At 65.4% G+C, this 83,380-nt stretch carries 86 protein-coding genes, 1 tRNA gene and 1 pseudogene (1 of these 88 cut by a window edge); 42 read left to right on the top strand and 46 right to left on the bottom strand.

Annotation, left to right across the window (positions count from 1 at the left end):
• Window positions 1–223, top strand: the 3' portion of a protein-coding gene (gene rpoZ / locus ACFFF7_RS12770; protein ID WP_379481733.1) for a DNA-directed RNA polymerase subunit omega. 122 nt of this gene lie to the left of the window's left edge; 223 of the gene's 345 nt are visible here — the last part of the coding sequence; its start codon lies off the left edge, out of view; its stop codon occupies window positions 221–223.
• 140 nt (window positions 224–363) lie between these two features.
• A complete protein-coding gene (locus ACFFF7_RS12775; RefSeq protein WP_379481734.1) occupies window positions 364–1,113 on the top strand; it encodes a hypothetical protein in 750 nt (249 codons plus the stop codon).
• Window positions 1,114–1,123: 10 nt separating this feature from the next.
• On the opposite strand, the gene ACFFF7_RS12780 is transcribed toward ACFFF7_RS12775, so the two are convergent.
• Window positions 1,124–1,501 (bottom strand): hypothetical protein, encoded by a 378-nt coding sequence (locus ACFFF7_RS12780; RefSeq protein WP_379481735.1) that lies wholly within the window; start codon window positions 1,499–1,501, stop codon window positions 1,124–1,126.
• A gap of 88 nt (window positions 1,502–1,589) precedes the next feature.
• Here ACFFF7_RS12780 and ACFFF7_RS12785 point away from each other — a divergent pair, with 88 nt between their 5' ends.
• On the top strand, window positions 1,590–2,630 hold the full coding sequence (locus ACFFF7_RS12785; protein WP_379481736.1) for a DUF3667 domain-containing protein: 1,041 nt from the start codon (window positions 1,590–1,592) through the stop codon (window positions 2,628–2,630).
• Between the two features lie 4 nt (window positions 2,631–2,634).
• Here ACFFF7_RS12785 and ftsH read toward each other — a convergent pair whose 3' ends face one another.
• Together ftsH and ACFFF7_RS12795 are read right to left on the bottom strand one after the other, a co-directional pair.
• Window positions 2,635–4,572, bottom strand: coding sequence for an ATP-dependent zinc metalloprotease FtsH (gene ftsH / locus ACFFF7_RS12790; protein WP_379481737.1), 1,938 nt, complete (start codon window positions 4,570–4,572; stop codon window positions 2,635–2,637).
• A gap of 89 nt (window positions 4,573–4,661) precedes the next feature.
• On the bottom strand, window positions 4,662–5,060 hold the full coding sequence (locus ACFFF7_RS12795; RefSeq protein ID WP_379481738.1) for a DUF4345 family protein: 399 nt from the start codon (window positions 5,058–5,060) through the stop codon (window positions 4,662–4,664).
• A 104-nt stretch (window positions 5,061–5,164) separates the two neighbouring features.
• Here ACFFF7_RS12795 and ACFFF7_RS12800 point away from each other — a divergent pair, with 104 nt between their 5' ends.
• Together ACFFF7_RS12800 and dut are read left to right on the top strand one after the other, a co-directional pair.
• Window positions 5,165–6,832 (top strand): bifunctional phosphopantothenoylcysteine decarboxylase/phosphopantothenate synthase, encoded by a 1,668-nt coding sequence (locus tag ACFFF7_RS12800; RefSeq protein ID WP_379481739.1) that lies wholly within the window; start codon window positions 5,165–5,167, stop codon window positions 6,830–6,832.
• Entirely contained in the window at window positions 6,786–7,268 is a 483-nt protein-coding gene (gene dut / locus ACFFF7_RS12805) for a dUTP diphosphatase (protein WP_379481740.1), read from the top strand. The genes ACFFF7_RS12800 and dut overlap by 47 nt, the downstream gene beginning before the upstream one ends.
• 59 nt (window positions 7,269–7,327) lie before the next feature.
• On the opposite strand, the gene ACFFF7_RS12810 is transcribed toward dut, so the two are convergent.
• A complete protein-coding gene (locus ACFFF7_RS12810; protein ID WP_379481741.1) occupies window positions 7,328–8,005 on the bottom strand; it encodes a DUF4136 domain-containing protein in 678 nt (225 codons plus the stop codon).
• Window positions 8,006–8,206: 201 nt separating this feature from the next.
• Here ACFFF7_RS12810 and ACFFF7_RS12815 point away from each other — a divergent pair, with 201 nt between their 5' ends.
• Complete coding sequence (locus tag ACFFF7_RS12815) at window positions 8,207–8,902, top strand: DUF805 domain-containing protein (RefSeq protein WP_379481742.1); 696 nt, start codon at window positions 8,207–8,209, stop codon at window positions 8,900–8,902.
• Between the two features lie 12 nt (window positions 8,903–8,914).
• Here the strand turns inward: ACFFF7_RS12815 and trpS are convergent, their stop codons facing one another.
• The 3 genes from trpS to secB are packed head-to-tail and all read right to left on the bottom strand — an operon-like array spanning window position 8,915 to window position 12,085.
• Entirely contained in the window at window positions 8,915–9,934 is a 1,020-nt protein-coding gene (gene trpS / locus ACFFF7_RS12820) for a tryptophan--tRNA ligase (RefSeq protein WP_379481743.1), read from the bottom strand.
• Between the two features lie 17 nt (window positions 9,935–9,951).
• Window positions 9,952–11,520 carry a murein biosynthesis integral membrane protein MurJ gene (gene murJ / locus ACFFF7_RS12825; protein ID WP_379481744.1) on the bottom strand — a complete coding sequence of 523 codons (1,569 nt, stop codon included), beginning with the start codon at window positions 11,518–11,520 and terminating at the stop codon, window positions 9,952–9,954.
• A 40-nt stretch (window positions 11,521–11,560) separates the two neighbouring features.
• Window positions 11,561–12,085, bottom strand: a complete 525-nt coding sequence (gene secB, locus ACFFF7_RS12830) for a protein-export chaperone SecB (RefSeq protein ID WP_379481745.1) — start codon at window positions 12,083–12,085, stop codon at window positions 11,561–11,563.
• A 285-nt stretch (window positions 12,086–12,370) separates the two neighbouring features.
• Between secB and ACFFF7_RS12835 the strand changes: the two genes are divergently transcribed.
• The 3 genes from ACFFF7_RS12835 (at window position 12,371) to ACFFF7_RS12845 (ending at window position 14,808) form a co-directional block, all read left to right on the top strand.
• Window positions 12,371–13,009, top strand: coding sequence for a Tim44/TimA family putative adaptor protein (locus ACFFF7_RS12835; RefSeq protein ID WP_379481861.1), 639 nt, complete (start codon window positions 12,371–12,373; stop codon window positions 13,007–13,009).
• 6 nt (window positions 13,010–13,015) lie between these two features.
• Window positions 13,016–14,230, top strand: a complete 1,215-nt coding sequence (mltA, locus tag ACFFF7_RS12840; protein WP_379481746.1) for a murein transglycosylase A — start codon at window positions 13,016–13,018, stop codon at window positions 14,228–14,230.
• A gap of 98 nt (window positions 14,231–14,328) precedes the next feature.
• On the top strand, window positions 14,329–14,808 hold the full coding sequence (locus ACFFF7_RS12845; protein WP_379481747.1) for a Smr/MutS family protein: 480 nt from the start codon (window positions 14,329–14,331) through the stop codon (window positions 14,806–14,808).
• A gap of 72 nt (window positions 14,809–14,880) precedes the next feature.
• Here the strand turns inward: ACFFF7_RS12845 and ACFFF7_RS12850 are convergent, their stop codons facing one another.
• On the bottom strand, window positions 14,881–17,220 hold the full coding sequence (locus ACFFF7_RS12850) for a TonB-dependent receptor (protein WP_379481748.1): 2,340 nt from the start codon (window positions 17,218–17,220) through the stop codon (window positions 14,881–14,883).
• 136 nt (window positions 17,221–17,356) lie between these two features.
• Between ACFFF7_RS12850 and ACFFF7_RS12855 the strand changes: the two genes are divergently transcribed.
• Window positions 17,357–18,019, top strand: a complete 663-nt coding sequence (locus tag ACFFF7_RS12855; protein WP_379481749.1) for a TetR/AcrR family transcriptional regulator — start codon at window positions 17,357–17,359, stop codon at window positions 18,017–18,019.
• A gap of 7 nt (window positions 18,020–18,026) precedes the next feature.
• Here the strand turns inward: ACFFF7_RS12855 and ACFFF7_RS12860 are convergent, their stop codons facing one another.
• Window positions 18,027–18,269, bottom strand: a complete 243-nt coding sequence (locus ACFFF7_RS12860; protein WP_379481750.1) for a hypothetical protein — start codon at window positions 18,267–18,269, stop codon at window positions 18,027–18,029.
• A 233-nt stretch (window positions 18,270–18,502) separates the two neighbouring features.
• On the opposite strand from ACFFF7_RS12860, the gene ACFFF7_RS12865 reads away from it, so the two are divergent.
• From ACFFF7_RS12865 to ACFFF7_RS12885, 5 genes are all read left to right on the top strand, one after another.
• Entirely contained in the window at window positions 18,503–20,023 is a 1,521-nt protein-coding gene (locus ACFFF7_RS12865) for a peptide chain release factor 3 (protein ID WP_379481751.1), read from the top strand.
• 32 nt (window positions 20,024–20,055) lie between these two features.
• On the top strand, window positions 20,056–20,610 hold the full coding sequence (locus ACFFF7_RS12870; RefSeq protein WP_379481752.1) for a pyridoxamine 5'-phosphate oxidase family protein: 555 nt from the start codon (window positions 20,056–20,058) through the stop codon (window positions 20,608–20,610).
• A complete protein-coding gene (locus ACFFF7_RS12875; protein WP_379481753.1) occupies window positions 20,610–21,314 on the top strand; it encodes an endonuclease/exonuclease/phosphatase family protein in 705 nt (234 codons plus the stop codon). The genes ACFFF7_RS12870 and ACFFF7_RS12875 overlap by 1 nt, the downstream gene beginning before the upstream one ends.
• A 150-nt stretch (window positions 21,315–21,464) precedes the next feature.
• Window positions 21,465–21,803, top strand: coding sequence for a P-II family nitrogen regulator (locus tag ACFFF7_RS12880; protein WP_100867766.1), 339 nt, complete (start codon window positions 21,465–21,467; stop codon window positions 21,801–21,803).
• 29 nt (window positions 21,804–21,832) lie between these two features.
• The gene (locus ACFFF7_RS12885; protein ID WP_379481754.1) at window positions 21,833–23,257 is read left to right on the top strand and encodes an ammonium transporter; all 1,425 of its coding nucleotides are present in this window, start codon (window positions 21,833–21,835) and stop codon (window positions 23,255–23,257) included.
• A gap of 238 nt (window positions 23,258–23,495) precedes the next feature.
• On the opposite strand, the gene ACFFF7_RS12890 is transcribed toward ACFFF7_RS12885, so the two are convergent.
• Window positions 23,496–24,503 (bottom strand): NAD(P)H-dependent flavin oxidoreductase, encoded by a 1,008-nt coding sequence (locus ACFFF7_RS12890; protein ID WP_379481755.1) that lies wholly within the window; start codon window positions 24,501–24,503, stop codon window positions 23,496–23,498.
• Between the two features lie 181 nt (window positions 24,504–24,684).
• On the opposite strand from ACFFF7_RS12890, the gene katG reads away from it, so the two are divergent.
• Together katG and ACFFF7_RS12900 are read left to right on the top strand one after the other, a co-directional pair.
• Window positions 24,685–26,889, top strand: a complete 2,205-nt coding sequence (katG, locus tag ACFFF7_RS12895) for a catalase/peroxidase HPI (protein ID WP_379481756.1) — start codon at window positions 24,685–24,687, stop codon at window positions 26,887–26,889.
• A gap of 138 nt (window positions 26,890–27,027) precedes the next feature.
• On the top strand, window positions 27,028–29,022 hold the full coding sequence (locus ACFFF7_RS12900) for a glycoside hydrolase family 97 protein (protein ID WP_379481757.1): 1,995 nt from the start codon (window positions 27,028–27,030) through the stop codon (window positions 29,020–29,022).
• A gap of 102 nt (window positions 29,023–29,124) precedes the next feature.
• Here ACFFF7_RS12900 and ACFFF7_RS12905 read toward each other — a convergent pair whose 3' ends face one another.
• On the bottom strand, window positions 29,125–29,679 hold the full coding sequence (locus ACFFF7_RS12905) for a flavodoxin family protein (RefSeq protein WP_379481758.1): 555 nt from the start codon (window positions 29,677–29,679) through the stop codon (window positions 29,125–29,127).
• Window positions 29,680–29,816: 137 nt separating this feature from the next.
• On the opposite strand from ACFFF7_RS12905, the gene ACFFF7_RS12910 reads away from it, so the two are divergent.
• Together ACFFF7_RS12910 and ACFFF7_RS12915 are read left to right on the top strand one after the other, a co-directional pair.
• A complete protein-coding gene (locus ACFFF7_RS12910) occupies window positions 29,817–30,185 on the top strand; it encodes a winged helix-turn-helix transcriptional regulator (RefSeq protein WP_379481759.1) in 369 nt (122 codons plus the stop codon).
• A 107-nt stretch (window positions 30,186–30,292) separates the two neighbouring features.
• The gene (locus tag ACFFF7_RS12915; protein WP_379481760.1) at window positions 30,293–31,093 is read left to right on the top strand and encodes a hypothetical protein; all 801 of its coding nucleotides are present in this window, start codon (window positions 30,293–30,295) and stop codon (window positions 31,091–31,093) included.
• Window positions 31,094–31,103: 10 nt separating this feature from the next.
• Here the strand turns inward: ACFFF7_RS12915 and ACFFF7_RS12920 are convergent, their stop codons facing one another.
• Window positions 31,104–32,372, bottom strand: a complete 1,269-nt coding sequence (locus tag ACFFF7_RS12920; RefSeq protein WP_446686289.1) for an aspartate kinase — start codon at window positions 32,370–32,372, stop codon at window positions 31,104–31,106.
• A gap of 79 nt (window positions 32,373–32,451) precedes the next feature.
• Here ACFFF7_RS12920 and ubiG point away from each other — a divergent pair, with 79 nt between their 5' ends.
• Window positions 32,452–33,186 (top strand): bifunctional 2-polyprenyl-6-hydroxyphenol methylase/3-demethylubiquinol 3-O-methyltransferase UbiG, encoded by a 735-nt coding sequence (ubiG, locus tag ACFFF7_RS12925; RefSeq protein WP_379481761.1) that lies wholly within the window; start codon window positions 32,452–32,454, stop codon window positions 33,184–33,186.
• Here the strand turns inward: ubiG and ACFFF7_RS12930 are convergent.
• From ACFFF7_RS12930 to ACFFF7_RS12955, 6 genes are all read right to left on the bottom strand, one after another.
• A complete protein-coding gene (locus tag ACFFF7_RS12930; RefSeq protein ID WP_379481762.1) occupies window positions 33,183–34,211 on the bottom strand; it encodes an MlaA family lipoprotein in 1,029 nt (342 codons plus the stop codon). The genes ubiG and ACFFF7_RS12930 overlap by 4 nt on opposite strands.
• Window positions 34,212–34,378: 167 nt before the next feature.
• On the bottom strand, window positions 34,379–34,648 hold the full coding sequence (locus tag ACFFF7_RS12935; protein WP_379481763.1) for a hypothetical protein: 270 nt from the start codon (window positions 34,646–34,648) through the stop codon (window positions 34,379–34,381).
• Window positions 34,649–34,701: 53 nt separating this feature from the next.
• Window positions 34,702–35,217 (bottom strand): AAA family ATPase, encoded by a 516-nt coding sequence (locus ACFFF7_RS12940; protein ID WP_379481764.1) that lies wholly within the window; start codon window positions 35,215–35,217, stop codon window positions 34,702–34,704.
• Entirely contained in the window at window positions 35,214–35,828 is a 615-nt protein-coding gene (gene pnuC, locus ACFFF7_RS12945; protein ID WP_379481765.1) for a nicotinamide riboside transporter PnuC, read from the bottom strand. Before pnuC ends, ACFFF7_RS12940 begins: the two co-directional genes overlap by 4 nt.
• Entirely contained in the window at window positions 35,825–36,172 is a 348-nt protein-coding gene (locus tag ACFFF7_RS12950; RefSeq protein ID WP_379481766.1) for an arsenate reductase, read from the bottom strand. The genes pnuC and ACFFF7_RS12950 overlap by 4 nt, the downstream gene beginning before the upstream one ends.
• Entirely contained in the window at window positions 36,169–36,480 is a 312-nt protein-coding gene (locus tag ACFFF7_RS12955) for an antibiotic biosynthesis monooxygenase family protein (RefSeq protein WP_379481767.1), read from the bottom strand. The genes ACFFF7_RS12950 and ACFFF7_RS12955 overlap by 4 nt, the downstream gene beginning before the upstream one ends.
• A 323-nt stretch (window positions 36,481–36,803) precedes the next feature.
• Here ACFFF7_RS12955 and aroC point away from each other — a divergent pair, with 323 nt between their 5' ends.
• The gene (gene aroC, locus ACFFF7_RS12960) at window positions 36,804–37,871 is read left to right on the top strand and encodes a chorismate synthase (protein WP_379481768.1); all 1,068 of its coding nucleotides are present in this window, start codon (window positions 36,804–36,806) and stop codon (window positions 37,869–37,871) included.
• Here the strand turns inward: aroC and ACFFF7_RS12965 are convergent.
• From ACFFF7_RS12965 to rpmI, 7 genes are all read right to left on the bottom strand, one after another.
• Window positions 37,868–38,491: a GNAT family N-acetyltransferase gene (locus ACFFF7_RS12965; RefSeq protein ID WP_379481769.1), complete on the bottom strand. Its 624-nt coding sequence runs from the start codon at window positions 38,489–38,491 to the stop codon at window positions 37,868–37,870. The two genes, aroC and ACFFF7_RS12965, sit on opposite strands and share 4 nt — an antisense overlap.
• Window positions 38,492–38,524: 33 nt before the next feature.
• Entirely contained in the window at window positions 38,525–40,918 is a 2,394-nt protein-coding gene (gene pheT, locus ACFFF7_RS12970; protein ID WP_379481770.1) for a phenylalanine--tRNA ligase subunit beta, read from the bottom strand.
• On the bottom strand, window positions 40,915–42,030 hold the full coding sequence (gene pheS / locus ACFFF7_RS12975; RefSeq protein WP_379481771.1) for a phenylalanine--tRNA ligase subunit alpha: 1,116 nt from the start codon (window positions 42,028–42,030) through the stop codon (window positions 40,915–40,917). Before pheS ends, pheT begins: the two co-directional genes overlap by 4 nt.
• Window positions 42,031–42,123: 93 nt before the next feature.
• Window positions 42,124–43,020: an AraC family transcriptional regulator gene (locus tag ACFFF7_RS12980; protein ID WP_379481772.1), complete on the bottom strand. Its 897-nt coding sequence runs from the start codon at window positions 43,018–43,020 to the stop codon at window positions 42,124–42,126.
• Between the two features lie 65 nt (window positions 43,021–43,085).
• Window positions 43,086–43,976: an AraC family transcriptional regulator gene (locus tag ACFFF7_RS12985; RefSeq protein ID WP_379481773.1), complete on the bottom strand. Its 891-nt coding sequence runs from the start codon at window positions 43,974–43,976 to the stop codon at window positions 43,086–43,088.
• A 176-nt stretch (window positions 43,977–44,152) separates the two neighbouring features.
• A complete protein-coding gene (gene rplT, locus ACFFF7_RS12990) occupies window positions 44,153–44,512 on the bottom strand; it encodes a 50S ribosomal protein L20 (RefSeq protein WP_379481774.1) in 360 nt (119 codons plus the stop codon).
• A gap of 55 nt (window positions 44,513–44,567) precedes the next feature.
• Window positions 44,568–44,771: a 50S ribosomal protein L35 gene (gene rpmI / locus ACFFF7_RS12995; RefSeq protein WP_217404741.1), complete on the bottom strand. Its 204-nt coding sequence runs from the start codon at window positions 44,769–44,771 to the stop codon at window positions 44,568–44,570.
• A 196-nt stretch (window positions 44,772–44,967) separates the two neighbouring features.
• Here rpmI and ACFFF7_RS13000 point away from each other — a divergent pair, with 196 nt between their 5' ends.
• Window positions 44,968–45,528 (top strand): YqgE/AlgH family protein, encoded by a 561-nt coding sequence (locus ACFFF7_RS13000; protein ID WP_379481775.1) that lies wholly within the window; start codon window positions 44,968–44,970, stop codon window positions 45,526–45,528.
• Window positions 45,529–45,553: 25 nt separating this feature from the next.
• Here ACFFF7_RS13000 and ACFFF7_RS13005 read toward each other — a convergent pair whose 3' ends face one another.
• Window positions 45,554–46,858, bottom strand: a complete 1,305-nt coding sequence (locus ACFFF7_RS13005) for a sugar MFS transporter (RefSeq protein ID WP_379481776.1) — start codon at window positions 46,856–46,858, stop codon at window positions 45,554–45,556.
• Window positions 46,859–47,035: 177 nt separating this feature from the next.
• Between ACFFF7_RS13005 and ACFFF7_RS13010 the strand changes: the two genes are divergently transcribed.
• A complete protein-coding gene (locus ACFFF7_RS13010; protein WP_379481777.1) occupies window positions 47,036–47,497 on the top strand; it encodes a MaoC family dehydratase in 462 nt (153 codons plus the stop codon).
• On the opposite strand, the gene ACFFF7_RS13015 is transcribed toward ACFFF7_RS13010, so the two are convergent.
• Complete coding sequence (locus ACFFF7_RS13015; RefSeq protein ID WP_379481778.1) at window positions 47,488–48,000, bottom strand: flavin reductase family protein; 513 nt, start codon at window positions 47,998–48,000, stop codon at window positions 47,488–47,490. The two genes, ACFFF7_RS13010 and ACFFF7_RS13015, sit on opposite strands and share 10 nt — an antisense overlap.
• A 19-nt stretch (window positions 48,001–48,019) precedes the next feature.
• Window positions 48,020–49,261 carry a CaiB/BaiF CoA transferase family protein gene (locus ACFFF7_RS13020; protein ID WP_379481779.1) on the bottom strand — a complete coding sequence of 414 codons (1,242 nt, stop codon included), beginning with the start codon at window positions 49,259–49,261 and terminating at the stop codon, window positions 48,020–48,022.
• Window positions 49,262–49,500: 239 nt separating this feature from the next.
• On the opposite strand from ACFFF7_RS13020, the gene ACFFF7_RS13025 reads away from it, so the two are divergent.
• Genes ACFFF7_RS13025 through ACFFF7_RS13040 form a run of 4 tightly spaced genes read left to right on the top strand, consistent with a single transcriptional unit; the run spans window position 49,501 to window position 55,007 of the window.
• On the top strand, window positions 49,501–51,879 hold the full coding sequence (locus tag ACFFF7_RS13025; RefSeq protein ID WP_379481780.1) for a glycosyltransferase family 4 protein: 2,379 nt from the start codon (window positions 49,501–49,503) through the stop codon (window positions 51,877–51,879).
• Entirely contained in the window at window positions 51,833–53,143 is a 1,311-nt protein-coding gene (locus ACFFF7_RS13030) for a glycoside hydrolase family 130 protein (RefSeq protein WP_379481781.1), read from the top strand. Before ACFFF7_RS13025 ends, ACFFF7_RS13030 begins: the two co-directional genes overlap by 47 nt.
• On the top strand, window positions 53,140–54,201 hold the full coding sequence (locus ACFFF7_RS13035; RefSeq protein ID WP_379481782.1) for a mannose-1-phosphate guanylyltransferase: 1,062 nt from the start codon (window positions 53,140–53,142) through the stop codon (window positions 54,199–54,201). Before ACFFF7_RS13030 ends, ACFFF7_RS13035 begins: the two co-directional genes overlap by 4 nt.
• Window positions 54,198–55,007, top strand: a complete 810-nt coding sequence (locus ACFFF7_RS13040; RefSeq protein ID WP_379481783.1) for a class I mannose-6-phosphate isomerase — start codon at window positions 54,198–54,200, stop codon at window positions 55,005–55,007. The genes ACFFF7_RS13035 and ACFFF7_RS13040 overlap by 4 nt, the downstream gene beginning before the upstream one ends.
• A 3-nt stretch (window positions 55,008–55,010) precedes the next feature.
• Here ACFFF7_RS13040 and ACFFF7_RS13045 read toward each other — a convergent pair whose 3' ends face one another.
• The 4 genes and pseudogenes from ACFFF7_RS13045 to ACFFF7_RS13060 form a co-directional block, all read right to left on the bottom strand.
• Window positions 55,011–56,492, bottom strand: a complete 1,482-nt coding sequence (locus ACFFF7_RS13045) for a phosphomannomutase (protein WP_379481784.1) — start codon at window positions 56,490–56,492, stop codon at window positions 55,011–55,013.
• Window positions 56,493–56,575: 83 nt separating this feature from the next.
• Entirely contained in the window at window positions 56,576–57,826 is a 1,251-nt protein-coding gene (locus ACFFF7_RS13050) for a TetR/AcrR family transcriptional regulator (RefSeq protein ID WP_379481785.1), read from the bottom strand.
• Between the two features lie 47 nt (window positions 57,827–57,873).
• Window positions 57,874–59,112: pseudogene (locus ACFFF7_RS13055) on the bottom strand (3-hydroxyacyl-CoA dehydrogenase); the annotation flags it as partial.
• 95 nt (window positions 59,113–59,207) lie between these two features.
• Window positions 59,208–59,300 (bottom strand) — tRNA-Ser (locus tag ACFFF7_RS13060).
• Between the two features lie 221 nt (window positions 59,301–59,521).
• Here ACFFF7_RS13060 and ACFFF7_RS13065 point away from each other — a divergent pair.
• The 4 genes from ACFFF7_RS13065 to ACFFF7_RS13080 are packed head-to-tail and all read left to right on the top strand — an operon-like array spanning window position 59,522 to window position 63,277.
• On the top strand, window positions 59,522–60,286 hold the full coding sequence (locus ACFFF7_RS13065) for a DUF1134 domain-containing protein (RefSeq protein WP_379481786.1): 765 nt from the start codon (window positions 59,522–59,524) through the stop codon (window positions 60,284–60,286).
• 21 nt (window positions 60,287–60,307) lie between these two features.
• On the top strand, window positions 60,308–61,483 hold the full coding sequence (locus ACFFF7_RS13070) for a glycosyltransferase family 87 protein (protein WP_379481787.1): 1,176 nt from the start codon (window positions 60,308–60,310) through the stop codon (window positions 61,481–61,483).
• Between the two features lie 55 nt (window positions 61,484–61,538).
• Window positions 61,539–62,729, top strand: coding sequence for an amino acid aminotransferase (locus ACFFF7_RS13075; RefSeq protein ID WP_379481788.1), 1,191 nt, complete (start codon window positions 61,539–61,541; stop codon window positions 62,727–62,729).
• Window positions 62,730–62,731: 2 nt separating this feature from the next.
• A complete protein-coding gene (locus ACFFF7_RS13080) occupies window positions 62,732–63,277 on the top strand; it encodes a GNAT family N-acetyltransferase (protein WP_379481789.1) in 546 nt (181 codons plus the stop codon).
• On the opposite strand, the gene ACFFF7_RS13085 is transcribed toward ACFFF7_RS13080, so the two are convergent.
• Genes ACFFF7_RS13085 through ACFFF7_RS13110 form a run of 6 tightly spaced genes read right to left on the bottom strand, consistent with a single transcriptional unit; the run spans window position 63,267 to window position 67,113 of the window.
• Window positions 63,267–63,884 (bottom strand): riboflavin synthase, encoded by a 618-nt coding sequence (locus ACFFF7_RS13085; protein ID WP_379481790.1) that lies wholly within the window; start codon window positions 63,882–63,884, stop codon window positions 63,267–63,269. The genes ACFFF7_RS13080 and ACFFF7_RS13085 overlap by 11 nt on opposite strands.
• Window positions 63,884–64,849: a bifunctional diaminohydroxyphosphoribosylaminopyrimidine deaminase/5-amino-6-(5-phosphoribosylamino)uracil reductase RibD gene (gene ribD, locus ACFFF7_RS13090; RefSeq protein ID WP_379481791.1), complete on the bottom strand. Its 966-nt coding sequence runs from the start codon at window positions 64,847–64,849 to the stop codon at window positions 63,884–63,886. Before ribD ends, ACFFF7_RS13085 begins: the two co-directional genes overlap by 1 nt.
• The gene (locus ACFFF7_RS13095; protein WP_379481792.1) at window positions 64,839–65,291 is read right to left on the bottom strand and encodes a hypothetical protein; all 453 of its coding nucleotides are present in this window, start codon (window positions 65,289–65,291) and stop codon (window positions 64,839–64,841) included. Before ACFFF7_RS13095 ends, ribD begins: the two co-directional genes overlap by 11 nt.
• 52 nt (window positions 65,292–65,343) lie before the next feature.
• Window positions 65,344–66,066 (bottom strand): M48 family metallopeptidase, encoded by a 723-nt coding sequence (locus tag ACFFF7_RS13100; RefSeq protein ID WP_379481793.1) that lies wholly within the window; start codon window positions 66,064–66,066, stop codon window positions 65,344–65,346.
• Complete coding sequence (locus ACFFF7_RS13105; RefSeq protein WP_379481863.1) at window positions 66,059–66,526, bottom strand: YcgN family cysteine cluster protein; 468 nt, start codon at window positions 66,524–66,526, stop codon at window positions 66,059–66,061. Before ACFFF7_RS13105 ends, ACFFF7_RS13100 begins: the two co-directional genes overlap by 8 nt.
• Window positions 66,514–67,113, bottom strand: a complete 600-nt coding sequence (locus ACFFF7_RS13110; protein ID WP_379481794.1) for an SCO family protein — start codon at window positions 67,111–67,113, stop codon at window positions 66,514–66,516. The genes ACFFF7_RS13105 and ACFFF7_RS13110 overlap by 13 nt, the downstream gene beginning before the upstream one ends.
• Window positions 67,114–67,232: 119 nt before the next feature.
• Between ACFFF7_RS13110 and ACFFF7_RS13115 the strand changes: the two genes are divergently transcribed.
• From ACFFF7_RS13115 to ssb, 5 genes are all read left to right on the top strand, one after another.
• Complete coding sequence (locus tag ACFFF7_RS13115; RefSeq protein ID WP_379481795.1) at window positions 67,233–67,835, top strand: ankyrin repeat domain-containing protein; 603 nt, start codon at window positions 67,233–67,235, stop codon at window positions 67,833–67,835.
• Window positions 67,836–67,843: 8 nt separating this feature from the next.
• A complete protein-coding gene (locus tag ACFFF7_RS13120; protein ID WP_379481796.1) occupies window positions 67,844–68,500 on the top strand; it encodes a COQ9 family protein in 657 nt (218 codons plus the stop codon).
• A gap of 93 nt (window positions 68,501–68,593) precedes the next feature.
• Window positions 68,594–68,833: a FeoA family protein gene (locus tag ACFFF7_RS13125; RefSeq protein WP_379481797.1), complete on the top strand. Its 240-nt coding sequence runs from the start codon at window positions 68,594–68,596 to the stop codon at window positions 68,831–68,833.
• Window positions 68,830–70,674, top strand: a complete 1,845-nt coding sequence (gene feoB / locus ACFFF7_RS13130) for a ferrous iron transporter B (RefSeq protein WP_379481798.1) — start codon at window positions 68,830–68,832, stop codon at window positions 70,672–70,674. Before ACFFF7_RS13125 ends, feoB begins: the two co-directional genes overlap by 4 nt.
• 18 nt (window positions 70,675–70,692) lie before the next feature.
• Complete coding sequence (gene ssb, locus ACFFF7_RS13135; RefSeq protein ID WP_379481799.1) at window positions 70,693–71,226, top strand: single-stranded DNA-binding protein; 534 nt, start codon at window positions 70,693–70,695, stop codon at window positions 71,224–71,226.
• 4 nt (window positions 71,227–71,230) lie between these two features.
• Here the strand turns inward: ssb and ACFFF7_RS13140 are convergent, their stop codons facing one another.
• On the bottom strand, window positions 71,231–71,737 hold the full coding sequence (locus ACFFF7_RS13140; protein WP_379481800.1) for a YceD family protein: 507 nt from the start codon (window positions 71,735–71,737) through the stop codon (window positions 71,231–71,233).
• On the bottom strand, window positions 71,734–72,252 hold the full coding sequence (locus tag ACFFF7_RS13145) for a ubiquinol-cytochrome C chaperone family protein (protein WP_379481801.1): 519 nt from the start codon (window positions 72,250–72,252) through the stop codon (window positions 71,734–71,736). The genes ACFFF7_RS13140 and ACFFF7_RS13145 overlap by 4 nt, the downstream gene beginning before the upstream one ends.
• A 178-nt stretch (window positions 72,253–72,430) precedes the next feature.
• On the opposite strand from ACFFF7_RS13145, the gene ACFFF7_RS13150 reads away from it, so the two are divergent.
• From ACFFF7_RS13150 to ACFFF7_RS13165, 4 genes are read left to right on the top strand one after another with little or no spacing between them, the layout of a single operon-like run.
• Entirely contained in the window at window positions 72,431–72,913 is a 483-nt protein-coding gene (locus tag ACFFF7_RS13150) for an outer membrane protein assembly factor BamE (protein WP_379481802.1), read from the top strand.
• Between the two features lie 36 nt (window positions 72,914–72,949).
• Entirely contained in the window at window positions 72,950–73,507 is a 558-nt protein-coding gene (gene hslV / locus ACFFF7_RS13155) for an ATP-dependent protease subunit HslV (protein WP_379481803.1), read from the top strand.
• 4 nt (window positions 73,508–73,511) lie between these two features.
• Window positions 73,512–74,813, top strand: coding sequence for an ATP-dependent protease ATPase subunit HslU (gene hslU, locus ACFFF7_RS13160; RefSeq protein WP_379481804.1), 1,302 nt, complete (start codon window positions 73,512–73,514; stop codon window positions 74,811–74,813).
• Between the two features lie 2 nt (window positions 74,814–74,815).
• Window positions 74,816–75,289, top strand: coding sequence for a GNAT family N-acetyltransferase (locus tag ACFFF7_RS13165; protein WP_379481805.1), 474 nt, complete (start codon window positions 74,816–74,818; stop codon window positions 75,287–75,289).
• Window positions 75,290–75,295: 6 nt separating this feature from the next.
• Here ACFFF7_RS13165 and ACFFF7_RS13170 read toward each other — a convergent pair whose 3' ends face one another.
• Entirely contained in the window at window positions 75,296–76,093 is a 798-nt protein-coding gene (locus ACFFF7_RS13170) for a c-type cytochrome (RefSeq protein WP_379481806.1), read from the bottom strand.
• A 161-nt stretch (window positions 76,094–76,254) separates the two neighbouring features.
• Between ACFFF7_RS13170 and ACFFF7_RS13175 the strand changes: the two genes are divergently transcribed.
• Together ACFFF7_RS13175 and ACFFF7_RS13180 are read left to right on the top strand one after the other, a co-directional pair.
• A complete protein-coding gene (locus ACFFF7_RS13175; protein WP_379481807.1) occupies window positions 76,255–76,665 on the top strand; it encodes a GFA family protein in 411 nt (136 codons plus the stop codon).
• 32 nt (window positions 76,666–76,697) lie between these two features.
• Entirely contained in the window at window positions 76,698–76,898 is a 201-nt protein-coding gene (locus tag ACFFF7_RS13180; RefSeq protein WP_379481808.1) for a DUF1737 domain-containing protein, read from the top strand.
• Here the strand turns inward: ACFFF7_RS13180 and ACFFF7_RS13185 are convergent, their stop codons facing one another.
• The 5 genes from ACFFF7_RS13185 to ACFFF7_RS13205 all read right to left on the bottom strand — a co-directional run bounded on the left by ACFFF7_RS13185 (window position 76,899) and on the right by ACFFF7_RS13205 (window position 83,123).
• A complete protein-coding gene (locus tag ACFFF7_RS13185) occupies window positions 76,899–78,701 on the bottom strand; it encodes an ABCB family ABC transporter ATP-binding protein/permease (protein ID WP_379481809.1) in 1,803 nt (600 codons plus the stop codon). It lies immediately after the preceding gene.
• Window positions 78,702–78,769: 68 nt separating this feature from the next.
• Window positions 78,770–79,714 carry a retroviral-like aspartic protease family protein gene (locus ACFFF7_RS13190; RefSeq protein WP_379481810.1) on the bottom strand — a complete coding sequence of 315 codons (945 nt, stop codon included), beginning with the start codon at window positions 79,712–79,714 and terminating at the stop codon, window positions 78,770–78,772.
• A gap of 80 nt (window positions 79,715–79,794) precedes the next feature.
• Window positions 79,795–80,661 carry a beta-1,6-N-acetylglucosaminyltransferase gene (locus ACFFF7_RS13195; RefSeq protein ID WP_379481811.1) on the bottom strand — a complete coding sequence of 289 codons (867 nt, stop codon included), beginning with the start codon at window positions 80,659–80,661 and terminating at the stop codon, window positions 79,795–79,797.
• A gap of 4 nt (window positions 80,662–80,665) precedes the next feature.
• A complete protein-coding gene (locus tag ACFFF7_RS13200) occupies window positions 80,666–82,126 on the bottom strand; it encodes an oligosaccharide flippase family protein (RefSeq protein WP_379481812.1) in 1,461 nt (486 codons plus the stop codon).
• Between the two features lie 4 nt (window positions 82,127–82,130).
• Window positions 82,131–83,123 carry a glycosyltransferase gene (locus tag ACFFF7_RS13205; protein ID WP_379481813.1) on the bottom strand — a complete coding sequence of 331 codons (993 nt, stop codon included), beginning with the start codon at window positions 83,121–83,123 and terminating at the stop codon, window positions 82,131–82,133.
• Window positions 83,124–83,380: the final 257 nt, after the last annotated feature.

Consider the following 83,380-nt stretch of genomic DNA (forward strand, 5'->3'; position numbering starts at 1 on the left):
TCGCGACAAGAACCCGGTGGTCGCCCTGCGCGAGATCGCCGAGCAGACAGTCCGTCCCGACAACCTCAAGGAATCGGTGGTCAGCTCGCTACAGCGCGTGCTGCCCGACGACGACGACGAGGTCGATGACATCGGCTCGCTCAGCCAGCAGGCCGAAGCGCTGCGGATCACCGCCGCGGCCCCGGTGCGCAACACCTCGATCGGCGGCGATTACGAAGGCTGAGCCACCGGCTGAACCCGAATCAGGCCCGCGTGCCGCTGCGGCACGCGGGCTTTTTCGTGTCTTTTGAACGCCTGCTGTCCGCGGTTTGACACTGCGCTGGCGACCTGTTCTGCTTGCCCCGCAACGGGGGGAACGGGGCCATGGGAAAGACGACTTTTGCCATACGGCACGGCTGGGACAACCGCTTCTGGCTGGCCTTCGTCGCGACCTCGTGGCTGGCCATCGCCATGGGCTTTGGCACGCCGATTGCGGAACGTTTCGCCGGCAAGGCGCCCTATGTCGCGCCGATTATTCTGGTCGCCCATGTCTTCGTCTATTTCGGCTGGATGGTGCTGCTGACCACCCAGGCGCTGCTGATCAACCGCGGCAGGACCGACTGGCACCGCAAGCTGGGCGTGGCCGGGGCCATGCTCGCCGTGCTGGTCTCCGCAACCGGGCTTGGCGCGGAAATCTACAGCCAGCGGTACTGGGCCCACACCGATCCGGAAAACGTGCGCTTCTTCACCTTCCCGCTCTACGTGCTGATCGCGTTTTCGCTCTGCGCCTTCCTGGCAGTGCGGGCGCGGCGCGATCCGGCGGCACACAAGCGGCTGATCCTGCTGGCGACCAGCGCGATCATGGGCGGACCCTATCAGCGCTGGTGGGGCCACGCGATCGATCAGGTGACCGGGACCGGACCGTTCAATACCTGGGCGCACCTCTATACCGGGATGAACGTGCTGATGATCGTGGCGGCGGGCTATGACCTGGTCACCCGCGGCGCGCTGCACCGGATCTACCGCATCGCGATCCCCTTGCTGGTGGCCGGGCAGTTCGCGACAATCGCGATCTGGTACAGCGGCTGGTGGCCACCACTTGTCCGCAGCGTGCTGGGGATTCCGCCGGTTTAGCCCGCGTGGGTTATCTGCAGGGCCAGGTCTTGATGAAATAGTCGGCGAAAGCCGTTTTCAGCGACGTGGCGGGGCGGACAGCCGGGGCATACGTGTTGAGGTGGGCGATCAGCTGGTTGGAATTGATCGTGCTCCCCTTTGGCGGACAGCTGCTCGGTCGACCCTGGGTGCGCTCCGCCTCTAGCCGCTTCCTGTAGGTCTCGCCAGCGGCCATGCCCTCGGCCTTGAGTACCTTTATGTCCGATGAAAGCAGCGCCATCATCCCCTTGGCCTTCAGGCCATCGACTTTGGCAAGGAACGTGGCGACGGTCATGTCGCCAGGTGCCGCCAAGGCCGGTGTGGCCAGCATTGCTGCCGCAGCCAGAAGAGTCATCGTCGGTACGCGCATTGGATTCTCCAGACAAAGTCGTGAACGCGCCTTGACCGCGCCAAGCTGTCAAGACCATGAACGGGGCGCTGCATAGGGGAGCTTGCACGTGACCGGAACCGGGGAAGTGATTGGTAGCATTGCCGAGGGTTCATTGGCTGCCCGCGCCGTCGAACCGACCCATGGCGAAGCGGGCGACGGCCACAGCCATGAAAGCGCCTGCCTCAATTGCGGCACGGCGCTGATCGGCAGCCATTGCCACATGTGCGGCCAGGCAGCACATGTCCACAAGACCCTGGGTGCATTCTTTCACGACCTGCTCCACGGGGTCTTTCATTTCGAAGGCAAGATCTGGCGCACCCTGCCGATGCTGGCGTGGAAGCCGGGCAAGCTGACCCGCGAATATATCGACGGGCGCCGCGCCAGCTACGTCAGCCCAATCGCGCTGTTCCTGTTCAGCGTGTTCCTGATGTTTGCCGTGGTGAAGCAGTTCGCCGGGGAATTCGATCCCGGCAATATCGTCAAGATTAACGGCAAGACCGTCAACCAGGGGATGCCCTTGCAGGAAAAGCGGCTTGCCGATCTGAAGGCGCAGCGCGCTGCGTTGGTCGCGCGCGGGGAGTCCACCTCGGCGGTCGATGGCCAGATTGCGGGCCAGGAGCAGGCGCTGGAAGTCATGCGGCAGGTCAAGGACGCGCGGTTCGAAGACGCCAAGGTGCAAAGCGACATTCCGGCGGTCGACAAGGCGCTCAAGCAGATGAAGGCCAACCCCGCGCTCGTGATCTACAAGCTGCAGAACACCGCCTACAAGTTCAGCTGGGCGCTGATCCCGATCTCGGTGCCCTTCGTGTGGCTGCTGTTCCCCTTCAGCCGCCGCTTCGGGATCTACGACCACACCGTGTTCGTCACCTATTCGCTGTGCTTCATGACCCTGCTGACAGTCGTCTTCACGCTGGGCGTGGTGGTTGGCGCGCCGGGACTGGCGGCGGTCGCCATGCTGGTTCCGCCGCTGCACATGTACCGCCAGCTGCGCGGCACCTACGGAGTTGGCCGGTTTGGTGCGGCGTGGCGAACCGCGGTATTGCTGTTCGTCGCGCTGGCCGCGATGATCCTCTTTGCCCTGCTGATCCTCGCCGAGACAGCCGCCTGACAGCTTAGCCGCGTTCGCGCGCCGAGGCTCCGGCAAAGCGCTTGCCGGCCTTGGGGATCGACGATCCGCGCACCGGGACGGGACGCATGGCATCGCCCTTAGGCAGGTCGGGACGGTCGATCTTGCCGTCCTTGATCAGCTCGTCGATCTCGTCACCGGTCAGGGTTTCGTATTCAAGCAGCGCCTGGGCCAGCTGGTGCAGCTTTTCGGCATTGCCCTTGAGGATGTCCTGGGCGCGCTTGTGCCCGCCTTCGACCAGCGCCTTGATCTCGGCATCGATCAACTTGTTGGTCTCGGCCGATTGCATCGTGCGCTGCGACGAGCCGTAGCCGAGGTAACCCTCTGACTGCTCTTCGTACTGCAGCGGACCGAGTTTGTCCGACATGCCCCAGCGGGTGACCATGTTGCGCGCCAGCGACGTTGCCTGCTGGATGTCCGACGACGCGCCGGACGACACCTTGTCATGGCCGAAGATTATTTCTTCCGCCACGCGCCCGCCCATCGCCACCGCCAGCTGCGCGTGCATCTGGTCGCGGTGATAGGAATAGCGGTCGCGTTCGGGCAGGCGCACCACCATGCCCAGCGCGCCGCCGCGCGGGATGATCGTCGCCTTGTGGATCGGATCGCTGGCCGGCTCGAACACCGAAACCAGGGCATGGCCCGCCTCGTGATAGGCGGTCATCTTCTTTTCCTCGTCGGTCATGACCATCGAGCGGCGCTCCGCCCCCATCATGACCTTGTCCTTGGCATCCTCGAACTCCTGCCGGGCGACCAGGCGCTTGTTGCGCCGGGCAGCAAGCAGGGCAGCCTCGTTGACCAGGTTGGCCAGGTCTGCACCCGAAAAGCCGGGGGTGCCGCGGGCGATGGTCCGTGCCTCGACATCAGGGGCCAACGGCACCTTCTTCATATGCACTTCAAGGATCTTCTCGCGCCCCTCGATATCGGGCAGCGGCACCACCACCTGCCGGTCGAAGCGGCCCGGGCGCAGCAACGCCGGATCGAGCACGTCGGGACGGTTGGTCGCGGCGATGATGATGATGCCTTCGTTGGCCTCGAATCCGTCCATTTCGACCAGCAGTTGGTTTAGCGTCTGCTCGCGCTCGTCGTTGGAATTGCCCAGGCCGTGGCCGCGATGGCGCCCGACCGCGTCGATTTCGTCGATGAAGACGATGCACGGCGCGTTCTTCTTGGCCTGCTCGAACATGTCGCGCACGCGGCTGGCGCCGACGCCGACGAACATCTCGACGAAATCCGAACCCGAAATGGTGAAGAACGGCACGCCCGCTTCACCGGCGATCGCGCGGGCCAGCAGGGTCTTGCCGGTACCGGGCGAGCCGACCAGCAGCGCGCCCTTGGGGATTTGCCCGCCGAGCTTGGAAAAGCGGTGCGGATCCTTGAGGAAGTCGACGATCTCCTCAAGCTCCTCGCGCGCTTCGTCGATCCCGGCGACGTCGGCAAAGGTCACCCGGCCCTGCTTTTCGGTCAGCATCTTGGCCTTACTTTTGCCAAAACCCATCGCGCCCGAACCGCCGCCCTTCTGCAGCTGGCGCATGGCGAAAAAGGCCAGCGCGATCAGCAGGACGAACGGCAGGATGTTGAACAGAAGAGCGAACAGGATATTGCCCTGCTCGGGCGCCTTGCCTTCATACTTCACGCCCTTGTCCTGCAGCAGCTGCTGCAACGAGGCGTCGTTGGGCACGGCGACGGTCGAGAAGGTCTCGCCGGTCTTGAGCTTGCCGGTGATCTTGTTTTCACCGACTTCGACCGAGGTGACAGAACCTTCGGCAACCTTGGTGCGGAAATCCGAATAGGGCAGCTGCTGCGCCGCAACCTCGGTGCGCGAATTGAAAAGCGAGACCACCGAGAGCAGGACCAGGAAGACCCCGCCCCAGATCAGGAGGTTCTTGACCCACGGGTTGCCGCTGGGCTGTTCGTCATTCATGCGCGCAGATCCTTTTGCTCCCGCCAATGTAGGCGGGGACCGATGAATCGCAAGTTCACGAAAGGGGAAACTCTGATCGGGAAAGCCGATCAGGACGTAAGTTCTTCGATCCTGTGATGCGGAAGCAGCTTCCACGCGGCGATCAGCAGCACAACGTGGGCAAGTTCGACCACCATCGGCACCGGCCAGCCGGGATAGGTGCCGTCAACTGCCAGGCTGATGGCACGCACCGCTACCGCGGTGCCCATCAGCGCCGCGGGAACCAGCAGCAGGTCGGCATTGCGGCGCCAGGCCCCGATCATCATGCTGATAGCGATCACGCCGAAAAAGGCGGCAAAATCGGCGCGCAGCGTCGACAGCCCCTGCGCGCCGGTGGCTGCCAGGCCAAAACCGGGCGCCGTGCCCTGGGGGTTGAACAGGAAGTTCAGCCCCATGAACAGATCGAACAGGCCGAACAGGAAGACCAGAATGGTCAGTATCACGCGCATCGCAAACAACTCCCGTTAACCCGGACTTAGCCTTTGTGGCGCAGGAAAACCCTGATGCAAAGCCTGTTGCGTGAAGGGCTGGGGAATTGCACAAGCTGGTGGCCATGAACGGGCCAAGGATCCTCTTGATCGTCGGGGGCGGCATTGCTGCCTACAAGGCGTGCGAACTCGTCCGGCTGATCCGCCGCAATGGCGGAGAGGTGACCTGCGTGCTGACGTCAGGCGGGGCGCAATTCGTCACCCCGATGACACTGGCGGCCCTTTCCGAAAATCCGGTGCATACGACGCTGTGGGATCTGACCGCCGAGCTTGAGATGGGCCACATCCAGCTGTCGCGCGCCGCCGACCTGATCGTGGTCTGCCCGGCGACGGCCAACCTGATGGCCAAGATGGTCCAGGGCATTGCCGACGACCTGGCCACCACGCTGCTGCTGGCGACCGACAAGCCGGTCCTGGCCGTTCCCGCGATGAACGTGAAGATGTGGGAACATGCTGCCACGCAGGACAATGTCCGCACCTTGATGGAACGCGGCGTCGCCGTGCTCGATCCTGACGAGGGGCCGATGGCCTGCGGCGAATATGGCCCGGGCCGCCTGCCCGAACCGGTCGCGGTGTGGAATGCGGTGTGCCAGATGCTCAGCCTGGAAGCGCTGGCCCTGCCCGCGCCCGAGCCGCAGCTCGACCTGGGCGATCCCGATTTCGAGGCCATAGCGCAGTCTGTCGATACCGGGCTGGGTGGTCTGGCGGGCAGTCTGATCAAGCGCAGCACGACCTCGCGCAGGGTCTTTGGCGAAGATGAAGACGCGGATGCTGACGATGCGATCCCGCATGTCAGCCTTGAGGATATTCCTGCTCCGGAAGAGACCCCGCCGGCCGAAGTGCTGCTGGCGGCGCCGATCCTGTCAAAGAAGGGCCGGGCCAAGTCCGCCCCGCCGACCGATCCCGATGCGATCAACCACACCGTCACCGGCCAGGCCGCGCCCGAGCCGATCAAGGGCGACAGCTTCGAAGGCAGTGCGCTGGCCGATGCGCTGGTGGAAGATCCCCTGTTTGGCCAGCCCGACTTTGCCGGGAACGATGCCTTCGCCGCGATCAGTGACCGGCTGGAAGGCAAGCACGTGCTGGTCACCGCCGGGCCGACGCACGAGCCGATCGATCCGGTGCGCTACATCGCCAATCGCTCCAGCGGCAAGCAGGGCTATGCCATCGCCGCCGCGGCCGCCCGGCTGGGTGCGCGGGTTACGCTGGTGTCAGGTCCGGTGGCGCTGGAATGTCCGCCGGGGGTCGACCGGGTGTTCGTCGAAACCGCGATCCAGATGGCCGATGCGGTCAAGGCGGCGCTGCCCGCCGATGCCGCGATCATGGTTGCCGCCGTGGCCGACTGGCGCACCACCGAAGTGTCGGGCGAAAAGATGAAGAAGCGCGGCAGCGCCCCGCCGGCGCTGCGCCTGACCGAAAATCCGGATATCCTGGCCTCGGTCGCGTCCAGCCCGAAGCGGCCCAAGCTGGTCGTCGGCTTCGCGGCTGAGACCGAGAAGGTGCTCGACCACGCCAAGGACAAGCGCAAGCGCAAGGGCGCCGACTGGATCGTCGCCAATGACGTTTCGGGGGACGTGATGGGCGGCGCGGTCAATGCGGTGCATATCATCAGCGATGCGGGTGTCGAAAGCCTTCCCGAAATGGCAAAGGAAGCGGTGGCTGCCAACCTGCTGGAAAGAATCGCCGATGTCCTTGCCCCCGTCCCAGAATCCGTCGATTCCGATCCTGCTTAAGCGCCTGCCGCACTTCGAGGGGCTGGAGCTGCCGGCCTATGCCACCGAAGGCGCCGCCGGGATGGACGTGCTGGCGGCGGAGGATGTGACGCTGGCGCCGGGCGGGCGCCATGCCGTCGCAACCGGTTTTGCCGTGGCGATTCCCCAGGGGTTCGAGATCCAGGTGCGGCCGCGCTCGGGCCTGGCGCTGAAGCACGGGATCACCGTGCCCAATACCCCCGGCACGATCGACAGCGACTATCGCGGCGAATTGAAGGTCATCCTGATCAATCACGGTACCGAAGACTTTGCGGTCCGCCGCGGCGACCGGATCGCCCAGCTGGTGCTTGCTCCGGTGACCCGCGCTACCTGGCTCAAGGTCGATGAGCTTGACGAGACAGCTCGGGGCGAGGGCGGCTTCGGATCGACCGGAGGGGTGGTTGCGCTGGGGAACTGACGCAAAAAGGGCGGGCCGTTGCCGGACCCGCCCCTTTGCTGCGCTGTCAGCCTTGCGTCTTAGCGCTTGGTCTTCTTTTCCGGAGCGACCGAGATGCGCACCGTTTCACCCGAATTGCCGGGGAAGCCGGTGAACATCGCCTCGACCAGGTTGGGGACCAGGTAAGGCAGACGGTTCGAAACCGATGCGGCTTCGGCCTTGCCTTCGAACAGGCGCTGGCCATCGCCCTTGCGGTCGATCTTCAGGCTGATCCCGCTGGTGTAGACGGTGTAGCTTTCATAGCCGTCATCGAAGAACGGATCGTACCAGCCGTAACCCCAAGCGCGGCCCGGGCGATAGAACGGGCTGTAGAAGTTGCGATAGCCATAGCCGCCGTACCACGGACCCCAGAACGGATCGCGGCCGAAGCTGCTGCGGGTCACCTTCTCGCGGCCCTTATCGACCCCATAGTCGAAGCGGACCAGCAGGTTGGCCTGTTCCGGGCTGGCCGGGGTGTAGCCCAGCTTGACCATCTGGCCTTCGACCAGGCGAGCGTATTGTGAGAACTCAAGCCCGCCGGCCAGCGCGGCATCGTCGGCCACGACCGCAAAGGTCTGCCCCTGCGGCGCCGGCAGCTGGCTCTGGAAGCGGGAGACCTTGGCGTTGAAGGGCTGCGCACAGGCAGCCAGTGCCGCAAGGGCAATTGGCACCAGGGCCATTTTGACCCACCGCGCCAGCTTGGAATTATCGTATGACATCGAGCCAGTCCTTCCTGGGGCCAACCGCGCGAATCGACGACGGACGGCGAAAAGAGTAGAATTGCCGGTGGTTTGCACCAGGTCGGCTTAATCGTGGTTGAATGGTGCCATATCCGCGGTGAATGCCGCGATCCGCAACGTTATCCTTTCCTTATCACAGCTGTGCAATCTTTCTGACATTGCAAGGTGGGGGGAAGGCCCATGTCGTATTCTGTCGCTGACAAATCGCGGATCGGGCGCTCCGGTTACTGGACTGCATTCGTCATCAATATTTTTGCCGTAGTCGGCCTGCTGGGGGGCTGCGTCGTTGCGGCGATCAGTGGCCATATCGCCGTCGCGGTGCTGTGCTTCCTGCTGGTCGTGCCGGTCGGGATCTATTTCCGTGTCGTGATGATGCGCCGCTGCCGTGACATCAACTGGCCCGCATTTCTGCCCTGGGTACTGCTTGGTGCCGGCATCCTGGCCAACCTGGCGCGGGCGTCGCAAGGGGTTGAAGGCCTGCGCAATCCCAGCGCCGGGATCCCCACGCTGCTGGTCGGTCTGATCGACTTCGGCTTCATGATCACGATCGGCTGCATCGATAGCAAGGACCGCGCCGGCGATTATGTCCGCCAGTTCTATGACGATGACGATCAGCCGATCACACCACAAGCGGCCCCGCAGGCCGCGGCGCGGATGCCCGGGGGCTACGATGCCGATGCGGCCAGTGCCCAGCGCGCGATGCTATCGGGCCGCGAACAGGAAGAAGCCGGATGGGATGCCGCCATCGCCCGCGCGCTCGAAGTGCGCCAACAGGGCGGCGGCGAGGATTCGCATCGCCCGGTAGCGCCTCCGGTGCACCGTCCGGCACCTGCCCTGCAGCGTCCTGCCGGCGGGTTTGGCCGCAGAGTCGTCTAGACGCAGGGTGGTCTAGAAGCGCACCAGGCCGAGCGCCGCATACGCCGCAGTCAGTGTCGGCGCGGCCAGTTCGCGGGCTTTCAGCGCACCCTTGGCAAGGATCGCGTCGAGCGATTCGCGATCGGCGCGCAGATCGAGGAAGCGCGCGTTGATCGGCGCCAGGCTTTCGACCAGCAGTTCGCCCAGCGCCGGCTTGAACCGGCCGAAGCCTTCGCCGCCGAACTGGCCGAGCACGGCGTCCACGCTCTGCCCGCTCATCGCGGCATAGATGCCCACAAGGTTGGCAGCCTCGGGCCGGCCGTCCAGCCCGCCCTTGTCCGAGGGCAGCGGCTCGGGATCGGTCTTTGCCTTCTTGACCTTCTGCATGATCGCATCGGCATCGTCGGTCAGGTTGATCCGGCTCATGTCGCTGGGATCGCTTTTCGACATCTTCGCCGATCCATCCCGCAGGCTCATGATCCGGGCCGCTTCGGGCGGGATGATCGGTTCGGGCAGGGTGAACACCGGCGCCGCTTCGGAGGCGAAGTCGTTGTTGAACTTCTGCGCGATGTCGCGCGCCAGCTCGAGGTGCTGCTTCTGGTCGTCGCCGACCGGGACGTGGGTCGCCTGGTACAGCAGCACGTCGGCGGCCTGCAGCACCGGATAGGTGAACAGCGCGACGCTGGCTCCTTCGCGGTTCTTGCCGGCCTTGTCCTTCCACTGCGTCATCCGGTTGAGCCAGCCCATCCGCGCGGTGCCGTTGAGCAGCCATTGCAGTTCGGCATGGGCCGGCACCTGGGCCTGGTTGAACAGCACCGAGCGGTCGGGATCGATCCCGCAGGCGACCAGCGCGGCAACCATTTCGCGGGTATTCTCACCCAGCTCGGCCGGAACGTGGGGCTGGGAAATGGCGTGAAGATCGGCCAGGAAATACAGGCTCTGCCCGCCGCCGGCGGTCACCTCGTCCTGCATCTTCACCCAGTTGCGGATCGCCCCCAGGTAATTGCCCAGGTGCAGGTTGCCGGTCGGCTGGATGCCGGAAACGATACGCATTGCAGTGTCCCTGTCGGTCAGGCGGCCTTGCGCCGCAGCAGCAGTTTGATGTCCTCGCGGGTGAAGGCCCCAAGGACGAAAGTGGCGAGCGCATAGACAATCATGCCCGTGCTGACCAGCACTCCAAGCGTCGCGATCCGCGCCCACCAGGTGCCGTGGGTATAGGGCATGATCCAGCCTTGCGCCGCCCACAGCACGCCGCCCATCGCCAATGCCGCCAGCGCCAGCCGCCAGGCCCGGCGCTTCAACCGCGCATCGGAGGCGAAGTGTCCGCGCTTGGCCAGCGTGGCGTAGAGCATCCAGACGTTGACGGTGGAGGCGATTGCCGTGGCCAGCGGCGGGCCCATGTGCTGCAAGGGCACGATCAGCGCCAGGTTGAGCACCAGATTGACCGCCATCGAGATCAGCGCATAACGCACCGGCGTCTTGGTATCGTGGCGGGCGTAGTATCCCGGGGTCAGGACCTTGACCAGGATGTAGCTGGGCAGCCCGACCGAGAAGGCGGCCAGCGCCTGGGCGGTGAAATGGACGTCTTGCGGCGTATAGCGGCCATAGCCGAACAGCGCCGCGGCAATCGGCTCGCCGCACAGTACCAGCGCGGTGGTGGCGGGCAGGGTCAGCAGCAGCGCCAGTTCCATCCCGCGGTTTTGCGTTTCCAGCGCCTGGGCTTCTTCGCCTGCGCCCAATTGGCGCGAGATCAGCGGCAGCAGGACGGTGCCAAGTCCAATCCCGATCAGCCCCAGGGGCAACTGGTTGAGCCGGTCGGCCATGTAGATGTAGGTCACCGAACCGTGCGCCAGCAGCGAGGCGGCCAGCGCGGTCGAGATCACCAGGTTGATCTGCACCGCCCCGGCCCCGGCGGCAGCGGGCCAGATCAGTTTCAGCAGATTGCGCACTTCGGGCGTCAGGCGCGGGCGGCGCAGCTTCAGGCTGACCCCGTTGGCACGGCAGGCCCAGGCCAGCCAGATCAGCTGGAGCAGACCCGATACCGACACCGCGATCGCCTGGTTGCGCGCAGTGAACAGCGGCTCGTGGCTGTGGAACAGCAGCAGCGCGGCGATGAGCGTCAGGTTGAGCAGGATCGGCGCGGCGGCGTTGACCCAGAACTTGTGCAGCGAATTGAGGATCCCGCCGAGCAGCGAGACCAAGCTGATGAACAGCAGATAGGGGATCGTCCAGCGCGATAGTTCGACCGCGAAGGCGAATTGCGCGGCGCTGATCCCGTTGAACTTGCCCGACAGCGCCAGCGTCACCGGCCAGGCGAAGATCTCGAGCAGCAGGGTCATCACCAGCAAGACCGGCAGCAGAACGGCCAGTGCCGCTTCGGCAAAGGCGATCCCGTCCCTCAGCCCCTGTCCGTCAGGATCGGCGACCTTCTTATTGAACAGCGGGATGAAGGCCGAAGAGAACGCCCCCTCGGCAAACAGCGCACGGAACATGTTGGGCAGGCGGAACGCGACCAGGAACGCGTCGGAAGCGAAACTTGCCCCCAGATAGCGGCTGAACAGGCTGTCGCGGACCAGGCCGAGCAGACGGCTGGCCAGGGTCAGCCCGCCGATCGACCCGAGCGCCTTGGCCAGGTTCATCGATCAGCCTGCCCGGCCAGCCTGTTGTCGGCGCGTTGGTTCAATTGGTCGCAGCGCCTTCGGCCGCTTCGCTCTGCGCGTCCTGCTGGGCCTGCAGCTGCTGCACGTAGAGGCCGTTGAAATCGATCGGCTCGAGCAGGAACGGCGGGAAGCCGGCATCGCGCACGGCGTCCGAGACGACGCGGCGGGCGAAGGGGAACAGGATCCGCGGCGCTTCGGCATAGGTAAAGGCGTGCATCGAGACTTCGTCGAGATTGCGCATGCCGACCAGGCCGGCATAGGTCAGGTCGACGATGAAGGCGGTACCGGCTTCGCACTTCGAGGTGATGTCGATCTTCAGCGCGACCTCGCTCACTTCCTCGCTCAGCTGGCGGGCGCTGATGTTGAACTGGACGTCGATCTGCGGCGGATCCTGCCACTGGAAGGCGTCGGGTGCGTTGGGATTTTCGACCGAAAGATCGCGCACATACTGCGAGATGATCCCGGCAACCGGGGCAGTATCGGCACCGTTGGGAACGGGCGTTTCGAGGCCAAGGTCGGTGATGATGCTGCCGTCGTCGGACATTGTCTGGGCTTTCCGCAAAAATGGTTGAATCTCGGCGGCGCGCCTAGCACTGCGCCCCCGGTGCGGCAACGGCAAAGCGCCAGCGGTGCAATGCACCCCGTGCCATTGCGCAAAAGCCACGCCTTCGACGCAAAAATTGCACGTCAGGGGGCGTCCACGCGTTGTTCATTTGTCAATGTTACCTATCTCTGGCTAGACTGCATTGCCTAGACCGCAGCGTGCAGCTCTTTTTGGGCGGTAAGGACCGGATTCGTGGACAAGACCGTAGAGATCGTCATTCTGGCCATGGTGGCAGCTTTTCTGGGGCTGCGGCTCTATTCCGTGCTGGGCCGCCGCGCCGAGCATGAAGAGCGTCCCGTCCAGCCCCGGTTTGAGCCCAAGGGCGATCCCGCGCCGCGCCCGCTGACGCCGGAACTCAACGGCGGTACCGCGGCTGGCTTGCCGCCGCGCGCTCTGGTGCCGGGCGTAACCCCGGCGATCGAGCGTGGCCTCAAGGAAATTTCCGCGGCCGACCGCCGCTTTGACACGCTGGCCTTCATCGACAGCGCCAAGTCGGCGTACCGCATGGTGCTGGAAGCGTTCTGGAAAGGTGACCGCGAGGCACTGGCGCACCTGTGCGACGCCGATGTGCTGGCCGATTTCAACACTGCGATCGACGCGCGTGAGGCTGCGGGCGAAAAGCTCGACAACCGTCTGGTGCGGATCGAGGAGGCGACGATCGTTGCTGCCACGTTCAAGGCACCGGTGGCGCGGATAACGGTCCGCTTCCTGGCGGACATTGCGGCAGTGACCCGCAATGCCGAAGGCGTGATGATCGCCGGCTCGCTCGACGATGCGATCGAGGCGCGCGACATGTGGACCTTCAGCCGCAATACAACGGCTACAAGCCCGGACTGGCTGCTCGACGAAACCGACGAGGGCTAATCCGGCATGATGCGGCTGCCCTTGCGCCGGCTGGCTGCAGTTCTTTCGATTGCGCTGCTTGCCGGATGCGGACGGATCATTCCGGAACCGCGTACGCCGCCGCCTGTTGTTGCTCCGCCGCCCAAGGTCACGCTGCCACAGCCGGCCTTTACCAGTGCGGTTTTGCTCGGTCTGTCGGCAGGGCCGGCGCTGGCCTCGCTCAATCCCGCCGCAGACGATGCTGCCGGTGCCCTGGTGTCTTTCCGCGAAAGCTGCGGGCGCTTGACCAGCCGAACCGATACCTCCGGACTGACCCGGCCCGAGGACTGGAAGCCGGCCTGCTCCGCGGCCGCCGGATGGCAGGGTAGTGCAACGCAATTCTTCGCCACCTGGCTCGAACCGGTCCGGGTCGGCGACGGCAAGGCCTTCGTTACCGGCTATTACGAGCCTGAGATCAGCGGTGTGCGCACCCGTCAGCCAGGCTTCGATGTGCCGGTTTACAAGCTCCCGCCCGATCTGGTCCGCGCCCGCGCAGAGGATGCCCTGCCGACCGAGAAGGGCACCCAGCCGCTGGGCCGTTATGACGAAACCGGCGCCTTCGTGCCCTATTACGACCGTGCCGCGATCGAGGACGGTGCGCTGGCCGGCAAGGGCCTGGAAATCGCCTGGGCGGCCGATCCGGTCGAGATGTTCTTCCTCCAGATCCAGGGATCCGGACGCCTCCGCGCGCCTGACGGCACGATCATGCGGATCGGCTATGCCGGGCAGAACGGCCTGCCCTATACCGGGATCGGCAGCGTGATGCGCGAGCGCGGCCTGCTTGGCACCGAACCCGGCCAGTATTCCGGATCGATGCAGGGGATCATGCAATACATCCGCGAACATCCCGCCGAGGGCAAGGCGCTGATGCGCGAGAACCAGAGCTTCGTGTTCTTCAAGGAACTGACCAGCGACGGGCCGCTGGGCGCGCTGGGCGTTCCGGTGCGGGCGAAGAACAGCGTCGCGACCGACCCGGCGTTCGTCCCGCTGGGCGCGCCGGTGTGGCTGGCTCTTGACCGGCCCGAAGCCAGCGGGCTGTGGATCGCGCAGGATACCGGCGGCGCGATCAAGGGCGCCAACCGATTTGACACGTTCTGGGGCGCGGGAACCGAAGCGCGACAGGTCGCCGGGGGGATGAGCGGGCGCGGCGATGCCGTGCTGCTGCTGCCCAAAGGAACGCTAGCGCGCCTCAAAAGCCAATGACCATGCGCCCCCCGCGCGGTCTGAGTGCCGAAGAGGCTGAGCTTTGGCGCCGTGTGGCTCGGACAGTTACGCCATTGCCCCGCGACTCGCGCCCATCGGTGAGCGAAATCGCCGAAGCGCCCCCGCATGTTCCAAACCCGCCAAAGGCGATGCCCAGGCCGGAAAAGCCGGCAAAGTCGGCGCCTGCGCAGCGCCTGCCGGACCCGCGCCCGCAGCCCCGTCCGCTGGACCGCCACGGGCTCGACGGATCGTGGGAACGCAAATTGCAGAGCGCTGCGATCCAGCCCGATTTCACCCTCGACTTGCACGGCCATTCGCTCGACGCGGCCCATGCCCGGCTCGATTACGGACTGGCGCAGGCGGCAGCGATGGGGGCGCGGCTGGTGCTGGTCATCACCGGCAAGCCGCGCCCGGTCGAGGCTGCCGATCGCGGTGAACGGCGCGGGGCGATCCGGGCCAAGCTGCTCGATTGGCTCGCCGCCGGCCCGCACGCCAGCCGCATCGCCGCAGTGCGCGGCGCGCACCAGCGCCACGGCGGCGCGGGCGCGGTCTATGTGGTCATGAAAAAGCCGCGCTGAACCCGAAGGTCCAGCGCGGCGAGGTATTTCGCGTGCGGCGGCACCAGGCCGCCGCGCACGGGGAGGATTGCCCTAGAACTTGACCCCGACAGTGACCTGCCAGGTGCGCGGATCACCGAAGTAGACGGTCTGGATATTGCCGACCGAGCTGAATTCCTGCCCATCGGTCTTGTACAGCGCATCGCTGACGTTCTTGACCATGCCGCGCAGGTAGAACTTGTCGAAATCGACCTGGGCATAGACGTTGCCCACCGCATAGCCGTCCTCGAACAGGCCGGGGCGGTTGTCGACCGAGAGCCAGTGCTTGTCGACGAAGCGGATGTCGCCGCCCAGCGCCAGGCTGGCGCTGTCACCGATCGGGAAGCGCTGTTCGGCCCCGGCGCGGAAGGTGATCGGCGGGGCAAAGGCCGGCTGGCAGACGATCTTGGTGCCGGTGGGATTGCACGAGAACGCCGGCGCGCGGCGACCGTCGTTGAATTCGAGGTATTTGGCATCGAGATAGCCCATCGAAGCGGTCAGCGTCATGCCGCTCCACGGGCGGACCATGCCTTCGAATTCGATCCCCTGGATGCGCAGCTTGCCGGCGTTGAGCACGGGGAAGCTGCCCCCGGTCAATCCCGTGTTGCCGCCGCCGACGCGGGCCTGGAAATCCTTGTAGTCGCTGCGGAAGACATCCGCCGCAACCGACACGCGGCCATCGGCGAAAGTGCCCTTGAACCCGGCTTCATAGGTCCAGACGTTTTCCGGCTTGAAGGTGGTGACCAAAACGTTGCTGCCGCCGACCGACTGGGTCAGATCACCCAGGCTGTTGGCGCGGCCGTTGAACCCGCCCGACTTGAAGCCGCGGCTGGCCGATACGTAGAACAGCGTGTTCTCGGTCGGCTTGTAGCTGAGCGAGGCCATCGGCGTCCACGCATCGAAACTGACCGACTGCACGGTGTTGTACGGTGCGGGCAGGCTGTTGGGGAAGGTGAAGGTCGATACGATGATCGGCGTCGCGCCGAGGCTGGTGGTCGCCGTGGTGGTGCGGAAGTATTCCTTGGTCTCGTGCGTGTAGCGCAGCCCGGCGGTGAGCGAGAGCTGGTCGGTCAGGGCATAGGTCAGCTGGCCGAAGGCGGCGTAGCTCTTGGTGTCCTGCTCGTCATCGATCGTGCGGATGAAGTTGAGCGGGGTCCCGACATAGCGCAGGTACGAGTTGGCATAGGCTTCCTGGTGCGAGTTGATATGCTCGTTGAGGTAGTAGGCCCCCAGCACGCCCTTCAATTTGTCGGCGGTCAGTTTGAGCTGCACTTCCTGGCTGAACTGGTGCTGGCGCACATCGACGAAGACGTCGCCGAGCTGGGCCTGGGTGGCGTCGATATCGACATAGTTCTTCGACAGCAGGCGGCGATAGGCGGTGATCGAGCTCAGCTGCACACTGTCGTTCAGATCGATGTTGATCGTCCCCGACACGCCCCAGTGATCGAGCTGCTGGCCCTTGCCCGGGCCGAAGCTGGTCGAGGCCTTGTAATCGTAGGGGCCATAGGGTTCGGCCGCGCCGATCACGAAGGGGGTCGCCGCGGTGAAAGTCGCGTTGTAATCGAACCCGATCAGCGGCGCGGTGGCATAGCCCAGGGTCAGGTCGTTGCGCTGCTTGGTGTAATCGGCCGACAGCACCAGTTCGACGCTGTCCGACGCCTTGGCCCGCAGGATCCCGCGGCCAACCGCGTTGTTGCGGTCGTTGTACTTCTTGCCGGTCAGCGGATCGGTGACGATCCCGTCGCGGTTGTCATAGATCCCGGCCAGCGACAGTGCGACCGATCCGGGGACCAGCGGGGCGCTGATATAGCCCTTGGCGGTGGTCTCGTTGTAATCGCCATAGGTGAAGGCGGCTTCGCCCTTCAGCGTGTCGTAGTCGGGCTTCTTGGCGACGACGTTGAGCGCGCCGCCGATGGTGTTCTTGCCATAGAGCGTGCCCTGCGGCCCGCGCAGCACTTCGACCCGCTGGACGTCGAACAGGTTGAGCAGCGCGCCCTGGATGCGGCTGAAATAGACCCCGTCGACATAGATGCCGACCGCCGGATCGAAGGTCTGCAACGCGTCGGGCTGGCCGATCCCGCGGATGAACAGGTTGGCCGAGCTCGACGAACCGCGGCCCTGGACGACGTTGAGGTTGGGCACCGCGCCCTGGATCCCGGCGAGGGTGTTGGCGCCCTGCTTTTCGAGCTGGGCCTGGGCCAGCGCGGTGATCGCGATCGGCACGTCGGTGATCTTTTCCTCGATCCGGCGGGCGATGACGACGATCGGGGCGCCTTCATCGGCGGCGGTATCGGCATCGGCCGGCGCGTCCTGCGCGAGGGCGGGCATGGCGGTCAGGCTGACCATGGCGCTGGCGATCAGCGAGGCGCGGCAAAGCAGGGTGTGCGCGTTCATCGGGGTTCCTCTCCCTTGAAAGTCCTGTGACGGGCCTAGCGGACCTGCCATCTGACTCGCCTTATATAAAAGTTGAACCAACTTTCAACTTGGTTATGCTTGCACTTCGGATCGGAAGCAGGAATGGTGCGGGAACGTGGCGGAAAAGTCACAGAGCGGCGCGGCTGACGCTGCCAAGGGGAAGGGACGCGGGGTGGACGCCAGCAGTGTTGCACAGCCGCGCGTGCCGCGCACCGAACGCGGGCGGCGCACCCAGCGCGCGATCCTCGACGCGGCTGCGGCGGAATTCGGCGAGCGCGGGTTTCACGACAGCTCGATCGTCTCGATCACGATCCGCGCCGGGGTCGCGCTGGGCAGCTTCTACACCTATTTCGAATCGAAGGAGGCGCTGTTCAAGGCGCTGGTCCAGGACATGAGCGGCCGGGTCCGCGATCAGGTCGCCCCGGTCCTGCGCGGCCACAGCGGCAGCGCGATCGCGGCCGAAGGCGTGGCGCTCGAGGCCTTCCTGCGCTTCGCCCGCGAGCACAAGGAAATCTACCGGATCATCGACGAGGCCGAATTCGTCGCCCCCGAAGACTGGCGCGCGCACTACCTCAACACCGCGGCGCGCATCCTCGAACGCCTGCAGGCCGCGCGCGCCAAGGGCGAGCTGGGCGTCGAGCCGAGCGAGGTCCACGCCTGGGCGATCATGGGGATGAACGTGTTCCTCGGCCTGCGCTTCGGGGTGATGGATGGGCAGGCCGATCTGGGCGAAGTGGCACGCGAGGCGAACGCGTTGCTGAAGGATGGATTGGGGTAACGTTAGGTCAGGTTGTACCAGCACCCTTGTCGTAAATGTATAGCGTGACGGCTGAAGGTTCTGCATTTGCCCAGACAATTGCGTCCTGCAGGCTTACATTCTCCAACTGCTCATAGGTTAAGTCACTGCTTGACGGTTCCTGTTGATCACTGTCTTCGCAAGCATTGTCGTGCGACGTCGCTTCAATGATGGCATTGATTTTGCGCCAGCGCAGCGGATGCTTCCGTCGGTCGATAATGTTGAAGATCATTTTGATTTCCCGTCACGCTTGAACGATCCTAATCGATCCTCTCCGTTTTTGCGAAGCAGAAACGGGAAGGTGGCAGACGCTGCAAGCGGGTGACGGAGGGGTCTTAATGCTGGAGTCTCCACCCTTCCATCTCGGCTTCGCCGATCCACCTCACCATTTGCGACATGCGTCGAAATTGGAGAGGGGCTAATCCACTTGGCCTCCAACCCAACCCCAGCTAAGCGCCCACCACCATGTCCAACCGCCGCACCTTCGCCATCATCTCGCACCCCGACGCGGGCAAGACCACGCTGACCGAGAAGCTGCTGCTGCAGGGCGGGGCGATCCATCTGGCGGGTGAGGTCAAGGCGCGCGGCGCGGCGCGGCGGGCGCGGTCGGACTGGATGAAGATCGAGCAGCAGCGCGGGATTTCGGTCACCAGCTCGGTGATGACCTTCGAGCGCGACGGGGTGACCTTCAACCTGCTCGACACCCCGGGGCACGAAGATTTCTCCGAAGACACCTACCGCACGCTGACCGCGGTCGATTCGGCAATCATGGTGATCGATGCCGCGAAAGGCATCGAGCCGCAGACCCGCAAGCTGTTCGAGGTCTGCCGCCTGCGCTCGGTGCCGATCATCACCTTCGTCAACAAGGTCGACCGCGAAGGCCGCTCGGTGTTCGAGACGCTCGACGAGGTGGCCGACGCGCTGGCGCTCGATGTCGTGCCGATGTCGTGGCCGATCGGCCTGGGCGGCGAGTTCAAGGGCGTGCTCGATTTCGCCACCAACACGATCAGCCGGCCCGAAGGCGACAGCCGCGAATTCCTCGGCAAGCGCACCCTGGCGGACGACATCCCCGCCGCCATCGCCGAGGAGATCGAGCTGGCCCAGGGCGGTTATCCGTCGTTTGATCTGGAGGCCTATCGCCACGGCGACCTGACCCCGGTCTATTTCGGATCGGCGCTGAAGAATTTCGGCGTGGCCGAATTGATCGACGCGATCGCCCGCTATGCCCCGCCGCCGCGCCCGCAGCCGAGCGATGCCGGGACGATCGAGCCCGATGGCAAGGAAGTCACCGGGTTCATCTTCAAGGTCCAGGCCAACATGGACCCGCAGCACCGCGACCGGATCGCCTTCATGCGGCTGGTTTCGGGCACCTTCAAGCGCGGCATGAAGCTGACCCCCTCGGCACTGGGCAAGCCGGTGGCGATCCATTCGCCGATCCTGTTCTTTGCCCAGGACCGCGAGATTGCCGATACCGCTGAACCGGGCGACATCATCGGCATTCCCAACCACGGCACCTTGCGGGTCGGCGACACGCTGAGCGAAAACAACAAGGTGCGCTTTACCGGCCTGCCCAACTTCGCCCCGGAAATCCTTCGCCGGGTCGCGCTGAAAGACCCGACCAAGACCAAGCAGCTAAGGAAGGCGCTCGACGACCTGTCCGAGGAAGGCGTGATCCAGGTGTTCTATCCCGAACTGGGCGGACAGTGGATCGTCGGGGTGGTCGGCCAGCTCCAGCTCGACGTGCTGATCAGCCGGCTCGAGGCGGAATACAAGGTCGAGGCTATGCTCGAAGCCGCGCCCTACGATACCGCGCGCTGGCTCAAGGGGTCGGATGCGGCGCTCAAGGCCTTCACCGATTTCAACATGGCGACCCTGGCCAAGGACCGAGACGGCGATCCGGTGTTCATGGCGCGCAGCGCGTGGGACGTGTCGTACCAGCAGGAGAAGAACCCCGAACTGGTGTTTTCGGCGACCAAGGAGCGTTGACCGTGCCCGGCCTTGCGGCCTAACCTCAGCCCATGGACTTTACCGATCACATGACGCCCGAACACGAAGCGATGATTGCCCGGCAGGCGGTCTACTTCGTTGCCACCGCTGCGACCGATGCGCGGATCAACCTCAGCCCCAAGGGGCTCGACGGGACGTTCAAGGTGCTCGGGCCGAACCGGGTCGCCTATCTCGACCTTGCCGGTTCCGGCAATGAGACGCACGCGCACCTTGCTGCCGACGGGCGGATCACCATCATGATGTGCAATTTCGAGCAGCCCGCGCTGATCCTGCGGCTCTACGGCATGGGCAAGGCGGTACTGCCACAGGATGCCGGATGGGACGAACTTCAAGCGCACTTCAGCTTGCTGCCGGGGACCCGCCAGATCTTCGACATCACGGTCGACAGCGTCCAGACCAGCTGCGGCTGGGGGGTGCCGGTGATGCACCTCGACAAGGAGCGTCAGACCCTGACCAAGTACCATGCCCAGTCCGACCCGGTGAAGTGGATGGACAAGGTCGGCGGGCGGACGCAGTCAATCGACGGGCTGCCGACCCGGCCGACCGACCGCTACATCGCGGGCTGATGCAGCTCACTTTCGCCAGCTACAACATCCACAAGGCAGTTGGACTTGACCGGCGGCGCGATCCCGAGCGAATCCTGGCCGTACTGCACGAGATCGACGCCGACGTGGTCGCATTGCAGGAGGCCGACCGCCGCTTTGGTCGGCGCGAGACGGTGTTGCCGCGGGCGATGCTCGACGATCTCTCGCACTACCGCGCGGTGCCGCTCAACCACCGCCCGGATTCTATCGGCTGGCATGGTAATGCCCTGCTGGTCAAGCGCGGCATCGCAGTTGCAGAGGCGGGGATCGTGCCGCTGCCGACATTGGAGCCGCGCGGAGCCGTGCGCGCCGATCTGCTGGCCCACGGGGCGCGGCTTCGGGTGGTCGGCATGCACCTCGATCTGTCGGGGCTGCGCCGCCGCCAGCAATTGCGCGCGATTCTGGGCGAGGTGACGCACTGCGGTCCGGCCTGCCCCATGGTGCTGATGGGCGATTTCAACGAGTGGGCAATCCACGGCGGCGCCTGGCGCGAATTCCTTGCCCCTTGGCGGGTGCTGATGCCAGGGCGATCGTTCCCCGCGCGGCGCCCGGTCGCGCAGCTCGACCGCATCGTGATTTCGGAACAATGGCAGGTCGACGCTGCGGGCGTCCATCATTCGGCGCTGGCGGCCGTTGCATCGGATCACCTGCCGGTGGTTGCCCGCCTGACCCTGCCTAAAAAATAGGCAGCTGCGCAGCTTTCGCGCGCCTTCCGCTTGCCGAACGCAACGCGATTGCGCGAGCTGCTCTGAAAAGCAACGAAACTTCCAGATTGGCACGGCCCTTGCTGCATGTGCGAAGCCGGCGAAGGGCCGGCGGGCAATCAGGGGATCGGCATGAAGTACATCATCGCCATCATCAAGCCGTTCAAGCTAGACGAGGTGCGCGATGCTCTCGGCGCCATCGGCGTCGCGGGGATGACCGTTTCCGAGGTCAAGGGCTTTGGCCGGCAAAAGGGGCAGACCGAGATTTACCGCGGCGCGGAATACAGCACCAACATGCTGCCCAAGGTGAAGATCGAAGTGGCCTGCAGCGACGCACTCGCGCCGCAAGTGGTCGAAACCATCCAGCAGAGCGCCAGCACCGAAGCGATCGGCGACGGCAAGGTCTTCGTGCTCGATCTGGCCTCGGCCACCCGCATCCGCACCGGCGAAACCGGGGATACCGCGCTGTGATGGGCGCGCGCTACAAGGGGGACTTCCCAATGATCCGCAAGCTTCTTTGCGGCCTGGGCGTTACGGGAGCCAGCCTCCTGACCGCCACGGCCGCTTTCGCGCAGGACGCCGCCGCGGCGGGTCCGATCAAGGCGCCGAGCGTCGAACAGATGGCCACCATGGTCAACAAGGGTGACACCACCTGGATGATGATCTCGGCGGTGCTGGTGCTGATGATGAGCGTGCCTGGCCTGGCGCTGTTCTATGGCGGCTTGGTCCGCACCAAGAACATGCTCAGCGTGCTGATGCAGGTGTTCATGATCGTCTCGGTCACCGGGCTGCTGTGGGCCGTGGTCGGCTATTCGCTGGCCTTCACCAGCGGCGGTCCGTTCATCGGCGGCCTGTCCAAGGCGCTGATGGCCGGGGTGACCAGCGGCACCTATGCCGCGACGTTTTCCAACAATGTCTACATCCCCGAACTGACCTATTTCGTCTTCCAGATGACCTTCGCCATGATCACGCCGGCGCTGTTCATCGGATCGTTCGCGGAACGGATCAAGTTCACCCCGCTGATGATCTTCACCGTGCTGTGGTCGCTGCTGGTCTATTACCCGATCGCACACATGGTGTGGTACTGGGCCGGACCGGACTTCCTCGCCGATGCCCCAACCGACGTCGGCTTCCTGTTCGGCAAGGGCGCGCTCGATTTCGCCGGTGGTACCGTGGTCCACATCAATGCCGGGATCGCCGGGCTGGTCGGCTGCCTTGTGGTCGGCAAGCGGCTCGGCTTTGGCAAGGAAGCCACCCCGCCGCACTCGCTGACCATGACCATGATCGGCGCCAGCCTGCTGTGGGTTGGCTGGTTCGGCTTCAACGCGGGCTCGAACCTTGAATCGAACGGCGTGGCCGCGGTGGCCTTCGTCAACACCATGCTGGCAACCTGCGCCGCAGCGGTCAGCTGGGCGGTGATCGAACAGATCGTCCACAAGAAGCCGTCGATGCTGGGGGCAGCGTCAGGTGCGGTGGCCGGACTGGTCGCGATCACCCCGGCCTCGGGCTTCGGCGCGCCGATGACCTCGATCGTGCTCGGCCTGATCGTCTCGCCGATCTGCTTCTTCTTCGTCTCGACGGTGAAGAACAAGTTCAAGTACGACGATACCCTCGACGTTTTCGGGGTGCACTGCATCGGCGGGATCACCGGGGCGATCGCCACCGGGATCGTCGCCAACCCGGCGCTCGGCGGGCAGGGCTGGATCGACTACACGGTCTTTCCCGCGGTGCCCGGCGCCTGGGACACGATGGGCCAGTTGAAGTCGCAGCTGATCGCGATTCTGACCACGCTGGTCTGGTCAGGCGGCATGTCGACGGTCCTGCTGCTGGCGCTCAAGTACACCATCGGCCTGCGTCCCACCGAGGAAGCAGAGCGCGAAGGGCTCGACATCAACGAGCACGGCGAGCGCGCCTACAACTACTGAGTTACCCGAGCTTGGCGGGGTTGGGTTCCTCCTCTCCTCCCCCGATCCCGCCAACCCACGTTCCTCCTGCGAACGTCAAACTAATGGGCCGGAGCCAGCCGCTCCGGCCCTTTTTTTGTGGACTGAGACGAACGCCAGGCCACCGTTCGTCATCCCCGCGCAAGCGAGGACCCTTCTCGGAAGGGCAAAAGCTGGATCCCCGTTTTCGCGGGGATGACGAGGTAGAGGAGAGGAGTGCCTACCGCGCCAACGCGGCTTCGCTCTGGTCCATCAGGCGCTGCATGATCGTTGCCACCGGTTCCTCGGTGTTGACCATGCCCACCGATTGTCCGGCCATCAGGCTGCCATTCTCGACGTCGCCGTCGATCACCGCGCGGCGCAGCGCGCCGGCCCAGAAGTGTTCGATCTGCAGCTGGGCCTCGCCCATGTCGACCTTGCCCTCGTCGAGCAGCTGGGCAACCTCGCGCTGCTTGGCAGTGAACTCTTCGGTGCCTTTGTTCTTCAGCGCGCGCACCGGGATCACCGGCAGGCGCGGATCGACCTGGACCGAGGCGACCGCATCGCGCGCATTGGCGCGGAAGAAGGCCTTCTTGAACAGCGGGTGGGCGATCGATTCGCTGGCGCAGGCAAAGGCGGTGCCCAGCTGCACGCCCGAGGCGCCCATTTCGAGATAGGCGGCGATCATGTCACCGTGGCCGATCCCGCCGGCGACTAAGACGACGTGATCCTCGGCCAGCTCGGGCAGGAATTCCTGGGCCAGCACTGACGTCGCGACCGGGCCGATGTGGCCGCCGGCTTCGCTGCCCTCGATCACCAGCGCGTCGGCGCCGCTGCGCAGCAGCTTTTTCGCCAGCGCCAGGGTGGGGGCGAAAACCAGGACCTTGCCGCCAAAGTCCTTGATCGCCTCGACACTGCCCTTGGGCGGGATCCCGCCGGCCAGCACGACGTGGCTGATCTTGTGCCGCGCGCAGACCGCGATCAGGTCGAACAGCATCGGATGCATGGTGATCAGGTTGACGCCGAATGGTTTGACGGTCAGCGCCTTGGTCGCGGTGATTTCGGCGTCGAGCAGCTCGGGGGTCATCGCCCCGCAGGCAATCACGCCGAACCCGCCGGCATTGCTGATCGCGGAAACGAGATTGCGTTCCGATACCCAGGACATCGCGCCGCACAGCACGGCGTATTCGGTACCCAGAAAATCGATGCCGCGTTGCATCAGGCGGCGCGTGTGGGGGAAGCTTGTCATGGCCGTGACGCTTAGGCAGGGCATGACCGGACGGCAAGAAGCAAGGCTGCTGCACGGCGAAATGTACACAATGCAACTTATCGGATAATTGACAGACAGTAAGCGAAGATGATCGTTTCCGGCGATTAGTGCGATCGGCTACGATAAGCGCAATTCCGTCCACAGACTCAGGAGAGACGCCATGAACATGAAGACTGAAACCAGCGGCGGATGCCCGGTCCATCCTGGCGGGGTGCGCGCGCTGCTCGGCCGCCAGAACCGCGACTGGTGGCCCGATGCACTGGCCGTCGATATTCTGGGCGCCAATGGCGCGGCCGATCCGATGGGCGAAGACTTCGACTATGCCGAAGCGTTCAACGCGCTGGATTACAACGCGCTCAAGGCCGATCTTACGGCACTGATGACCGACAGCCAGCCTTGGTGGCCGGCCGACTATGGCCATTACGGCCCGTTCTTCATCCGTATGGCCTGGCACGCTGCCGGGACCTATCGCACCGGAGACGGCCGCGGCGGCGCCAACAGCGGGCAGCAGCGCTTTGCCCCGCTCAACTCGTGGCCCGACAACGGCAACCTCGACAAGGCGCGGCGCCTGCTGTGGCCGATCAAGCAGAAGTACGGCAAGCACATCAGCTGGGCCGACCTGTTCATCCTTGCCGGCAATGTCGCGATCGAATCGATGGGCGGTCCGGTGTTCGGTTTCGGCGGCGGTCGCAAGGACGTGTTTGAACCGGAACGCGACATCTATTGGGGTGACGAGGACAAGTGGGTCAACCAAGGCGTGCAGACCCGCATTGATCCCGACAAGGGCATGACCGAACTCGACGGTCCGCTCGCCGCAATTCAGATGGGCCTGATCTACGTCAACCCGGAAGGGCCGGGCGGCAACCCCGATCCGCTGCAGTCGGCGCGAGACATGCGCGCGACGTTCGAACGCATGGCGATGAATTCGGAAGAAACCGTCGCGCTGACCGCAGGCGGACACACTTTCGGCAAGGCGCATGGCAATGGCGATCCAAGACTGCTCGGCGCAGCCCCGGCTGGCGGCGATCTTGCAGCGCTTGGTTTCGGCTGGACCAGCAGCGCCGAACACGGCGGGATTGGCGAGCATACCGTGACCAGCGGTATCGAAGGTTCGTGGGTTAACACCCCGACCAGCTGGAGCGAGAACTACTTCCGTCTGCTGCTCGACTATGACTACGAACTGGTTCATTCGCCCGCCGGTGCGCAGCAGTGGCAGCCGATCAATCAGAAGCCCGAAGACATGGCACCGGCGGCATGGGATCCTTCGAAGAAGGTTCCGACGATGATGACCACCGCCGACATGGCGCTGAAGATGGATCCGGAATTCCGTGCGATCAGCGAAAAGTTCCGCAACGATCACGAAGCATTCAAGGATGCCTTCGCACGCGCCTGGTTCAAGCTGTGCCATCGCGACATGGGCCCCAAGGTGCGCTACCTCGGCCCCGAGGTTCCGGCTGAAGACCTGATCTGGCAGGATCCGATCCCGGCCGGCACCAAGCCGTCGGATGCGGATGTGGCAGCCGTGAAGGCGGCGATCGCATCGAGCGGCCTGACCGTCAGCCAGCTGGTCAAGACCGCCTGGGCCTCGGCCAGCACCTATCGCAAGTCCGACCACCGCGGCGGCGCCAATGGCGCGCGCATCCGCCTGGCGCCGCAGAAGGACTGGGACGTCAACGAGCCGGCCGAGCTGGCCAAGGTGCTGTCCGTGCTTGACGGTCTGCGCGGCAACCTGTCGATGGCCGATGCCATCGTGCTGGGCGGCGTAGTCGGCCTTGAAAAGGCGATTCGGGATGCCGGCTTCAATGTCGCAGTACCGTTCAGCGGCGGCCGCGGCGATGCCACGGCAGAGCAGACCGATGCCGACAGCTTTGCCCCGCTTGAACCGCAGGCCGATGCCTTCCGCAACTACCTGCCCAGGAAGCTGCGGGTGAAGACCGAGGAAATGATGCTCGACAAGGCATCGCTGCTTGGCCTGTCGGTGCCCGAAATGACCGTGCTGATTGGCGGCCTGCGGGTGCTGGGTGCCAACCACGGTGGCCGCGGCCACGGCAGCTTCACCAAGCGTGCCGGACAGCTGACCAATGACTTCTTCGTCAACTTGCTGGGCATGACCAATGTGTGGAAGGCCGTCGACGGCAGCGATGAGGAAGAGTTCGTCGCGACCGACCGCGCCAGCGGCGGTGAAACCTGGCGCGCCACCCGGGCCGATCTGGTGTTCGGTTCCAACAGCGAACTGCGCGCTGTCGCCGAAGTCTATGCCGAGAAGGGCCACGAGGAAAAGTTCGTGCGCGACTTCGTCAAGGCCTGGACCAAGGTGATGAACGCCGATCGCTTCGACCTGGGCAAGGGCGTCGCACCAGCCTGAACCAAGCCGTCTTTGCGGCAGTGAAGGGCCCCGCTGCGGTTTCGGCCGGAGCGGGGCCTTTGCTTAGACCCGATATACAATCGATTGCAAGTGCGACTGCGGCGCGTTACGCTCGTCTGCATCTGCGGGAGGATAACGATGCGTGCTGTGCTTTGCCGCCTTTGGCTTTGTGGTCTGTTCGCACTTGGCGGACTGTCCGCCGCGCAGGCCGAATCGATACCAGTCTGGCAGATTTCTTCGCCGCATGGACAGCTGCGCGCCGAGGTGCGCCAGTCTGCCGACGGCGGGGCGGAATATGCGGTGTCGCTCGACGGCCAGCGGGTAGTCGACTGGTCACCGCTTGGCCTGACGCTGGGCTGGGTCGATCAATCCCGGGCCGACAGCGAACAGCGCGCCGACTTTGCCCGGACCGTGACGATCGCCGAACGTTCCCGCCAAAGCGTGCAGGATGCCTATGCCATGGTAACCGGCAAGCGGCGCAACAACGCCTATGCGGCGCAAGCCTTGACCCTGGCCCTGACCGACGTCGAAACCGGGCGGCAGCTCGATCTCGAATTTCAGGTGGCCGATGATGGCGTGGCGTTTCGCTATGCACTGCCGGGCAGGAGCGCGCTCTACAGCTGGGTCGAGCACGAGGATACCGGATTTGCGATCGGTCTGGGCGGCACGCATTGGGGCCAACCCTACGACCGGCCCAATGCCTGGCAGCCGGCCTATGAAGCGCCCTGGAACACGGGTTTACCGACCGGAACCGCGGTTCCTGCGGAAGCCGGACCGGGCTGGTCGATACCGGCACTGTTTCGAAGTGCGGGCGGGGCGTGGATCCTGCTGCACGAAAGCGGCCTGACCCGCGATTACCACGCTTCGCACCTGGCACCTGAGGCGCCCGCGGGACTCTACCGGATCGCTGGTCCGCTGGCAGCCGATGGCAACGGCTTTGGCGATATCCGCGCGGCAATGACGGCGCCTGCGGCAATGCCTTGGCGCTTCATGGTAATTTCCCGCCGACTTGGCGACATCGCCGAATCGAACCGGGTGTTCGATCTGGCTGCGCCCAGCACCGTGGCGGACACCGACTGGATCAAGCCCGGGATTTCGTCGTGGTCATGGCTGACCGATCACGACAGTTCGCAGGATCTGGGCAAGCTCAAGGCCTTCATCACGCTCGCCGCCGACAGGGGTTGGTCCTATTCGCTGGTCGACGCCAACTGGGAACGGATCGGCCCCGACGTGATCGAACAGCTGGTCGCCGAAGGCAACGCACGCGGCGTCGGGGTGCTGCTGTGGTACAATTCGGGTGGGCGCCACAACGCGGTCACCGAGGGCCCGCGCAACATCATGGATGACCGGATGCGCCGCCGGGCCGAGTTTGCCCGGCTGGAGCGGCTGGGCATCAAAGGGGTCAAGATCGATTTCTTCCAGTCCGACAAGCAGGAGCGGATCCGCCAGTACATCGAGATCCTCGAGGATGCGGCCGCCTTCCACCTGCTGGTCAATTTCCACGGCTGTACCGTCCCGCGCGGCTGGCAGCGGACCTATCCCCACCTGATGACGATGGAGGCAGTGCGCGGGGGTGAGCACTACACCTTCGACAGCGAGCCCGATTTCGGCCAGCTGTCGACCACGCAGAACAGCGTCCTGCCCTTCACCCGCAACGTAATCGGCTCGATGGATTTCACCCCCGTCCTGTTCAGTCGGCAGCGCCGCACCCGGCTGACCACCAGCGCGCACGAGGCGGCGCTGGCCGTGGTGTTCGAAAGCGGTATCCAGCACATGGCCGACGGCGCGGCGGGTTATGACGGGGTAAGCGCCGATTATAAGCGTTACCTGGCAAATGTACCGACGGTGTGGGACGAGACCCGGTTCCTCGCCGGCAGTCCCGGCCAAGGGATCGTGCTGGCGCGGCGTGCGGGACCCCGCTGGTACATCGCCGGGATCAGCGGCGCGGCGGCGGCACGGACCCTGACGCTTGACCTCAGTTTTCTGGGCAGGGGCGCGGCGGCGCTGGAATTGAAGGACGGGCCCGACCGATACGGGTTCTATTCGGGCCGCAGGCAGCTCGCGGCCGGGCTGCAGAGGGTGACGCTGAACCCCTATGGCGGCTTCGTCTGGGTCGTCGCTGCGGCGAACTAGCTGCGCGTGCGGCAATACGAAACCCCGCCCTGGCCGATGCCGGGACGGGGCTTCGCTTTGGGGGCCGACCAAAGGGAGGGGGAAACGTCAGCCCCCGGGGGGTCAGTCGTTGAGCCGCGCGGCCACGCCGGCGACGCGTTCGCCGTAATGGCGCGCGCTGGCCAGATCGCCGCTGTGGATCTCTTCCACCGAAGCATCGGAGGGCGAGCGCACCAGCAGGCCGACCGAGCCGCCTAGGTTGTTGAGATCGGCGGTGGTCGCCGCCTTGTGATTGGTCGGGGCCAGGCCCAGGCTGACCCAGATCCCGCCATGCTGGCTTGCCAGGGTCTGCATCTGGATCAGCGTCACCTGCTTGTCGCCCGAGGGGCTGGCCGAGTTGGTGAAGCCGCCGAACACCTTGTCGGCCCATTCGCGGGTGAACCACTTTTTCGAAGTGGCGTCGGAGAACTTTTTGAACTGCCAGCTGGCGCTGCCCATGTAAGTTGGCGCGCCGAAGATGATGGCGTCGGCGGCGTCGAGCGCGGCCCAGTCATCGTCGCCGATGTCGCCTTCGGGGCTGATCGCGACAAGCGCGGCGCCAGCGCCGGCGGCGACATGTTCGGCGACAACCTTGGTGTGGCCATAGCCCGAATGGTAGATCACGACGGTCTTGCTCATGGTAGTGTCCCTATGCTTGCTGGTTTCAAAAAGTAACCTAATGACGAATCGCTACATAGGCACTATATGAAAGCTGAAAAGAGGGCACGTTTGCGAAAGCTGGTTTCGCTTTGGAAACTGCCCGGAAGGATCCGCCAATGAGCTATGACGTCTACAGCGCCGAATGCCCCGCCCGCGCGGTACTCGATCACGTGGGGGATAAATGGGCGCTGCTAGTGCTGCACCGTCTGTCGCAGAGCGCGACCCGCTTCAATGCGCTCCGCCGGGATATTCACGGCGTCTCGCAGAAAGTGCTGAGCCAGGTGCTCAAGCGGCTGGAGCGTGACGGGCTGATCGATCGGCAGGTTTTCCCGACGGTACCGGTAACGGTCGAATATTCGCTGACCCGGATGGGTGAGTGCCTGACCGCCAATGTCGGCCCGCTGCTGCACTGGGCGGAAAACAACATGGACCAGATCCGCGCCGCGCAATCGGCCTACGACGCCCGCCTGTCCGAAGCGGCCTGAACCGAAGGCGTTTGGTGCTTGCGATCCGGGCGCGCAGACGGCATGGGCGCGCCGGGGCACGGGATCGGCGGACTCTGCACTGTTCCGCGCGCAATGATTGAGGCTTCGTGCTCGAACTTCAGGCCCAGATGAACGACACGCTGCTCGCGCGCCTGCGCGCGCGCTATGGCCAGCGCGCGCCGTCACTGGCCCTGACCTTGCTGGTCGAACTGGTGCTGATCCTGGCCGTGCTGTCGATCGGCTTTGCGCCCGATCAGAAAAAGACCAAGCCCGGAACCCGGCTGGTCAGCATCGCAGTCAAACCGGCCGATGACGACAAGCCCAAGACCGAGAAGGCGGCGCCGGCAAAGGCGGCTGCCACGCAGAAGATCCAGCGCCCGCAGGCGGCAAAGTCTGCTGTCGCGGCGCCGGTGACGCCGCCGCAGATCACCCCCGCCGCGCCGCCGCCGCCGGCCTTCATTCTCATTCCCAAGAATCAGATGGCGGCGCTCGATATTTCGCGTGTGCCGCGCACGGCGCCCGCCCCGGGCCAGGCCAAGGCACTTTACGGCCCGGCCGACCTGGGTGTGCCGGGCGACAGCAAGCGCGTCGGCTCGGCGCCCAATGGCCAGCCGCTCTACGCCGCGGCCTGGTATCGCGAACCCTATGACAACGAGCTGTCGGGCTATCTTTCGACCGCCGAAGGTCCCGGCTATGCCCTGATCGCCTGCCGCACCGTGGCCGACTGGAAGGTCGACGACTGCGTCGCGCTCGACGAATATCCTTCGGGTTCGCGGCTCGCCCGCGCTGTGCTTGCCGCCGCCTGGCAATTCAAGGTCCGCCCGCCGCGCCTCGGCGGGGTCTACAAGGTCGGCGAATGGGTCCGCATCCGCATCGATTACGAACAGCGCCGGCGACCGGGCGGGTAAAGCAGTCCTGTCAGGCTGCTTGGTCGGTGGCGTCCATGCCATAGGCGGTGTGGAGCACGCGCACGGCCAGTTCGGTTTCGTCCTCGTCGATCAGGACCGAAACCTTGATTTCGCTGGTGCTGATCGCCTGGATATTAATGCCGCGATCAGCGAGCGCGCGGAACATCGTCGCGGCCACGCCGGCGTGGCTTTTCATGCCGACGCCGACAACGCTGATCTTGGCGACCTTGCCGTCGGTGATGATGCGGTTGTAACCGATCGCTTCCTTCTGCGCTTCCAGCAAGGTCTGCGCGCGCAGCAGGTCGGCCCCGGGCACGGTGAAGGTCACGTCGGTCTCGCCCTTGTCGCGCCCGACATTCTGGATGATCATGTCGACGTTGATGTTCGCTGCGGCAAGCGGGCCGAAGATCGTAGCCACCGCGCCGGGCCGGTCGGGCACCCGGGTCAGGATGAGCTTGGCTTCGTTCTTGTCGGCGGCGATGCCGGTGATGAGCTGGCGCTCCATGTCCAATCCTTCCAGTTCTTCGTCGCTGACAATCAGGGTGCCGGGAATCTCGTCTGAGGGGGCGCTATCGTCGTCGATGAAACTCGACAGCACCTGAACCCGCACGCCTTCCTTCATCGCCAGGCTGACCGAGCGGGTCTGCAACACTTTCGAGCCGACCGAGGCAAGTTCGAGCATTTCCTCGTAGGTCACGTATTTCAGCTTGCGGGCCTTGGCGACGATGCGCGGGTCGGTGGTGTAGACCCCGTCGACATCGGTGTAGATGTCGCAGCGGTCCGCCCCGATCGCCGCGGCCACGGCAACGGCCGACGTGTCCGATCCGCCCCGGCCCAGCGTGGTGATGCGGTTCGCATCGGACAGGCCCTGGAAGCCGGGAATCACCGCCACTTCGCCCGCGGCCATCGAGGCGAGCAGGGCTTCGCTGTCGATGCCCTCGATCCGCGCCTTGGCATGAGCATCGTCGGTGTGGATCGGCAATTGCCAGCCCAGCCACGAGCGGGCCTGGCAACCCAGCGCCTGCAGGGTCAGGGCAAGCAGGCCCGAGGTAACCTGCTCGCCGCTGGCGACGACCACGTCGTATTCGGCCGGGTCGTAAAGCGGGTTGGCCTCGCGGCAGAAATTCACCAGGCGGTCGGTCTCGCCCGCCATGGCCGAGACGACGACGGCAACCTCGTGCCCGGCGGCCTGCTGGCGGCGGACGATATTGGCCACGCGGCGGATCCGTTCCGATCCGGCCATCGATGTGCCGCCGAACTTCATCACGATGCGGGCCACTGCGGTTACCACCCCTTGCGCAACAAAATTGCCGCCAGCACCCCTCGCGCTGCGGCGGGCGCCCTGTTAGGGTCGAGGCATGGCTAATGCAAGTTCCTCAACAACGATCCGGCCCGGTGAAGCCGCCCATTTTGGCAAGCTGGCGGCCGATTGGTGGGATCCGAAGGGTTCCTCGGCAATGCTCCACCGGCTCAACCCGGTGCGGCTGGCTTTCCTGCGCGAAGCGATCGACCGCCATTGGGGTGGCGATTCGCGCGGGGTGCGCCCCTTGGCGGGCAAGACCGCGCTGGACGTTGGCTGCGGTGCCGGTCTGCTGTGCGAACCCCTGGCCCGGCTGGGCGCGGCTGTTACCGGAGTCGATGCCGCAGCGGAAAACATCGCCGCGGCCCAGGATCACGCTGCCGGCTCCGGACTGGCGGTCGCCTACTACCATGGCGAAGTCAGCGCCTTGCCGGCAGGCACTTTCGATCTCGTCACTTCGATGGAAGTGATCGAGCACGTCGAAGACAAGGCTGCCTTCGTCGCTGCACTCGCCGCGCGGCTCGCCCCGGGCGGGCTGATGGTCCTGTCGACGCCCAATCGCACCGCGCAGTCGCGGCTACTGCTGGTCGAAGGCGCGGAGCGACTGGGCATGGTTCCGCGCGGCACCCATCACTGGGACGATTTCATCACTCCGCTCGAACTGCATGATCTGCTCGCCGAGCAGGGGCTGACCATGGGCAATCCGCGCGGCATCGCCTGGTCGCCGGGCAAGGGACTGCACCTGTCCGACGACCTGGCGCTCAACTACATCGTCGCGGTTACGGCTTCCTAGGGCCGCGGCGTCAGATCGCCTCCCGGGGCCGGCTGCTGCGCTCCGGCCGGGAGCAGCGCGGCGCGGGCATCTGCGCGCTTCTTGAGCCCTTCGGTTAAGCACGCCGGCAGCTTGGCCATCACGTCGTAAGGCTGGCCGTGCAGTCCCTCGATCACCGCCTGACGCTTTTCCAGATACCAGGTGCGTTCCGCGGCATAGGGATCGGGGCAGTCGTCCTTGATCACGGTCAGCAGATCGTCACGCTCAAGCCGCTCGTCGATCGATTTGAGCGCGCCGCTGCCGATGGCATAGACCGGATCGTTGAACGGCTTGCCGACAACGCCGGGCAGCAGCGCCAGGTCAAGCGTGCGACCGATCAGATCGCGCACAGTGGTCGGGCCGAGCAGCGGGACGAACAGGAACGGACCCGGCTTGATGCCCCAATAGCCCATCGTATAGGCGAAGCCGTTGACGTGATAGGGCACGTTGAACGGCTTGCGCTTGGCCACGTCGAACAGCCCGCCGACGCCGACCGTGCTGTTGATCACGAAGCGGCCGAGCGTCTTGAAGGCACGGCCGATTTTCAGCTGCAGTACGTCGTTCACGAAGACGATCGGCTCGGTCAGATTGATCAGGGCATTGTGCAGCCCGTCCTTGACCGGCTTGGGCAGGACCGAGCGATAGCCATAGGCAATCGGCGCGATCACCGCGCTGTCGACCGCCTGAACCACTGCGAAGGTCTGCGCGTTGATCGCCTGCAGCGGATCGCTTTTCGGCGGCTTGCCCCGGCCGGTGACGACGATCTCGGTCGGGACGGCGGAAGGCATCGGCGTATCGGCCGGCGCTGGCGTCGCGGGCTGGGCGGGGTCGGCGGTCTGCGGAGCGGCGACGTCGACCGGAGCGGGCGGTACGCTGGCGGGATCCTGCTGCTGTGCCCGCGGAGCGGCGACCGCTGCTGGCAGCGCACTATCGATCTGGGCCGCGGCGGCTCCGGCGGGATCGCCGGCCAGCGCGGCCAGCAGGGTTACGGCTGCGGGAAGGGTCATGCGCTCTTGTTCCGGATATCGTTCTTACGGCCTGTCCGGCCCCAATAGCATCGCATCGCCGAAAGGCAGGTTAAATCGTTACCGCCAAAGCGCAGAAAAGAAACCGCCGGGCGCGGTCCACGGCGCCCGGCGGGATCCATCGACTCTATCCGTCAATCGCGACGGATTCAGTCCTTCTTGGCTTCAGCAGCCGGCTGGCCCTGAACTTCGCCTTCAACCTTGGCGGCGCCATCGGCGGCTGCATCGGCAGCAGCACCAGCGGCAGCGGCGGCGGTCGCAGCGCCCTGCTCAACGGCAGTGCCGGCAGCATCGGCAGCGGCCGAAGCGTCGTCAGCAGCGGCCGAAGCAGTGGTTTCCGCAGCGTCCTGGGTCTTTTCCGAGCAGGCGGCCAGCGAGAGGCCGGCAACGGCCAGCGACAGTACAGCGATCTTGCGCATTTATTCACTCCCAGATTGGGTTCCGGTACGGCGGACGCCGCCCCGGCCCATCGCTATGGAATGTCAATAAACTTGGCAAGAGCATCGCGCACCTGGGCTTCGCGTTGCCCCCAGGATCCAGCGATATTCCGCCAGTGAACGCCGCTGCGCTCCAGCACTGCCCGGGCCATCGCATCAAACGCGTTGCGTTCGGCATCGGCACCGAAGAAGCGCGTGCCATCCTCAACCCAGGGCACGTCTGCGGCGAAGTGTAGATACAAATCGGCCTTGGGGTAGGACAGGAGTGAGTCGGGGATCTGTCCGAACAGCTTCTGCGCCCAGGCAGCCGTCATCAACTGATCGGTGTCGAGCAGCAGCAGCGGCGGATCGCACGCCGCAGCCCTGGCAATTTCCGCCGCTTCGCCGCTCGCGATCGCCAGCAGGTCCGCCATCGCCAGATCGGTGCCGTGCTGTTCGCAATAGGTGCGGCCGTATTCGGGCACCCAGGGGATGCCAAGCTCGGCCGACAGCCTGGCGGCAAGCACCGACTTGCCGGTGCTTTCCGCGCCGTGAAAGCAGACGGTGATCACGCGAAAGCGGTGGCAGCCCGGGTTTGGCGGCGCTGCGCCTCGACCCATTCCTTCAGGCCGAACAGGCTCATCACCAGCATCCCGCCATAAAGCCCGGCCGTCGGATAGAGCCCGCGGTTGATGTAGAGCAGCACTGCCGCCACATCGACGGCGATCCAGATCACCCAGTTTTCGATCCGGCGATAGCCCAGCAGAATCTGCGCCGCGACGCTGGCCCCGGCAATCGCGCTGTCGGCGAAGGGCATGGCCGCATTGGTATAGCGGTGCATCATCCAGCCCAGGTTGAGGCTGATTGCCGCAGTGGCCACCAGCCAGACCACGCGGCTGGGCCAGTCAAGCCAGCGCACCGGCACCTGATCGTCACTGCCGCCCGCCTTGGCCGCGCGGCGCCACAGGACCCAGCCCCACACATTGGCCAGCACGAAGAACACCTGCAGGCCGCTTTCGGCATAGAGCCGCTTTTCGAAGAAGATGAAGATGTAGATCGCGACCGAAGCGATCGCGAAAGCGAAGTTCCACTGCGAACGGAAAATCAGCAGGGCGATGTTGATCACGCCCAGCGCCGCCGCCACCCATTCGAGCAGCCAGAGCGTCTCATCGCTCAGGATCATGTCAGCGCGTCCTCCCACTCCGGCGGCTTGAAGCCGACCAGCAGTCCCCCGGCATGTTCCACGATCGGGCGCTTGATGCAACTGGGCTGGGACACCATGAGCGCGATGGCACCGGCTTCGTCGAGGCCCGCGCGCTCTGCCTCGGGCAATTTTCGGAATGTCGTTCCAGCGCGGTTGAGCACCTTGTCGAGACCCGCTGCGGCGATCCAGCCGGCCAGTCGATCAGGTGCGATTCCCGCCTTCTTGTAGTCGTGAAAGCTATAGGCAATTCCATGCGCATCCAGCCAGGTCCGCGCTTTCTTGACTGTGTCGCAGTTTGGGATGCCATAGACGGTGACAGTCATGCGGCAGGACTTTCATAGCGGTGCGTTCGGGGATTCTCGCAGGTGTAGAGCGTGTAGTCGGCGTAGTATTCGCCGCGACCACGGGCCTGGGTCCGGGCGTGATCGGGGTGGCTGCCCCACGCGCGGGCCGCCTCGGCATCGGCCCATTCGGACAGCGCGATCACCTCGCCATCGTCGGCGGTGTAGCTCTTGAACGAGAGGAAGCCGGGCTGGACGCGGGCCAGCGCTTCCATTCGATCAGCGTCGGCGGCGTAGGCAGCGGCGTCGATATCGGCGCGCTTGCGATTGCGGAAGACGACCAGGAACATGGGTCGTTCCTAATCACGATATGGACAGCGGTGCAATCACGCGCCAAAGCCCTAGGCCCTAAACCCGATACCGGCACCTTCGGGGTTTGAGCCAGAATGGCCCAGCACAAGGAGAGATGACGCAGGAATATGTCGATATTTCAAGACATCTCGACGCCGGGATGGGCCATTCTGGCCAAATCCCTTCGGGACGCCCAAATGGCTTCCATCTCGAACGAATCCGCCCTTGGAAAGGCAACCAGCCTTCCCGGTGGGCGAATTCGCCCGATATGTTCGCCATTTGGGCGCCCCGAAGGCGCCGATATCGGGTTTAGGGCCTAGCCATGTCGATCAACACCTTTGGCCGCCTGCTGCGTTTCACCACCTGGGGCGAAAGCCACGGGCCGGCGCTGGGCGCCGTGGTCGACGGGTGCCCGCCGGGACTGGCGCTGGACGAGGCATGGATCCAGCCGTTCCTCGATGCACGGCGACCGGGGCAATCGAAGTTCACCACCCAGCGCCAGGAACCCGACGCGGTGCGGATCCTCTCGGGCGTGTTCGAAGGCAAGACTACCGGCACCCCGATTTCACTGATGATCGAGAACGTCGATCAGCGCAGCAAGGACTATTCGGAGGTCGCCAAGGCTTACCGGCCGGGCCACGCCGACTATGCTTATGATGCCAAGTACGGCTTTCGCGACTATCGCGGCGGCGGGCGCAGTTCGGCGCGCGAAACCGCGGCGCGGGTCGCGGCAGGGGCGGTGGCGCGGCTGGTGATCCCCGAAGTGGCGGTGCTGGGCTATGTTGCCGAAATCGGCGGCGATGCGATCGACTTGGCCAATTTCGATCCGGCGGAGATCGGCAACAACCCGTTCTTCTGCCCCGATGCGCAGGCTGCCAAGCGCTGGGAAAAGATCGTCGATGACGCGCGCCTGGCCGGATCCTCGGTTGGCGCGGTGGTCGAATGCCTGGCCACCGGCGTTCCCGCCGGCTGGGGCGCGCCGCTCTATGGCAAGCTCGACGCCGATCTGGCCGCAGGGATGATGGGTATCAACGCGGTCAAGGGCGTCGAAATCGGCGACGGTTTCGCCGCCGCGCGTCTGACTGGCGAACAGAACGCCGATCCGATGCGCCCTGGAAACGACGGACCAGAATTTACCGAGAACCACGCCGGCGGGATCGCGGGCGGGATCAGCACCGGGCAACCGGTCAAGGTCCGCATCGCGTTCAAGCCGACCAGTTCGATCCTGACCCCGGTTGAAACCATCGACCGCGACGGCCAGGCGACCGAAATTCGCACCAAGGGTCGTCACGATCCCTGCGTCGGGATTCGCGGCGTGCCGGTGGTCGAAGCGATGATGGCGCTGGTGCTGGCCGATCACAAACTGCTGCACCGCGGGCAGTGCGGCTAGTCGAGATAGACCGCGAAAGCCGCAAAGACGTCTTTCAAGCCTGACGGTTCTTCGCTGGCGCGCAGCTTGGCCAGCGCTGCCCCGGTATCCAGGACATAGTCGGATACCCCCTCGTCGCTGCCGCTGCGCTCCCCGCCCAGGCTCTGGATGAAGGCCATCGCGGCGCGGTTCTCGTTGAGGATCTGCGCATCGAGCGCGGCGATCCCCTCGATCCGGCAATGGACCAGCAGCACTGCGGTGAGCATCCGGGCCAGTCCCAAACCGTGATAGGCATCGACGATTCCGACGGCGAATTCGCCGCGCTGGCTGCGATCGGCATTGCGTACCGCGTGGACCACGCCGATCGCCGTGCGCTGCGGATCGTCGCTGAGGATTGCGCCCCAGGCGAGGTGGCGGTGGCCGTCAACCTCGACCAGCCGCTCGATCACGTGGTCGGGCGGTGTGGGCGCGACCGAGAAGAATCGCAGGTAGCGCGATTCCTGGGACAGCTGAGCGATGCCGCTGCGCAGGCGGTCTTCGTCATCGGGGCGGACCGCGCGGATGCAGACCTTGACGCCGTTCTCAAGCCGGGTGTGGACGATGACATCGTCGATCGGACCGGCTCCGCTCGCTTGGGTCATCTGCCGTCCTCCCCCGATTTGCCCGCCGCGCAGTTATCCCCGCAGCACCGCGCCAAGCTTCGCCGCGGCGGCGGTAATCCGTTCGGCAATGGCCTTTAGTTCCGCCTCGTCGAAGCTCTTTTCGCCCGGCTGCAGCGTGACTTCAACCGCCAGGCTTTTCTGTCCCTCGGGCACGCCGGTTCCGCGGAAATCGTCGAACACCCGCACGGCGACGATATTGGCCTTGTCGGCACCCTTGACCGCGCGGACCAGATCGCCCGCTGGCATCGCCGCGTCGACCAGAAAGGCGAAATCGCGGGTCACCGCCTGCAAAGCGGGCGGTGCATAGGCGCTGCGAGCAAAGCCGCTGACACCCTTTCGCGCCGGGATCGCATCGAGAAACAGCTCAACCGCCGCCACCGGTGCGTCGATGTCGAAGACCTTGAGCGTCGCCGGGTGGATCATGCCGAAGCGCGCCAGGACAGTCTTGGGCCCAAGCCGCAGTGTGCCTGACTGGCCCGGGTGGAACTGCGGTCCCGCCTCGCCCATGACCTGCAGGCTGTCGATCGGCGCGCCGGCTTCCGCCAGCAACGCTAGTGCTTCGGCCTTGGCGTCAAAGGCATCGAACATCTGCGCCTTGCCGGAAGCCCAGCCGCGCGTGACCTTTTCGCCCGCCAGCACGGCACCCAGCGTCAGCCGTTCGTCGGAATGGCCACCGTCGCCGCGCAGGTAGCGGCGGCCAAGCTCGAACAGTCGCAACGCAGCGGCGCCGCGATCAAGGTTGCGCTGCGCGGCAGACAACAGACCGGGCAGCAGCGACGGGCGCATCGCCTTCATGTCCTCGCTGATCGGGTTGGCGAGCACCCACAGGCCGCTGTTGCCCTCGGCAAAGTGCTGCGCTTCGGCCTCGGGCAGGAAGGACCAGGTCACCACCTCGTTCAACCCGCGCGCGGCGGCGGCGCGGCGAACCTTTCGCTCCACCTTCTGTGCCGCAGTCGCGGTCGGCCGGGCAACGCCGCCGGTGCGTGGCAATGGCGTGCTGGTCACACGGTCAAGCCCGTGGATGCGGACGACTTCCTCAACAATGTCGGGGGCTCCGTCGACATCCGGACGCCAGGTCGGGACGATCACGTTCCACTTGGCATCGGCGGCAAATCCCAAGGCGCGCAGCGTGGCGCGCTGCTCGTCATCGGGAATGGCGACCCCGCCCAACGATTCGGCCAGAGCCGGATTATAGGAGACGATCTTGGTGCTCTTGGACACTTCGCCAGCGCGTACGACTTCGCTCGGCGCACCGCCGCAGATCCCGACGATCAGGTTGGTAAGAATTTCCAGGCCCGCGTCGAGAAAGGCTGGATCGACCCCGCGTTCGAAGCGCTGGCGCGCGTCCGACGTCAGGCCCAGCTTGCGCCCGGTTGCACCGATCCGGTCGGGATCGAAATAGGCGATCTCCAGCAGGACGTCGGTGGTCGTCTCGCTGCAGCCCGAATGCTCACCGCCCATGATCCCGGCGATGTCGTGCACGCCGCTGTTATCGGCGATCACGGTCATGGTGGAATCGAGCGCATATTCCTTGGCGTTGAGCGCCAGGCAGGTTTCGCCGTCCTTTGCGCGCCGGGCAACGACCGCGCCGTTCAGCTTGGCGAGGTCATAGGCGTGGGCCGGGCGGCCATAGGTCAGCATCAGGTAGTTGGTCAGATCGACCAGCGCGGAGATCGGGCGCTGGCCGGCACTGTTGAGCCGCGTCTGAATCCAGTCGGGGCTGGGGCCATTTTTGACGCCCTTGATTACGCGGCCATGGAAAGCCGGGCAGCCTTCGGGATCGTCGGTACGTATCTCGATCGGGCAAGGGAAGCTGCCGGGAACCGCCTGGGCGGCGATCGGCTTGAGCGTGCCCAGTCCTGCCGCGGAGAGATCGCGGGCGATGCCGTATACGCCCATGCAGTCGGGGCGGTTGGGGGTGATCGCCACGTCGAACACCGGGTCGCTGCCGTGATAGGCAGCGAAGGACGTTCCAACCGGGGCATCGGCGGGCAGCTCGATGATCCCGTCGTGATCGTCGCCCAGTTCCAGCTCGCGCGTGGAACACATCATGCCGTTGGACTCGACCCCGCGGATCGCGCTTTTCTTCAGTTCGAAGCCGCTCGCCGGAACCACGGCGCCGGGCAGGCCGAGGACGCCGACCAGGCCTGCGCGCGCATTGGGCGCGCCGCAGACGACTTGCAGCGGCTCGCCGTCGCCGGTGTCGACCGTCAGCACTTGCAGCTTGTCGGCATTGGGGTGGCGCTCGGCGGTCAGCACCTTCGCGACCTTGAAGCCGGCCAGCCGGGCTGCCGGGTCTTCCAGGCCTTCGAGCTCGAGCCCGATCGCGCTGAGCTTTTCGGCGATGACTTCGGCCGAAGCGTCGGTTTCAAGGTGATCCTTGAGCCATGTCAGCGAGAACTTCATGCGCCTGCTCCCACGCCGCCGGAAAGCGTCGGCACGTCATGGGGATTGAAGCCGTAATGTGCGTTCCAGCGCAGATCGCCGTCGAAGAAGGCGCGCAGATCGTCCATGCCGTATTTGAGCATGGCCAGCCGGTCGACGCCGACGCCGAAGGCAAAGCCCTGCCATTCATCCGGATCGAGCCCGCCCGCGGCGATCACTTTGCGATTGACCATGCCCGAACCGAGCAGTTCCATCCAGCCGTGGCCGGGCGCGTCGCCGCTGCCGCCGAGTACGCGCTTGCCGTTCAGCAAGGCGAAGCCAACGTCGACCTCGACCGACGGCTCGGTGAAGGGGAAGTAGCTGGGGCGCAGCCGCAGGACGATGTCCTCACGCTCGAAGTAGGCCTTGAGGAAGGTCTCCAGCGTCCACTTCAGGTGACCCAGCGTGATCCCGCGATCGATCACCAGACCTTCGACCTGGTGGAACATCGGGGTGTGGGTGGCGTCGCTATCGCTGCGATAGACCCGGCCCGGGGCGATGATCCGCAGCGGCGCGCCCCCCGGGTTGTCTTTGACCACGGCGATCATCGCGCGGATCTGCACCGGGCTGGTGTGGGTGCGCAGCAGCATCTCGCGACCTTCGCCATCCTTGTCGGGGAAGTAGAAGGTATCGTGCATCGCCCGCGCCGGATGGGTTTCGGGCATGTTGAGCGCGGTGAAATTGTGCCAGTCGTCCTCGATCTCGGGCCCGGTGGCCACGGCGAAGCCCATGTCGGCAAAAATCTCGGCCAGTTCGTCCATCACCTGGCTGACCGGATGGATCGAGCCGCGCGGGGTTTCGGGCGCTGGCAGGGTCAGGTCGACCACTTCGCTGGCCAGGCGCGCATCCAGGGCGGCGTCTTCAAGCGCAGCCTTGCGCTGAGCCAGGGCTTCGGTCACCGCTTCGCGCAGAGCATGGATTTGCGGGCCGGTCGATTGCCGCTCCTCTGCCGACATGGCGCCCAGCGTCTTGAGCAGGCCGGAGATCGACCCCTGCTTGCCCAGGAAGCCGACCCGCAGTGTCTCCAGCGTGCCCAAATCCTGCGCGGCGGCGATCTGCGCCAGCGCGTCTTCACGGGTTGCTGCATAATTCACTGTTCTGGGGTCCGTTCCTTGGCGGGGTTGAAAGCGCGCCTTTAGCCAGAGCCTGCGCGCCTGCAAAACGGAAAAAGCGCGCGACCTGCGCGGTCAGGTCCGGTCGGGCGCTGCGCCATCGGGTGAATCAAGCGTTTGCACCGCCGCCCGCAGCATCCGTGCCCGCTCATGCATGAAGCGGTCGAGCACCGGGTGGGGCAGCGCGGCATATTCGCGCGGGGTCATGTCCATGAACTGGTGAAAGTCGCGAACGAACTGCGCCTGATCGTGATAATGGCCATCGATCGCCCCGATCCATTTGAGCGACGGGTCCAGCATGAACTGCGCCAGACTGCGCATGAAACGCTGGCGGCGCAGCAGCAGCTTGGGCGAAAAACCGAAATGGCGCTGGCACAGCCTTTCGATCGTTCGCTGCCCGGTGCCGACCTCTTCAACCAGTTTCGCCACGCTATCGATGCGCGGATCGATCAGGGCGCCGTGCACGGCGACGATGCGTGCTTCCTCGTTTGGATCTGGTTCGCCCAAGCCGCGAAAGAACGAGATGATCCGAGCCAATTCCGCGGCTTCGTCGGGCGCGGTGCCGAACAGGCGGTCGGCCAGCGGCGTGAACGCCGCGAAGGCGGGGTGCCGTGCGCCGTCGGTCACCAGGTTGGCATGATCGCAGGCCGGCTTGCCGACGTAGCGGTGCCAGCCCAGCGGCAGCAGGCCGATTCCCCAGAAGCGGGTCGTGCCCAGGCGGAAATGGCAGGGCAGGCTGCTGGGGCCGGTAGCGATGAAAGTTGCACCGGAAACGACCGCGCCCTGGCCGACCCAAGCATCCGGCGAGGCACCCGAAAAGAAGCGCAGCCCGGCCCATTCGGGTTGCAACGCATCCTCGACCAGCTGGCCGTCGGGCACGTCGATTTCAGTCACGTAGAACGTGGTGAAATAGCGGCGCAGGTCTTCGGGCGGCGGATGGAACCGCACCGTGATCGAAACGTCTGGCGACACCGAAGGTTACCCCTGGTTTGATCCGGCAAGCCTGCCCCAGCCAAACAGCGCTGGCAAGGCGCATGTCACCCTGGGCGATGCAGCGCCTGGACCGCCTCGCCCGCCGCGGCGAGCCGGGCCCGCGCGGCGGCGCGCAGTACCGGATGGTCAAGCGCGGCATAGGCGCTCGGGCTCATCCCCATGAAGCGCTTGAAATCGCGGACGAAGTGGGCCTGGTCGACATATTGCCAGTCGAGCGTGGAAATCCAGGTCAGCGAAGGGTCGAGCATGAACTGCGCCAGGCTGCGCAGGAAGCGCTGGCGGCGCAGCAGCAGCTTGGGCGAAAATCCGAAGGCGCGCAGCGACAGGCGTTCGAGCGAGCGCGGCGAAGTGCCGATCCGCGCAGCTAGATCGGTGACCGCGGCGACATCGAGATCGATCAGTGCCCCGTGTGCCGCGCGGATCCGCGCTTCCTCGGCATGGGCCGGGCGGGTGGCAAGATAGTCCAGCAGGAACGTATCGATCCGCCGCGCTTCGGCCGCGGGGTCGGGCGCGTCGGCAAAGGCTTGGTCGGGCAAGCCGGCCAGTCCGGTGAACACCGGATCGGCCGCGGCATCGACAAAATCATCGGCATAGTCCGAAGCCGGTGCGTCGAAGAATCGGGCCCAGCCCAGCGGCAGGATCCCGATTCCCCAGATCCGCGTCGTACCCGTGACGAAGTGCGAGCAATGGCTGGACGGACCCGAAGCGATGAAGCGCGGCGCAATGCGCAGTGGCTGGGCCCCGATGGCGGCTCTCCAGCTATCGTTGCGGGCAAAGCGCAGGTTGCCCCATTCGGGGTGCAGATAATCCTCGATCATCGTGCCTGCGGGCACGCTGACTTCGGTCAGGTAATAGGTCGAAACATAGGGTGCCAGGGCGGGCGACGGCATGAAGAAACGCACGCCAACCGCATCGCCGGCAAACTGCGGCTGCATTCCGATAGTGCCCCAACTCTACCAGGGCCTGAATCGCCCTGTGGCGACATCTTGCGTGAAGCGCGCGTGCGTCACAAGCGGCGTTTGCAGACCCTGCGTTCATTTCAGGACAAAAAAGGGGCGCGAAGAGCAATGCCCTTCGCGCCCCTTTTTGTCAGGCGTCGCTGATGCGCGGCTCAGGCCGGCAGCGCGGCCTTGGCCTGGGCGATCACCGCGGTGAACACGCCGCCTTCGTTCATCGCCAGATCGGCCATGACCTTGCGGTCCAGCGTGATCCCGGCCAGCTTGGTGCCGTGGATGAACTGCGAATAGGTCAGGCCTTCGGCGCGAACCGCGGCGTTGATGCGCTGGATCCACAGGGCGCGGAACGTCCGCTTCTTCACCTTGCGATCGCGGTAGGCGTACTGGCCGGCCTTTTCGACCGCCTGACGCGCAACGCGAATGGTGTTCTTGCGGCGGCCACGATAACCCTTGGCCTGTTCCAGAATGTTCTTGTGCTTGGCGCGGGTGGTTACACCCCTTTTGACGCGTGCCATATCTTAGTACTCCGAATATCCGTGAAGCGATCCCGCTGTGCGGGACCAGCTATGTTCAGCCCAGACCGTAGGGCGCCCACTTCTTGATCACCTTCGCGTCGGCGTCGGAAATCGTGTCGGTGCGGCGATGCTGGCGGATGTACTTGGCATTGTGGCTGATCAGGCGGTGGCGCTTGCCGACCGCGCCGTGCTTGATCTTGCCAGTGGCGGTGAGCTTGAAGCGCTTTTTCACGCCGCTCTTCGTCTTCAGCTTGGGCATTTTCGTCTCCTGTTCGAAGACACGTCCGATCCGCCGTGGCAGCCCTAGTTGGCCAGGCCGATCCCGAGAATCACTGCAAGCAGCAATTCATCCGTGTCGGTTGAAGCGCGCGCCCCTAAACAGGAATCGACGGAAAGGCAAGGCTTGCCGTATCCGGCTGGAAAGTCTTTGGCGAACGTGACAGGCTGCGTTCGCGATGACCCAGCCGACCTATCTTGCCGGACGCCTGCTGCTGGCCATGCCGGGCATGGGCGATCCACGCTTTGACCACGCGGTGATCGCGATGGTCCAGCACGATGCCCACGGCGCGCTTGGATTGGGCATCGGGACCGCGGTGCAGGGCGTGACCGTGCATACCGTGCTGGCCGATCTGGGGATCGATCCGGGCGTTGCGCCGGACGATCCGGTGCTGCTGGGCGGGCCGGTCGAAACCGAGCGCGGGTTTGTCCTGCACAGCCCCGATTGGACCTCGCGCGCCACCGTCAGCGCGGGGGCCCTGGGGGCGATGACTACTTCGCGCGATGTCCTGGCGGCAATCGCTGCGGGCAAGGGGCCCAGCCGCTTTGTCGTGGTGCTGGGCTATGCCGGGTGGGATGCCGGGCAGCTCGACGCGGAAATGACGCGCCACGGCTGGTTCGCTGCGCAGGGCCGCACGCAGATCGTCTTCGATACCCCGGCGGAAGAGCGCTGGAAGGCGGCATGGCGCGCCGAGGGGATTGATCCGGCCTTGCTGGCCAGCGAAACCGGGCGGGCCTGACCGGCACCGCCCGGTTGCAAAGTCCCTAGGCGGCGTCCGCCGAACTGGGGTTCTTTACCGCCCACAGTCCGAAGCTGGCAATGATCGCATAGCAGACCACCGGCACGATCAGCGCCATGCGGATATTGCCGGTAACGTCGGCCACGGTGCCGAACAGGTAGGGCACCAGCGCCCCGCCGACGATCGCCGTGCAGAGGATCCCCGACCCTTGCGGCGCACGCTCGCCCAGGCCTTCGGTGCCAAGACTGAAGATCGTCGGGAACATCAGCGAATTGCAGAAACCCACCAGGATCAGTGCCCAGCCCGATATTGCGCCCATGCCGAATGCAGACAGTGCGATGAGGCCGATTGCTGCGGCGGCATAGGCGGTCAGGACGCGGCCCGGCCTGAACATGCGCAGGATGAAGCCGCCGACCAGTCGCCCGATCATCGCGCCGCCCCAGTAGAAGGCGACCAACTTGCCCGCTGCTTCCAGACCCAGGCCCATCACGCTCTGCTCGCCCAGATAGGCGATCATGTTCGATCCGATCGCCACTTCAGCGCCGACATAGGTGAAGATGCACAGCGCGCCGAGCTGGACGCGGCGGTTGGTCAGCAACAGGTCAAGCGTACCGGCAACCTTGGTCTGTTCGGTCTTGGCCCCGTCCAGCGCGCCGCGGAACATCCAGAACAGCGCGGCGATGGCCAGCATCGCGATCGCCAGCCACATGTAGGCATGGCCGATCGAGGCACCCTGTTCGACCCGGTAGGCCTGCATTTCCACGGCAGAGGCGGTCGCCGCGTCGATCGGCTTGGCATCGCCGAGCAGGACCTTGGCCCCGCCATAGACCATCAGCGTGACGCCGATCGAATTGAACGCCTGGGCAAAGGTCAGCCGGCTGTGCGAGGTTTCCGTCGGCCCCAGCGTGGTGATCACCGGGTTCATCGCCACCTGCAGCACGGTGATCCCCGCGCCAATGAAGAACAGCGCGGCCAGGAACCCGCCGAACGAGGCATTGGCCGATGCCGGGATGAACAGCAGCGCAGCGGCGGCGACCATCACGAAACCCAGCACGAAGGTGCGGATATAGCCCAGCTTGCTCATGATGATGCCGGCGGGGATCGAAAAGGCGGCATAGGCAATGAAGAACGCCATCTGGACCAGGTTGGCCTCGGCATGGCTGAGCTGGAACATCGGCCTGAACTTGCCGACCAGCAGGTCGTTGATGTTGGTCACCCCGCCCAGGATGAAGAACACGGCGAAGACCAGCAGCAGCACCGTTGTGGTGCTGGCGTTGCTTTTCCCGCCGCCCGATCCCGGTGCAGTCGAGCCTGTAATCGGTGCAGCCATGCCGCCTCTCCCCTTTACGCCAACTTGTTATACGGGGCATTCATGGCGCGCGGGGCGGCGAAGTCCAGTCGCATACGTATGATTTCCCCGATCGTCTTGTGAACGTTTCCAAAGCGGAGCCGGCTGGCATTCCTCTGGCCGCGCTGTTAGGGGCCGGGTCAGATAGGGAGACGGTCGATGGCAGGGTTGTGGTTCGACGAATTATCGGTGGGCCAGCGCTTCGATCATGCGATCCGCCGCACTGTCACCGAGACCGACAATCTGCTGTTTACCACGCTAAGCCACAACCCGGCGCAACTCCATCTCGACGCCGAATACATGAAGGGCAGCGAATACGGCCAGGTGCTGGTCAATTCGTGTTTCACGCTCAGCCTGATGGTCGGGGTCAGCGTCGGCGATACGACGTTGGGTACGGCGGTCGCCAATCTTGGCTGGGATGAAGTCCGTTTCCCGAAACCAGTGTTCGTCGGCGATACGCTGAATATCGTCACCGAAGTGCTGGACCTGCGGGAATCGAAAAGCCGTCCCGACGCCGGGATCGTCACGTTTCTGCATCAGGCATGGAACCAGCGCGGCGAGCTGGTTGCCAGCTGCAAACGCTCAGGCCTGCAGCGCAAACGCCCGCATACTCAGCCCTGATTGAGCGGTGACAGACGGCCCAGCGCGCCGTTGGCCCAGCCCAGAATATCGTCCCCGCCGGTCGAAAGCAGGTCGTAGACCTCGCCAATCAGCAGGTCATGCGTGCCATAGGCCAGCCGTTCGCGCACGTCGCAGAAGATGTTGGCCGGGGCGCCGCTGATGAACCACACCGGGCCGTGCTGGTGCCAGTCGGGATGAGTGAAGCGGTCGGCCCGCCCGGCAAAGCTGGCGAACGGCGTCAGATAATCCTGGCGCGGGCTGTCGAGCAGGTTGATGCAGAACCGCCCGGCGCGGATCATCGCGTCGTGGGCCGAACCTGCGCGGTTGATCGCGATCGCCATCGAACAGGGTTCCAGACTGACCGGCATCAGCGCCGACATGGCCAGCCCGACCGGCTCGCCCGTTTCCGGGTCATAGCTTGAAACGATCCCGACCGGCGCGGGCAGGTGGCGCAGCACCTGCTTGAGCTGGTTGTCGAGCGTGCTGTCGGGCGGCTGGGTCATAGGCGTCTGTCTAGCGGTGTCACAAGCGTTCGGCAACCACGCCGGCGGAAACCAGCGCGGCGATCTCGTCTGCGCTCAGGCCAAGCTCGGCTGCCAGTACGGCGGCGGTGTCCTGCGCCGATCGAGGCGGCGCTGTGCGATAGGTTGCCGGGGTGCGCGAGAACTTGCCGGGAAAGCCGACAACCTTGACCGGGGTGCCATCGTCGCGAGCCAGGTCATGGACCATGCCGCGCGCTTCGATCTGCGGATGGGCCAGCGCCTGGGGGATCGTGTTGACCTTGCCTCCGGGCAACTTGGCTGCATCCAGCGCGGCGATCAGCGCGTCGCACGTCCAGCGCCCGATGATCGGCTTGATCACCGCGAACAGCGCTTCGCGGTTGGCACTGCGCTCTGCCGAAACGGCGAAACGCGGGTCATCCGCCAGCGCGGGGACACCCAGTAGCCGGGCTAGCGCAACAAATTGGCGATCGTTGCCCAGCGCGATCAGCACGTCGCCATCGGCGCAGGCAAAATCCTGGTAGGGGGTGATCGTGGGATGCTGGTTGCCCATGCGGCGCGGCACCACCCCGCCGTTGAGCCAACCTGAAGCCTGGTTGGCCAGCAGCGCGACCTGGGCATCGAGCAGCGCGAGGTCGATATGCTGACCTTCACCGGTACGATTGCGGTGGTTGAGCGCAGCCAGGACCGAAATCGTTGCATAAAGCCCGGTCGACAGGTCGGTGACCGGAATGCCCGCCTTCATCGGGCCGCCACCGGGCTCGTCATCAGGGCGGCCGGTGACGCTCATCACTCCGCTCATCCCCTGGATCAAGAAGTCGTACCCGCCCTTGTCGCGGTCCGGGCCGGTCTGGCCGAACCCGGTGATCGAACAATAGATCAGGTCGGGCTTGATCGCGCTGAGCGTAGCGTAGTCTAGGCCGTACTTGGCCAGGCCGCCGACGCGAAAATTCTCGATTACGATATCCGCTTTGGCGGCGAGCGCACGGATCAGGTCAGCACCCTGCGGACTGGCGATATCGACCGCGATCGAGCGCTTGTTGCGATTGGCACACAGATAATAGGCGGAATCGCGCGATCCGTCGTCCAGGAATGGCGGGCCCCAGCGGCGGGTATCGTCGCCCTGACCGGGCTGCTCGACCTTGATCACCTCGGCGCCAAGATCGCCCAGCATCTGCGCGCACCATGGCCCCGCCAGCACGCGGCTGAGGTCGAGAACGCGAATGCCGGCAAGCGGCCCGGTGGGACGATCGGGGTTTGTCATGACGTCCGCCGCCTTAGCCGCGTGCGGCATGGCGGCGCAATGGCGGCGGTGGGAAACCAATCGGGGTGATCTTCGTCAGGTAGTGCGGATAGTTCCCGCTATTGTGCAATGCACCATTTCGAATGTGGCGGTTTGACGCACATTCGAGCCGGTCCGGCGTGATTTGTTTGCAACTGCGGAACGCACGAGTGCTGCCGCGTGTTAAGCACGCAAAGCCTCATGACGACTGGATCCGAACGATGCCTGAGCGAACCGCAGAACTCCGCCGCAGCGCCATTCCGCTTTTGGCGTCGGGGGCAGCGGATGGCCCGGTCATCCCGTTGTTCGCGCACCCAGGCTCGGGCCGCTCGTCGCTCAGCGCGGTGTCGCTGGCAGTGATCGGAACCTATACCCCGCGCAAATGTGGGATCGCCACCTTCACTGCGGACCTGGTTGAGCAGCTGGGCCGCTATCACGCCGAGATCGATACCCAGGTCTATGCACTCGACGCGGGCGACGGTGGGCTGCGCTATCCCGATCACGTCTCGCTGATCGAGCAGGGGGATCCGGCCAGCTATGCCGCCGCCGCGCGCCACATCAACGAGGCCGCGCCCGACGCAGTCTGGCTGCAGCACGAATTCGGCATCTTCGGTGGTCCTGACGGCGAAATGGTGCGCGATCTGATCGATGGCGTCGCCGCGCCGCTTATCGTCACGTTCCATACCGTGCTCAGCCGTCCGAGCGCCAACCAGCGCCGGATCGTCGAGCACATCATCTCGCGCGCCACGCAGATCATGGTCATGTCGCGCCACGGCCGCGATCTGCTGGTCGACCTGTACCGTGCCCCGGCCGACCGGGTGACGGTAATCCCGCACGGTGCCCCGGACCGGCCGTTCGGCCGCGAAGCCTCGTTCAAGGCGTGGCTCGGGCTGCAGGACCGCAATGTCCTGATGACCTTTGGCCTGCTTGGCCCCGGCAAGGGACTTGAGCATGCGATCGAGGCTCTTCCTGCGATCATCGCGCGGCACCCGCAGACGATCTATCGCATCGTTGGTGCCACGCACCCCAACCTGGTCAAGGATCAGGGTGAGGCCTACCGCGAAAAGCTGATCGCCCTGGCGCAGCGGCTTGGCGTGGGCGACCACGTGCAGTGGGACAACCGCTTCCTCGATACCCCCGAACTGCTCGACCAGCTTGAGGCGAGCGACATCTACCTGACCCCCTATCCCAATTTGCAGCAGGCGACGTCGGGCACGCTCAGCTATGCGGTTGCCTTGGGCAAGGCGGTGGTTTCGACGCCCTATGTCCACGCGCGTGAATTGCTGGCGGAAGGGGTCGGTATGCTGGTCGAGCCGAACGACAGCGCCGCAATCGCCGCCGCAGTCAATGCCCTGCTCGACGACCGCCAGCGGCTCGATGCCTTGCGGCGCCGCGCCTATGCCGAAGGGCGCAAGACGATCTGGCCGCGTTTTGCCGATGCCAGCGCCGCCTTGGTCCATGCCGCCGCGGTCCAGCCGCTGGGCGAAGTGCCGCTGTCGGCGGCGCTGGGGCTTAGCGGGTTCAATGCGATGTGCGACGCCACCGGCATGTTCCAGCACGCTATCGGCATCGTCCCCGACCGCCGTCACGGCTATTGCCTGGACGACAATGCCCGCGCGCTGATCCTGATGAACCACGCAGCTGCGGTCCCTCCGGCCGAGCGGCTGTCGCGCAGCGTCATCTTCGCCAGCTTTGTACAGTATGCCTGGAACCCGGACCGCAATCACTTCCGCAATTTCATGAATTTCGACCGGACCTGGTGCGAGGATGAAGGATCCGACGATTCGAACGGCCGTGCGCTGTGGGCGCTGGGCGATACGGTGGAGCATTCACCGTTCTCCGACATGCAGGCCTGGGCGCGGCACTGGTTCGACGAGACTCTGCACACGCTGGACGACGTGCAATCGCCGCGCGCGATCGCATTCGGCATGCTGGGCGCAGCGGCCGTGCTGCGCGGCACTGGCAACCACAGCCGCGCCGAAGCGCTGCTAAGACGTGGCGGCGCGTTCCTTGAAACACTGCTGGCGGCGTCGCGCCGGCCCGATTGGGCGTGGTTCGAAGCCGTACTTGGCTATGACAATCCGCGATTGCCGCAGGCACTGATCGAGGCCGGCACACTGTGCGACCGTCCGGACTGGACCCGTCTGGGCCTGCACACGCTGGACTGGATCGCGCAGCGCCAGATCGCGGCGACCGGGCTGTTCCGTCCGGTCGGGTCGGAAACCTTCGGGCGACAACATGGCCAGATGCCATTCGACCAGCAACCGCTTGAGGCCCAGGCGGCAATCGAAGCCTGCCTCGCAGCGTTCCGCAGCGATCCCTCACCGCGCTGGTTCGACCATGCGGTGTCCTCCTATCGCTGGTTCCTTGGCGCGAACGATCGCGGTGTGATACTGGGCGATGTCGCCAGCGGGCGGTGTCGCGATGGCGTAACGCCGCGCGGTGCAAACGCCAACTGCGGTGCCGAATCGATCCTGGCTTTCCAGCTGGGGCACGTCGCCTTGCAGCACTTGCTGGCAGAGCGGCGGACCATGCAACGGGCAGGGGAAGAGCTTGCTGAAGACGACCACGGGCCAGCACAGACGCTTGCGCATCCATGACACCCGGCTCCATGCCGACCCGACCCGCGTTGTGCTGCGGCCTTTCCATCTGGGCTGGCAGTCAGCCAGCGCGCCAGCTGACCGCGCCAGCCGTCTGGTCGCAGATGTCGCTGCGCTCAGCGAACAGCAGGTCGCTGCTGAATATGAGCGCGTGATCCAGGACTTTGCCGAGCGCCACTGGCAAACCGAGCAGGTCTTCGAACAGCGCTACCGCGAGGTAGAAGCGCATCACGGCTTGCACAACGCGGGCTTTTCGCAAGAGCGGCAGCGTCTGATCGGGGCCTACTTCTGCCACGAGTACACCTATGCCGCCGCGGCGCTGATGAATCCGTCCATCGTTCCGCATCCCGATCAGTCGGGCATGGGGCAGGGCGCCTGCCGTTTCGTCATGTCGCTGCGGGCGGTGGGCGAAGGCCACATCAGCTCAATCGCGTTTCGCGAAGGGATTGCCGAAGATGACGGCACCTTCCAGCTTTGGCCGCAAAGCCATTTCGCCACCTCTGCCGTCATTGACGAGCCGACGCTGACCGATGCCGACGACGGGGTGATGGTGCATCGCAATCCCGAAAGCACGCTGTCCAACTGCGTGATCTTCCCGATCACCGAGCAGCAGCGCGGCGGGCTGGAAGACCTGCGCCTGGTGCGTTTCGAGCATGACGACGGATCCTACGAATGGATCGGCACCTATACCGCCTATTCGGGTAGCGCGATCCGTTCCGAACTGCTCCGCACGACCGATTTCCGCTCGTTCGATCTGGAACCGATCCGCGGTGCAGCAGGGCGCAACAAGGGCATGGCGCTGTTCCCGCGCAAGGTCGGCGGGCGCTATGCCATGATCGGCCGCCAGGACGGCAAGAACCTGTTCCTGCTCCGCTCCGATCGGCTCGACACCTGGGAAGATGAAGGGGTTCTGCTGATGGAGCCCAGGTACCCTTGGGAATTCATCCAGATCGGCAATTGCGGCAGCCCGATCCTGACCGAACATGGCTGGCTGATGCTGACCCACGGGGTCGGCGCAATGCGCAAATATGCACTGGGTGCCGCACTGCTCGACCGCGACGATCCCTCGATCGTGCTGGCGCGAACATCCGAGCCGGTATTGACCGCAGAGGACGCCGACCGTTCGGGCTATGTCCCCAATGTGGTTTACACTTGCGGCGCGCTCAAGGTCGGCGACGCGCTGTTAATCCCCTATGGCATATCGGACAGCGCCGTCGGCTTTGCCACGACGACTATCGAAGACCTGATGGCAATGATGGAATGACGCAAGAAGAGATGGACATGACTGCGACCAAGATCGTTCCGGTGGTGCTGTGCGGCGGCAGCGGCACGCGGTTGTGGCCGCGCAGCCGCGCGACCAAGCCCAAGCCGTTCCTGCCGCTGGTTGGCGACAGCACACTGTTTGAAGCAACGCTGGGCCGCTGCGGCGATCCCGATGCCTTTGCCGCGCCGGTGGTGGTGACAGGCCGGGCGCACCTCGACCATGTTGAAGCGCAGCTGACCGGGGCGGGGGCGGCGATCATCGTCGAGCCATCGGCGCGCAACACCGCGGCGGCGATTGCCCTGGCCGCGCTGCGCCTGCCCGCCGACGCAATCATGCTGGTCTGCCCAAGCGATCATCACATCGGCAATCCGCAGGCCTTCTGCGCCGCCGCCCTGCGCGCTGCCCATCTGGCGCAGGACGATTGGCTGGTCTCTTTCGGGATCGAGGCCACTGCACCGGAGACCGGCTTCGGTTATCTTGAGCGCGGCGAGGCGATTGGCGATGACGGTTTCCGCGTCGCCCGCTTCGTCGAAAAGCCCGATCTGGCGCGGGCGCAGGAGTTCCTCGATCATGGCGGTTATGCCTGGAACGGCGGGATCTTTGCCTTCAAGGTGTCGGCCTTTCTGGCCGAGCTGGGACGCCACCGCCCGGCGATCCTCGCCGCGGCGCAGGATGCCGTCGCCGGCGGGATCAGCGATGGCGCCCGCTTCCACCCCGATGCCGAAGCCTTCGCCCGGATCGCTAGCGAATCGGTCGACTACGCGGTGATGGAGAATACCGACCGCGCCGCCATGGTCCCCGCCGACATGGCCTGGTCCGACATCGGCAACTGGCAGGCGCTGCACGTCGCGCTGGAGCGCGACGAAAGCGGCAATGCCAGCCGCGGCGATGTGGAGCTGGTCGATTGCCGCAACGTGCTTGTCGACAGCGACGGGCCGCATGTGTCGGTGATTGGTCTGGAAAACGTCATTGTCGTGGTCGATGGCGACGATATCCTGGTCACCACTGCGGACGGCGCACAGAAGGTTGGCAAGCTGCACAAGGCGGCCAACCAATGACCGCGCTGCCGATCCGAATGGTCGAAAAGCCGTGGGGCAGGGATGCGCTTCCCGCGCCTTTCGTCGCCCCGGCCGGCCAGCGGATCGGCGAAGTCTGGTTTGAGCCGCCCGCATCGCTCGACCAGCTGCTGGTCAAATACATCTTCACCAGCGAAAAGCTTTCGGTCCAGGTCCATCCAAGCGATGCCCAGACCATCGAGGCCGGGCTGGGCAAGCAGGGCAAGGAAGAGTGCTGGCTGGTCGTCGATGCAGACGAGGGTGCCACCCTGGGGATCGGGTTCAACCAGGAAATCAGCGCGCGCGACATGCGCATGGCGGCCACTGACGGCACGATTGAAGGCTTGATGACCTGGTTTCCGGTCAGGCCGGGCGACTTCTTCTACATTCCAGCGGGCACGGTCCATGCCATCGGCGCGGGCGTCAGCCTGATCGAAGTGCAGCAGAACAGCGACATCACCTATCGCCTCTATGACTATGGGCGCCCGCGTCCCTTGCATCTCAACCTAGGCATGGGCGTCGCCAAGGGTGAACCCTATGCCGATCCGCGTCGCTGCCATGTGGCCGAGTGCGGGGAAGTAACGTTGGTTGAAGGGCCGCTGTTCCGTCTTACCCGCTATGACGGTCCCCTGTCTGCCGAGGCACGAGCGCAGTTTGGAGAGAATGCGCTGCTGGTGATCCCGCAAACGGCGGGCGCTTCGGTCAAGGGCGAGGCTGTTCCGGCAGGGTCTTGCGCGGTTGCTTCCGGGCTCAAGGCATTTGCCATAGAGAACGGGGCGCGCGGCCTGATTGCGCAGCCAATCTGCTAAGGATCAGACTTCGATTGCCAGCGTGTCGCGGACGACGGCCAAGGCTTGATCGTTCAAGTCCCGCGCCCGGTGGGCATCCCGCGCCTCCGTATAGCAACGCAGTTCGGGAGCGTTGCCCGACGGTCGCAAGTGGATCACGTCGCCCGATTCGAAGGTAATTCGCAGACCATCGGTGCGGTCTGTGCCGACCGGCGTGCCGGCCACTGCGCCAAAAGCCGCCTCGATCCGAGCCAGCTGCTCGGCCTCGCTGCCACTTTCCAGCTGGGCCAGGATCGCGCGGCTGGTCGCGGTTGGAAAAGCCTCGATCCGGTTGCTGTAGGTGACCCGCGGGGGCAGGGCGCCGACCAGTGCGGAAATCGGTTGGGCCCCCGCTGCGATGATTGTCGCCACGACAGGCAAGACCGCATCGCGGGTCGGCAGAGCGCCCAGCGGGCCGTGCGCTAATGCCAGATCGCTGCCCACCAGAAAGCCGCCATTGGCTTCATAGCCGCAGACCCGCATCCCGCCGGCTTCCAATTGCCGGTTCATCTCGGCGATCACATAGGGTGAACCGATCCGCGTCCGAGCGGTCACCGCAAAAGCGCCGGTTTCCTCCAGCACGGTGTTGCTCGATACCGGGGTGACGACGCGGTCCGCGCCCAGCTGCCGTGCGCAGAGCACGCCCAGGACATCGCCGCGCAGCCATTCGCCGCGCTCGTCCGACAGCAAGGGGCGGTCCGAATCGCCATCGGTTGAAATGATCGCGGCAAAGCCATGCTCGGCGGCCCAGCCGCGCGCCAGGGCCACGTCCTCGTCGCGCACGGCCTCGGTATCGACCGGTACGAACACCGCCGACCGTCCGAGCGGGGTGACCTGGGCATCTAGCGCCTCAAGGATCGAAACCACCACGTCGCGGCCGACCGCTGAATGCTGGTAAACGCCGATGCGCTTGCCGCGCAGCGCCTCCGGGCCGAACGCATCGCGGTACCGCGCGACATAGGGCGGGACGATGTCGGTGACCGGTGGCAGGACTTCAGCAGCATCCAATGCACCGTCAGCCGCGAAGGTGCGGCCCTCGACTGCGACCGGCTGGGCCATCATTCCGGCTTCGTCGTCCTTCAGCACTTCGCCGTGGGGGCGATAGAACTTTATCCCGTTGCGGTCGGCCGGAATGTGGCTGCCAGTGACCATCAGCGAGGGAATCCCAGCGGCAAAGGCATGCAGCGCAAGGGTCGGCGTGGGGACCAGTCCGCAATAGACCGGCTCCCCGCCCATATCGCGCACCGCCGCAGCGCAGGCCGCCAGGATCCGCGGGGTGCTGGGGCGCAGGTCGCCGGCCAGGGCAACCTTGCCGCCATGGGCAAATTCACCCAGGCTTTCCAGATAGCGCAGGAACCCGGTAGTATAGCCGTGGCAAACCCGGTCGGTCATCGCCACGACGGTACCGCGCGCGCCGCTGGTTCCGAAGGCGACGCCGCTTTCGGCCATAAGGTCTCCGACTGTCATGGTTGTGTCCTTGGTTGTCGTGATCTTGCCTGCGTGCAATGCAGTGGCACCTGCTAAGGTTCCCCGGTTTACGCCCGATTGCACTAGCGATCGAACAGCCCCACGGCCAGTGTCGATGCATAGAGTTCGATGGCCTTGTCCCGCGGCAGGCGTGCCGCCCAGCCGCGAAGATCATAGGCGGAATTTAGTGTCGAAAGGATAAGCTGGCTGGCGATCATCGGATCGACGCTGTTGAGGGTGCCGTCGCGCATGCCATCTACCAGCGTGCCCATGAAGCGCAAGGCAATGCGGTCCGATCGCCGCACCACTTCGGCGCGCATATCAGCCGGCAGCGCCTGCAGCGCCGTGGTCCGGGTCAGCGGCCAGTCGGTGTTGAACTGGATGTCCATCAGCGTGGCGATCGCCCATGACAGCCGTTGCCATTCGTCAGCCCCGTCGCGGTGCGCCAGCCACTGCGCCACGGCCACGCGTTTGTAGCTTTGCCGGAAGCATTCAAGGACCAGATCGTCCTTGGCATCAAGATGATGATAGAAGCTGCCCTTGGTAACGTTGAGCTGCTCGACGATGCGCACCACCGAGGCACCGCGATAGCCGCTTTCGTTTATCAGCCCGGTTGCCACGCGCAGAAAGCTCTCTGCGCCGGCGTCCTGCCCCGGCATGGCGGCCCGGATTTCGTCCTCGGAGTAGAGGCGCGGGTTCCAGGTCGACCCCGGAACTGCCAGGCCTTCGTCAAGGATCGTTGCGATCCGCCGCCCGACCCGTCCGAAATCGTTGATTGCAAACCGGGCCAGCCAGACCGGCAGCCAGAACACAACTTCCAGAAGCATGTGCGCCCGCGCCGTGCAGCGATCCTTGTCGCTGCTTAGCGCCTCTATACCCCAGAACGCCCGCACCATGCGGAACACCTCCAGATAAAGGTCGAGCAGCGGTCGGCGCAGGTCTTCGTCAAGGGTGCGGATGTCGGACAACGGGACCAGCGGCTTCGCTTCTCCCGCGATCACCGCAGCATGCAGTTTGACGTGCAGGCGGATCAGGCGGAACACGCGTTCGCGCGGGCTGGCCTCGGCCGCGGCTTCGATGACCATGGCGCGCAGACGCTCGATCGAGCGCTCGAACACGGTCGCCGCCAGCAGCTCCTTGCGGCGGAAATAATAGGTGACGCTGGTGGTGTTGAGGTCGACCGCCTTGGCCACTTCCAGCAGGGTCGCCCCGCGCACGCCGCGGCTGATGATCAGATCGGCTGCCGCGTCGAGCACGGCTTCGCGCTTGCGCTCGAACCGCGCCCGGCTGCGCGGCGCGCGTTGCGGCGCCGCTTTCAGATCCCCGTCTCCCATCAAGGCGTACTATACCAGCGCTTTAGCGCCTGCATAGCACCGCCGGATCAGCCTCCGAAGGTGCCGCCCGTTTCCGACTTGCGCCGCAGATATGGCGACACCTCAAGCCCATGACGCTCAAGCCCGGCGACAATCGCGCCCAGTCCGACATGGTCGGCCCAGTACATCGGACCGCCCGTCCAGGCTGGCCAGCCATAGCCATTGAGCCAGACCGTATCGATATCGCCGGGGCGCTGGGCCATGCCCTCGTCCAGGATCTTCGCCCCTTCGTTGATCATCGGGTAGAGCAGCCGCTCGCGGATTTCGTCCTTGCCGATCACGCGCTGCGGCTTTCCTGCGCGCTCGGCAAAATCCGCAATGATCGCCTTCACTTCGTCCGACGGCGTGCGCTTGCGCTCGGCATCGTAGTCGTAATAGCCCTTGCCGGTCTTCTGGCCCCAGCGCCCGGCGGCGCACAGCGCGTCGCGGATCGTCTCGATCCGGGCGGGGTCGCGGTGCCAGCCGATGTCGAGCCCGGCCAGGTCGCCCATCTGGAACGGACCCATCGGGAAGCCGAATTCCAGCAGAACGTCGTCGATCTCGTTATAGGCGGCACCTTCCATGATCATTGCCTGGGCCTGGACCTGGCGCGGCGAAAGCATGCGGTTGCCGATGAAGCCGTGGCACACCCCGGAAACGACCGGAATCTTGCCGATCCTGGGGGCCAGCGCCATCACGGTGGCAAGCTGCGCTGCGCCGGTCCTGGCGCCGCGCACCACTTCCAGAAGCTTCATGACATTGGCGGGGGAGAAGAAATGCGTGCCCAGCACCGCCTCGGGCCGCTTGGTCACCGCGGCCATTGCATCGATGTCGAGATAGCTGGTGTTCGACGCCAGGATCGCCCCCGGCTTGGCGATCGCATCGAGCCGGGTGAAGATGTCCTTCTTCAGGTCCATGTTCTCATAGACCGCCTCGATCACCAGGTCGCAGGCACCGAGATCATCGAACATGACACTGGGCGTCAGCCGGCCCATCGCCGCGTCGATCTCGTCTTGAGTCATCCGCCCGCGCTTGACCGCGTTGTCGTAATTGCGCCGCATCGTCGCGACGCCCTTGTCGAGCGCGTCCTGCTCGCGCTCGACAATGGTTACCGGGATTCCGGCGGTGAGGAAGTTCATCGTAATCCCGCCGCCCATGGTACCTGCGCCCAATACCCCGACCCGCTCGATCGGCAACAGCGCGGTGCCGGCCGGCAGATCGGCAATTAGTGCAGCTTGCGCGCGGGCGGATTCGATGTGCTCACGGGCACCGGGAAGGGCGTCGGACATTTTGAGTTCTCCTCTGCGTGCGGTTCAACCGGGCCGGCTGGCGCCTGTCAAGCAATGCAGGGAAGGGGCGGCCGTGGCGGAGACGGAGGGATTCGAACCCTCGGTACCGGATTTACCAGTACGACGGTTTAGCAAACCGTTGGTTTCAGCCACTCACCCACGTCTCCGGATCGCAGCGGCGAAGCGCGGCCTATAGCGAGGGGTTGTGGGGGCGGCAAGGGGGGCCGGTGCGGAAAGTTTGCAGCGGGTTCGCGCACTGCCGGGCGCGGCACGGACTCGCTTGGCCGCAAAACCGACTCGACTCATCGCCGGTTCATTGTCCCCCTGCGACTCCTCGATTCAGATGCCAGCAAGGGATGGTCTGCGGACCGGATTGAGGGATTTTGCAATGACACGGGATTACGCTTCGAAACTGCGCGGTGCGGTTATCGGCCTGTTCGGCGCTCTGGCGCTGGCGGCGACGCCGGCCTTGGCGCAGGTCCAGTCGGTCGATCCCGACAAGGCCATCGACGGCGATCTGGCCAAGCCGGCAGCGGCACCAGCGGCCGCGCCGTCGCCCTCTATCGATGCCGCACCCGTCTCCGCGCCAGAGGCTGTTCCGGCTGCAACCGATCCTGCCGCCCAGGCGGCCCAGGCTTCAACGGCGCCGCAACAGGCAGTGCAGGAAGGCGCTACTTACAAGGAAGACGATTTGATCGGCGCCGCCGAAGGCGTCTTTGGCAAGGGCGCCAAGGGCCTGGCCGACCTGATCAAGGGCGTGCTCAAGAAGCAGGGCGAACCCAATGGCTACATCGTCGGGCGCGAAGGCGGCGGCGCGCTGGGGATCGGGGTGCGTTATGGTTCGGGCACGCTGTTCCACAAGGTCGAAGGCAAGCGCCCGGTCTATTGGACCGGGCCGTCGATCGGCTTCGATGCCGGGGCCAATGCCGGCAGCACCTTCGTGCTGGTCTACAACCTCTACAACACCGATGATCTCTACAAGCGCTTCCCGGCGGGCGAGGGCGCGGCCTATCTGGTCGGCGGGTTCCACGCCAGTTACATGCGCCGCGGCGATGTCGTGCTGATCCCGGTGCGCGCCGGGGCGGGCCTGCGGCTGGGGGTCAATGCCGGCTACATGAAGTTCTCCGAAAAGCAGCGGTGGTTGCCGTTCTGACCCGTACCCCGACCTGACGCCGTGGCCGGGGGGCAGGACACGGCGGGGGGCTTCCTCGAACTGCGCTGGCTGAGCGGCTGGCGCGTGGCGGGCTATGCCCGGGTGCTGCTGCTGGCCTCGATCGTTGCGGTGGGCTTTGCCCTGCGCGCCGCACTGGGAAGCGATGGCAGCGATTTCCTCGCGTTCTGGTCGGCGGGCAAGCTGGTCCTCGCCGGGCGTCCGGCGGCGGCCTACGACCTTGCCGCGACCGGCGCGATCCAGGCCGAGTTGGGGCGGCCCGAAGTCTTCGCCTTCGTCAATCCGCCGCCGTTCCTGCTGGCGCTGTGGCCGCTGGGCGCCTTGTCTTTCCCGGTCGCCTGGACGGTCTGGGTGGCGGCGACCTACTTGCTATGGCTGGCGGTCACGCGGCCACTGGCGGGGCGGCACGGCTGGCCGCTGGCGGCCTATCCCGGGGCATTGATCGCCGCGACCCATGCCCAGACCGGCTTCGTGACTAGCGCATTCCAGGCAGGCGTGGCCCGGCTGCTCGAACGGCGACCGATCGCGGCGGGGCTGTGTCTGGGCGCGCTGATCGTCAAACCGCACCTCGCCGTCCTGTTTCCTTTCGCTCTGGCCGCGGACCGGCGCTGGAAGGCGTTTGTCGCTGCCGGGGTCGGGGTGGTGCTGTGGCTGGGAGTGGCTTGGGTGCTGCTCGGTAGCGAGACGATGCTGGCCTACCGCAAGAGCTGGGAGGTCAGCCGCTTTCTGATGCGCGAGGACGACGCGGTGTTCTTCCTGCGCCAGGCGACGGTCTATGCCCAGTTCCGCGCCTGGGGGCTGCCCACGGCGGCGACGATTGCCCAGGCCTTGGCGACGCTGGCCGCGATAGCGACAACATGGCGCGGCTGGTCTGGGAAGAGTCCGCTCGACGGTAAGATCGCGCTGCTGTTCGCGCTGACCCCGCTCGCCACGCCGTACCTGTTCAATTACGACCTGCCGTTCCTGGCCGTGCCGACTTTGTGGCTGGTAGCACGGGAAGCGCGCCGCCCCGGCCATCGCTTTGCCCGGCTGGAACTGCTGGCGCTGTACCTCGCACCGGTGCTGGCCCGCGCCGCGGCTCTGCCGCTGCACGTCAACCTGACCCCGCTGGTCTGCCTGTGGATGGCATGGCGGGTGTGGCAACGTATGCGCGGCGCAGAGCCAGAAATCCCGGCCTGACAGGCCGATTTGCGCTTGTCCCGCGCCCCTGTGCGGGTCTAAGGGCCGCGCCATCATGCTCAGCAACCTGACCCAACAGCCCGCCGATGCGCTGCTCGCGCTGATCAAGCTCCACAACGACGATCCGCGCGCTGACAAGATCGATCTTGGCGTCGGGGTCTATCGCACCGGGCAGGGCGATACCCCGGTGTTCGGCGCGATCAAGGCGGCGGAGAAGAAGCTGCTCGAGACCCAGACCTCGAAGGCCTACCTAGGCCCCGAGGGTGACATGGGCTTCGTCCACGCGCTGATGCCGTACATCTTCGGCAAGGACGATCCGACCATGCAGGGCCGCATCGAAGGGATGCAGGCCCCGGGCGGAACCGGTGCGGTGCGCCTGGCGGTGGCGCTGGCCAAGAAGGCGGGCTTGCAGCGGGTGTGGATGGGGGTGCCAAGCTGGCCCAACCATGCACAGATCTTCGGCGATCTGGCGCTAGAGCTCAAGACCTTCAACCACGCCACCAAGGCCGGCCGGGTCGACATGGATGCGCTGGTCACCGCGCTCAACCTGGCCGCGCCGGGCGATGCGGTGCTTCTTCACGGCTGCTGCCACAACCCGACCGGGATCGATTACACCCCGGCGCAGTGGGATCAGATCGCCCCGTTGCTTGCCGAAAAGCAGCTGCTGCCGATCCTCGATCTCGCCTATCAGGGGCTGGGCCAGGGGATGGAGGAAGACGCCTATGGCGTGCGCCGCGTCCTGGCCGCAGTGCCCGAGGCGCTGATCGCCTATTCGTGCGACAAGAACTTCGGGATGTACCGCGACCGCGTCGGCGCGATCTATGTGATGGCGCAGGACGGCGAAGTGCTGACCCGCGTGCTGTCGAACGGTCATGCCCTGGCCCGCGCGGCCTGGTCGATGCCGCCCGATCACGGCGGTGCCGCCGTTCGCCTGATCCTGGAAGATCCGGCGCTGACCGCGCTGTGGCTTGACGAGCTCGACACGATGCGTGCCCGCATGAACCAGGTCCGCGCCCGGCTGGCCGAGGCCGGCAGGGCCGGGTCGGTCGACCTGACGCCGCTGGGTCATCAAGCCGGGTTGTTCTCGATCCTGCCGCTTTCGGCCGAGCAGATCCAGAAGCTGCGCAGCGATCACGGCATCTATATGGCCGGGTCGGGCCGGATCAATATTGCCGGGCTGACCATGGGCAACATCGACAAGTTCATCGCCGATGTCGCGGCGGTCAGCGCCGCGGTCGACGCCTGATCATGGACCGTCAGCCGGTCCTCGAAGGGGAGCGGCTGCTGCTCAGGCCGCTGCGGCCCGATGACTGGCAGGCGCTCTTTGCCGTCGCCAGCGATCCCAAGGTGTGGGAACTGCATCCCGCCAACGACCGCTGGAAAAAAGATGTCTTCCGCGCTTATTTTGATGATGCGCTGGCACAGGGCGGAGCATTGGCGGTTATCGACAAGCTGGACGGGGCAATGATCGGCTCGTCGCGGTTGCAGGGCTTCGATCCGGCCGATGGCGGCTCGGTCGAGATCGGCTGGACATTCCTCGCGCGCAGCCACTGGGGCGGCGCGTTCAATCGCGAGATGAAGCGGCTGATGCTCGCCCATGCTTTGCAATACGTCGGGCGGGTCGATTTCAGGGTGGGCGAAAACAACCTGCGCTCACGCCGGGCGATGGAAAAGATCGGCGGCAGGCTTAGCGGGCGCGACGGCGGCGTGATCCAGACTGCCAGCGGACCGGCGCGGCACGTCGTTTACGAAATCACCCGCGACAGCTTCGCCAGCGGGCCGCTTAGCCTCTGAGCGATTGCATCCGCATCAGGTAGCGCGCCAGCACGTCGATCTCGAGATTGACAGCATCACCGGCCCTGAGTGCACCCAGCGTGGTGACCTCGGCCGTGTGGGGAATGATGTTGAGCGCGAAGTGGCAGGTACCGTCGGCCTGGTCGGACACCTCGTTGACGGTCAGTGAGACGCCGTTGACGGTGATCGATCCCTTGGCGGCGATATAGGGGGCCAGTTCGGCCGCGGCGGAAATGCCGATGCGGGTCGAATCGCCCACCGGGCACGTCCCGACCACGCTGCCGATTCCGTCGACGTGGCCGGTGACGATATGCCCGCCCAGCTCGTCGCCCAGCTTCATCGCCTGCTCTAGGTTGAGCTGCGCACCATGCTGCCACATCCCCGGCACGGTCCGGCTGACCGTTTCGCCCGAAATGTCGACCGCGAACCAGGCATCGCCCGCGCTTCCGCCGCGTTCGACCACGGTCAGGCACACGCCCGAACAGGCGATCGAAGCGCCGATCGCGATCCGGGCGGGATCATAGGGGCAGGCGATCACGGCGCGCAGGTCGCCCTTCTGCTGCGCTTCGCGGATCGTGCCGACGGCGGTGATAATTCCGGTAAACATCAGCTGCGCTCGTAGACGGCGAGGGTGTCGTTGCCAAGCTGGCGCTTGTCGCTGAGCCGCCAGGCCGAATCGGCGGCCAGCGCAGCCTCGGTCAGTTCGGGTAGGGCAGGGCCGGGACCGTCCACGGTCAGCGGCGCGCGGTAGAGCAGCAGGCGGTCGACCAGACCGGCCGCGAGAAAGGCCCGCGCGGCCCCCGCGCCGCCTTCGACCATCAGGTATTGCGTCTCCGCCATGGTGCCGATCCCGCTCGGAGTGGCAAGCGCGTACCATCCGTCAGGTGCCGCGCCCGTGGTCAGCAGCCAGCGCTGCGGACTGCGGTTCTCGATACCGGGCAGGCGCACGTCGAGCCGCGGCGCATCGGCCACGAAGGTGCCGCGCCCGACCACGATCGCGTCCATCCGCGCCCGCATTGCGTGCACATGGTTGCGAGCAATCTCGCCAGTCAGCCATTGGCCTCTGCCGGGGCCGGGGGTCAGGTGTCCGTCCTGCGACAGTGCAAGCTTGAGCGTGACGTGGGGACGGCCCTGTGTGCTGCGTGTCAGGTATCCGGCCAGGCGGGCCTGGCAATCGGGCGATTCGATCAGATCGACTGCGATCCCCGCGGCGCGAAGCCGGGCGATTCCCTGACCGGCGGTGCGCGGATCGGGATCGACGCAGCCGATTACGACGCGGACAATGCCGCTGGTCGCGACCAGATCCGCACAGGCTGGGCCGCGCGCGCTTTGGTGGGCGCAAGGTTCAAGTGTGACATAGAGCGTTGCGCCGGCGGCCGACCCGCCCAGCGCGTCCAGCGCCATGGCCTCGGCATGGGGGCGTCCGCCGGGCTGGGTCCAGCCGCGCGACAGAACCACGCCATCCTTGACCAGAATTGCGCCGACCGCCGGATTGGGCCGGGACAAGGGCACCCCGCGCGCGGCCAGCGCTGCCGCCGCCTGCAACCACCGGGCGTCTTGTTCAGCGCTCAACCGAAGGCTTTCCAGCCCGCTCAAGGATGGCCTCGGCCCTGGCTCTGGCAGCGGCGTCAGCCTTGGCCTTGTCGGCGTCAGCCTCGGCCTTGAGCTTGTCGACATCGACACCGGAGGCGCGTCCCAGCGCCATCCACGCATCCTGGCCGACCTGGTCGTATTCGCGCTGCAAGGCCTCACGCTGTTCCTTGCGCTTCTGGTTCTCGGCAATAAAGGCCCTGGTTTCGGCATCGGTGCGATGCTCGGGCCAGGCGGTTATATAGGTGATTTCGGGCAGGGCCCGCGCCTTTTTCCAGCTCTCACCGGTCAGGAACGAAAACAGGAATGCCGTGGTCGCCGCGGCCAGGACCATGAACAGCCAGCGGTTCGGGCCAGCCTGCTGATAGACCGTGCGAAAGTCCGAGATCGCCCCGGCGGGATTGACGTTGCGCAGAAAGTTCATGGCCCAAAGATAGGGCCTTGCGCGCCTTTCCGCCAGTATTCAGTTATCGCAGCTAGCCAAGCGCAAGGTAAAGCGTGCGCCCTTCGCGTTTGAGCCAGCGGTTGGCGGCGCGCATATCGCCTTCGAACAGGTCGCCCAGCAGGGCGTGAAACGCCGGGCTGTGGTCGAAATGGACCAGATGCGCGACCTCGTGCGCGACGACCGAGCGGCGCACGAAATCCGGCGCCATGATCAGCCGCCAGTTGATCCGGATCGTCCCGTCGCGGGCGCAGCTGCCCCAGCGCCGTTGGGCACTGCTGAGCATCAGCCGCGGCACTGGCTTGCCGGCCTTTAGGCAATAGTGATCGAGGTCGACGCTCATCAGCGCACGCGCTTCGTTCTGCAGCCAGCGCGACAGCCGCCCCGGCAGCGATTCGGCCGGCCCGCCGACCAGCAGCTGCCCGTCGTCGATGACGATGCGCCGCGCCCGCGCCGGATCGTGGACGATTTCCAGCGCATCGCCGCGCAGGCGCAGCGTGCTGCCGTCTGCGGGCGCGGCGACTTGCGGCAAGGCATCAAGCTGCGCCCCCAGCCACGAAGCCTTGCTGCGGGCAAAGGCCAGCGCCTCGGCCGTGCGGCCCCATTGCGGCAGGGTCACGCGGATTTCGCTGCCGTCGGGAGCCAGTCGCATGGTCATCCGCCGCGCCTGGGCGTTGCGGCGCACGACCAGCGGCACCAGGCGGCCGCCGATGTCCACCGCCAGATCGTCCTTGGGGCGTAGCAGCCAGTCAATCATCGGCCAGCTCCATCCCCGGCGGCAGGATGATGTGTTGTTCCAGCGGTCCGGCGACCAGCTCGCTGATCGCCCGCCCGCGCACCGAAATGCCGGCCTGATGCACCGCCTCAGGATCGCCGCACACCAGATAATGCCAATCGGGCAGCGGCTGGTCGTCGGCGCGCAAGCGGTAGGCGCAGGTTTCAGGCAGCCAGTCGATCGTCAACGCCAGCTTTGGATTGAGCTTGAGGCAATCGGGCACGTGACGCTTGCGGTTGGGATAGTCGCTGCACCGCGCACTGGGAATGTCGAGCAACTTGCAGGCGACATTGGTGGGATAGATTGCTCCGGTGTCTTCGTCCTCGGCCTTGTGCAGGCAGCAATTGCCGCATCCATCGCACAGCGCCTCCCACTCGTTGCGGGTCAGTCGGTCAATCGGCAAGGTCCAGAAGGCGTCGCGCAGGTCACTCACCGCACCGATATAGCAAGATCCGCGGCGACTGCCTCTGCATTCTTGTCTATCGGCAGCGTCTCGACCGGTTTTCCATCCGGATCGAACAGATAGGCGGCGCGGCTGTGTTCCATCAGATAGCCGCCGGGGACGGTCTTGCCCTTGATTGCCAGCGCCTTGAAATTGCGGATCGCTTCATCGACCTGGGCCTGGCTGCCGGTCAGGCCGATCAGACGCGGAGAGAAGGCAGCGGCGAATTCGCCGACCTTGGCCGGGGTGTCGCGCGCCGGATCGACCGAGATGAAGATCGGCTGGACCTTTGCGGCCTTGTCCGGGTGCGCCTTTTCGAAGCGGGCGAAGCCCTGCATCAGAACGCCAACGTCCATCGGGCAGGCGTCGGGGCAGAATGTGTAGCCGAAGTAGACGATCCGCCATTTTCCGGCGAAATCGGCCCAGCGCACGGTCTTGCCGTCCTTGTCGGACAGAGTGAAGCTGCCGCCGATCGCCGCGCCTGCCAGATCGACGCCCTGAATCTCTTGCTTTGGGGCATCGGTACCCGTGCATCCGGCAAGCAGGGCAAGCGCCGCTAGGATTGAAAATGTCGCTGGCTTGGTCATGGCGCAGCGGTTCATGCTCTGCTAAACCGCGCGGTGCAAGAAGCCATCCGTGCACGAACGAACATTTGTGCGCGGTCGCGAACGTAACAGGGAAATGCCACGTGCCGTATTGTCGTTTTGTGAACCGTGTCGCAGCGCCGCTTGTCGCTGCCAGCCTGATCTGGGCCGCGCCGGCCGCGGCACAGTTTTCGGACAGCTACAAGTTTCTTGAATCGGTCCGCAAGAAGGAGGGCCAGCAAGTCACCGATGCGCTGGACAAGGGCAATCCCAATCTGATCAATACCCGTGACATTACGAGCGGCGAGACGGCGCTGCACATTGTCACTGGTCGCCGCGATCTGAGCTGGATGCAGTTCATGATCGCCAAGGGTGCCAACGTGAATGCGCGCGATGGCAAGGGACAGACCCCCCTGGTGGTCGCCAGCAATTTCAACTTCGTCGAAGGGGTTGAGCTGCTGGTTTCGCACGGCGCGCGGGTCGACGAATCGAACAACGCCGGAGAGACGCCGCTGATCAATGCGGTTCACAATCGCAACATTGCCCTGGTCCGCGTGCTGATCAAGGCCGGCGCCAGCGCGACCCGTGCTGACAATTCCGGCCGCACCGCGCTCGACTATGCCGCGGTCGACGGCAAGGGCGGAACGATCTGGACGGAGTTGGAAGCCGCGCGAAAAGCCAAGACAGCGGTTGGTGCCAAGCCGACCTACGGCCCCAGCTTCTGAGGCCGGCGATGATCACATCCCCCACTTCGCTTGATGACATGCGCCTGGCCCTGGCGCCTGCCCTTGCCGAGGCAGCGGTGTGGGACGGGTGGAGCGAGACCGCGGTGCGCGCGGCCGCCGCGGCGCAGGGTGTCGATCCCGATGCTGCGGCCTTTGCCTTCAAGGACGGGCCGATGGCGATGATCGCGGCGTGGATCCACGCGATCGATGCCGATATGGCCGCCTCGCTGCCGCTGGAACGTCTTGCAGCGATGAAGATCCGCGAACGGATCCACGCCTTGATCCAGTTCCGGCTTGACGCGGTAGCCCCACACAAGGAGGCGCTGCGTCGCGCCCTGGCGATCATGGCCATGCCGCAGAATGCACCGAAAGCGCTCAAACTGGGGTGGGGCAGTGCCGATGCGATGTGGCGCCTCGCCGGCGATGTCGCCACCGACTACAACCACTATACCAAGCGCATGACCCTCGGTTCGATCTATGCGGCGACGCTGGCCGTGTTCGCCAATGACGAAAGCGCGGATCACGCGGATACCCGCGCCTTCCTCGATCGGCGCATCGAAGACGTGATGCGCTTTGAAAAGGCCAAGGGTCGCCTGCTGCGCCCGCGCGAGGAAATGTTCAGCCCGGCACGCCTGCTGGGTCGGCTACGCTATCCGGCGCGTTGATTGGGTGCGCAAGGCTGCCGGGTAAATTTGACCCAAGTCAAATCTATTGCGAATGACTTGCAATAACCGTGCCGCTATGGCAGCGCGGTTGGCATGACTCTCGATCTTCTTCCGATTGGCCAGCGCGCGCGCATCGTCGCGGTCGACTGGCGGGCGCTGGTCGATGAAGAAGCGCATCGGCTGCAGGCGCTGGGCATCGATGTCGGCGCGCGGGTCGCGATTGCCCACCGCGGGGTATTTTCCGGAAGCGACCCGATTGCGCTGATGATCGGACGGATGACCGTGGCCCTGCGCCGCGCCCACGCCCGTGCCATGACGGTCGAAGCGCTGTGACCCAGGCGCCCGCCCGCGCCGCGCTGGTCGGCAATCCCAACGCCGGCAAAAGCGCGCTGTTCAACGCGCTGACCGGGGCGCGGCAGAAGATCGCGAATTATCCCGGCGTCACGGTGGAGCGCAAGGCCGGGCGGCTGGTGCTGCCCAGCGGCGCGCCTGTCGAACTGACCGACTTGCCCGGATCCTACGGCCTTCACGCCACCAGCCCGGACGAGGAAGTGACCCGCAAGGTCATCATGGGCGAATTTCCCGGCGAACCTGCCCCCGACGTGCTGGTAGTCGTGCTCGACGCCTCGAACCTGGAACAGCATCTGGTCTTTGCCCAGGAAGTGATCGCGCTGGGCAAGCCCTGCGTGGTTGCACTCAACATGGTCGATCTGGCCGAGCGCGATGGGCTGGTCGTTTCGGCCGAGGCTTTGCAGGAAGCGCTGGGGGTTCCCGTGATCGCCACGGTTGCGGTACGTCGCCGCGGATTGGGCGAGCTGGCCGATGCGATCGGCAGTGCCCGTGCCAGCCAGACCGGCGCACCGCATCCGCCCGTCCCGCTGGTCGAGCGGCGGGTTACCGCCCATGCCATCGCCGACGCGGCGATCGTGTCGGAAACCTCGCGCCACCGGCTACATGCCCGGCTTGACCGGGTGCTGCTCAATCCGTGGTTGGGGCCGCTGATCCTGTTCGCGCTGCTGTTCGTGGTGTTCCAGGCGGTGTTCACCTGGGCGACGCCCTTTGCTGACGCGCTTGAAGCGCTGTTCGCCTGGCTGATCGCGCAGGCCCGCGCGGTGCTGCCTGCAGGACTGCTGCGCGATCTGCTGACCGACGGCATTCTTTCGGGCGTCGGATCGGTGGTGGTATTCCTTCCCCAGATTGTCATCCTGTTTTTCTTTATCCTGGCGATGGAGGCATCGGGCTACATGGCCCGCGCGGCCTTCCTGATGGACCGGCTGATGGCCGGGGTCGGGCTGTCGGGACGCAGCTTCATTCCGCTGCTCTCCAGCTTTGCCTGCGCGATTCCCGGGATCATGGCGACCCGCAGCATCACCGATCCCCGCGACCGCCTGACCACGATCCTGATCGCCCCGCTGATGACCTGTTCGGCGCGGCTGCCGGTCTATGCGGTGATCATTGCCGCCTTCATTCCCAATCGCGCCGTATTTGGCCCGGTCGGCCTGCAGGGCCTGGTGCTGCTCGGCCTTTATGTCATCGGCATCGTCGCGGCGATGGTGGTCGCGCTGGTGCTGCGACGCTCGGTGACCAAGGGCGCGGCCAGCGGGTTCATCATGGAACTGCCCAAGTACCAGATGCCGCGGCTGCAGGACCTGGCGATCGGGCTGTGGCAGCGCGCGTGGATCTTCCTGCGCCGCGCCGGGACGATCATCTTCACGGTCACGGTGATCCTGTGGATCCTGCTCAATTTTCCGCGTGCCGGGGAAGGGCAGAACCAGGTCGACGCCTCGATCGCCGGCAAGATCGCCAACGGCCTTGCCGTGGTGGTCGAACCGATCGGCTTCAATCGTGACATCGCTTTGGCGCTGATCCCGGCGATGGCGGCGCGCGAAGTCGCGGTCAGCTCGCTCGCCACGTCCTATGCGGTCGGCGCGACCGACGAGAACCAGCAGGCGCAGCAGCTTGGCGCGCGGCTCAAGGCCAGCTGGACCCTGCCCACCGCGCTCGCCTTCCTCGCCTGGTTCGTATTCGCCCCGCAGTGCATGAGCACCATCGCGGTCACCCGGCGCGAAACGAATGGGTGGAAATGGCCCGGGTTCATGTTGCTCTACCTGTTCTCACTCGCCTACATCTTCGCGGGAATCACCTACTGGAGCGCCGTCGCTCTGGGTTTGTAGAGCGAAACGAGGAATTCAATGGCAGGCAGCGTCAACAAGGTCATTCTGGTCGGCAATCTCGGCGCCGATCCGGAAGTGAAGTCGTTCCAGAACGGCGGCAAGGTCTGCAATCTGCGCATTGCCACGTCGGAAAGCTGGAAGGACCGTAACACCGGGGAAAAGCAGGAACGCACCGAATGGCATTCGGTCGCGATCTTTTCCGAAGGTCTGGCCGGCGTGGCCGAGCGTTTCCTGCGCAAGGGATCGAAGGTCTACATCGAAGGCCAGCTGCGCACCCGCAAGTGGCAGGATCAGCAGGGCAATGACCGCTATTCGACCGAAGTCGTACTGCAGGGACCCGGCGCGGTCCTGACCATGCTTGACGGTGCGCCCGGTTCCGGTGGCGGCGGCGGGCAGCGCAGCGGCGGTGACTGGGGCGCAGGCGGTGGTTCGGGCGGCGGTGGCGGCAGCTATGGCGGCGGGCAGAAGTCCGGTGGGTCGGGCTTCGGCGGCGGTGCGGCTGGCGGCGCAGGCGGTTTCGCCGACGATCTCGACGACGACATCCCGTTCTGATCGACTAGTCTTTCAGCAGCCTCTTCAGCGCGGCAAAGGGACCGGTCTCACCCTCGATGGCCAGACCGGCCTTGCGCCGCGCCTCTTCGGCGGTGGGTCCCGACAGATAGGGATCGATCGCCAGGCCCAGCGTCTGCGCAATCGCTTCGCCCAGATCAAACTGGCTGCCTGACATCTCGATATCGTCAAGTTCGCCTTCGGCTAGCGCGATCTCGGCATCGGGGTCGGGCGCGGCCAGCGCGGGGACGAAGCGCAGCGCGACAGGTTCGTCTATCGCAACGTCGAGTTCTTCGGCCGAAACGGCGCAGAGCTGGACGATCTGTGCCCTGAGCCGTCCATTGGCCAGGACATTAACGCCGTCGGGCGCCAGCGTCACCGTCGCTTCCAGCGCCTTGACCGCGACAAGGTCGAATCGCCGGGCAAGCGCGGTGCACTCCTCGAGCGTGGCAACAAGCTGCTGCGGTCCGGCGGGAAGAGCGCGCTGGGAAAAGTTGCGCGTAAACTCGCTCATCGCGGAATCGCTCCGTTCAGCAGGTCAGCGTCCGATGTCGCTGCCAGAGTTGCCGCCAGGTGCCGCAACTCGGCGGCGACAGCGGCGGGGGCAGGCCGTTCGCCGAACGTCACGTTGCGTTCCAGCGCGGCGATCAGATCGGCGTCGTTGGCCTGGGCCAGAGCACCGCGCAGGGCATCGATCCGTCCGCCCAGCGCGCTGACCAGCTTGCCGATCCGCTTGCCGACCACCAGGTCGCCGACCCCGCTCTGGCGCAGCTGGCCGTCCATGTCGTCGACAAACAGTTCGGTCAGTCGTGCCGAAGGCAGGCGCAAGGCGTCGTTGCCGTCCATCCGCAGCATGACCAGCGCCAGCACCAGGGTGATCGCGTCAAACCGGCCGGCCACCGTATCGGCGATCCCGCCTTTCGCATACCAGCCGGGTTCGCGCGCAATTTCGACCACGCGGTGCCACAGCGGGCGCAAGGCATCGCGCGGATCGGGCTGGGTACCAAGCAGACGGCCAAGAAACGACATGCGCGTAGTGCCTTTCGATCATTCAGCGGGGATTAAACCCCGACAGCCCAAGCGGGCGCCGCGAGCCGGGATTGCCAGGTGCGGCAAGGTTGCCTAAGGCTCGGCGGCGATAGAATAGACGATGGCGGGCGGCAATGTCCAAGTGACTGCGCACCGCCGGACTGGAGCAATGGGTTTGATGCAGCACAGGTCTCGTTTTCTGCTGGCCGCGACGGCACTGCTGGCGCTGGGTGCGTGCAGTTCGATCAAGGACCACCGTGGCTACATCGTCGATCCGGTGCTGGTCGATTCGATCCAGCCGGGCATCGACAATGCCCAGTCGGTCGAACGGACCCTGGGCCGCCCCACCTTCATCAGCGATTTCGGCCGCAAGGACTGGTACTATGTTGCGATCAACGCGCAGCAGAAGCCGTTCGGCAGCCCGCAGACCAAGGATCAGCTGGTCATGAAGATCAGCTTCGATGAAAAGGGCAATGTCGCCGCGATCAATCGCAGCGGCATCGAAAAGGTTGTCCGGCTCAATCCCGATGGCGACAAGACGCCGACTCTGGGCCGTGAGCGCACATTCCTGGAAGATCTGTTCGGCAACATCGGCACCGTCGGCGCAGGTGGCGGCGGCGGCGCCAGCGGGGACAACACTGGCGGCCCCAACGGCAGTTGAGGTTGAAGCGCGCCGGATCGCACATATATCCGGCGCATGAACTCTTCACACGAACGCCACGGCCTGGTCCAGTGGCACGGCACTACCATCATCGGCGTCAAGCAGGGCGGCAAGACCGTCATCGCCGGCGATGGCCAGGTTTCGATGGGCAATACCGTGATGAAGCCCAACGCCCGCAAGGTGCGGCGGCTGGGTGACGGCAGCGTCATTGCCGGCTTTGCCGGGGCGACCGCCGATGCCTTCACCCTGTTCGAACGGCTCGAAAAGAAGCTGGAGCAGCACCGCGGGCAGCTGATGCGCGCCGCGGTCGAGCTGGCCAAGGACTGGCGTACCGACAAGTACCTGCGCAACCTTGAAGCGCTGATGATCGTCGCCGACAAGGACGTCCTGCTGATCCTCACCGGCAACGGCGACGTGCTCGAGCCCGAGGAAGGCATTGCCGCGATCGGTTCGGGCGGGAACTATGCCTTGTCCGCCGCCAAGGCGCTGACCCAATACGAGCAGGATCCCGAAAAGATTGCCCGCCGCGCCATGGCCGTCGCCGCCGAAGTCTGCGTCTTCACCAACGACCGCGTGACGGTCGAGGTCATCTGATCCCATGCAAGACAATCTGACCCCCAAGGCGATCGTCCGCGCGCTCGACGAACACATCATCGGCCAGGCCGAAGCCAAGAAGGCGGTGGCGGTGGCGCTGCGCAATCGCTGGCGCCGCCAACGGCTCAGCCCCGAACTGCGCGACGAAGTGACGCCAAAGAACATCCTGATGATCGGGCCGACGGGCTGCGGCAAGACCGAGATCAGCCGCCGTCTGGCCAGGCTGGCCGAAGCGCCGTTCGTCAAGGTCGAGGCGACCAAGTTCACCGAAGTCGGCTATGTCGGCCGCGATGTCGAACAGATCGCCCGCGACCTGGTCGAGGAAGCGATCCGGCTGGAGAAGGAGCGCCGCCGCGAAGCGGTGCGCGAAGCCGCCGAGAAGGGCGCGATGGATCGGCTGCTGAAGGCACTGGTTGGCGAAGGCGCGTCCGAAGCGACGCGCGAGAGCTTTCGCCAGCGCATTGCCCAGAAGGCGATGGACGATACCGAGGTCGAGATCGAAGTTGAGGATTCGCCCACCGGCGGGTTCGACATTCCGGGGATGCCCGGCGGGGTCGGGATGATCAACCTGTCCGACATGATGAACAAGGCGATGGGCAAGCAGAACCTCAAGCGCCGCAAATTGAAAGTGCCCGAGGCCTGGACCAAGCTGGTCGATGAAGAAGCCGAAAAGCGCATGGACCAGGACGATGTCGCCCGCGTCGCGCTGCACAATGCCGAGCACAACGGCATCGTCTTCATCGACGAGATCGACAAGATCGCGGTTTCGGACGTGCGCGGCGGCTCGGTCAGTCGCGAAGGTGTGCAGCGCGATCTGCTGCCCTTGATCGAAGGCACCACGGTGGCGACCAAGTACGGCCCGATGAAGACCGACCACGTGCTGTTCATCGCCTCCGGCGCGTTCCACGTCGCCAAGCCCAGCGACATGCTGCCCGAATTGCAGGGCCGCCTGCCGATCCGGGTCGAGCTTTCGGCGTTGAGCGAGGACGATTTCGTCCGCATCCTCTCCGAAACGCGCGCCAACCTGGTCGAGCAATACCGCGCGCTGCTGGATACCGAGAAAGTCAGTGTCGACTTCACCCCCGAAGCGGTGCGCGCGGTCGCCCGCATCGCCGCCCAGGTCAACGAAAGCGTCGAGAACATCGGCGCGCGCCGCCTGCAGACGGTGATGGAAAAGCTGCTCGAAGAATTGAGCTTCGAGGCCGAAGACCGCCAGGGCGAGGCCATCGTGATCGACGAGGCCTATGTCCTGGGCCGGCTCGCTGGCCTGGCCAAGGACACCGACCTGTCGAAGTACATCCTGTAAGCATGCAACTGATCGAGGCCCGTCCCGAACACTTTGTCGCGCTGGTTGCTGGGGACGTACCGCCGGACGCGCGTTCGCTGGCGCCGAGCGCGCTGGCGCCGGTTCCGGTGCTCGAAATGTTGGCGGCATTGTCGGCGCGGATCGGGGCAAGCCATGTCCCCAACGCGTGGATGATCGTCGAGCAGGGCACTGTTGCCGGCCTGCTGACCCTGGTCGCCGAACCGGCCGAGCGTGCCGTGACGATCGGCTATGGCGTCGCCGAGAGCCATCGCGGACGCGGCCTGGCCAGCGGGGCGGTGCGCGAACTGCTGGAGCTGCTGCGCCATGACCAGCGGGTCGACGCCGTCCTGGCCGAAACTTCGACCGAAAACCCGGCATCGCAGCACGTGCTGCGCGTCAACGGCTTTGCCGAAACCGGACAGCGAACCGATCCTGAGGACGGCCCGCTGATCTGCTGGCGCAAGTCCTTGGGGTGAACCCCGTCAGGGGACCACGGCCAGCCCCTTGAGATAGGCGTGGATAGCCGTCCGTTCGGCTTTGGTCAGGTATTTGTAACGACCGCGCGCGACCTCGCTCATCAGCGGCAGTTCGCGCCCGCCGGCGGCGCTTCCCGTGGTCAGGAACCGTTCGAAGTCGGCGGCGGAATAGTTGGCCGCTAGGGCGCGGATGTCGGGTGTCGATTTGCCGTCGATCGGATTGGTCCTGCCGCGCAGGTCGATCCCGTGGCATTCGGCGCAAGTCGCGCGCGTGATGTGACGCGCCAGATCGTGGCCCAGCGCTGCGGGTGCTTCGGTCTTGCCAGTGGCCTGCACTTCTTCAGCGGAGGAGCGGTAGACGCCTTCCTTGCGTTTTGCCTGAAGCAGGGGCCCCATGCTGGGCGAAGGGTGAACCTGCCCGATTGCCGGCTTGCTGCGGACATAGCTGGTCACCGCGTCCAGTTCCGCCGGGGTCAATTGCGTGAACAGGTATGACGGCATGTCCCACAGCTCGCGTCCGTCCGGCTGCTTGCCGCTGACCAGCGCCTGCGCGAACTGCTTGTTGTCCCACTTCCGCGCCGACTGGGTCAGGTTGGCGGTCCACAGCACGCCCAGATCATCGCTCCAGTTGCGCCCACCCAGATCGTCGCCGTGGCAGCCCGTGCAGCCAAGCACGCGGGCCAGCCGCTCGCCGTGCGCGACCGGCTCGCTCGACAGGCGTTCGAATGCGGCGTGGCTTTCGCCGGGCGCCTGCGCCGAGCAGCCTCCCACGAACAGCGCAACGGCAAGCATGATCGATCGCATGAAATCCCCCAACCGCGACCCAGGAACTACCTTATCACAGCCGTGCCTGTTGCAGAGCAATTTCTCTGCTCGGCCCCGGGAAGCGCTGGCGAGCGCTCTTGAAGACAGCATTTTGTTCTGGTAACGTTCCGGCCTGGCGGTGTACGAAAAGGAGAGTTGCCATGTCGCTTGAAGGCGGGTGCCAATGCGGTGCCGTGCGCTACCGGGTCAGCGGCCAGCCGCAGCACAATGCGCTGTGCCATTGTGCCGATTGCCGCAAGAGCGCGGGCGCGCCGATGGTCGGCTGGGCGGCATTCGCCGAGGCCGACTTCGCCGTGACTCGCGGCGAGCCGGCGACCTACAATTCGTCCGGCGCATCGCTGCGCAGTTTCTGCCCGAAATGCGGCACCGGCCTCTTTTTCCGCAATGCCGAGACGCTGCCGGGGATCGTCGATATCCAGACGGGTACGCTCGACGATCCCGCTCTGCTGCCGCCCGATGTCCAGATTCAGGTGGCAGAGCGCCTGCCCTGGATGGCCACTGCGCACACGCTTCCTGCGTTCAAGCGCTACCCAGGGATGCCTGAGGACTAGCGGGGCAGGGGAATGCGCGTTAGGCAATCCGCATGCACAAGACCCCCGACGACAAGCCGATCTATCGCCTGCTTACCGGCAAGGACGACCGCGCCTTTTGCGAGCGCGTGTCCGAGGCACTGGCGCAGGGCTGGCGGCTCTATGGCTCGCCCAGCCTCGCCTGGGACGAGGAGGGCGGCCATATGAAGGCGGCTCAAGCGGTCGTTTGGGGCGAGGCCGATGTCGTGAAGTGACTATTCTGCTGCCACGCCGGCTTCGTCCATTGCTTCGGCCTGTCGCGCCCACATGTCGGCATAGAGGCCGCGCTTGCGCAATAGCGCGGCGTGGTTGCCTTGTTCGGCCAAACGGCCTTCGTTCAGCACCAGGATCGTGTCGGCGTCTGCGATCGTCGACAGGCGGTGGGCGATGGTCAGCGAGGTGCGACCTTCGGCGACGGCGTGCAGCGTGGTCAGGATGTCCTGCTCGGTCCGGCTGTCGAGCGCGCTGGTCGCTTCGTCGAGCAGCAGGATCGGCGGGTTCTTGACCAGGGTCCGGGCGATGGCGACGCGCTGCTTTTCCCCGCCCGACAGCTTGAGCCCGCGTTCGCCCACCGGGGTGTCGAAGCCCTGCGGCAGCCGCTCGATCAGGTCCATCAGCGCCGCACCGCGGGCGGCGGCTTCGACATCGGCCTGGCTGGCACCGTCGCGGCCATAAGCAATGTTGTAGCCGATGGTGTCGTTGAACAGCACGCTATCCTGCGGGACGATCCCCAGACTGGCGCGCAGACTGGCCTGGGTGACCGCGCGGATGTCCTGCCCGTCGATCAGGATCCGTCCCGACCACGGATCGTAGAAGCGGAACAGCAGCCGCGCGATCGTGCTCTTGCCCGCCCCCGAAGGCCCGACCAGCGCAACCTGCTGCCCGGCCGGCACTTCGAAGCTCAACCCCTGCAGGATCGTCCGGTCGGGTTCATAACCAAACACGACATCGTCGAACACCACGGTCGGGCGCGCGATGACCAGCGCCGGTGCGCCGGGCACGTCGCGCACTTCGACTTCTGTATCGATCAGCTGGAACATCGCCGCCATGTCGATCAGCCCCTGGCGGATCGTGCGATAGACCATGCCCAGCATGTCGAGCGGGCGGAACAGCTGGGTCAGGTTGGCCTGGACAAACACAAGTTGCCCGGCCGAGTAGCGCCCGTCGGCCCAGCCTTTAACCGTGAGGGCTAACGCTGCCGCCATCAGCAGGTTGGATATCAGCGCCTGCGCCATGTTGAGCAAGCCCAGGCTATTTTCGCTCTTGACCGCGGCATCGGCGTAGGCGCGGGTGGCCTGCGCATAGCGCGCTTCCTCGCGCGGTTCGGCGGCGAAGTATTTGACCGTCTCGTAGTTGAGCAGCGAATCGACCGCGCGGCCAAGCGCTTGCCCGTCGAGCTGGTTCATTTGCTCACGCAGGGCAGTGCGCCATTCGGTGATGGTTCGGGTGATCCAGATATATGCGATCACCGCCAGCGCAGTCGCGATCACCAGCGACCAGCCAAAGTTGAGGAAGAAGACTACCGCCACCCCGACCAGCTGGAGCACCGTGGGGGCGATGTTGAACAGCATGAAATAGAGCATGGTATCGATGCTCTTGGTGCCGCGTTCGATGACCTTGGTCACTTCGCCGGTGCGCCGTGCCAGATGGAAACGCAGCGATAGTTGGTGCAACCGGGCAAAGACATGCTCGGCCAGCTGGCGGGTGGCATCCTGGCCGACTCGCTCGAAAAAGATGTTGCGAAGGTTGTCGAACACCACGCCCAGCAACCGTCCAGCGGAATAAGCCAGGACATAGAGCAGCGCGAACTGAATCACCCGCGCACCTGTCATGTTCATCGCATCGATGGCCCACTTGAGCAGGTAAGTGAGCGCGAATTGCATCGCAACCGAAGCAAGCACGAGCAAGACTGCGATAATGATCCGTAGCCGCAGGCCTGGCCGGTCGTGGGGCCACAGGTAGGGCATGAAGCGGCGCAGGGTATCCCAGCCGTATTGGCGCCGGACCTGCCCTGTCATCGTCGAATCGTCGGACTGCATCGCCGCAATGTAGGGACTAACGCGCGCTGCGAAAGGCGCGCCTTGCCTCAGCGGCTCGAAGCAGTGCTCCAGAAGGTGTTCGAATCGGTCACGCCATCGGGCAGGTCGAACATGATCTTGCGCGTCGCAAAGTCGATCGCGATGCGCCGGAAGACCTGCAACTCGCGCATGCCAAGCAGCACTGCCGGACGGTTGGCCAGGCCAAGGGCGCCGAAGGCGGGGGTATCGGCATAGGCGATCTGGACATTGTTGATGTTGGCCGCGCCGATGCTCAGGGTCCGGCTGACCGACAGGTCGGCGACGATTTCCTGTCCGGTCACGCTGCGCAGCATGGTCTGGTCCTGACGCCCCCTCCGCTTGACGATGGCGGCCTGCAGTGCGCGGTTGCCGATCGTACCCTGCGCGCCGGTGTCGATCACCACGTCGGTCAGGATCCCGTCGATCCGCGCATTGGTGACGATCAGCTGGCCCGACTTGCGCCGCGCCGTGACGACAATCTCATACCCGCGATTGCCGCCCAGGGTCTTGGCATCGCCGATGGCCATCAGCTTCTTGCCGAAATCGATCAGCACGCGCTGACCCTGCAGGCTATCGACCCCCAGAATGCCGTCAGCGCCGATATTGGTGGTCGTCAGCAGCGGGGCATAGAGGCTGTAAAAGCTGCGCCGCCCGATATCGAGCTGCTCCACCGACACGGCATCGACCCGTTCGCGCCCGGCAATCCCGACCAGCGTCGCGCGGGAACGGTTCTGGATGCCCAGCCGGTTGGCCAGTTCGGTGCTGAGCACGGTGTTCTGCGATCCGGTATCGACCAGGAATTCAAACGGCCCCTGTTCGTGGACGCGCACCGGCACGGTCATCCGGCCATCCCGATCCTTCTGCATGCCGACAATATCGACGTCAGAGCTTTGCTGGGTACCGGTTTGCCCGGTGATGACGGGAATGGCCGCAGCAAGCGACAGAAACGAGGCGGCAAGCGCAGTGATCGGCATGACAGGATCCTCTCCGGGCAAAGGATACGCCTCTCATGACGGCATGACCATGCTCTTCGTCGATCACCTGGGGGGCTTGATCAGAACGTGTCCAGAAAGAACGGGTCCGTCGCGGCATCGACCTTGCGGAAGAACCACGCTCCGCTGGCCCGGATCGCCGGAGCATCGTCAGCCGCAAGCGTGCGCGGACTGGAAGCGCCATCGTCGAAGTGGATGAAGCGCTTGTTGTCGTGCAGGTGCCCGGCATAGGAGGCGGCGATGATCGATTGCACGGCGTGCTCGTCGGCGCAGGCGGTCCAGCGCAGGCGGCCCGAACTCCGCAGGACGGCAAGCTCGCGCGCGGCGGTCTGCAAGGCCGGCAGGGGCAGGGACCACCAGCTGGATCCCTTGCGCCAGCGGCCGTAGGGGCGCGAGCGCTGCATGCCGAAAAAGGTGCCAATACGATCGGCCAGACGCCCGATCCGTCGCAATTCCCAGCCCGCGGCATAGGCCAAGCGGTCGCGCTGGGGATCGAGCCGCAGCCAGCGCGAACCCGGATGCCAGTTCTGCATGCGGTCTTCCTGCACGCCGGGAACCGCCTCGATGAAGCAGGCCTGCGCCCCGGCGGCGGCGATGTCGGCGACGATCGTGTCGCGGCCCACGGCGGGCCAATCGACGCCGCTGAGGACGTGGGCATAGTCGCACCCTTCGGCCAGCGCGGCCTCGATCAGGAGGCGATCGGCTTCGACCTGGCTCCAGTGGCCCCAGCGCACCGCGACCGGATCGGCAATCGTGATGATCCGCCCGGGCCCACCGAGTGGCCGCGCCTGCAGGTCGCGCCACAGCGGCGAGGCGGCGTCGGCATGGACCACCGCAAAATCGGGCGAGCCGGGGGTAAGCAGGCGCTGCAGCAAGCGTTCAAGCGCGGGTCGATCATGGTGCGCCATGATCAGATAGGCCATCCGCATCGCTTTAGCCCCTGGCGCGGCGCAGCGGTTGCGGCCACAGGTGGCCGAGCATCAGCTTGACTTCATCCCAGGCCGGATGCCGGACCAGGACCAGCGCACCCAGCCAGAACAGCGCGCCGACGCCGGCGAGGCCGACCAGCGGCAAAAGACCCATCTCCGCACGGTACAAGCCGGTTTGCAAAGCAGTGAACAGGGGAAATCCCGCGGCAACGGCGCACAGGCCGCTGCGCAGATAGACCATGACAATGCGCTGCGCCGGTATTGCGAGCAGCTTCTTCTGAAAGGTGATGTAGATTGCGAACCATAAGGCGCCGGTGGCGAGCCGGCTCATCGCCGCCGCCTCGACGCCATAGAGGCAGGCCAGGCCGAGAATCAGGACGGTCAGGACGGTATCGAGCAGATTTATCCACACCAGCGACTTGATCCGACCAAGCAGGATCGGGATGTCCATCTGCAGCGGCACGGCAACGAAGAAGATCTCACCCAGCGCGGTCCAGCGCAGCAAGGGGGCAACAGCCTCCCATTTGGGGCCGTACAGCGCCAGGACTACGGGTTCGGCAGCAAGGGCCAGGCCCAGCATGGCCGGCCAGTTCAGCGCCGTATTGCAGGCAACCAGATGGAGGTACGGCTCGCCCAGCGGCTCGCCAGCGTCGCGCTTGCGGGCGAATGCCGGGTAGAATACGGTGTTGATCGCGCCGACCACCAGGGTTGAAAGCTGCGCCGCCAGCGCGCTTGCCCGCGTGAACAGACCCGTAGCCACGACGCCAAGCAGTCGCCCGACGATCAGATCCTGCGAGCGCAGGCCGATTGCCGCGCTGCAGCTGATGACGAAGGACGACGAACCGAAGCCGAGCAGGGGCTGAACTGCCGACCGGTCGCGGATCATGCGCGGGAAAACCGGACGGAAGGCCAGGACGATCAAGGCGCGGGTTGCGGCGGTCGCCAGCACGCCCCAGGCAAGGGCACCCGGTCCGGCACCATGGGCGGCGCAGACGAACGCCGTGACGCCCCCGGCCAGGGCCGATCCGGCATTGGCCACAAACAGCGCGCGAAAATTCATCGCCCGGGTCAGCAATGCCGCCGGGACCAAGGCCAGCGGAACGATGGCATAGGACAGCGCGATTACCAGCACGATCGGCAGCAACGCGGGTTGCTGATAGAACCGGGCGAGGGGCAGCGCGGCTGCGGCCACCAGCAGTGCGACGAACCAGCCGAGCGCGACGGCAACCGCGGCATAGTCGCGGATTGCTTCGTCCTTCATCTCGGGCTGGCCGGACACGAAGCGGCTGATCCCCAGATCCTGAAAGATCGCGAACATCATCGCGGCGGCCAGGGCGATCGAGAACAGGCCGACATCGGCGGGGAGCAGGAAAAAGCGCGAGACGATTACGCTGGTCGCGAACTGGATCGCGAAGCTGGCGTATTGGGAGGCCAGCGACCACAGCGCCGCGCGGCGGATGCTCATCGCGCTAGGCCCGCGCCAGCGCGGCGGCCAGCCGGGCGGCGCGGCGCGGCTCGCCGAAGCGGACCAGCCGCGGCACCGTCAGCCACAGATCGCGGCCGCGGCCGCCGTCCTCGATATGTTGCAGCAGCAATTCGAAACCGGTGCCGCGCAGCGCAAAGGGCGAATAGACCAGCGACCGGGCAATCGCGCCGCGCACTTCGCGCGTCACGCCGTCGCGGCCGAACAGCGCATCAAGCTGGCCGAGGGGGGGCAGACTGTCGAGCTCGGCGGTCGGATCGGGCCGTCCGGCCAGGCGTTCCATGTAGGCCATCCGGGCAATCGCCGCCCCGGTCTGCTGTTCGACGGCGTGCCGGTTCGAAACCTGTCCGGCATAGTGTCGATAATCGAGCAGACGTTCAGGCAGATTGGCGATCTTGGTATGATGCGCCACGCGCAGCCACAGGTCGTAATCCTCGCAGTGGCGGAAGGCCGCGTGATAGCCGCCGACAGACAGCACCACATCGCGGCGGTAGATGACGCTGGGGTGGGCTAACAGCGGCCCGCCATGGACGATGTTGTGCAGGAAGGCGTCATGGGTGACGGGATGATCGTCGCCCGAGTTGTGATAGGCCGCGCCATTCTCGTCGATATCCCGGGTATAGCTGCCGATCACGCCATGATCTGGATAGGCGGCCAGGAAGGCGATCTGCTTGGCAAAGCGCTCGGGCTTGCACAGATCATCAGCATCCATGCGCGCGATCAGCGGGGCGCGGGCCTCGACCAGCAGCTCATTGAGGCTCACAACCAGTCCGCGGTTTTCACGAACGATCGGGCGGATACGCGAATCGCGCGCGGCCGCGGCGGCAATGATCGCGCGGCTTGAATCGGTGGATCCGTCATCGAGGATCAGAAACTCGTAGTCGGTGAAGGTCTGCGCCAGGACGCTGGCGATGGCCGATTCAAGGAACCTTTCTCCGTTGTAGACGCTCATCGCCACACTGAGAGTCGGTGATGTCATGCGGAAAAGTCCTGCGAATCCCTGTCAGGCCGCAGATTTGCGGAATTCCTGCTGTCTCAGCGGGTATTAGGCGAACAGGGTTAACAAGCCTTTTCCCGTGAATCGCCCGCCTGTCATGCGTGCGAGATGGGACGAATTCGAAGGCGCAAAGCGCGGAATCGCGCGCCGACACCCGATCAAACCCGCAGAACTCCGAGGGTTTCTGAGAAATTGAAATAAAATTGCAAAAACCCTGTTGACCGAATCAAAGGTCAGGC

The organism is Novosphingobium aquiterrae (assembly GCF_042434435.1).
Taxonomy (GTDB): Bacteria; Pseudomonadota; Alphaproteobacteria; order Sphingomonadales; family Sphingomonadaceae; genus Novosphingobium; species Novosphingobium aquiterrae.

Bases quoted from the DNA above. Each gene is read 5' to 3' on its own strand.
- aroC (WP_379481768.1), top strand. From the start codon at position 36,804: ATGTCGATCAACACCTTTGGCCGCCTGCTGCGTTTCACCACCTGGGGC.
- ACFFF7_RS13140 (WP_379481800.1), bottom strand. From the start codon at position 71,737: ATGAGCGAGTTTACGCGCAACTTTTCCCAGCGCGCTCTTCCCGCCGGA.
- ACFFF7_RS13020 (WP_379481779.1), bottom strand. From the start codon at position 49,261: ATGACAAACCCCGATCGTCCCACCGGGCCGCTTGCCGGCATTCGCGTT.
- ACFFF7_RS13170 (WP_379481806.1), bottom strand. From the start codon at position 76,093: ATGCGATCGATCATGCTTGCCGTTGCGCTGTTCGTGGGAGGCTGCTCG.
- ACFFF7_RS12850 (WP_379481748.1), bottom strand. From the start codon at position 17,220: ATGAACGCGCACACCCTGCTTTGCCGCGCCTCGCTGATCGCCAGCGCC.
- pnuC (WP_379481765.1), bottom strand. From the start codon at position 35,828: ATGATCCTGAGCGATGAGACGCTCTGGCTGCTCGAATGGGTGGCGGCG.
- ACFFF7_RS12860 (WP_379481750.1), bottom strand. From the start codon at position 18,269: ATGATCTTCAACATTATCGACCGACGGAAGCATCCGCTGCGCTGGCGC.
- ACFFF7_RS12835 (WP_379481861.1), top strand. From the start codon at position 12,371: ATGGTGGCAGCTTTTCTGGGGCTGCGGCTCTATTCCGTGCTGGGCCGC.
- hslV (WP_379481803.1), top strand. From the start codon at position 72,950: ATGAACTCTTCACACGAACGCCACGGCCTGGTCCAGTGGCACGGCACT.
- ACFFF7_RS12965 (WP_379481769.1), bottom strand. From the start codon at position 38,491: ATGACCCAAGCGAGCGGAGCCGGTCCGATCGACGATGTCATCGTCCAC.
- hslU (WP_379481804.1), top strand. From the start codon at position 73,512: ATGCAAGACAATCTGACCCCCAAGGCGATCGTCCGCGCGCTCGACGAA.
- ACFFF7_RS12880 (WP_100867766.1), top strand. From the start codon at position 21,465: ATGAAGTACATCATCGCCATCATCAAGCCGTTCAAGCTAGACGAGGTG.
- ACFFF7_RS13205 (WP_379481813.1), bottom strand. From the start codon at position 83,123: ATGACATCACCGACTCTCAGTGTGGCGATGAGCGTCTACAACGGAGAA.
- ACFFF7_RS13125 (WP_379481797.1), top strand. From the start codon at position 68,594: ATGACTCTCGATCTTCTTCCGATTGGCCAGCGCGCGCGCATCGTCGCG.
- ACFFF7_RS12810 (WP_379481741.1), bottom strand. From the start codon at position 8,005: ATGTCATACGATAATTCCAAGCTGGCGCGGTGGGTCAAAATGGCCCTG.
- pheT (WP_379481770.1), bottom strand. From the start codon at position 40,918: ATGAAGTTCTCGCTGACATGGCTCAAGGATCACCTTGAAACCGACGCT.
- ACFFF7_RS12870 (WP_379481752.1), top strand. From the start codon at position 20,056: ATGGACTTTACCGATCACATGACGCCCGAACACGAAGCGATGATTGCC.
- ACFFF7_RS12865 (WP_379481751.1), top strand. From the start codon at position 18,503: ATGTCCAACCGCCGCACCTTCGCCATCATCTCGCACCCCGACGCGGGC.
- ACFFF7_RS12955 (WP_379481767.1), bottom strand. From the start codon at position 36,480: ATGTTCCTGGTCGTCTTCCGCAATCGCAAGCGCGCCGATATCGACGCC.
- ACFFF7_RS13150 (WP_379481802.1), top strand. From the start codon at position 72,431: ATGCAGCACAGGTCTCGTTTTCTGCTGGCCGCGACGGCACTGCTGGCG.
- rplT (WP_379481774.1), bottom strand. From the start codon at position 44,512: ATGGCACGCGTCAAAAGGGGTGTAACCACCCGCGCCAAGCACAAGAAC.
- ACFFF7_RS13075 (WP_379481788.1), top strand. From the start codon at position 61,539: ATGCTCAGCAACCTGACCCAACAGCCCGCCGATGCGCTGCTCGCGCTG.
- ACFFF7_RS13190 (WP_379481810.1), bottom strand. From the start codon at position 79,714: ATGCCGATCACTGCGCTTGCCGCCTCGTTTCTGTCGCTTGCTGCGGCC.
- ACFFF7_RS12985 (WP_379481773.1), bottom strand. From the start codon at position 43,976: ATGCAGCCGCAGTTTGCCGGCGATGCGGTTGGCGTGCGTTTCTTCATG.
- ACFFF7_RS13035 (WP_379481782.1), top strand. From the start codon at position 53,140: ATGACGCAAGAAGAGATGGACATGACTGCGACCAAGATCGTTCCGGTG.
- ACFFF7_RS13100 (WP_379481793.1), bottom strand. From the start codon at position 66,066: ATGATTGACTGGCTGCTACGCCCCAAGGACGATCTGGCGGTGGACATC.
- ACFFF7_RS13185 (WP_379481809.1), bottom strand. From the start codon at position 78,701: ATGACAGGGCAGGTCCGGCGCCAATACGGCTGGGATACCCTGCGCCGC.
- ACFFF7_RS12800 (WP_379481739.1), top strand. From the start codon at position 5,165: ATGAACGGGCCAAGGATCCTCTTGATCGTCGGGGGCGGCATTGCTGCC.
- ftsH (WP_379481737.1), bottom strand. From the start codon at position 4,572: ATGAATGACGAACAGCCCAGCGGCAACCCGTGGGTCAAGAACCTCCTG.
- ACFFF7_RS13080 (WP_379481789.1), top strand. From the start codon at position 62,732: ATGGACCGTCAGCCGGTCCTCGAAGGGGAGCGGCTGCTGCTCAGGCCG.
- ACFFF7_RS12890 (WP_379481755.1), bottom strand. From the start codon at position 24,503: ATGACAAGCTTCCCCCACACGCGCCGCCTGATGCAACGCGGCATCGAT.
- ACFFF7_RS13005 (WP_379481776.1), bottom strand. From the start codon at position 46,858: ATGGCTGCACCGATTACAGGCTCGACTGCACCGGGATCGGGCGGCGGG.
- ACFFF7_RS12815 (WP_379481742.1), top strand. From the start codon at position 8,207: ATGTCGTATTCTGTCGCTGACAAATCGCGGATCGGGCGCTCCGGTTAC.
- ACFFF7_RS13175 (WP_379481807.1), top strand. From the start codon at position 76,255: ATGTCGCTTGAAGGCGGGTGCCAATGCGGTGCCGTGCGCTACCGGGTC.
- ACFFF7_RS12930 (WP_379481762.1), bottom strand. From the start codon at position 34,211: ATGACCCTTCCCGCAGCCGTAACCCTGCTGGCCGCGCTGGCCGGCGAT.
- ACFFF7_RS13015 (WP_379481778.1), bottom strand. From the start codon at position 48,000: ATGACCCAGCCGCCCGACAGCACGCTCGACAACCAGCTCAAGCAGGTG.
- ACFFF7_RS13000 (WP_379481775.1), top strand. From the start codon at position 44,968: ATGACCCAGCCGACCTATCTTGCCGGACGCCTGCTGCTGGCCATGCCG.
- ACFFF7_RS12885 (WP_379481754.1), top strand. From the start codon at position 21,833: ATGATCCGCAAGCTTCTTTGCGGCCTGGGCGTTACGGGAGCCAGCCTC.
- ACFFF7_RS12905 (WP_379481758.1), bottom strand. From the start codon at position 29,679: ATGAGCAAGACCGTCGTGATCTACCATTCGGGCTATGGCCACACCAAG.
- ACFFF7_RS12795 (WP_379481738.1), bottom strand. From the start codon at position 5,060: ATGCGCGTGATACTGACCATTCTGGTCTTCCTGTTCGGCCTGTTCGAT.
- secB (WP_379481745.1), bottom strand. From the start codon at position 12,085: ATGTCCGACGACGGCAGCATCATCACCGACCTTGGCCTCGAAACGCCC.
- ACFFF7_RS12910 (WP_379481759.1), top strand. From the start codon at position 29,817: ATGAGCTATGACGTCTACAGCGCCGAATGCCCCGCCCGCGCGGTACTC.
- rpmI (WP_217404741.1), bottom strand. From the start codon at position 44,771: ATGCCCAAGCTGAAGACGAAGAGCGGCGTGAAAAAGCGCTTCAAGCTC.
- ACFFF7_RS12900 (WP_379481757.1), top strand. From the start codon at position 27,028: ATGCGTGCTGTGCTTTGCCGCCTTTGGCTTTGTGGTCTGTTCGCACTT.
- ACFFF7_RS13110 (WP_379481794.1), bottom strand. From the start codon at position 67,113: ATGACCAAGCCAGCGACATTTTCAATCCTAGCGGCGCTTGCCCTGCTT.
- ACFFF7_RS12780 (WP_379481735.1), bottom strand. From the start codon at position 1,501: ATGCGCGTACCGACGATGACTCTTCTGGCTGCGGCAGCAATGCTGGCC.
- ACFFF7_RS13095 (WP_379481792.1), bottom strand. From the start codon at position 65,291: ATGAACTTTCTGCGCAACGTCAATCCCGCCGGGGCGATCTCGGACTTT.
- ACFFF7_RS13180 (WP_379481808.1), top strand. From the start codon at position 76,698: ATGCACAAGACCCCCGACGACAAGCCGATCTATCGCCTGCTTACCGGC.
- mltA (WP_379481746.1), top strand. From the start codon at position 13,016: ATGATGCGGCTGCCCTTGCGCCGGCTGGCTGCAGTTCTTTCGATTGCG.
- ACFFF7_RS13045 (WP_379481784.1), bottom strand. From the start codon at position 56,492: ATGACAGTCGGAGACCTTATGGCCGAAAGCGGCGTCGCCTTCGGAACC.
- ubiG (WP_379481761.1), top strand. From the start codon at position 32,452: ATGGCTAATGCAAGTTCCTCAACAACGATCCGGCCCGGTGAAGCCGCC.
- ssb (WP_379481799.1), top strand. From the start codon at position 70,693: ATGGCAGGCAGCGTCAACAAGGTCATTCTGGTCGGCAATCTCGGCGCC.
- ACFFF7_RS13065 (WP_379481786.1), top strand. From the start codon at position 59,522: ATGACACGGGATTACGCTTCGAAACTGCGCGGTGCGGTTATCGGCCTG.
- ACFFF7_RS13165 (WP_379481805.1), top strand. From the start codon at position 74,816: ATGCAACTGATCGAGGCCCGTCCCGAACACTTTGTCGCGCTGGTTGCT.
- ACFFF7_RS12935 (WP_379481763.1), bottom strand. From the start codon at position 34,648: ATGCGCAAGATCGCTGTACTGTCGCTGGCCGTTGCCGGCCTCTCGCTG.
- ACFFF7_RS13010 (WP_379481777.1), top strand. From the start codon at position 47,036: ATGGCAGGGTTGTGGTTCGACGAATTATCGGTGGGCCAGCGCTTCGAT.
- dut (WP_379481740.1), top strand. From the start codon at position 6,786: ATGTCCTTGCCCCCGTCCCAGAATCCGTCGATTCCGATCCTGCTTAAG.
- murJ (WP_379481744.1), bottom strand. From the start codon at position 11,520: ATGAACCTGGCCAAGGCGCTCGGGTCGATCGGCGGGCTGACCCTGGCC.
- ACFFF7_RS13025 (WP_379481780.1), top strand. From the start codon at position 49,501: ATGCCTGAGCGAACCGCAGAACTCCGCCGCAGCGCCATTCCGCTTTTG.
- ACFFF7_RS13200 (WP_379481812.1), bottom strand. From the start codon at position 82,126: ATGAGCATCCGCCGCGCGGCGCTGTGGTCGCTGGCCTCCCAATACGCC.
- ACFFF7_RS13195 (WP_379481811.1), bottom strand. From the start codon at position 80,661: ATGCGGATGGCCTATCTGATCATGGCGCACCATGATCGACCCGCGCTT.
- ACFFF7_RS12775 (WP_379481734.1), top strand. From the start codon at position 364: ATGGGAAAGACGACTTTTGCCATACGGCACGGCTGGGACAACCGCTTC.
- ACFFF7_RS13040 (WP_379481783.1), top strand. From the start codon at position 54,198: ATGACCGCGCTGCCGATCCGAATGGTCGAAAAGCCGTGGGGCAGGGAT.
- ACFFF7_RS12875 (WP_379481753.1), top strand. From the start codon at position 20,610: ATGCAGCTCACTTTCGCCAGCTACAACATCCACAAGGCAGTTGGACTT.
- ACFFF7_RS13120 (WP_379481796.1), top strand. From the start codon at position 67,844: ATGATCACATCCCCCACTTCGCTTGATGACATGCGCCTGGCCCTGGCG.
- ACFFF7_RS13085 (WP_379481790.1), bottom strand. From the start codon at position 63,884: ATGTTTACCGGAATTATCACCGCCGTCGGCACGATCCGCGAAGCGCAG.
- ACFFF7_RS13050 (WP_379481785.1), bottom strand. From the start codon at position 57,826: ATGGGAGACGGGGATCTGAAAGCGGCGCCGCAACGCGCGCCGCGCAGC.
- ACFFF7_RS12950 (WP_379481766.1), bottom strand. From the start codon at position 36,172: ATGACTGTCACCGTCTATGGCATCCCAAACTGCGACACAGTCAAGAAA.
- ACFFF7_RS13145 (WP_379481801.1), bottom strand. From the start codon at position 72,252: ATGTCGTTTCTTGGCCGTCTGCTTGGTACCCAGCCCGATCCGCGCGAT.
- katG (WP_379481756.1), top strand. From the start codon at position 24,685: ATGAACATGAAGACTGAAACCAGCGGCGGATGCCCGGTCCATCCTGGC.
- trpS (WP_379481743.1), bottom strand. From the start codon at position 9,934: ATGCGTATCGTTTCCGGCATCCAGCCGACCGGCAACCTGCACCTGGGC.